A 115,343-nucleotide genomic window follows, 5' to 3' on the forward strand; every position below is an offset into this window, starting at 1 on the left:
GATGTAACTATTCGCCGTATTCGTAAGCATTTTGAAAGCGATAATTCTACATCAGAGCTTATCAGCACCATTCATGGTGAAGGCTACCGCTTTATTGGTAAAATCGACAGCTAATTAGCGTTTATTCTAATTGCTGTAGAAATAAATGAAGGGCACGTTGTCCTTCATTTATTTTATCTGCCAACACCAGCAGCCACTCCTCAAGCACTTCATCACTCTCATCTATCGCGCCATATTCCATTACTTTTGCATGCAGTTGAACATCGTTCAAACCAACAGAACCTGCGGCACCTTTAAGCTTATGCGCAACCGATTTGTACTCTTCCCTGTCGCCTGTATTTAATGACGTAAGCAGTTCTTGTTGATATTGCGGATTTAGCTTTTCAAACAACTGACTGCTGCGCCTAAACACAACTAACCCCATAGAATTAACAAAGTCTTCTATTGTTTCAATATCTAGCAAATGCGCATCAATACTTTTAAGTGCTTCGTCAGTTACTTTTAGCTGTGGCTCGTTGCATTGAGCTTGCTTAATATCAAATAAGTCAGCGAGCATTTTATCAAGCTTTACTGTATTAATAGGTTTAGCTAAAGCGCCTTGAATAGAAATACCTTCAAGCTCTTCTTCTGCACTTCTCACATTAGCGGTTAGTGCAACAATAGGCAGGTTATCAAAGTGGCTATCAGCACGAATTTGTCTTGCAACTTCATCGCCATTTATATCGGGTAGCTGCATATCAAGTAATACTAAATCTAGGTCGTCTTCGGTATCAACAAACGAAAGTGCATCTTCGCCCGTTTCAGCCCATAGCACTTCATGTCCGCGTTGCTCCAATAAATTAGTGGCTATTTCGGCGTTAAGTGGTACGTCTTCAACGAGTAAAATATAAAGCTCTCGGCCAACATAGCTTTGCTCTGTAGGCGCAATACATAAGCTCAGCGGTATTTGCACTGTAAAGCAACTGCCCTCACCCTCTGTACTGTTTACTGTAATACTGCCTTTCATAGCCGTGACTAGCGCTTTAGTTACCGCAAGACCAATACCTGAACCTATTGCATTAGTGCCTTGTAAATCAGGTGCTTTATAGTACATGTCAAAAATACGAGAAAGCTGCTCTTGTGGAATACCTTGCCCTGTATCTGAGATTTTAATAACTAACCATGGGCCTTCAGGGCGATTTTCACGGCTACATTCGAGTGTGACTTTGCCATGCTGGGTAAATTTCACTGCATTGTTTATCAGGTTCCAAACCACTTGGCGTAAACGAGTAGGATCAAGCAGTGCATATATATCAAGCATGCCATTTCGCTCAATATCAAACTCAAGCCCTTTTTGCTCAGTTATTAACCCTGCAAAATTCACAACATCGTTTATAAAATCAGATACATTAATAGAGTTGGCGGCAATATCGAGCTGCTCTCTGTCTATTTTATCTAAATCTATAATGTCGTTAAAAATATTACCGAGCGTTTCAGCACTTGAAAAAACCGTGTTACACCAACTGCGTTGCTGCTTGTTTAGATCGGTATCGAGCAACATACGTGTTAAGCCCACAATGCCGTTAAGCGGGGTACGCAACTCATGGCTTAATGTGGCTATAAATTTCCCTTTATCTTTATATGCGGTTTCAAGCGCCTCAGCCGCTTCTTTACGGCTCGTAATATCACGCCCAAAACCAAGTAAACCTATGTAGTCGCCTTCATCGTTTATAAAGGGAAGTTTTCGTAGCTCAAACCAGCGCGTTGCACCATCAACTTCATAACCTACATCGATGGTGAGTGCTTTGTGAGTTTGCTCTACCTCTTTGTCTGTGCGCAATACTTCAGATAAAAAGTCGTTTGGGAATATTTGTTCAACCGTTTTACCTATAAGCTCACGGCTTGATTTACCCATTACTTCTTCAAACATTTTATTGCAGCCAGCAAACACCCCATTGTTATCGCGGTAATAAAACAGATCGGGGGATGAATCAACAATTGAGCGTTGCAACATGCTTTGCTGAGCAAGCTCTTGCTGTGTTTTTTTACGCTCGGCAATTTCTCTACGCAGTTCTTCAATGGCGCGATGCTTAGCATGAAAAGCCATTTTACGTTCATCTATTTCAATATTAAGCCGACTAATATTATCTTTAAGTGTTTGGTTTAATAGTTTTTCTTGCTTAGTTGCGCTATCTAAGTAGGCGTAGGAAGCATCTAACTGACGAATTGAATTAATAAGTACGCTTATAATTAAAGGTGACACAACAGCTGAAAAAAATACCACGGCCAAAATATCTACAAGAAACAATTCGCCTATAGCTACGTAGTAAAACATGCTCGATAAAATAAGAGACGCTGCTAAAAATAAAGCGTAACAAATGGCAGCTGTTTTTAATTCACCAAATCGCGCTATTGAACTTGAAAGCACCCGAACCCAAGGGCTCAAAGAATAATCGGTCATACGTAGTTTTATCTCTTTGCTGTTTGCTTAAATATAAGAAAGGCAATGCTATTTACAGATTTTAGCATTTTTCTATTCGCTATTTTCATGTTGTGCGACAAAAACAGAAAATATTCATACGCAATTTTAGCGGGCAGTAAAGTCCTCGTTTCAGCCATTGATTATTTCGTGTAAAATAACGCGCCTTATCATTGCCAATAACGAGTAACATAGCATGCAAACCAATATGCCCGATATAGCTGACACCGCTCCTGCATTACAAACAGGTAAATTAGACTGGGTTGGCATGGGTGAAATTGAACTGCCATTTATTTTTGAATCGCGTGATTTAAGCCCTGTTACTGTTAATGCCAAAGCCCGCGCATTTGTTAACTTGCACAAAGAAGACGCCAAAGGCATTCATATGTCGCGCTTATTTTTAGCGCTTGATTTACTCTCAACAGAGCAACAAGTAAATCCTCAAACAATTAGCCAAGCACTAAATACGTTTATATCTAGCCATGAAGGGTTGAGTAATAAGGCACAGATTGAGTTTAAATTTGAGCTACCACTTCGCCGTAAGTCTCTATTGAGTGGCAAAGCTGGCTGGAAAAGCTATCCAATCACACTTACAAGTACAATTGAAAATAATATCATTAGTTACGAGCTAACCGTTGATGTTACCTATTCATCAACTTGCCCTTGCTCGGCGGCTCTTGCACGCCAGCTAATACAAAATGCATTTAGCGAAAAATTTAACCAAGACACGCTCAACCAAAAAGAGGTACTTGAGTGGCTTGGCACAACACAAGGCATTGTGGCAACTCCTCACTCGCAGCGCTCAATTGCTAACGTAAAAGTTAAACTCAATAGCAACATTAATGAGTTTGATGTAGTTAACTTAATAAACACCCTTGAAGGCGAGCTTAAAACGCCAGTGCAAGCGGCAGTAAAGCGTGAAGATGAACAAGAATTTGCCCGTTTAAATGGGCAAAATTTAATGTTCTGCGAAGATGCCGCGCGTAAAATTAAAGCAATATTAGAAACAGACGGTTACGCAGATTACTGGCTACAAATAAACCATTACGAATCGCTTCACGCCCACGACGCTGTGGCTGTTGCTGTTAAAGGTATTAATGGCGGGTATAAGGCATAAAACACCTGCGTTAACTTAAATCACCATTCGGTAAATCACATACAATATTTGGGCACGGTACTTGCTTTAACAAAGCAGTGTCAATTTGTTGTTATGGAGTTACCGTATGGAATTCGCTTTATTGTCGATTTTAGTATTAGTGGTAGGTGCATCAATTGCCGCGTCAAAATTTAGTGACGACGGCGGTAATCCTTATCCTTTTAAACGTAAACAAAGTGTATTTACGCAAGTAGAAAGCGCCTTTTTAAACCTGTTAGAACGCGCTATTGGCGATCAATATAAAATAGTGAGTCGAGTTAAGCTTATTGATGTGATCGACTGTAAAGAAGGTTTATCACCTAAATCAAAACGTGCCGCTATTGCTAAAGCCAAAAATAAGCAGCTTGATTTTGTGTTAATCGACAAAGAAAAAATGACCATCGTAGCAGCTGTTGATTTAGTAAATAACGCAAATAAAGATGGCCACAAAGCCCAGCGCGACTGGTTTGTAAATGGCGCCTTAGAAGCTGCAGGCATTCCACACATTCGCATGAAGGTAAAAGCGGGCTATCGCCCATCAGAAGTACGCGATGCCATTATGTTCAAACTGGGTAAACCAGCACCAACAGCACAGCGCCCATTACGTAACCGAGTTCACAAACCTGCTGTTTTATCTCCCTCACAAGCTAAAGCCCATTCAACAGCATTAGCCGAAATATAATTATCAGGTGACTAAATTTGCATTAAAGCGAGCATTTTAAATGTCTCGCTTTTTTGTTTTTTATTGCTAACTTCACGTATAATCAAGCTATTCAAACTCAGGAATCAAACACTATGAATGTTGGTATTATTGGCGCAATGGAGCCAGAAGTTAAAATTTTGCGTGAAGCAATGCAAAACCCAGCTATTTTAACTAAAGCAGGTTTTACATTTTACACTGGTGAATTAGCGGGCTGCACAGTAACTCTTGTTCAATCAGGTATTGGTAAAGTAGCATCAAGCATTGCAACTACATTACTTATTGATAATTTTAAGCCTGATTGCGTAATTAACACCGGCTCTGCTGGCGGTTTTGATCCATCATTAAGTGTTGGCGATGTCGTCATATCGTCAGAAGTTCGTCACCACGATGTTGACGTAACTGCATTTGGTTACGAAATTGGCCAAGTACCACAAATGCCTGCAGGTTTTGCTGCACACCCTAAATTAGTTGAAGCAGCCGAGCAAACTATTGCACAAATTAGCGAAGTTAAAACGTTAGTGGGCCTTATTTGTACTGGCGATACCTTTATGTGTGACCCTGTTCGTATTGATAAAGCCCGCAGCGACTTTCCTTCAATGCTTGCTGTAGAAATGGAAGGTGCGTCTATTGCGCAAACCTGTCATACGCTTGAAACTCCTTTCGTTGTTATTCGTTCAATGTCTGATATTGCTGGCAAAGAATCGCCACAGTCGTTTGAAGAATACTTAGAAACAGCATCAATCAACTCATCTAAAATGGTTGTTGCTCTGCTTGAAAAGCTAACAGCTGTAACACTGTAAATGCTTAGCAATATTGTTCAAAACCATTTGGACTTTATTGTATTTATAATAGCGCTCCTTGCTGAGCGCTTTTTACCACTCGTTAGTTGGTACCATCCGAATACCGTTTTAGTGGCTGTATTTAGCGCCATAGGCAAACGTATTTATAATAAACAAAATACAAACAGATACCACTATTTAGCAGCCATACTTGCAAGCGTACTGGTGCTCAGTGTTGTTTTACTAATTGTTACATTGCTACTTGAATTTGCATTTTACCCAGAGCTACTTGCAGGCCTTATTTTATATCTTTGCCTTGAAAGCCAAAGCCTCAATAAAAAAGCCCTTCGTATTGCAAAGCTCACTAAACAAAACCAAAAGTCAGCCGCACGCGAGCTATTAAAACCACTGCTTGCTCGTGAAGTCAGCAAGCTTTCAACCACAGGAATTATTAAAGCCCTCATTGAAAGCTTAATACTTCGTACTGCTCGTTATTACTTTGTGGTTATATTTGTTTTTTTACTTTTAGGGCCAGTTGCAGCACTTGGTTACCGACTACTTACCTTGATGCAGCAAGCATGGCGTGGTGATATTTCACCAAACAGCGAATTTTTAAAACCATTAAAGCTTGTTTTATTTGTTATTGAGTATATCCCGGTGCGTTTACTTACACTCACAATTGCTGCGAGTAAGGCCACAAAGCAAAGTGTTCACTACATAAAACACTATGGCCAACACTTCTATCAAACAAATACAGGCTGGTTACTCAGTGCATGCTCTGCATCACTTGGCGTGCAACTAGGTGGACCCGCTATGTACTTTAATAAGCGGCATAACAAAATGCGGGTTGGTACTGATAGGTTACCTAACGCTGACGATGTACCAGCGGTTTTAAATCGGCTTAATCAGGCGCGCGCCTTTTGGGTACTCGTTATTGTGTGTATTGAAATTCTAAAAAGCATTTGAGCTTTACTTAGTAAAAATTGAGTATAAAAAAACCAGCCTAAGCTGGTTTTTTTTATTACCCACACACTTAAGCTACGGTAATGTTTGCAAACTTACGTTTACCTACTTGATAAATAGCGGTTGTGCCTTTTGCTATTTCTAGTTTGGTATCAGTGATTTTTTCTTCACCGTTCAGTTTAACTGCACCTTGTTTTATCATGCGCATCGCTTCTGATGTGCTTGCAACTAAATTAGCTTCTTTTAATAAGTTAGCGATTAAAATAGTGTCTTCTGCAATGGTTACTGTCAGCTCAGGAATTTCATCTGGCAGCGCTTTTTTCTGAAAGCGTTGAATAAAATCGTTGTGCGCAGCTTGTGCATCTTCTTCACTATGAAAACGTGCAATTAGCTCTTTAGCAAGTTCAATTTTGATATCGCGCGGGTTAGTCCCCTGCTCTACACGTTCTTTTTGTGCTGCTATTTGCTCAATCGAAAGACCACTTAGTAAATCGTAGTAGCGCCACATTAATACATCACTAATCGACATAACTTTACCAAACATGTCATTTGGTGCATCAGTAATACCAATATAGTTACCTAAAGATTTAGACATTTTTTGAACGCCGTCAGTACCTTCAAGTAATGGCATCATTAAAACAGTTTGTGGCTTTTGGCCCTCAACTTTTTGAAGCTCACGACCCATTAGTAAATTAAAGCGCTGATCGGTACCACCCAGTTCTACGTCAGATTCTAATGCAACCGAATCCCAACCTTGCACTAACGGGTATAAAAATTCATGTATTGCAATTGGCTGCCCGCCATTGTAACGCTTTTTAAAGTCATCACGTTCAAGCATACGCGCAACTGTTTGGTTTGCAGCTAATTTAATCATGCCTGCAGCACCCAGCTTTTCCATCCACGTTGAATTAAAAGCAACGGTTGTTTTTGCCGGATCTAGAATTTTGAAAACTTGTTCTTTATACGTTTCAGCATTGGCAAGAACATCTTCGCGGGTAAGCGGTTTACGCGTCACATTTTTACCGGTTGGATCACCTATCATTCCTGTAAAATCACCAATTAAGAAAATAACTTCATGACCTAAGTCTTGAAAAGTTTTCATTTTATTAATTAGTACTGTGTGCCCTAAGTGTAAATCTGGCGCTGTTGGATCGAAACCCGCTTTGATTTTTAACTTTTTGCCCGACTTTAGTTTTTCAACTAACTCGTCTTCAATTAATATTTCTTCTGCACCGCGTTTTATCTCTGCAAGAGCGGTTTGTAAATCCACAGTCTATTACTCCAAAATTCTGCCAACAAAGAGGGCTACTAGTTGTTTTGTATAACCTTAGTTTAACAAGGGCTAAATCAAACTTATATGTGCAACTAACATAACAAATTTCTACCTAATTAAAACAACTTTTTAAGTGATTAATGCAACTAAATAAAATGCGCACAGTCTGAGATAAATTAAGCGCTAAAAAGGCATATAAAGCCCGATTTTAGCGTAATTCAGCGCGATTTAAAATCTACAAAGCACTGGTATTCGCACAATATTAGGTATATCCTGCAATATTATGTATTTATTATCTTGACAGCAGAAAAAGGCACGTTATGGTTCACGTGGTTAATACCCTCCCCAAAAAACACAAATTGCTTATCTTATGTTTGGTTTCTGCTATTGCCGCTTTAACGTTTCTTCCATCTGAGAAAGCAACAGCGTCCAAAGACAACAATGCAAATGCATTAGAGATTGGCAAACGCTACGAGCTTCAAGTTAAAGTCGATGACAACGAAAAACTTACCGAGTTAAACTCAGAGCAAGCAGCAGAAAAGCTTCCAGAGTATGATTTAGTCGACCACAAAGTAAAAACGGGTGACAACTTAGCAATTATATTTAAACGCGCGGGCTTTTCAGCGCAAACGCTTCATAAACTAATCAACACAAACGCAGAAACCCGCAAGCTAACTAAAATTCACCCAGGCGAAGTACTGAGCTTTGCAACAGGTAAAGACGGCGCACTTGAACAATTGCGTTACGTTATTTCTAAAACAGATACGCTGTATGTAACCTTAGACGACGAAGGTAACTACAATACAGCGATAGATAGTAAAGAAATAGAAACCCTGACCAAAACAGCTGGCGGCGAAATTTCTAGCAACTTTTGGACTTCTGCAATTGCAGCGGGTTTAAGCGAACGCCAAATTATGAACTTTGCTGACATTTTTGGCTGGGATGTGGATTTTGCTAACGACATTCGTAAAAACGATCAATTTGGCTTAATTTACGAGTCTCACTATGTTGAAGGCGAATTTATAGGTACTGGTAAAATTATAGCGGCTGAGTTTATTAACCAAGGACAGCGCTTTACAGCAATTAGACATACTGATGGAAACTTCTACACCCCAGAAGGCCGCAGTATGAAAAAAGCATTTTTACGTGCCCCCGTTAATTTTAAGTATATTAGCTCGAGTTTTAATCCACGTCGCTTACACCCAGTTACTGGGCAAGTAAAAGCACACCGTGGTATTGATTACGCTGCACGAACTGGTACGCCTGTTGTTGCATCGGGTAATGGTAAGGTTGTTAAGGCAGGTTACAGCAAGTACAACGGCAACTATGTATTTATTAGCCATGGCACACAGTATGTCACTAAGTATTTACACCTTAATAAAAAGCTTGTTAGAACAGGTCAAAAGGTTAAACAAGGTGATAAAATTGGTACTGTAGGTGCTACAGGTCGTGTAACTGGCGCGCATCTACATTATGAGTTTTTAGTTAACGGTGTTCACCGTAACCCTAAAACGGTTAAATTACCAAAATCAGAGCCTTTACCACGCTCTGAGCTTGCTAAGTTTAAACCTATTGCTGATAACTTTATTGCTCAGTTAGAGCGTAACCGCGAGTTACAACTGGCACTTAAGTAATCAGGCTATCACTGTATTAAAAAGCCCTTGCAGGTTTAACCTACAAGGGCTTTTTTGTGCTTTTTATTTATTAACAATAGTTAGCTCACACAGGGTGCTCTATATTAAAGGCTACTAATCTTAATTTTCCTACAATAGCGATACACGCCTAATTCATTAACACATAAATAAGCTGGATAACTAAAGACCCCATCACTAATGGCCAAATATATTTGCTGTATTTTGTTGCCCCTTCCAGCCCCATTTTGCTTTGATACTTTTCAAGTAATGGGATCAGTAATGCCAATGCTACAAATAAACAAACTAAAATAATAATTACATTCATTGAAAACCCTTTTTATGGTACTTCGCAGCCTTTAGCGCTTTCGTATAAGGCATACCAATGCTCTCGGCTTAAATGAACATTTATAGCCTCACACGATGCCTTAATACGCTTAGCATTAGTAGTGCCAATAATGGGTTGAATCGACGCTGGGTGGCGCAATAGCCATGCAAGTACAATAGCCTCTGCAGAGGTACCATAAATTGCAGCAAGTTTATTTACTAAAATACTTGTGTTGATATCGGCTTGCGACGCATTTGATAAATCACCGCCGGTATACAAACCTTGGCACAAGCTCCCCCAACTTTGTATTTGAATGTCAAAGCTGCGGCAATATTCAATATTACCAGGCGTAAAGTTAATGTCTTTACCGTCGCTATTACCAACATACAAACCTTCATCTATAAATTGATGTTTTTGTAAGCTGGCCTCTATTTGGTTAGCTACAATAGGCATATCAAGAGCATGCTGCAAAAAGTTCATTTGGTGTTGCTGCATGTTTGATACGGCAAAATGTTTTACTTTGCCACTTTCTTTTAAACAGCTAAATACACGTGCAACTTCATCAACTTCCATCAAAGGATCTGGGCGATGTAACATGAGTACATCAAGGTATTGCGTATTTAATCGCTTAAGTGAGTTTTCTACAGACTGTTCAATCCAATCGGCTGAAAAGTCATATCGCTTAGGCCCTTTTTCATCAGCAAACTTTATACCGCATTTAGACTGAATGTATATGTGCTCTCTCAGCTCTGGGCGCTCACTGAGTGCTTGACCAAATACCTGCTCTGCTTTGCCAAAAGTGTATATATCTGCGTGATCAAAAAAATTAATACCGCCTTCAATCGCGTTATCAATGCACTCGTGGGTTTGTTTAAGGTGCGTGCTGGTAATCGGGTCTTTATTCCAACCGCCTCCCAACCCCATACATCCAAATACAAGTTTACTAACATTAGGTAAGTAGTGAGCTAATGGAGTGTGAAGCATAATGACTATCCTTAAAATTGCGAAGAGCCACCACTTTAAACAAAAACTTCAAAACAAGAAACCATTAACGAACAGAAGTTTCGGACAAAAAAAAGCGCAGTAAACTGCGCTCAATGGTTGGTTGAAATTAAATCTCAATTTAGCCAACAAGTGCCAACAAAATACCTGCAGCAACAGCACTGCCTAAAACGCCCGCCACATTAGGGCCCATTGCATGCATAAGTAAAAAGTTATGTGGGTTATTTTCAAGCCCTACTTTATTAACTACACGCGCAGCCATAGGAACGGCTGACACACCAGCGGCACCAATTAACGGGTTGATAGGTGTTTTAGATATTTTATTTAAGCCTTTAGCCATAAACACACCTGATGCTGTACCAATACCAAAAGCAAGCGCACCCAGCACTAAAATACCAATAGTCTCTACTGTCAAAAAGTCATCTGCAGCGAGCTTAGAGCCAACCGCCAATCCTAAAAATATAGTTGTTATATTGATAATTTCGTTTTGCGCACTGTTACTTAAGCGGTCAACAACACCCGACTCACGCATTAAGTTACCCAAACAGAACATACCTACTAGCGGTATTGCCGCTGGTAAAAACATGGCTGTTGCAGTAAGCACCATAAGTGGGAAAATAATTTTTTCCTTTTTAGATACTTTACGTAGCTCAGGCATTTTAATTTGGCGCTCTTCTGGTGTTGTGAGTGCACGCATAATAGGAGGCTGAATAATTGGAACTAGCGCCATGTATGAATAAGCCGCTACCGCAATGGCACCTAATAAATCAGGCGCTAATTTTGAGGCTAAAAATATTGCCGTTGGACCGTCAGCGCCACCAATAATAGCAATAGCCGATGCATCTTGAAGGGTAAACTCAAAACCCGGAATAAAGTTAAGTAGAATTGCGCCAAATAAGGTCGCAAAAATACCAAACTGAGCCGCAGCTCCCAACAATAACATACGAGGGTTTGCTATTAACGCACTAAAATCAGTAAGTGCACCAACCCCCATAAATATTAATAGTGGAAAAATACCGGTATCTATACCCACATAGTAAACTGAGTATAAAAGCCCACCAGGATCTGATAGTCCAGCAACCGGAATATTAGTTAATATCGCGCCAAAGCCAATTGGTAATAAAAGCAGTGGCTCAAAGTTTTTAGATATCGCTAAAAACAATAACAAACAGCCTACTGCAATCATCACCAAACCAGGAAACGTAAAGTTAGCAAGGCCAGTAGCCTGCCAAAGGTTTAAAAGACCTTCCATTTACATTTACTCCTTAAGCCAGCGCAATAATTGCGTCGCCCGTGGTCACTGAGTCACCCTCAGACACAAGCACTTCAGCAATGGTACCAGTATGCATTGCGCGAACTTCAGTCTCCATTTTCATGGCTTCCATAATCACAACAACATCACCTTCGTTTACAACTTGGCCGGCTTTTACTTTTATTTTAAAAATATTACCTGCTAAAGGTGCATTTAACGTTTCACCCGAAGCCACTGAAGCAGATTGAGGTAAGTGCTCAGAATCTTTTAACGTTACCTCTTTAAGCTCACCGCCTTGCGCTACGACAACGTCGTAAACCTTACCGTCTACCTTAACGCTATATTGCTCAGCCTTAACACTGTTACCTTTGGCTGACACCTTAGCTGGTGACTTACTTGAATTATCTTCTACGCTAGGGACTGGTTCAAACGCATCTGGGTTGTTACGGTTTTTGATAAACTTCAAACCAACTTGCGGGAACAGTGCATAAGTAAGTACGTCGTCAATTTTATCATCAGCGAGTGTTAAACCTTGTTCTTGCGCTTCTTTTAATAGCTCAGCTTCAAGCGTTTCAAGTTCAGGCGCAATATTGTCAGCTGGGCGACACGTAATAACGTCGCTACCATCAAGTACTCGCTCTTGTAGCTCTTTGTTCATTGGAGCTGGAGTTAAACCGTACTCACCTTTTAATACACCTGCGGTTTCTTTTGTGATTGTTTTGTAACGCTCACCGGTTAATACGTTAAGTACTGCCTGCGTACCTACAATTTGCGACGTTGGCGTAACAAGTGGAATAAAGCCTAAATCTTCGCGTACACGCGGTATTTCAAGTAACACTTCGTTAAGCTTATCGGCTGCACCTTGCTCTTTAAGCTGGTTTTCCATGTTAGTTAACATGCCACCAGGTACTTGAGCCAATAAGATTCGTCCATCAACCCCTTTAAGGCTACCTTCGAATGCAGCGTATTTTTTACGTACATCTCTAAAGTAAGCAGCAATTTCTTCAAGTTGGTTTAAATCGAGTTCGGTATCGCGCGCGGTACCTTCAACAATCGCTACAATTGTTTCTGTTGCTGAGTGACCGTAAGTCATACTCATAGAAGAAATAGCGGTATCAAGCATATCAATACCGGCATCAATAGCTTTTTGATATGTAGCGGTGCTTAAACCTGTTGTAGCATGGCACTGCATAGCGATTGGAATAGACACCGTTTCTTTAAGCGCTTTTATAAGCTCTTCTGCATCGTACGGTTTTAATAAACCCGCCATATCTTTAATACAAATTGAATGACAGCCAAGCTCTTCTAATTGCTTAGCTAAAGTTAACCACATATCAAGTGTATGAACAGGGCTTACCGTGTACGAAATAGTACCTTGAGCATGAGCACCTACTTTTACAGCCGCTTTAATCGCAGTTTCTAAGTTACGCACATCATTCATTGCATCAAAAATACGGAACACGTCAACACCATTTTTATGTGCGCGCTCTACAAACTTTTCAACTACATCATCAGCATAATGGCGGTAACCTAATAAGTTTTGACCGCGTAATAGCATTTGCTGTTTAGTGTTTGGCATCGCTTTTTTTAGCGCACGAATACGTTCCCATGGATCTTCACCTAAATAGCGAATACACGAATCAAATGTTGCCCCGCCCCACGACTCAATTGACCAATAACCTGCATCATCTAGTTTGCTGGCAATCGGTAGCATGTCGTCTAAACGCATACGAGTGGCAAGTAATGACTGATGAGCGTCACGTAGAACCAATTCTGTTAATTTTAATTTAGCCATGTGTGAGCCCCTTATTTGTTATTTGATTTGTACTGAGCAATGGCAGCACTAATAGCAGCGATGTGCTCATTTGGCACACCTTGAGATTTAAATGATGGTGATTTAACTGGAGTCGCAACGTCAGCAGGGCTAAAACGCGCCACCAAGTTAGACATAATTGTAACTGCGCCAATTAATATTGAAAGAAAGACAAACACCCCAACCATTCCTGTTAGCATTAAGCTACCAGCAGTTGCAAGTACAGCACCTATATCCATTCTTCTCCCCTTGAAACCCATATCGAAAAATAAAAAATCGATTTAGTTAAATATTTATTCACTAGATAATAACAAAACAAATACCTTTGTCTAGCCATTGTAAATTGGTAAAACCAATTAAAATAAAAATAACATATAACCAAATTTATTAACCACAGTAAAAACCCTTACTCATCAACACCCCATAATACACAGAAAAAATACTCACTATATCTATAAGCTATAGGTAAAGTTTAAACAAAGCCTATTTTTGCGTACTCTACTAAGCCTACTGTGACTAATAAAATGTAGAGAAAATAAAATTTGTTAATTGGTCTTACCAAGAGTAGCTTTTCGGTGGCGATATATTTTTGTGTGTGAATAAGTTACACAACCCAACGTAAAAGTTACCAATCAAGCAAACTCAAAAACGCAGAGAAAACACATAAACAACTGATATTAAACAAAAATATATCATGGCACGCAACTAGCATTAACTATTGTGTACAAATTTGATAACCAAGGAGAAAACAATGTTACGCTGGACAATCACATTTTTAGTTATTGCTTTAATCGCTGCAGTGTTAGGTTTTGGTGGCATCGCGGGTGCCGCAGCTGGTATAGCAAAAATTATATTCTTTATTTTTATAGTACTTTTAGTTATTTCGTTAGTTTCAGGTGCGCTGCGTGGTAAATCGCCCAGGTAGGCATATACTCAACTAACACTACAATTTTATTTATTTACAAGGAATTACACTATGAACTCTACAACTTTAAAAGCAGCACTAATTGGTCTTTTCGCAAGTTTTTTCATCATGGGTTGCCAAGATAACAACGCAGAAGAAGCCGGCGAACGTATTGATGAAGTAGTAACAGATGTACAAAACTCTGTTGAAGATACGTGTGAAGAAGTAAAAGAAGGCGTAAACGCTGAAGAAACTAACTGTTAATAGTTAGTATATTAAAAAAACGGCCACCTGGCCGTTTTTTTGTGCCCGAAATAAATGCACGCATTATAAAGCTGCTCATTTATAAGCGAACTTGCTAAAATATATAAAACGATTTTTAAAGCAAGGCACTATGTCATTTTCAACTACCTACACACTTGATAAACCCTACTTTTATGAATGCTTTGACGAGTCACTTCCTTACAGTAAACGCGCGCAGCCTAAGTATTTTTTACTGGTACTATTAGTTTCGCTTGGTTTATTTAGCATTTACGGTTTAGCTGATCATTATTTAGGAACATTTTTGATCATGGTTGCTGTACTCGAATGCGTTGCTTTTTATTATCGCAGGCCATGGTGGGTAACCAGACAAATGTTTAGCAGAGCATCAGGCTCAGAGGTTACGCTCACTTTTGATGATGAAGGCATTAAATCGGCAAACCATTACAAAAGCTACCAGCTCGCTTGGCAAGACATCACTGACGTAATCGAAACACCACAGGGCTTATTGATAAAAAATAAAAACAACATGCAATATATCTCTAAGCAAATACTCACAGATGAAATGCTCGACTTTATAAACAAAAAAGCCACTCAATGAGTGGCTTTTTGGCTTAGCTAAATAAATTATTTAGTTAAGTATACGTGTTGATTAAGCATTGCCCGGATTAGGGTTAGACTTTTCAGCTTGTATACGCATGTAAATCTCTTCACGATGCACTGAAACGTCTTTTGGTGCATTTACACCAATTCGAACTTGATTTCCTTTAACTCCTAAAACGGTCACTGTTACTTCGTCACCGATCATAAGGGTTTCACCTACTCTACGAGTTAGTATTAGCATTCTCTTGCTCCCATGTTCCAATAAAAATTATAAGATTCCGCTTATCCATATTAATGAAAAATAGACTAAAAAGTAAGTAAAAACTCACTATCTATCTACTTTCCGTTAAAAATACTTTGTGTAATGCACGAACAGCTAGTTCGAGGTACTTTTCATCTATTAAAACTGAAATTTTAATCTCTGATGTAGACACTAAAACTACATTAATATTTTCATTTGCTAAGGCATCAAAAAATAAACTAGCAACACCCCAGTGCGATTTCATTCCCATACCAACAGCAGATACTTTTGCAATGGTTGTTAGCCCGATTATATTTTCAGCACCTAAAGACACCTTTTGCTCGGTTAGTAACTCAAGTGCTTGCGGGTAGTCGTTCGAGTGCACAGTAAAAGCATAGTCTATTTTTTCAAAGATATGATTAACTTGATTAATCATATCTATTTCGATGCCGTTATCAGCAAAAAGTTTCAATATTTTTACAAGATTTTGAGTGCCGCTTTGCACACCCTGTACCTTAATTAAGCACTCATCAGCATTAAATGCAATACCCGAAACAACTTTACTTGGCATATCGTCTTCCTCAAACGTAATCAATGTTCCTTCATCAGGGTTAAAGCTCGAAAGCACCCTTAATGGAACATTGTGTTTACCTGCCGCCTCAACAGAACGAATATGCAATACTTTAGCACCTAAGCTTGCTAACTCTAGCATTTCAGCAAAGGTCACTTGGCTCATTCTTCGTGCGTTAGGTTCAACCCGAGGATCTGTAGTATATACGCCGTCAACATCAGTATAGATCTGACATTCATCAGCTTTTATGGCCGCAGCTATTTCTACAGCCGACGTATCAGTACCGCCTCTGCCAAGGGTTGTTATATTGCCTTCAACATCACGCCCCTGAAATCCGGCAATAATAGCAATACGGTTATGCTCAAGTTCATGCTTTAAACGTGTAGCTGCAATGTCTGTAATGCGGGCTTTACCGAACATATTATCGGTTTGAATATTAACTTGATCAGCTAATAGGCTAACGGCTGAATGGCCGCGTTTGATAATAGCCATAGCCAATAACGAAACCGATACTTGCTCGCCGGTACTAATTAGTACGTCGAGCTCGCGGTTACTAGGACGGGAATCTATTTGTTTGGCAAGATTAATTAAGCGGTTGGTTTCTCCCGACATAGCCGAGAGCACCACAACCACTTGATGACCTTGTTGCCTAGTTTTAACAACAAGGTCGGCGACCGCTTCTATTCGCTCTATTGAGCCAACCGACGTGCCGCCATACTTCTGTACAATTAACGCCACTTAGGCTTAAGTACGCTCAGTTAACCAAGCAGTAACGCTATCAAGTGCAGCAGCAAGGTTTTGTGGCTCAGAACCACCTGCTTGTGCCATATCAGGACGACCGCCACCTTTACCGCCTACTTGAGAAGCCATGTGGTTTACAAGCTCACCGGCTTTTACTTTGCCAGTTAAGTCTTTAGTCACACCGGCAATTAGGCTTACTTTGTCGCCACTGGCAACACCTAGGGCAATAACACCTGAGCCAATCTTGTTTTTAAGGTCGTCAACCATACCGCGAAGCGCTTTAGACTCAGTGCCTTCAACATTTGCAACCAATAGCTTAACGCCATTAATTTCTACAATCGAATCAAGTAACGACGCACCTGCTGCGCTCGCTAGCTTATCGTTAAGCTGAGCAATTTGCTTTTCAAGGCCTTTAGACTTCTCAAGTAAAGATGATACTTTTTCAAGTACCGATGCGCTATCGCCTTTCACAAGCGCTGCTACATCGCTAAGCTGTTGCTCTTGCTCACTTACATAAGCAACTGCATCTGCGCCAGTTACTGCTTCTATACGGCGAACACCTGCAGCAATACCACTTTCAGATACTATTTTGAATAAGCCAATATCGCCCGCGCGTTCAACGTGTGTACCACCACAAAGCTCAATTGAGTAATCACCAATGGTGACTACGCGTACTTCGTCGTCGTACTTTTCGCCAAACAGCGCCATAGCACCTTTCGCTTTAGCATCATCAATAGCCATAAGCTCAGTATTAAGTGCAAAGTTACGGCGAATTTCGTCGTTAACTACACGCTCAATGTCACGTAGTTCGTCTTTAGTTACGGCTTCAAAGTGCGAGAAATCAAATCGTAAACGATCCGCTTGAACTAACGAGCCTTTTTGGCTTACATGCTCACCTAATAACTGACGTAATGCTTCGTGTAAAATATGTGTAGCTGTGTGGTTTTTCTTGATGTTCTCACGACGAGCATCATCAATAGTGGCATCCACTTTATCGTTAACACCAATACGGCCTTGTACTGTACCGTGGTGCGCAAATGCATTACCTAGTTTAGTAGTGTTAGTCACATTAAACTCGCCACCAGCCACTGTAATTGTACCGGTATCACCCGTTTGGCCACCAGATTCTGCGTAAAACGGTGTGCGATCTAGTATTACAATGCCTTCTTGGCCATCTTCTAATAACTGTACGGCCTCACCACCGGCAAACACTTCAACCACTGTCGCGCTGTAATGCGTGCTGTCGTAGCCTTTAAAGTCAGTGTGTTTATCTGATTTTAACTGCTCGTTGTAATCGGCACCAAATTTACCAGCTTGCTGCGCAGTTTTACGCTGTACAGCCATGCATTCTTCAAAGCCTTTATGATCAATGGTCATTTGGCGCTCACGCGCAACATCGGCGGTTAAATCGGCAGGGAAACCATACGTATCGTACAGTTTAAATACTAAATCGCCAGGGATCACATCGCCCTTAAGGTCGCTTAAGCTTTCTTCTAAAATAGCTAAGCCACGCTCAAGTGTTTTACCAAATTGCTCTTCTTCAATACGCAGTACTTTTTCGATAATTTCTTGTTGCTTAGCAAGCTCTGGGTACGCTTGACCCATTTGCTCAATAAGTGCAGCAACTAATTTAAAGAAAAACGCGCCTTGTGCGCCAAGCTTATTACCATGGCGTACCGCACGGCGAATAATACGACGAAGTACGTAACCACGGCCTTCGTTAGATGGCATTACACCGTCTGAGATTAAAAACGCACATGAGCGAATATGATCCGCTACTACGCGAAGCGACTTATCGTCCATATCTTGCGCGTTAGTGACACTCGCCGCCGCTGCAATTAAGCCTTGGAATAAATCGATTTCGTAGTTTGAATGCACGCCCTGCAAAATAGCAGAAATACGTTCAAGGCCCATGCCCGTATCAACAGATTGCTTAGGTAATGGCAGCATAGTACCGTCGCTTTGACGGTTGTACTGCATAAATACGAGGTTCCAAATTTCGATAAAACGGTCGCCGTCTTCCTCTGGAGAGCCCGGAGGACCACCCCAAATATGCTCACCGTGATCGTAAAATATTTCAGAACACGGACCACATGGGCCTGTATCACCCATAGACCAAAAGTTATCTGAGGTAGCAATACGAATAATGCGATCTTCACTTAAGCCAATATCTTTTGACCAGTACTCAAACGCTTCTTCATCATCGTGGTAAATAGTAACAAGCAGTTTTTCTTGAGGTAATTTAACAACCTCAGTTAAAAACTCCCACGCAAACTTAATTGCTTCTTGCTTAAAGTAGTCACCAAAACTGAAGTTACCTAACATTTCAAAAAATGTGTGATGGCGCGCCGTGTAACCCACGTTTTCTAAATCGTTATGTTTACCACCGGCACGCACACAACGCTGCGAGCTTGTTGCACGTGTATATGGGCGAGATTCTGCGCCTAAAAATACATCTTTGAATTGCACCATACCGGCATTGTTAAACAATAACGTGGCATCGTTACCCGGAATAAGCGAGCTTGAAGGAACAACTTGGTGTTGCTTGCTGGCAAAAAAGTCTAAAAACTGTTGCCTAATTTGTGCGGTAGTCATGTGCTGCATGTGAAAATCTCACCTGTATTTACTGTGATTGCATTGCAAAATCGATTTGTTCGTAGCTAAAACCTCGATACATTAAGTAGCGCACGCGCTTAGCCTTGTCTTTGTAATCGAGGTTTGCCGGTGTATTTGAATATTTTTTGTTATACGCATCCTGCGCAAGCTCAAACCAGTCTATTTCAAGCTCTTCAACTACTCTTTCAAGTAGCGAACGGTCAATCCCTTTACCCATGGCCTCGCTTTGAATTCGCTTAAGCCCATGGCATTTAAAAATGTGTTTTCTTACAAAGCCTTCACAGTAACGTTGCTCGTTTATAAAATTGTGCTTTTCGCACCAATCAAGCAAGTTTTCGATAAACTCATCTGTGGCTTCTTTTTGCTGTAATTTAAAGGTTAACTCACGACGCGAGTATTCTTGGCGCCCGAGTAACCAAAGTACATAATTTTTTAATTTTTGTTTTAACTTATCATCCATTAAGCGTCGAAGCGTCCGCTTGTTTCACTGCTTAGTGGCTTAACATTTTTGTCGTCACTTGGCGGGACAATCGGCATAAAAATCGCCTGATAAGAAACAAAAAAACTAATGTAGCAAATCGGCATTAAAATCAACAGTGGTAAGAACGATAAGAACATAGAAACCGCCATAAATAGTACGCAAATAACGCCAAAAACACTCAACGGAAACAAATTATGATAAAAAACCATAAGCGATTGCTTAAGCGCCGTTAAAATACGTTGCTCTTTATTAAAATAAACAAGCGGTACCGCATAGGCAAAGGCCGTTAAATAAATAAGCATGGCCATAAAAAATAAAACAACACTCGCACCCGAAATACTCGCAATAGTTTGCTCAAGTGCAGCTTGAGGTTCAAGCCCTGGCTGGCTCATAATTGCCACGGCATCAGCAAATAAACCGTTTGCTAATAACGCCATTAAAATACCCGCACCCATTTGGTATAACGCCAAACGTACCAAGCCTAAACGGTTTCCTTTAGCTGAAAATGGCTTAAGAATGTCAGCCAACATTATTTTACCGCCTTGCTGTTTGGTCAGCACTGCTTGGTAAAAGCCAGCAGTTAAAAAAGGCGTAGCCAGTGCAGCAACCACTTGCAGTAAAGGTAAAAACAACGACAGTAAGCCCACAATGCCAATAAATAAATGCATAAAAATAAACGTCATTGGCTGGGTTTTAAAAATAAGCCATCCCGCTTTTAACCACTTTAGCCCGGCATCTGCTTTAAATACTCGTAATTGTGTAGACATACTTGCTCTTAATTTATAACGAAACACGCCAAGTATAACTTGGCGTTGGGTGGGATCACAGAGGCAGACCAGTAATATTAAGGTTTTTTAATTTTTTTAATATCTAGCATATGTGCGCCATGCTTTATTTTGGTTTCTAAGTAGGCTTTATTACCTGCTACACCCGCCTTTATGTGTGCGTGTGTACCAATAACTGTATCAACTTCAATACCCGCATCTTTCAAAGCATTGAGTTTTTTAGGATTGTTGGTCATTAATTTAACGTGCTTTAAGTTAAGCGCATTAAGCATTAATACCGCATCCGAAAAGTCGCGTAAGTCGTCTGCAAAGCCTAAATGGTTATTGGCCTCGTAGGTATTCATACCTTGCGATTGCAATACGTAAGCATCAATCTTATTGTATAAACCAATACCACGGCCTTCTTGGCGTAAGTAAAGCAAAATACCGCCTTGCTCGTGCATCATTTCAATACATTCGTTTAACTGTTCGCCGCAATCACAGCGTGACGAATGAAAAACATCCCCCGTTAAACACTCCGAATGCATACGAATAAGCGGTACATCTTGCTCGGTATCGGCGTTGTTAAACACCATAGCAATATGTTCTTGGCCATCTTTTAGGTCAGTAAATGACACTATTTCTGCAGGGATATCACTATTTTTGCCAACATTAAGTTGGACTCTTGCTCTTACTTGCGCCACGACAAATCCAAATATTTAAATAACTACGACACGACAATAAAGTGATAATATCACAAAAGAGTAAAATTAGATCGTAGTACAACATTGTTTATCGCAATTATATGGCGACGACAGCGCCTGTTTTCAATGACTAACCTTAATTAACCCGAACTCGGGATAATAAACCTATCTCTAGCAGCTATTTTCAGCGCCAACTGCGTTGAATGTACTTGCAATAGGCCAGCTATTGACGCGTAAATTCGCCTTGTTTTCATTGAAAATCTCTGGCTAGAGAATAAATTTAAAATATCACTACTAGTCAATATTTTAGCAAGTCTCTTAACCAGCGTTATTGTTAAGTAAAAAACACATTAAATCAGCATATAACATTGGCTTTTCGTACCTATTTAATGACAATAACTATCATCTGTAGTAAGTTATTTTTAGTTAAATTTATCTGAATTTTAAATAAAACGTTTAATAACACGAGAGTAATGACATTTAAGTCTACTGCTTTTTAACCAACACTTTTAGTTAATAAAATTTAAATCTACTTGTAAAATTACATATCTTTTGCAAATAAATTCAATGTAGTTAGCGCTGTAATTACCACTTAGCATAGAGTTATTATTCAAAGTTCAGATTCACAATTAATAAGGATCATTATGAAGCCACAACACCTTGCCCTGTTTGTTGGATTAAGCTTATCTGCCTTTACAAATAATGCACTTGCTAGCCAAACTGACAACGCTAAAGCGGCTTTTTCAACTGCCTATCAAAGTTACCTAAACGCAGTAGAAACCAAACACGATATTGAGCAAGCCGCAAAACGAGCTTACACTGCAGGCCTTACTTTTTACGGCGATAAAAGCGACAACACAGCAAACCTTGCTATTAATTATGCTAAAGCCATTACACCGCCAAGCACAACAAGCAACAAAAAAAACATAAGGCAGCAGCGTTATAGCCTTTACTCGCAAGCGTATACAATTTTAGCTGATAACCACGGAAAAAATGCAATACAAACGCTCGACGCACTTTTAGGTAAAGCCGAAAATGCTAAATCAGCGTCTTTGGCAGAAGATCATCTCGAACGTATAATCGATATTGCTAAAGCACAAAATAAACCAAAATTTGTTGCCGATATGCAATTTGAAGCCGCGTCGTTGTTAGCAAGTAAGTTTGCACATAAAAAGTTTCGTGCAGCGCAAAAGTTATTGAACGAAGCCGATGAATACTACCGTGAAAATTTAGACGAAAACACGGTTGAGCGAATCAAAACAGACTTTTTAGTCGCCTCGTTTGCGCAAAGTAAGAGAAAATATAAAAAAGCGATTGAGCGTTTAAATCATGTTGTTTCGGTATTTGATAGCAACCTAAGCTTTGATCATAACGCCGAACTTACCGCGCACTCAAAACTTGTAAACCTTTACGAAAAAACAGGTCAAAGCGAACAAGCAACTAAACATTGTTTAGCTATTGCCGAAATGGTGCCATGGAAAGACTCACAAGAACAAACACCGGTATACCGCCAACCACCTAAGTACCCAGTAAATAAAGCACGTCAAAATACAGATGGTATTGTTGTTCTTCAGTTTGATATAGACACTGCCGGATTTGTAAAAAACTCATCAGTAATAAGCTCAGAAGGTGGCCACGCATTTGAAAAGTCAGCATTAGAGGCACTTAAAAAATGGCGTTACGCACCCAAATTTGAAAACGGAAGCCCCGTAGTAGCAAGCACCCAGGTGCAAATAGATTTTAAAATAAACCGCTAGCGGTTTTACAAATAAAAAAGGCGCTATTTAGCGCCTTTTTTATTTTTATTCACGACGCCCTAAAATTCGTAACTAATACGAATAGCACCATCGGCTCTTTTTTCGTTACTGTCACTTGTTTTACCATAGCCCGCATCAAGTATTAGTCTAAAACCACTATTATTTAAGCCGTTAAAGTTATAACTGTATGTAAGCCCAATACCATTTGTGGTTTCATCATCAAATATTTGCCCTAGCGCACATCCAAAAATATTACCTAGCTCGATAGCAATGTCGTCAGTGTTTGTGCTTTCACATGGTTGGTCGGTATCACGTGCGCCAATAGCCCCAACTAACACACCCAATGCGTGTTTATTGTTATCACTAACTGCGTGTTCAAAACCCACTGAAAAGCCATCATCTAGGCCAATTTTATAGTTTGCGTACCAGCGCTGAGAATTGTTATCTGCCGATAACGACACTTCAGGTACAACCAAGTAAGGGTAGCCACCCCCAATCGAAAAGCTCACATCATTAGCAAAAGCAGAACCCGAACCAAGTGATAAAACCAGTAGTAATATTTTTGTATTCATAATATTCCTTTTGAGTAAGGATAAATCGTACTCAATTAAGGAACAAAGGGCAATAAAACAAATGTTCGTTAATGTAACAAACTGATAAGAGGCGCTTACATTTTAGCAAGTATGTTATCGCTGGCCGCTTCTATTAAATCAAGTACGTTTTCAAAGCCGTCGTCACCACCGTAATAGGGATCAGGTATGGCACTTGTGCTTTGCTCCCCGTACTCTAAAAACAACGCTAACTTATAGTGTAAATGCGTTGGGCACTGCTCTTTTAAATCAGTTAAATTTTGTTTGTCGGCTGCTAAAATTAAATCAAACTCGTTAAAGTCGCTAGTGCGAACTTTACGCGAGTGTATTCCTTTAAAGCTATAGCCGCGCTTTTCACCCGCCGCCATTGAACGGCTATCGGGGGATTTTCCTTCGTGATAGCCAATTGTACCTGCAGAATCGACCACCACCTTTACACCCAAGGCTTTTGCACGCGCTTTTAAAACCGCCTCAGCAGTAGGTGAACGGCAAATATTACCTAAACATACAATCAGTACCTTTTTCATAGCGGCTCCTTAAATTAGGCTTTAAAACTGTTTTAATATGCTCTCTTCGTAATCGTCAGCATTTAGCGTTAAATTAAACTGTGCAGCAACCGAATCTAACTCAGCTTGTTTAATGGCTAGGTCTTCCATTGTTATAAGGTTGTCGTCTAGCTGCCACAATAAACGCGAGCCCGCATAACTGTAATGAATGGCTAATAGTGCAGCGGGGTTACCTTCGCGACCAGCCGCTTTTAACTTTGGCATTTTACGGGTTATTTTATTAAGTGCCTGTTTTAGCTCCCATACATAAACCACTTCGGTCATGTAAGGATGAGTGCGGTATTTATTTAACAACCACCCTATGGCTAAACTTGTAATAACCACACCAGTTAAGTTCCAATGAAAATGGCTTCCGCTTTCATCCGGAAACAACGCAATCAGCGTTTGCGATATAGCTAAGCTCCCCGCCGCAAGCGAGGCTGCACAGCCCACAATGACACGATTTAAATGCTTACGATAACGCGCTTTATTTATTTCAATGAGTTGCATAACAGCCTAAAAAGTTAATAAGTAAAAGAATGCGAAACGCTATTGTAACTAAACCCCGCATTTTTTATAAAAATATTTCACCCCTTTTTGATTTGCCACCCGTTATAGCTCTGAAAACCACATAATGAGTTAACTAGGAGCGGCTTATGCACACACTTGAAACCCCAAATAACCCAACATTTATAAAAACATCAACCGCCGTTATTGGTGGTGCAGCAATGACCTTTGCCGCCTTTGCATTTATGCAATACCTAATCAGTGGCGACCAACGCGCACCACTAGACCCTGGCAAAGAAATAACGGTTGAAATATTTAAAGTGCCTGAAGATTCAAAAGTAAGACACATAGATAAAATGCCAGAACCACCTACACCCAAAACGCCGCCTAAAGCGCCACCGCGGGTAACACCTAGCGCCGACCCTGTTATGGCAATCAACACGGCGCCGCCATTAATAATGGATGACTTTGGTGACGGTATTAACAATACCCTTAACCGCCCAACGGGAGATGCCTCACCCATTGTGCGCATAAATCCAAAGTACCCAACCACCGCTGCGCGTGATGGAATAGAAGGCTGGGTACAACTTAGCTTTAATATTTCGCCCACTGGCGAAGTAATTGACGCGGTAGTTTTAAACGCCGAACCAAAACGTATTTTTAACCGCGAAGCACTACGCGCTATTAAACGTTGGAAATACCGCCCAAAAGTAATTGAAGGTGTGGCACAATTACAAACAGATCAAACGGTTCAACTTGATTTTAAATTAGATAACTCTATTTAACGGACTAAACGCCTATGCTAATGAGTATTAAAACTTGGTTATTTGAAACGCCCAGCAAAGACTGCATGGCCCGTTATGCAAAAAGTGGAGAAAACCGTCACTTAGAGCAGCTTATTGCCCTCTACAGTAACGATTTATACCACTACCTAGTTACGCAATCTAATACTCACTTAGCATACGATGTAAGCCAGCAAACATGGCTAAAAGTAATTGAAAAGCGCCACCTTTACAAAGCGCAAACCACGCCTAAAGCGTGGTTGTTTAAACTCGCACGTAACACGCTAATAGACGAATACCGCAAACAGCAACACTTTGTGGAGCTTGACGAAAACAGCCTACAACCTTTGCAAAGTGGCAATCAAAGCGAATTAACAAATAGTGACTCGCACATAGGTGACACACACATAAGCTACGAAGCATTCAACACGGCGCTCAAGGAACTGAGCTTTGTGCAGCGCGAAGCCATCACCTTACAACAAGAAGGTTTTAGCCTTGCCGACATAGAGCTTATAACGCAAAGCAACGCCCAAACCATAAAAACAAGACTGCGCTACGCCAAACAAAACCTAAAACAATTATTAGGAGACAATAATGAACAAGCCTGATGAGCAGTTTGATGAAAAGCTGTCAAACCACTTTAAAGCGCGTAAAGCACGTACCACCCTTTCGCATGCTCAACAACAGGCGTTAAAACACAGCGTAGCTCAAAAACAACCTAAAAAGTTAGGCTTTGCCCTGCAACTCACAAGCCTTACCTGCGCTCTGGGCTTACTGGCCTTTATAGTGCTCGACAGCAACAACGTAATAAATACCGCCCCTAAAACCGTACTAAACACCATAGACATTCACGACTACTCGTTTATAACAACGCATGAAATAGATCAAACAGGCAGCTACGCAACCGCCATAACGCAACAAAAACGCGCGCTCGACAGCCAATTAGCAAACGATTTACGCCGCCACCAGCAACGCCACATAGAATACGGCACGCTCGTAAAGGTCGACAACGACTGGTACATAGCCAGTTGTAATGACGAGGTGCTAGTGCAAATTAAGCAGTCGCTATTGAGTGATTTAAAGGGAAGGCACGCGGTAGAGAGTAATATAAATACGGGTGATATGTTAGCCATGGCACATAACGGTAAAGGGCAAATTATTGCCCTGAAGCATGCAGGAGTTGGGGTGAGGCAGTGCAAGGCTTAGGTTATTTTTAGCATGGTGGTAATTTAAATAAGTAATTACCACCGAGAACACAGAGGCGCTTCGCGCTGCACAGAGATAGTTAACTATCACCCATGTAATCTAATGGTGAAGAAAGCTCTATAAAATCACGGTAGTGTTCTTTGCTAATTTCTTTATAGCCATCTTTGATATAAATGTAACTTAACCACAGGAGTGTAATATTGCCTACCCTAGGCTTTCTGACATCAGCATTTGCTAAGTTTTGTTCAGCGCTATGAAGTGCTGTTACGTTCTCACTACTTGAACTAACCATTAGAGCCACAGAATTTGTTGTATTATTAAATACTCTACAAAAGATACTATCTATAAATTCAGTTAGTTTTATAGAGTAATTCCCAGTAGCAAAATTATTATTTCTACTTGTCATTTGACCTAAGTAAAATGAATTTGTGTAAGATAATGGTTCAATAAAGTATTTTATCTCAGCTAGTTGTTGTACGTCTTGGATACTCTGTTTTAAAAAATTATTTAAGCTTATATTTCGTACTTCGCCTTTATGGTTTTTTCCATCTCGTTTAAACCTTCCAGTAATTATCTCTTCATAAAGTGAGTGGTCTTTTTCATAGATACAAAACAAAACAGCGAGCACAAGTACATCAACTTTTTTACCACTTGGTAAATTTGCAATAATGGCCGTAATGCGTTCAGTAATTTGAATAGCTGTTCTTGCTGATATCTGAAAGGCATCTAATACAATAGAAATATTAGCTAAAGCGGTTTCGGGCGTTTTTGTGCGAGGGAGTAGCTCAATATTATTACTTTCTAAATACGCGCTTTCAAATTTAGTTGTTTCACTGTGTACTAATAAAAAGTCTTTTAAAACAGGGCGCTTTAAACTGTAACAACTATTAAAAAAACGGCCTAAATAAACCTTAGCGTCAAACCCTTCACCGTATATTGATTTAATTGTATGTTGGAGTTGTTCTGTATCTGTTGCTATAACAAATACGATACCTTTAACATCAAAAATATGTTTAATCGTCTCTAACATTTCTACTGCATAACTTGGGCGACATCGATCTAGTTCATCAATAAAGATAAATATGGGTAACGACTTACCTTCCTGCTCTTCAAACTTACTTACCCAATCAGCTAACTTAGACTTTATTACTTCAATGCTTTTGTTTTTAGCTTCATGATCTTTAATCAGATTTTGTGCAAGCGCCTTTACTGCGGGCGAAAAGTCGCTACCAGTTGGCTTATTGGAATTTTGATTTTGTTCACTATCTATTTCATCATCAGAAAATAGTAATGTGTTTAGCTCTTCTAAATCTATGCCTGATATTTTTTTAGTTAAGCCTTGTGCAATTGCAGGTGCAACAGCCTTAAACATCGAAAGGGCACTTTTAGGTATTGTTATATTAAACTTAGCCTGAAGTTGAAGCTGCTTAATGATACCTGCAATTACAGTTAAAAATGGATCGTCTGAATAGTCTTGCTGCCATGCATCAATATAAACTACAGGATAATTTACTTTTAATTCTTGTGACCAACGCTTAAGAAAGTAGGTTTTACCTGCTCCCCATTCAGCGTTTAAATTTAATACGTAGTTTTTCTTTTTATCTTCATCAGGCCTGCTTTCGTCAAATCCCTCTTGAGCCAATAGCCTTGATAAGAATGTAGCGTAGCGAGCTCGATCTAATTTATCAGCAGGAAAATATTCACCTACCGAGCGATTAGTTTCCGTGTTCCAATTGAAGTCTTTAATCTCTTTCATTTAATTCCCTTTAAAATAATCCTTCTTTACATAGTGCCATACAACACCCAATAAACGTAACCCATTAATAAAAAGCTATTACTATTTATCTCTGTGAAGCTCGCAGCGCCTCGGTGCACTCGGTACTTAAACAAAAAAGCCTGCAATTAAGCAGGCTTTTAAATATTTAAATTCCGAGTTTTTACAGCACAATAATGCTAATAACCAAATAAGCAATAAAGGTCAGTGCGCCACCAAATAACGCGTACGGTAGCTGGGTTTTAACGTGAGTGAGTAAGTCACACCCCGATGCAAGCGCCGACACCGCGCTGGTGTCGGATATAGGCGAACAGTGATCGCCAAATATGCCGCCGCCCAAAATAGCGCCTACAACCAATGAAGGTGGTAAACCCAGTGCTTGTATGAGCGGTACGCCAATAGGAATAAGTATGGCAAACGTGCCCCACGATGTGCCTGTAGTAAACGACATAACCGCCCCTGTTAAAAACAGCACGGGCACTATTAAGTAAATAGGTAAGTAGTCGCCTACCAATGACGCAACAAACACACCCGTGCCTAGCTCTTTTAAGCTTGCACCTAGCGTAAGCGAGAGCAAAACAATACTTACCAATGGGAGTAATTCGCCCATGCCTTTAAAGCCAGTATCAACCAATTGGTGGTGGGTAAATTGGCGCGAACTAATCATTAGTAAGTAAGCAACCACAATCGCGAGCACAGTTGCATATAATACCGATTTAGAGCCGCTACCTTCTGCCAACACACCGTTACCAGTGTAAAACATAAATCCTACCATGCTGGCAATTAGCGTAAATAATGGCACTAACATAAAGCGCGCTTTAGAACCTTTTACTTCTTCTTTTAGCTCGTTTGTTTGTAGCTCTAATTTTTGTTCGGCCTCTTTCATTGGGCCGTGTACTTTATCAAATGCAATGGTGTAAAAAACAATAACCAAGGTAATTATGGCGTAAAAGTTATACCCAACGCTGCCCCAAAGAACCGATACGGCCGATTCGCCCAATTCGTAATTACCTAATAAGCCCAGTACAAATGCACCCCAGCCGTTAAGTAGTATTAAAATACACACAGGGGCACTGGTACTATCTATAATATAGGCAAGGCGTGCACGGCTCATTTTAAATTTGTCGAACAGGCCACGCGACAAAATACCCGACGTAAGCACGCTTAGGTTTGACTCTATAAACACCGCAACGCCAGTAAACATAGTTAAAAAGCCAACTTGGCGCTTACCTTTTGCAACCCCTTTGTTCATTAATAAGTTAACCGTTGCCGCCACACCGCCAGATTCGCGAATGTAGGCAAGTAAAGCACCTATTAAAATACTAAATATGAGTATGCGGCTGTTACCCGGCGAACTTGCCACCGAAATAATACGCTCTATGGTATTTAAAAATGTTGTAAATACGCTATTTCCTTCCCCTTGTAGGGCAAGTAAAAACTCAGAAGACGCCACGGCAACTAGCAGCGCCATAATGACTTCTTTGCGCCAAAACACGATAGCAATCGCAATTAGCGGCGGTAAAATAGAATACCAATGCATAAAAAGTTAACCTTAATTATTAACAACCCGCGCTTAAACGCTTATATGTTAAGCCCAAAACTTAAAAAGTGGCTTAATGGAGTAAACCGCCTAGCTTAATGGATTGATGTTGCCAAGTCACCTGCAAATAAGCCATTGGGCGTAACTGTATTAGCCCATTTTAACCTATACGATAATTTATTGATTTAACAGCGCTTCGTAAACAAGCGATACCACAGATCCGTATTGTGCGGTTTCGAATTGTTTGCCTGTAAATTCATAACGTTTTTGTGTGCCTTTAATTGCAGTGTGGCGCGCGTTAGTAAGCAAAACAATGGCCAAGTCGTAAGCGGGATCGATTACTGTTACGGTGCCTGTCCAACCGGTATGGCCATACGCTTGTGAGCTGGCATAAGGGCCAAAGTGCCAACGCCGTGCTTGGTTATTGCCTGCAAGCCTAAAACCTAGGCCGTACGTTTCGTTAGTGCTTTGCGGCGTTAAAAACTGCGCCAAGGCACTTGCGCTAAATAATTGTTGGTCGCCGTAGCCACCATTATTTAATAATAGCTGGCAAAGCACAGCTAAATCGTGGGCGTTACTAAATAACCCGGCATGCCCAGCAACGCCGCCAAACGAGTAAAATGCGCGTTCGTCATGAACTTGGCCTTGCAACACATGTGTTCGAATATTATCAAAAGTAATACGTCCATCGCGGGTGTTGCCGCTAAGTTCGGTGGCTGCAAATTGACTGCGCTCAAAGCCTTTTTTAAGGGGGTTAAATAGCGTGTTACTCAGTGCAAGAGGTGTATAAACGTGCTGCTCTAAGTACTCGTCTAGTGGCTGCCCTGTTATGCGCTCAACCAATACACCTAAAATCATGTAATCAATATCAGAATACACATGTTGCATTGGTTTTTTGTTATTAAGTGGCACTTTGGTGAGCAAAAGCTGTTTAGTGGTTTGGCTATTTTGAGAATAAAATGCATCGCCTTGCTGTGTATCTTTTCGGTGAAAATCAAACACGGGTGGGTAGCCTGCGCTATGAGTAAGTAACTCTTTTACTATGCGTTGCTCTCGCCCACCGCCTGTGTATTCTGTTAAATAACTTTGCACGGGGTTGTTTATATTGAGTTGCCCTTCGCTTATTAGTTTCATGAGTGCAAAGTTAGTAGCAAATATTTTAGTGTTTGAGGCTAAGTCGAATAGAGTATTTGTTTGCATAGGCTCTGGGCGCAGTAGCATTAGATCGTTTTGCTGATACTGCTTTGCATCACCATAAGCTGTAAGTTTTATTAGCTCGCCATTTTTAACAACCGCCAGCACTGCACCGGGAAAACCCGCTTTAATATCACGCTCAATCAGTTCATCAACGTCAGTAAAATCAACTGGCTTGTTAGGCGTTAAATTTAATGTAGGAAATGCAAAACGCAGCGTTAAGCTTGCGCCTTTAGGTAAAATATTTTCTACCTTAAATGTGTTTATACCATTATGAGTATGCGCCGCTAAGCTGTAATTATAAAGCGTATTAGTGGTTAACGTATTGGTAGCAAGTTTTTGATTGTTTATGTAAATATCGGCACTTTCGGCGCTGTGGTTTTGTATTAATAATTGGCCGCGCCCTTTATACGCTTTAAATGTGCCACGGTTGTTTACATAAAACCGGCTACTTGGATTTGGCTCAGGAAAGCTGGCTACAACTTGTGCGTTTGGCAGCTCTATTAGCTGACTTTTAATCAGCACTGGCTGCGATTTTAATGAATTATGTGTAGTACTGCAGCCTACAATAATTAAACTCAAAGCGGCTAACCATGCGTTTTTTATGAAGCGAGTATTTTTTAAAATAAATAACATGGTTAAGCCTTACTCATATAATAAATAAGGCGCTCGTTGCGCTTTAAATTGTGTAAGGCCGCGTTGCCAACTTTGCTTTATTTGCTCAACCGACTGCCCTGCCTCTATAGCTAAACGCAGTTTATTAGTACCTGCCAATTTATCCATAAATCCAGCGCGTTCAAAAAAGTCGACCTTATGTTTATTAAGGGTGGCGTAGGCGTTTATTAAGTACGTTAAATTTAGCCCTGCGGCGTTTACTTGCCTTAAATCAAGGCCATGTACCGTTGTATTTTTAAATTTAGGGTTTAAAGCGGCGCCTTTAATAGCGCGCGGTGTAAAATTAAAATCCCCTAATTTTACCGGCGAATAACCAATAACCTGAAACGCAAAATCGGTGCCGCGGCCAATACTCACAGGAGTTGCTTCAAAAAAGCACAGCGACGGATAAAGCGCGATTGATTGATCGTTTGGTAAATTAGGACTGGGTTTTACAGGTAAGCTATAACGAGTTGTGCGTGTGTAACGATCAACGGGGATCACGGTGAGCTTTAGATCGGTGGCTTTATTGATCCAGCCCTCGCCTTTGATCATATAAGCCAGCTCGCCTACCGTCATACCATGCAATACTGGGATTGGGTGCATGCCTACAAACGATTTAAATTCGCGCTCAAGAATTGGCCCGTCAATATAGGCAATATTGGGGTTTGGCCTATCAAGCACTATAAATTCAACACCTTGTTCAGCCGCAGCCTCCATCATGTAATGCATAGAGCTTATGTAGGTATAAAAACGTACACCCACATCTTGAATATCAAAAATAATAACATCTACATTGCTAAGAGCTTCAGCGCTTGGCTTTTTGTTTTTGCCATAAATAGAAACAAGCGGGATACCGGTTTTACTATCAATGGCGTTTTTAACATGAGCACCGGCGTCGTGATCGCCTCTAAAACCATGCTCGGGTGCAAAAATTTTGGTTATGTTTATATTTTTACTAAGCAGGCTGTCAACCAAGTGTGCTTGCCCTACTAAAGAGGTTTGATTTACCACTAACCCAACACGTTTATTTTGTAATTGCGGTAAGTACACTGCCGGCTGTTCAGCCCCTACGGTTACTGAATGCTTTGCTTCATTCGCGTGTGTGGTAATAGTAAAAAGCGCACTTAAACTCAATAAAAATATAAAAAATACGGTTTTAAACATACAGCAAGATCCTTTTAAACAAGGTGTTTAAAATACCACAGCTTAAGTTAAAGAGCAGCGAATGCTTTAGAGTAAATACATAAGTAATTAGAAGCTACGCTTCTCACGTGAGCACGTTCTGCGTATACAATAATTTAACCCACAGTTTAAGGGTCACCCGTAGGCGCTTAGCTTGCTGGCGCGACGAGCATCGCTCGTAAATAGTTTTGGGTAGATACGTAAGTAACTAGAAGCTGCGCTTCTCACGCGAACAAGTTCTGCGTCTACGCTGAAGTTTTTAACGGGGGTGTTTGTTTGGTTTAACTGATATCTGAAAGCTTTCTCAAATTTCAGGCACAAAAAAACCGACTTAGTGTCGGCTTATGTATGAAAGTGGTGGGCGCAGGACGTATCTTTTAAGAGTGAACCTCTGACCGTCGGGTTCGTGGCTTGCTATTTTCCCATATTCACTTTATTTCAGGCACAAAAAAACCGACTTAGCGTCGGCTTATGTATGAAAGTGGTGGGCGCAGGAGGATTCGAACCTCCGACCGCCTGGTTCGTAGCCAGGTACTCTATCCAGCTGAGCTATGCGCCCACTTTCATTCTTTTTTACTTATTTATACTCTAAGCAGAGTGTGTAAAAGTGGTGGGCGCAGGAGGATTCGAACCTCCGACCGCCTGGTTCGTAGCCAGGTACTCTATCCAGCTGAGCTATGCGCCCACTTTTACTATTTGCTTTTTTATACTCTAAGCAGAGTGTGTAAAGAGTGGTGGGCGCAGGAGGATTCGAACCTCCGACCGCCTGGTTCGTAGCCAGGTACTCTATCCAGCTGAGCTATGCGCCCATCTTTACGTTTACAAGATTTCGCCATTTAGAAAATGGTGGAGAGGGAGGGATTCGAACCCTCGATAGAGCTACAAACTCTATACTCCCTTAGCAGGGGAGCTCCTTCGGCCACTCGGACACCTCTCCGTCTTGTGGGGCGTATAATAAAGATTTCAGAAAATATGTCAAACACTTTTCTATCAAAAGTGTCTATATGGTTACAGAACACACATATGATATGTTTTTATATTAAAGAAGCCTAATTTTTAAGCTAATTAACTCTCTTCATTAGGCGTATGTGTGTCGTCGGTTGGGTCGCATTTATCTTTTAAACTAGCTAGGTACTGCTCTTGATAACCTAGTTGTTGAAACTCTGCAATGCATGCTCGGTAAAAAGCTTCTCGCTCTCGCTCTGTTTGACTGAGTTCTTCCGACTCTTCGATAGTTTTATCTGTCATTTTATTATTTTGTAAATCCGTTTTTATTATTTACAGCACCTAAAAGTTAGGTCGTTTAAAATTTGGCCGTATTGTAGCTAACAAAGTTACAAAAATACAACATAATGTTTAAATGTTACTCATTAATTTGTTATATGCACATAAAAATTTTCATAAAAAATTACAACTAAATATCAACAGCTTAATATATGAATAATAATCTTATTAGCTATGAATAAACAAAGTAAAAACAAAAACGCCGCAATTAAGCGGCGTTTCAAGGTGTTATTTTCGTTAAGCTTAGTCAGCTTGCGGACGCATATGCGGGAATAAAATAACATCTTTAATTGTAGATGAGTCAGTAAATAACATTACTAATCGGTCAATACCAATACCCTCACCAGCAGTAGGCGGTAAACCGTACTCTAGTGCGCGTATGTAATCTTCATCGTAATGCATTGCCTCATCATCGCCTGCGTCTTTTTCTTCAACTTGGCGAGTAAAACGTTCTGCTTGGTCTTGTGCATCGTTAAGCTCCGAGAAACCATTTGCAAGCTCACGTCCGCCAACAAAAAACTCAAAGCGGTCGGTAACAAATGCATTGTCGTCGTTACGACGTGCAAGCGGCGACACTTCCCATGGGTAACCTGTAATAAATGTAGGTTGGATAAGCATGTGCTCAGCCGTTTCTTCAAATATTTCACATAAAAACTTGCCTGGGCCCCAAACACAGTTTTCAGGAATTTTAACGTGCACTTGTTTAGCGTACGCTTTTAATTCTTCAAAGTGGTTTTCTGGGTCATTAAATACCGCAGCATCAAACTCAGGGTTATATTTTAAGATAGCATCAGCCATGCTTAGGCGCTCAAACGGCTTACCAAAGTCGTACTCTACTGAGTCGATTACTTCGCCGTTTTCATCTTTCGTTGTATTAACAACTATTGGGCTGCCTAAAACGTTTGTTGCAACTGTACGTAGCATGTCTTCGGTGATGTTCATCAGATCGATGTAATCGGCGTATGCTTGGTAGAACTCAATCATAGTGAATTCTGGGTTGTGACGCGTTGATAACCCTTCGTTACGGAAGTTACGGTTAATTTCAAATACGCGGTCAAAACCACCTACCACTAAACGCTTTAAGTAAAGCTCTGGCGCAATACGTAAGTACATGTCGATATCAAGCGCGTTATGATGAGTCACAAATGGACGCGCAGACGCACCGCCAGGAATAACCTGCAGCATTGGCGTTTCTACTTCCATAAAGTCACGATCTGCTAAGAAACGACGAATGCCTTCAACTACTTGTGAACGAATACGGAACGTTTCGCGCGTTGCTTCGTTAGTAATTAAATCAACATAACGTTGGCGGTATTTTGTTTCTTGGTCTGAAAGGCCATGAAATTTTTCTGGTAATGGGCGTAGTGACTTAGTAAGTAATTCGTACTCGGCCATATCTACGTATAAATCGCCTTTACCTGATTTATTAAGTGGGCCTTTAACACCGATAATATCGCCAATATCAAGCTGACCATATTTTGCTTTTAAGTCTTTTTGTACGTCTTTTGATGCGTAAACTTGTACACGGCCTTTCATGTCTTGAATAGACATAAATGGACCACGCTTAGCAAGAATACGACCAGCAATTGATACTACATGCTGTAGCTCAATTAATTCTTCTTTTGTTTTATCACCAAACTCAGCTTGCAAATCAGCCGTGTAATGTTCACGACGGAATTGGTTTGGATGACCGTTGGCTGGGCAATTTTCGCGAATAGCATCTAACTTGCCGCGACGCTCAGCGATTAACTTGTTTTCGTCTTGGATTTTATCAGTCATTTTTTAGCTCTTTATTAGCTTGGTGGTTATAGGCCAGATTTAAGGCTGGCTTCAATAAATTTGTCTAGGTTACCGTCAAGTACCGATTGGGTATTGCGGTTTTCAACGCCGGTGCGTAAATCTTTAATACGTGAGTCATCAAGAACGTATGAACGAATTTGACTGCCCCAACCAATATCTGATTTTGCATCTTCTTGCGTTTGTTTTTCAGCATTTTGCTGCTGTAGCTCAAGCTCAAATAATTTAGCTTTTAATTGCTTCATTGCTTGGGCTTTATTTTTATGCTGCGAACGCTCGTTTTGACATTGTACTACCGTGTTTGTAGGCACGTGAGTAATACGTACTGCCGATTCGGTGGTGTTAACGTGCTGACCACCCGCGCCCGATGCACGGTACACGTCTATACGTAAGTCAGACGGATTAATATCAATTTCAATATTGTCGTCTATCTCTGGGTATACAAACGCAGAGGCAAACGATGTATGACGACGGCCACTTGAGTCAAATGGGCTTTTACGAACTAAACGGTGTACGCCTGTTTCTGTACGTAACCAACCGTAAGCATATTCACCAACAAAGCGAACTGTAGCGCCTTTTATTCCGGCCACATCGCCATCGGTTGCTTCTACTAGCTCAACTTTAAAGCCTTTTGCTTCGCCCCAGCGTAGGTACATGCGAAGTAACATGTTACACCAGTCTTGAGCTTCAGTGCCGCCTGAACCTGATTGTAAATCAAGGTATGCATCATTTGCATCGTGAGTGCCCGAAAACATTCGACGAAACTCTAAACCTTCTAATTGCTCGTTTAGGCCTTCAAGCTCTGCATTTGCTTCGTCAAAGGTGTCTTCGTCTTCCGCTTCTATTGCAAGCTCAAGCAAACCTTCAACGTCATCAGCGCCAGCAACTAAGTTGTCGATTGTTTCAACAACCGCCTCTAATGCTGACTTTTCACGGCCAAGTGCCTGTGCGCGTTCAGGTTCATTCCATACAGCTGAATCTTCAAGTTCGGCGTTAACTTCTTCTAGGCGCTCTTGTTTAAGAGCGTAGTCAAAGGTACCCCCGAAGCAGTTCAGTACGATCGCGAATTTCCTTGATTTGATTAATCACAGGATTCACTTCAAACATGTACATTACTCCAAAATGGCTAGATTATTACGGCCCGACTTGAGGAATATCCGCAATAAATTATCGTCAAATGATAAAAACGCCCGATTTTAACAAAAAACCGCGCGCTTTATTAGCCTTTTATGCATGTATTGTGCATATTTTTTAGTGCACTTTTTCAAGCTCTCGTACAATTAGCTGCAAGCTAAATTTACCTCTAAACTCGTTTATATCAAGTTGATAAGCCACTTTAACAAAGCGTGCTTCGGTATCTGGCCACTCTTTTACGTCTATACCAAAAGCAATAGCGTCAACTAATCGCCCTGATTGATGTTTAAGCACCAGTTTTAAATGCTTTTCACCAACAATACGTTGCTGAATTAATTCAAAGGTATGTTCAAACACAGGCTCTGGAAATTGCTGCCCCCATGGGCCTGATTGCTTTAATAATTGGGCAAACTCCATGGTAAAGCAGTCGTTTGGCAGCTCGCCGTCGGTAAATACAATACAACGCTTACTTTCTTCGCTTAATTGCGCACTGACTGCGGCATCAAACGCTTTTTTAAAGTCGTTAAAATTTTGCTCGTCTATGCTTAACCCCGCCGCCATTGCGTGGCCACCAAACTTATTTATTAAATGGGGCATAGCGGTATTTAACCCTTCGAGTAGGTCACGCATATGCAGCCCTTCAATAGAGCGGCACGAGCCTTTAATTTCGCCATTTTCACCACCGGCAAAAATAACGGTTGGGCGGTGGTACTTTTCTTTTAAACGGCCAGCCAAAATACCAATTACGCCTTGGTGCCAGTCATCTTGAAACAAACAAATAGCATCAGGAATGTTATCGTCGGTAAAGGCGAGCCTATCTAGCACGGCTTGTGCTTCAGCTTGCATACCTTGCTCTATTTCACGCCTTGCATGGTTTAAGCTGTCGAGTTCGCTTGCGATACGCCTTGCTTGGTTTATATCGTTACTCAGTAAACACGCTATGCCCAAACTCATGTCGTCTAGTCGCCCTGCTGCGTTTAAACGTGGCGCAAGTGAAAAACCAAAATCGCTGGCGCTTAAACGCGCTGCATTTCTGTTGGCCACTTCAATAAGTGCTGTAATACCTGGGCGTGTTTTACCACTGCGAATACGCGCTAAGCCTTGGTGTACTAATGTTCGGTTATTTGCATCAAGTGCAACTACATCAGCGACTGTGCCCAGTGCAACTATGTCTAATAAGTTTGCTAAGTTAGGCGGTGCTTGTTGCGTAAAGTAACCTTGTTCGCGCATTAGACTTCTTAGTGCAATTAATAAGTAAAACGCAACGCCTACACCAGCAATAGACTTTGACGGAAAGTTACATTCGTGTCTGTTTGGATTTACAATGGCATCGGCATTGGGAAGCTGTTCACCTTGTAAATGGTGATCTGTAACCAACACTTTTATACCTACCGATTTTAAAATATCAATACCGGCAATACAGGATATACCGTTATCTACGGTGATCACTAAATCGGGCTTTATTTGTACTATTTGTTCGGCCAGTGCGGGGCTTAAGCCATAACCTAAGCTAAAGCGGTCTGGAATGAGGTAATCTAAATTTTGAAAACCAAACATTTGCAACCCCTGCATTAAGGTTGCAGTACTGGTTGCGCCATCGGCATCAAAGTCGCCCACAATTAAAATGTGGCTTTGCGCCTTAAGCGCATCGACTAGTAATGCACTTGCTTTGTCGATGTCTTTAAACAATTTATAATCGTGAAGCGTAGCAACACCGTTATCGAGCTCTTGGGCATCAACCACACGACGAGTCGCGTAAATTTGTTTTATTACCGGATGCAAATGACTCGGTAAGTGCGAGTCGTTAACGTTTTCGCGCGCAATGATGAGTTTTTTCATGCAGTTTTTTTAACTTATTAAGTCGTATTAAAAAGACAAAAAAAGGCCATTAAGGCCTTTTTGTAAACGTAAACACGTTATTAAGATGCTTTATTAGCATCTAACGCTGCTTTTAATGCAGCAGCAGGTTGGTAACCTGGGATCATTGTGCCATCGTCTAAAATAATGGCTGGCGTGCCACTAATACCAAAGCTTTGGCCTAGCTGGTAGTGTTCAGCAATGGGTGCACTACAACCTGCAACTGCCGTGGTACTCTCACCAGCTTTAGCTTCTGTTAACGCCTCTTGTTGATCTTTTGCACACCATACATTCATTAAATCTGCATAGCCTGAACCTTGTAGGCCACCACGCGGAAACGCTAAGTACTTAACGGTAATACCCGCATCAAGTAAATCGTTTAGCTCACGGTGTAATTTACGACAATAACCACAGCTAATATCGGTAAATACAGTGATGCTGTGTTTTTCGTTTGGTGCTTTGTACACAATCATCGACTCTTCGTATTCTGTAATACCTTCAGCACGTACGCTATTTAAAGCTTGTTCTGTTAGGTTATTACGGTTGTCTAAATCGATTAACGTGCCTTGCATTAAAAACTGGCCGTCTGGGCTTGCGTATAACACGCCTTTATTTGTAATTAGCTCTTTTAAACCAGCTACTGGGCTTGGATTTATTTGCTTAACCGTAACGCCAAGTGCCGCAAACTTAGTAACAATAGGATCATTAGCATTTGGCGTTACTGCAACGTCATTTGCCAATGCACTCATACTTGTGCACAACATGGCACCTGCTAACATTAATTTTTTCATAACTTCTCTCTATCCTAAAAATACTTAATATATTGACCGGCTTAATACTATTTAATTTCAAATTAAGCGCGCGGATGATGCTGCGCGTGTACCGATTTTAACCGTTCATTAGCAACATGAGTATAAATTTGCGTTGTTGATAGGTCGCTGTGTCCCAGCATCATTTGCACAACACGTAAATCGGCCCCATGATTTAATAAATGCGTAGCAAATGCATGGCGCAATGTATGGGGTGATAATGGCGATTCAACCGATGCCAAAATAGCATAGTGTTTGATTCTATGCCAAAAGGTTTGTCGAGTCATGCCTACACCACGTTTTGACGGGAATACAAAGTCGGTGGCGTGTTTGATCATTTGTGCGCGGCCCACTTTTAAAAAAAGCTCAAGCCAATGCATGGCTTCTTCGCCCAGCGGCACTAAACGTTCTTTGTTGCCTTTACCTTTTACAAACACAACCGCTTGGCGTAAGTTAATTTGCTCCATACGTAGCCCAACCAATTCACTGACACGCAGGCCTGTGGCGTAAAGTAACTCTAGCATGGCTTTATCTCGTAACCCCATAGGTTCTTCAGTATTGGGGGCGTTAAGAAGCGCTTCTACTTCAGTTTCAGAAAGTGTTTTAGGTAACGATTGCCCCGCTTTGGGTTGGGCAATATTTAGCATTGGTGTGTCGGTAATCATTTTTTCACGCACAAAGTACTGATAAAACCGTTTTAGCGCACTGATACTTCTCGCTGTACTGCGCGGCTTTAGGCCTAAATCAACCCGATGCGCTAAGTAGCTTTCAATGTCATGCCCTGTTACCGCCATTAAGTTTTCGCCTTTTAAAAACTGGCAAAACTTATCTAAATCGCTACGGTAAGCACTTAATGTGTTTTCGCTTACACCTTGCTCTAAATAAAGGCTATCTAAAAAGGTTTCTAGGTAGTCGCTATTGGTGCTCATACTGCTTTTATTTTCTGAAAAATCGTCAGATAGCGTTGTCACATTATGCTCTCATGCTTTACTAAGGTATCAATTAAAAATACCTTACGGTAAACTTGAGCCTATCATATCAGGCAATTACACAGTGATAAATACGATGCAAATTGGTTTATTTTTTGGCTCTACTACGTGCTACACCGAAATGGCAGCAGAAAAAATACGTGACCTTATTGGTGACGATATAGTTAGCCTTCACAATATTAAAGACGAACCACTAAAAAATGCAGAGCAGTACGACTTTATCATCTTTGGTATTTCAACATGGGACTTTGGCGAAATACAAGAAGACTGGGAGTCTAAATGGGACGACATAAAAGACGTAAACCTAAATGGTAAAACCATTGCTTTATTTGGCATGGGCGACCAACAAGGTTACGGACAGTGGTTTCAAGACGCTCTAGGTATGCTGCACGACGAAATAAACACACAAACATTTACACAACTTGGCTTTTGGCCGAACGACAGCAGCTACGAGTTTGAAGCCTCAAAGGCACTCACCCCAGATGGCAAACAGTTTGTAGGGCTCGCCCTTGACGAAGACAGCCAGTACGAGCTGAGCGATGAGCGCATAGCCAGCTGGGTTGAGCAAGTAATGACCGAGTACGGCGAAACGCTTTAACTGCTTAAGCGTAATACTTGCCACGCTATATAACAGCGATTTAACACATTACCAATATTGTTTATGGTAAAAAGCCAAACACGCTTAGGTGTTTGGCTTTAGTAATAATGCAAATCGCTAAATTTAACGAATAGGTTTAAAAGTTACGAATATCTACATTTGAGCTATTAAATTCAAACATATTTATTTTTCCACATTGTGCCACATGGTTAGTGCTGGCAAAGGGTGTATTGGCTTGGTTTATATCGCTTTCCCAGCCTTGGCCATTTTTAACAAATGCTTTTACTTCAAACCACCCATTTACTGCTTTGCTGCAATCCATGTCTACATCTAGCATCCAATAGTGTTCGCCCCAAATATTCAGCGGCGTAACGCCAAAGCCGTCGTTAGTTACTGTTTTTTGGGCACCATATGTACTTGGCCACACGTTTGTAGTCCAGTCGGCTGCAGTACCTTCTGCTTGGGCGCTTTGCCCGCTTTCAATACCGTACCAATCTAGATAGTTATCGTTTACTTTCCATGGGCTTGTAGTGGCATTTTTTAAATTGTTATGACGAATAGGCATCGCACACTCAACATTGGTTGTTTTACAGTTTCGACCTAAATTTGTATTTGCATAGGTATGATCTATTCCGCCGCGTACAAACATGTCTTGCCCACTTTGAGTTTGTGCGTTAATAAAAATGACGGTACGCTGCCAATCACCACTCGGATTTGGAGTCGAACCTTGTGATAACTTAGCGTTTTTATGAATTGCCATCGCATCCCAAGGTGCCACATTTAGATCAATAGTGCCGTTACTATTAACTGTAATAACCTCACCGCTACAACTTTTAGCATCGCCCGATAATTCACCTTTTAATACATTACAATATTGGCCAGGCGCCATGTCTGTTTGCACAGTGGCATTGAGCGTTGCGTCTTCTTTGTTAATGGCCATATGACCTGAGCTACCGCGGCCAAATGAAATCTGATTATTAGTGTTATCCCACCAATTTGTCACAGCCCAGTTGTCGGCGGTGTTATTTCTAAAATCGACGCCACCCGCTATGTATGACCAACGATGCTCACATTTCCAATTGCTTGCAAAACATTCTAAATTACCACTGTTATGAACGGGAACACTCGGCCCGCCCGCATCGGTATCACCATGGAAATCGTAACTCGACATTACTTTTGGATAGCCATACGGATACGCCAACATAAATACGTTAGCTAGGTCGTATAAGCGGCCATCTTCAAAGGTAATTACGTTACCCGCACCACCATGCCCCCGCTGATTATCATGATTATCTACAAATACGACCGCTGACGAGCTTGGCATAAAGCCCCACCCTTCACCAAAATTACTTAACCATGCAAGCGAGCCGTTTCTAAATGTATTACCGAGTTGTGTACTGTATTTAAACTCGGTAACTAGCCCTGTACTTAAATACTCAGAGGCATCAACGGCTTCTGTTCCCTGATCAATCACTTCATGAAACACTAACGGCGAGCTATTTATTTTAGCCATAAGGCTTTGAATATCGCTAGCTGCTACGTGTTTAGCCGCATCAAATCTAAAACCTTTTACTCCAATAGCCTGAAGGTCGTTAATATAAGCAGCGAGAGTATTTTGCACGTAATTTGAAGACGTATTCAAATCAGCAAGTCCTACTAACTCGCAGTTTTGAACGCGGTAACGATTATTACCGTAATCATCTGGATTTATACTACAGCTTTCATGAAAGTCTTGTGGGCTATAAATTGGGTATTGTTTATTACCAAACGTGCTACCCGCAACGCCATTACCACTGCCAGCCGCCATGTGATTAATTAAGGTATCTACATAAATATCGACCCCTGCACTTTTACAACGGTTAACCATATCTACAAACTGCGTTCGGTTACCGCCTCGGCTTTGCAGTTGGTAGCTCACAGGTTGATAGCGAGTCCACCATTGGTTGCCTGTAATATGCTCGTTAGGCGGAGACACTTGTACAGCAGCATACCCTTTTGGCCCTAAAAACTGCTCGCATTCTTGTGCAACATCGGGCCAACTCCATTCAAATAAATGAACAAACGTAGTGGGTGCAGCAGCTGCAAGATTAGGCAAAAGCAAACCTAGGCTTAAACCGGCGGTGGTGACCATTTTATTCAGCTTCATAGTGTGTGTTTCCAAATGTTGGCGGGCTAAACAACATGCCCAACTTTATTTACAAGTGGTTAACACTAGTCTTGAGATTGATTAAATAACAACTGAATACGTATGCATTATGGGTAAACTATCCTTTATTATTAGATAATACCCTCACAATTACGCCATCTTTAAATAAAATGCCTTACACAAAGTAATGTAATCAGTAGTGTAATTATTGTTTAACTCTCTAATGCATAGCGTTGAATTGTCGGTTTGTGATTCTAGATAACTAAACGTCATTAAACTGCGGCTTATGGGTTTGCTAGGTGTCGCTTTTACTTGGCAATGTGCATTTAAATAAAGCCCTTTTTGAGTAGCAAGCTCAATAAATACTAAAGCCTCAGTGTTTGGCAGTATTAAACTAAACCGTGACTGTGAATGGCTAATCTGCTTAAACGCGTTAATTAGCTCCTCAAAGCTCAAACCATCGGTGTGACGCGCAGTGTTTCGGGCGGCATTATTGCCTTTTAAACTGTGATTAAAGTAAGGCGGATTAGAAATGATGACATCAAAGGGAGCGTCACTATTAAAGCTTTGAATAGTTTGATGCTTAATAGCTATATTGGGCCACGGACTATTTGCTACGTTTTGTAATGCTTGATTGTATGCGTTTTCATCTATTTCAACCGCAGTAATACTCAATGCTGGCCTGCGCTGTTTACACATTAACGCCAATAACCCCGTGCCTGTACCAATGTCTAGTAACGAGTTTGCACCAGCTAAGTTTGCCCACGCACCAAGCAAAATGCCGTCGGTTGAAACCTTCATTGCGCAGAGGTCGTGTTCAACCTTAAATTGTTTAAATGCAAAACCAGACATTTTTTCACCTTTTCATTCACCAAGCGCAGCATAGCGCGTATAATCAAGGTAATTGTCCACTATTTTAGACACTCTATGCAATTTTCTGAATTTGATCTTGATACCAAATTACTCGATGCCATTGATAAAATGGGCTACGAGAAGCCAACCAGTATTCAACAACAAGCTATTCCTGAAGCTCTTCAGGGACGTGATATTTTAGCGTCTGCGCCAACTGGCACAGGTAAAACAGCGGCATTTTTAATTCCTGCGATTCAATACTTATTGGATTTTCCGCGCCGTGAACCTGGTTTTGCCCGCGTATTAATAATGACGCCAACACGTGAGCTGGCTTATCAAATTCATGAGCAATGTGAGTTACTCGCCAAACGTACACACCTAAAAATAGGTGTCGTGACCGGCGGTATTAACTACGGAACGCATAAAGAAATTTTTGAAAAAAATAACGACGTGTTAATTGCTACACCAGGGCGATTAATGGAATACCTTGAAACTGAAAACTTTCATGCTGAACATGTCGAAATGCTTATAATTGATGAAGCCGACCGCATGCTAGACATGGGTTTCAAAAAAGAAATGAGCCGTATTTGTGATGAAGCTAAAAACCGCCGTCAGTGTTTTTTATTCTCAGCAACCCTTGAGGGTGACAGCGTAGAGCGATTTGCAGAAACCACATTAAACGATCCGGCTTTGTTAGAAGCTGAGTCGTCTCGTAAAGAAAAAGCTAAAATTCACCAGTGGGTTCATCTTGCTGATGATTACCACCATAAACTCGAGCTTTTAGTCAACACCCTCAACGGCCCAGACGTGAGTAAAGCCATTGTATTTGTTAAAACCCGTGAACGTTTAGAAACTCTCATTGGTGAATTAACTAATAACGGTGTAAAAGCCGCTTGGCTGCGAGGTGAAATGCCACAAGACAAGCGCATGAAAGCAATGGAAAACTTTCATAGTGGCCGCACTAAAATATTAATTGCAACAGATGTAGCTGCTCGGGGTATTGACGTATCTGACATTAGCCACGTTATTAACTTTGATATGCCACGTACCGCCGACGTATATGTTCACCGTATTGGCCGTACTGGTCGCGCAGGTAAAAAAGGCATCGCTATTTCATTAGTTGAAGCGCATGATATCGGTATTTTGTACAAAGTAGAACGCTACATTGAACAAAAGCTTAAACGCCGTGTAATTAAAGGCATAGAGCCTCAGCATAAAGAGGCTAAGCCACCGGTTAAAAAGCGCAAAGATCCAGTAAAAATGAAAGCAAAGAAAAAAGCGAAAGTTAAAAAGAAAAAGTAACTTAGCATATTTACCAAAGCCGGCGTATGCCGGCTTTTTAATGCGTGTAACATATGTAACCGGTGCATGTAACACCTACCCATTTAAATGTAATTATTGCCCACCTGAATTCTCACTTAATAAAATAACCTTATATTTCAACAAATTAAAAATGGCACTGAACTTGTAATGGTACACACAGAATAGCCAGAGTATTTAATGGTTTGGTTAAATTTTTAATTGATATAAAAAGGATTGAGTTATGAACCGCTTAAAGTTAACTATCGCGTTAGTTTCGTTTTGTTGTTTATTTTTGTTAGCCTGCGCTACCAAAGTGAGTGCAGCAACACACCTAGCCGTAGTCAGCAGCGTAGCAACTCAACCTAACCTTCAGCAAACCATTACAAGCACGCTTCGTACTAACCCCAACTTTGCATTAAGCAATATTCGCGTACAGGTTAAAGATGGCGAGGTAGTATTACATGGTCAAGCGCAAACCGGTTTTGAACGTGCGCTTGCTCAAAAGTTTTTAGAAAATATGGATGGGGTTAAAATCATCCGTAACAAAATTAGTGTTATTTAAATCGCATTTTTATTAACTCAATTGATCCTAGGCGCAGCATGTTACTCCAACACATGCTGCGCCTTTTTTGTGCCAGTATTTACTTGCAACTCACATTAACTACAATAAAAAACTCGCTTTAATTACCTCTTACTTACCGCCTAATACCAATTGTAAATTGCATACATTACAACCTAATATTTGCCAAAATAATCCGCTCTTTAAATAATAAATTTATATTAAGCCTAGGCCTGTTTAACTGACATTATTAAAGCGTGTTCTATCAAGGAGCAACATAATTACGGTGCGCGATTTGTGACCCAGTAAGCTAAGTACCTACTCCTGCATTATTTTAATGACTTCGCCTATGTAGGTATAACTTAAAGTCGTATACAGCTTATACGCCCTACTTGCTCCTTATTAACTATTATTTAGGCAACAAGGAGAAGCAACCTATGAGAGGAACACAAAAGTTACTGCATGTTTTATATTTATGTTGCGTTATCGTCGGTTTCGGGAAGTAACTACACAATAGGCTTAGCCTTATCGATATATCACATAGCCCGCTTTCAATTTCACCCCAAAAGGTAAATAGGCCTTAATCAATAATCAATTAACGTTGCTCTCACCTTCTCAAACACTTAAATAGCCATAAAAAAATGCAGCTTTATAAAGCTGCATTTAGTCGTTGTGACTCATAAGTCATTTTTATTTAAGCCCACAACGCGTATTTAAATGTAAAATTGCGTTGCGAGTGAGTAAATAATTCCCACTGGTATTAATGGCTCATTTATTCGTTTTGGCCTGAATCAGCTCCACCAGCGTTGCCTTTATTTGATGATTGCTGGTTAATTTTATCGCTGATCATGGCATCGAGTTTTTCACCGCCTTTAATACCAAAATCGAGCGTGCGAATAGGGAATGGAATACTAATATCAGCTTCATCCAACGCTTGTTTAACGGCAACTACACCTTTATGGCGCACTGTCATAAAGTCTGGTTCACCTGGGTATTTAATCCAAAACCACACCAATAAATTAATGCTACTGTCGCCAAAGCCTTCAGCATAAACATCGGTTTCGTTTTTACGAATGACAAAGTCCAAATTGTTAATCTTATCTACAATAACTTCTTTCGCTTTTTCAATGTCGTCACCATACGAAATACCTACCGGTACCTCTATGCGTCTAACTCCAAGTGTGGTGTAATTTTTTAACACATTTCTGAATAATACCTTGTTTGGTACTAAAATTAATTGCCCGTAAAAGCTCTCTATTAGCGTGTTACGCAGGTTTATTGAGTGCACTGAACCAAACACGTCGTCGGTTTCTATTACATCTCCTGTTTTAAAGGGCTTGCGTATACCCATTGCTATGCCCGCAATCAAGTTTTCGGTCATATCTTGAAACGCAAAACCTATGGCTAAACCAACAATACCCGCACCGGCTAATAAAGAGGTAACCGTACCTTTCAAACCCACAAAATCCAGCGCTATAAATACCCCAACACACAGCACAATAACCTTAAATATTGAAGCCATTAAATCGGCTATTTGTTGAGAGTCGAGTGAACGGCGCAATATGTTTTTCATAAGGTTGCCAGCAAAGCGCGCTAGCATTGAAAATATAATGGCAATAATAACCGCCACTATAAAATTAGGAATGTGACTTATAACAACATCAAACCAACCGCCGAGTTTTTCTTCGATTAGTTTTTCGGCTTCTGTTATCGAGGGTATGCTGATCATTTTTTGCACCTATGAGTAAATAATGTGAATACTTAACTCATGTTTGCAAGTTTAGCGCCAGCATATAAAAAGCCATGCAATGCATGGCTTTTTGGGTATGTGTTTAGCTTTAATTAAACGCGTTAGTTTTGCTCGTCGCGCATAAATACCGGCTCTAACTCTTTCGTTGTTGCCTCAGCGCTAAAATAGTAACCCGCTACGGTAAACTCTTTTAGCTGACTTAGTTGCGTTACTTGGTTTTCTATAATGTAACGCGCCATCATGCCGCGCGCTTTTTTAGCATAAAAGCTAATTACCTTGTATTGACCATTTTTGCAGTCTTTAAAGTGCGGCGTAATAATTTGCGCGTTGAGCGCTTTTTTATCTACCGCTTTGAAGTATTCATTTGAAGCTAGGTTAACGAGATATTGTGCATCTTGTGCTTTTGTTACTTCATTTAGCTTATCAGCAATAATACTGCCCCAAAACTCATACAGGTTTTTACCACGAGAGTTTTCAAGCTTAGTGCCCATTTCTAGTCGGTACGCTTGCATTAAATCAAGCGGTTTTAACAGGCCATATAATCCAGATAATATACGCAAATGACTTTGCGCGTAATCAAGGTCGCTTGCAGTTAAAGTACTCGCCTCTAACCCACCGTATACATCACCATTAAAAGCAAGCGCGGCTTGTTTGGCATTATTAATGGTAAAGGGTTGCGACCATTCGCTAAAGCGAGCAGCGTTAAGGCCAGAAAGCTTATCGCTAATTTTCATTAAACTGCCAATTTGCGCAGGTGTTAGTTCACGGCATACTTTCATGAGTTCCTCGCTGTGCTCGAGTAATTCAGGCTGAGTGAACTTATCGGTTGCCGGTGGCGTGTCGTAATCAAGATTTTTTGCAGGTGAAATAACAGTGATCATAGTTAGCTATTGACTTGTAAATTATTTAATGTCAATTTCAACATTAAATGAAACGAAAAGCACGTTTTGTTTATATAAATCCTTCCTTAAAAATTCATACATTGCCGTTTTTTAATTGATAAGGACATAAGACCTATCAAGCATTGTCACACTGTTGCAGTATGGATGGTATATATTAAGGGTCGATTTTTCTTTTAACTTGCTTGGAATGAGGAAAGCAAATGACTTCAGCTCTACAAAGGCTAAAACAACATTCATCTATCGTAGCCGACACTGGCGATATTGAAGCGATCAAAAAGCATCAACCAGAAGATGCAACCACAAACCCGTCGCTTTTATTAAAAGCGAGCGAGATTGAAGCTTATAAGCCTTACCTAGATAAAGCTTGGAGCTATGCAAAAGAAACCGAGCAAGCTCCAGCTAAACAACTAGAACTTGCATGTGACTACTTTGCTGTTCTACTTGGTAAAGAAATTAGTGAGATTGTACCGGGTTATATTTCTACCGAAGTAGATGCACGTTTATCGTTTGATACTCAAGCTACTATTGATAAAGCACACACATTACTTAGCCTTTACGAAAAAGAAGGTGTAAGCAAAGACAAAATTTTAATTAAAGTTGCGTCTACGTGGGAAGGTATTAAAGCCGCTGAGCAGTTAGAAAAAGAAGGGACTAAATGTAACCTTACTTTATTATTTAGCGACGCCCAAGCCCGTGCATGTGCTGATGCAAATGTATTTCTAATCTCGCCATTTGTTGGTCGTATTTTAGATTGGCACGTTGCTAACGGCATGGAAAAACCAACGGATCCATTACAAGATCCAGGTGTTCAATCAGTACGCAGCATTTTTGAATTTTACAAACGTCATGACTACAAAACAGTAGTGATGGGCGCAAGTTTCCGTAATACGGGCGAAATCATTGCCCTAACAGGTTGTGACAAGCTAACTATTAGCCCTAACCTTTTAGAAGACTTAGGTAACCTTGAAGGCGCACAAGAATATTTACTAGAAAGTGATATTCCTAAAGAGCCAAAACCTGAGCCGCTTACAGAAGCTCAGTTCCGTTGGTTACATAACCAAGATGCAATGGCAACTGAAAAGCTAGCTGAAGGTATTCGCTCTTTTGCTGATGCACAAGAACAGCTAGAAGCACGTTTTAAAGCAATGTAATTGGTTTGAACGTACTTTAAAAAACGCCGCAATTGCGGCGTTTTTTTATGCCTGTAAAGTGCGGACTAATAACCCGACCTCCCTCATACATTTTAGCTGTAAACAAAATAACTCTCATCGACTTGAATTTCTTTGTAAATTTTATACAACGTGTTTTTTTATTTAAAAGCAATACTTTACTTGTATAAACCTTCATTGAAACATCACAACTTTGTAACATCTCTGTCACTTTTTTATTCTATTTTAGCTGGGCCTGTGGTATAGGTACTCTTGAGGTCAATAAAATCAATAGGAGAAGTTCATGGATAGCCTAAACGATATATTAGAGATACTAGAAGGTCCTGATGAAAAAAGAAAAACCTCTCAGAAGAACAAAAAAAGAAAATGGCGCGAAATAGAAGCAATAAAAGATAAACAACGTCTACGTAAAGAATTAGAGGAATTTGATTACTTTGCAGACACAATTGCAATTGATGAGCTAGATTTTTAATTTCTATACCCACCAATTACACAAAAGCCCTCATTTATGAGGGCTTTTTTAATGCTAAGCTTATTAAGCTAAACCTGCCAATTTATAGGTTTTTTACCTTGTGCTAACAGCAGCTCGTTAGTTTTCGAAAAGTGCTTACAACCAAAAAAGCCTCGGTGAGCCGACAGCGGCGACGGATGCGGCCCTTTTAAAATATGATGACGTGCACTGTTTATACTTTTACCTTTTTTTTGCGCATGCGCTCCCCACAAAATAAACACAACCCCATCACAGTTCGCGTTAATATGAGCAATAACATTATCGGTAAATTGCTCCCAACCTAAATGTTTATGGGAATGGGCCTGCCCTTGCTCTACCGTTAAAACAGTATTTAGTAAAAACACGCCTTGTTCTGCCCAGCTTTGTAAGTAACCATGCTCAGGAATAACAAAGCCATCAATATCTGTAGCTAGCTCTTTGTACATATTTTTAAGCGAGGGTGGCAATTTTTTTACCTCGGGCATAACAGAAAAACACAGCCCATGAGCTTGCCCTTCGCCGTGGTAAGGGTCTTGCCCTAAAATTACCACCCTAATATTGTTTAGCGGCGTGGCATTAAATGCATTAAATACGTATGGCTCGGGAGGGTAAACAGCAATACCTTCCGCTCGGCGGTTTTCAACTGCATTTAAAGTTTGCTGCATATAAGGGTGCTGTAGCTCGTTTTGTAAAAATGTATCCCAGTCGCTCATTACATACTCTTTATTATTTTTCGTGACGCGTCTATTTTATCACACATATCAGCAAGCCCATCTAACATACGCGGTGTAAAACGGTGAAGTAAATCGGCATTAACGCGAATAAACTGGTTATTTGTAACCGCAGGCACTTCTGGCCATGCCTGCCAATTAACATTAGGCTGCGGGGTGTTAGATTTTTCGTCAGGAATAATAATAATTTGAGGCTTAGTAACAATGACATTTTCAATGCTGATTTGTGGATACGGGGTCGTGCTATTAGCAAACACATTATTTACGTGACAGGTATTTACTAGTTGGCCAATCCATGTACTTTCACTGATAGTCATCATAGGCTCAGCCCATAACTGATAAAAACCAGATATAGGCAACTTCCCTTGCTGCTTTTTAATAATAGCGGCTAACTTTTGCTTAAAAGCTTTAGCAACCTGTTGGCTTTGCTTTTCGTACCCTGTTAGTTTACCAAGTGTTAGTAGCTCGGTTTGCACGCCTTCTATGGTTGTAGGGTTACTTAAATGAACTTGAATACCCAAGCGCTCTATTTGTGCGATATCTTCCTGCTGATTTCCGCTTTTCCAAGCAATCACTAAATCAGGTTTTAAGGCTAATAATTTCTCAAGAGAAATACCATAGTAGCCGCCAATGCGAGCTATATTTTTTGCTTCATATGGGTAGTCGGCATAGTCAACGGTGCCCACAATATTGTCACCTGCACCAATGGCAAATAGGTTTTCAACTATGTGTGGGGCAAGCGCAACTATACGTAGTTTTTTAATTTCAGGCGCTGAGTTCGCCACAGCATTGCCGTGTAAACTAAGCAGCATGAAACCTATAAAAAGCAATTTAAACACTAGTAGTCAAACCCTTCTAACGCTTTTACACCTGAGTCGAATGCGTGTTTTACATTACGTACTTCGCTCACAGTATCGGCAAGGTCAGTCAATGCTCTGTGCGCTGCGCGTCCTGTGATAATAACCGACTGCATAGCTGGGCGATTATTAAGTGCGCTTAGTACTTCGTCTAAGTCGACATAACCATAAGTCACCATGTAGGTTAGCTCATCAAGTAACACTAAGTTAATACTGCTGTCGGCAAGCATGCGCTTTGCCTCTTGCCATGTTGCTTGTGCTGCTAAGGTATCGGCCTCTTTATTTTGTGTATCCCATGTAAAGCCAGTATTCATTACAGCAAATTCAACGCCTGCGCCTTGTAATAAATTACGCTCACCACACTCCCATGTCCCTTTTATGAATTGACACACAGCGGCTTTTTGACCGTGGCCAACACAGCGTGCTACCACGCCAAAACCAGAAGTCGATTTACCTTTACCATTGCCAGTAATAACCTGAAAAATACCTTTAACCTCTTGCGCGGCTTCAACACGGGCATCTACGTGTTCTTTTACTTTTTGCTGGCGCTGTTTGTGTTTGTCGTTTGTTTGTTCAGTCATTATTATGCCCTTTATAAATCGAGGTAATTTGCGCTATATCTAAATGTGTTTCGCACATGGTTGCTAAACGCGCTAACTGCTGTTCGCGGTGTGTATCAATACTTATTGGATCAATATTTAAATCTGGCTTTACCCATTTTAAAATTTCCATTGTGGCGTTGGGCTCATCAAATAAACCGTGTAAATAAGTGCCCGAAATTGCGTTATCGTCACTTATAAAACCATCTGTTTTAAACCCATTTGGATGCTGACTAAAAGTAATTAAAGGAGTCTTTAATGCATTGCCTTTACTTATACCTGCATGGATTTCATAACCACTACATAAAGTTTGTCGATTATTTAGCTTTAAAGTGGCCGTCACTTTACTTAATACTTTTTGCGATGTGAGTGTGGTTTCAAAATCACATAATGCCAACCCACTTACCCTTTTTAATGACGACTCAACACCCTCGGGGTCGTAAATTATGTTACCCAGCATTTGCATTCCCCCACAAATTCCAAGTACTTTTCCACCATAGCGTAAGTGGCGTTTTATCTGATTATCCCACCCTTCGTTTATCAAAAAGGTTAAATCGCCAAGTACGTTTTTACTACCAGGCAATATAATAAGATCAACATCAGGAATGACCTGCGTATGGCGTATATAGTTAACATTAATATTTGGGTGTAAACGCAGTGCGTCAAAATCGGTATGGTTACTAATATGCGGCACTAATAATATTGCAATATTGATAGTTGCATGGGTAACGTTATTGTTTATTGCAACAGCATCTTCCGCGTCGAGAGTTAAATCGTGAAGGTATGGCAGTACTCCTAAAACAGGCTTACCCGTGTATTGCTCTAACCAGTCAAGCCCTCCTTGAAGCAAACTTATATCACCTCTAAAACGGTTAATTACAAAACCCTTTACACGTGCTTGCTCAGTTCCGCTAAGTAATGCCAATGTCCCCACTAAATGAGCAAATACACCGCCTTTATCTATATCAGCAATAATAATCACTGGGCAGTCTACTTTTTCAGCGTAGCCCATGTTAGCTATGTCGTTTTCACGCAGGTTTATTTCAGCGGGGCTTCCCGCACCTTCCACCAATAAAAGATCAAACCGTTTTGCTAAACGCTCGTGTGATGTAATGACAGCGTCCATGGCGACTTTTTTATAATCGTGGTACTTGCCGGCTTCCATGTTGCTAATCGCTTTACCATGAATAATAACTTGGGCGCCTGTATCGCTATTGGGTTTAAGTAATATCGGGTTAAAGTCGGTTTCGGGCTCTACCTTAGCAGCAATAGCTTGCAAGGCTTGCGCACGACCAATTTCGCCACCGTCGTTTGTCACTGCGCTATTAAGTGCCATATTTTGTGGCTTAAACGGTGCGACTTTTATGCCTTGATTTGCAAATACTCGGCAAAGTGCAGCCACTAAGGTGCTTTTTCCCGCATCCGAGGTAGTGCCCTGTATCATGAGTGTTTTCATGGCTACACCTTAGACTTTCTAAAAAAGAGTAAACTTAAGAAAAACGCACTCCCCATAGCTGCCGTGATCACCCCTACTGGCAACTCTTGATTTTGAAGTAAAGAACGAGACAGTACATCGACCCACACCATAAATGTGCCTCCTGCTAAGCTTGTTATTAATAGCCCTGCAACGGTGCCTTGTGAAATAAAAAAGCGCACAATATGTGGCACCATTAATCCAACAAAACCAATACCGCCACACATTGCCACCAGCACAGCGGTTATTAATGAGCTTAAAATTAGCATAAGCACCCTAAATCGATGCACTTTAACACCAAGAGTTATGGCACTTTCGTCACCTAATAACATAGCATTAAGCTGCCGCCTAAAACTAATCATTATGCAGGTGCACAGTGTAATCACTAAAAAGGGTATCCAAAGCGTTGCCCACTGCGCACGTGCAAAACTTCCTAAGGTCCAAAATAAAATAGCTGCAACGGCTTGCGGCTCGCTCCAATAAAGCAACAAACTGGTAAATGCACTAAATAAAAACGAGAGTGCAACACCAGCAAGTAACATAGACTCAACTTGCCCGCCCTGCTGCCTTGTGGCAATTAATATAAGTAAGCTCATTGCTAATAAGCTACCAAGCAAGGCTGCGGCCGAAAGCATAAAACCCGCGCTAATTCCCACAAATGCCATAAGTACAACTACACCAAACGAAGCACCTGACGATATACCGAATAAGTAAGGATCTGCTAGTGGGTTACGTGTCACGGTTTGTAAAATTAGCCCAGCGATAGCTAACCCGGCACCGGCTAAAAACGCCAATAATGTACGGGGCATTCTTAATTCAAAAATAATACGGCTGGTGAATGAAGCATCATTTAAATAAATAAAACTGTTAAATACATCCTGTATTGAGGTATCTGCAGCACCAAAGCTCAATGCTAAAAATAAACTTACTAAGGCAATAGTAATGCAAATAATCAGTGCAACTGAATGGCGTACATGCGTGGCAAACATATTATTTATAACCATAAAAGTAGGTAATATGAGGCGTAACTTTACCCAATTGAGATTCTTGAGGATGGTTACTAACCTGAGCGCATACACCAAACACATCATCAAGCATGTGCTCAGTGAGTACTTCTGCGGGCGAACCGGTATGCGTTATTTCTCCGTTTTTAATGACTACGAGCTCATCGCAAAGAGCCGCGGCTAAATTAAGATCATGAAACGAAGCAAACACTGTAACACCAAGAGACTTTGCCAGTTCCATAACCTGTATTTGATATTTAACATCAAGGTGGCTAGTGGGCTCATCCATAATTAACAGCTGAGGTTGCTGAACAATAGCACGTGCAATGAGTGCGCGTTGTTTTTCTCCTCCAGAGAGCGATTCAAAATTTTGATTGGTGTGCTGCTCAAGCCCTACCGTTTTTATAGCTAGAGTGATTTGTTGTTTTTCGCTTTGCGATGTAGAGCTAAATAACGATTTATGAGGAGTGAGGCCAAGCGCCACAACATCAAATAACGACAAATTAAAATGCGATGGCGCCTCTTGTAAAACAACAGCAACGCACTTTGCATATTCATCACTTTTAAGCTGCCAAATATCATGGTTATTAAACTCTATAACCCCTTCATTAGGCTTATTAAAACGATATAAACAACGCAGTAAACTCGACTTACCTGCACCATTAGGGCCAATTAAGCCCACAAATTTACCTTCGGGTATTTGCACATTAATATGTTTGAGAATAGGTTTATTTGCTATTCCCCACGAAAGGTTTTGAACGTTTAATAATGGTGCTTTAGTTTGCAATACTCTGTCCTAGACACGAGTACCCACTTGAAATGCAACCAACAAAAAGGAGTACATTAAAATTAGCATGAGTAGGCCCGCTCATTAAAAATTGATTTGTATCTGACTTAAAGCATAGCGCTAATTACAGTTGCGGGAACAGTTGAGGAATTGCACCTCATTCCAAATGAAGCTCTATTATGGGCGGCTAAGTAAATAATTTAAAGCAAAAAAAACCGCGCTAATAACAGCGCGGTTAAAAAGGGAGTGTTTTAACTCGTCGTTAAAACTTATATTCCATACCTAAACCTAAGTAATCTTGGTCTACGTTGTTGTCCATATCAAAGCTTGAGTAAAAGCCAAATACTTTGATGTTTTTGTTAAGCTTGTGATCAACACCCACTGAAATAGCTGTTTTATCATCGCTATCGTCAAAGTCCATTGCCTGATACTGAACTTTAAATGTATTTTTACCCATGCTGTATGCCGCATTTAATAAATAACCGTCACCTTCAGCTGAACCGTCTACTTTTTCTTGAGTTTGGTACATAGCACCGAGTTTAAAGTCTTCAACTTTACCTTGGATTGATGCGCGCACTACATCATAGCCGTTTACTTCGCTGTCAGCTGCAATTGAGGCATAAATAGCACTCTTTTTAAGTGCTGAATCACCGTATGTTACAGCCATTGAATAACCGTTATCTGCATCTACATCGTCTTCAGCAATAAAAGTAGCAAGTACTTTAAAACCTTCGTATGAGTTAGAAGTATACGTGATTGAATCACCTAAACGGTTTTCACCCTTGAATACGTTTTTAATATCGCCTTCAAGGTCATTAAATAAATCGAGTTTACCTTGCGCTTGTTTAAACGCCGTATCGTTACGACCCACTACTACCTGACCAAATGAGCCTTTAACACCAACGTATTGGTTACGCGCAGAAATATTATCGTCGTCGCCTTTTGAGTCTGCATCAGTTACATCAACTTGAAACTCAAACTTATAAACTGCTTCTAAGCCATCTGTAATTTTTTCAGAACCTTTAAGACCAAAGCGAGATGCATTACTTTTAATTTCAGTAAACGACCCTTCACCGTCATCTGTAGACTGCACAGTTACATTTGCTTTACCGTAAACATCCACGTCTGCAAGTACATTAAAAGATAAACCACTTAGCAAAGCGACACATAAGCTCGATTTTACAAATTTCATGTTATTTCCTCGATAATCACAAAAGACTAATTTTTAAAACGACTGCAGTTTGTCACCACTAAATGACAGAAATATTACAAATGAAATATTTTTGACTTTTAAAGTTAATAAAACTGCATTATTTTTGAAATCAAAAGGACACGAACACTAATCAAGCAAATGTGTACCCACTTAACCTCCAACGTTTAAGCGTTAGGCTCAATAGTAGGAAGTAAATTTATTAGTGTTTCTATTAGTTCCTTTTGCTCGTTATCTCTATGGTAGGCTACAAATATATCTCTTGACGTATTTTCTACATTTTTTACATGAAATAATTCACCATTTTCTAAATGTTGCTCTACTAAAACATGAGGAATAAATGCACTGCCACCACATTGTAGTATTAAATCTAACGCAATTCGGCCGGTGCTTGTTCTAAAGTAAGGAGGGGTTTTACCGGTAAACTGGCGTGCATGCCAAAGCGAAAATGTCGTCCCCCAGTCAACATACACGTACTGATTATCAAAAAAATTCTCGTTTGTTGCCGTGTCATAACCACTCACAGGAATAATGGGTAGTTCACAAATACGCTCAACAACTAACTCATCTACTTTTGGTGGATCAAATAAAATGGCTAAATCAAGCGTGCGCTCAAGCAATAATCGCGTGCTTTCTTGCTGGGCTTTAACTTCAGCAACCAAAGAGACTCCCGGCATAGCCGACACAATATTAGTAATACCAAACTGCAAAAAAGCATCCCAGATATTAGGCGTCCCTGCCAAGCTAATTTGTTTATGCATATTATCAGCAAGGGCTACATCTACTTTGGCGCGCTGCATACCAGTTATGATCATTTGCGCATGAGGCAACAACCGTTCACCAGGCGCTGTTAATTGAATATTATTACGCTGGCGAATAAATAAATTAACACCAAGCCCTTGCTCTAATTGACGAATACGAAAACTGACCGCCGACTGCGTTATATAGAGGTTCTCTGCGGCTTTACCGAAATGACGCGTGCGCACTACTTCAACAAATGTTTTTAATAAATCGATATCCACTTTTTTATCCTCACGATAAAAATAACTTGTTTAAAAAATTGCCAAACTTGCATCATACTCCAACTAATTAATAGGGTATGAGGATATAGCTATGAGCATTAACATTTCACTACTACGCCAAGCATTTGTTAGCCAACGTCAATTTTATGATGATCAAAATTTTCCACGTGGTTTTAGCCGCAGCGGAAATTTCACCTTATTAGAAGCCAGTATACTAGAACAACATGGCATTGTTTTAAAAGGTTTATATAGTAAGACGATTGAACCACAAAATGAGCACCAAGAAAATTTTGTAGCCGTAGTAACTGGCTCACAAGAACCAACTAATCCGATTGAGCGAGCATGGCTAAAATACCTAAAGCTTACGACGTGTAAAACGAAGTTTCATACCTTATTTGGCCGCTCAAAAATATCGAGCCCTGCGCCAATAAATCATGAAAGTTATTCAGAATCTGACAGCTTATAAACACGTAACCAATTTGCTTTTTGGCGCTTTTACGGTTACAACATGTATTAAGCAGCATTTTTGCATAATATGATTTAGGTGTTCCGTGAAGCGAAAGATATTAATAGTTGAAGATACACCTGCTATAGCGCTTGTGCAAAAACATATAGCGCTAAAGGTAGGCTACGAGGTAGATGTAGCAGAAACGTTAGCACAAACAAAAGTATTGATTAGTCAAAACGATTATTTTTGTGCGGTTGTTGATTTTATTTTGCCTGACGCACCAATGGGTGAAGCGATTCCCTGCACCGTTGACGCTGAAATTCCTACCATTGTTATGACGGGAAATATAGATAAAAAAACGCGTAACATGGTAGAAAAGTACCCTATTATTGACTATATAATAAAAGAAAATAAACAGGCCTATCAATATCTTGAAAAACAGTTAAAACGTTTACCTCGCAATGAAAATGTAAAAGTACTAGTTGTTGATGACTCTATATCTACCCGCCACTATGTTGTGAGCTTATTGTTACGTCACAAATACCAAGTATCTGAAGCTGAAGATGGAAAAAAAGCACTAGAAGTTCTTGCTAACTCACCCGATATCTCAGTGATCATTACCGACAACGAAATGCCCAATATGAACGGCGATGAGTTGTGTAGCGAAATTCGCAGAATTTACAGTAACGATGAAAAGGCAATTATTGGTATTTCTGGTGCTGATTCATCTGAGCTATCAAGCTTATTTTTAAAAAATGGTGCAAACGATTACCTGCATAAACCGTTTAATAACGAAGAGTTTTATTGCAGGCTAAGCCAAAACGTTGGCATGCTTGAACAAATAGCGACAATAAAACGCCAAGCCAACACAGATTACCTAACTGACCTCCCTAATCGTCGTTATTTCTTTGAGCAAGCAAATAACTCTCTTAAAGAGCTTAGTCTCAAAAAGGTAAACGGCGCACTGGCCATGATTGATATAGATCACTTTAAATCTATTAACGACACTTATGGCCATGATGCAGGCGACCAGGTTTTAAAAGGGCTGGCTATCTGCCTTAAAAAATACTTTAAAAAATATTTAGTTGCGCGTTTAGGTGGCGAAGAATTTGCTGTTTATTTTGCAGATGAAACCCCGCAAGAAGCGCTTAAACGACTCGAAGGGTTTAGGTATTTTGTAGAAAATAACAGCCAAGAATTTAGTAAAGAGAAGATAAAACTGACCATTTCAATAGGCTTTTCTACAGGACCTGTATATCAAATGGATACGTTATTAAAACAGGCCGACCAAAAACTTTACGAAGCGAAAGAAGCTGGTCGCAACCAAGTAACTAGCTAAATAAATAGTTAAGCAACTTCGGCGGCTGTAATGGCCGCTTTTTTACGCTTACGTGATTGATGATAAGAATCCCAACTAAAGATAGCCAGAGCACTCCAAATACATGCAAAGGTAATAAGCCTTTCTGTATCAAATACCTCATCGTAAAACACCACGGCAAGTATAAACATTAAACTAGGCCCTATATATTGGAAAAAGCCTAAGGTTGTATATTGCAAGCGCTTAGCGGCACCTGTAAAGCAAAGCAGCGGCAATGTGGTAACAATACCAGCACTAATAAGAAGTAAATTAGTAAGCCAATCGTTATTTGGCAGGCTTGAAGTAGCAGAAGGTGCCATCATCCACCAATAAACCAACGCCACTGGTAGTAATATTAACGCCTCGAGCAAAATGCCCGGCAACGCCTCAACAGGAAGCTTTTTTCGTAACAGGCCATAAAGTGCAAACGATATCGCGAGTGAAAAAGCAACAACAGGGAACGAGCCAAAACTCACCAACTGTAATATCACACCCGAGAACGCAAGCCCAACAGCCACACCTTGAAATTTTCGGAGGCGTTCACCTAAAAAAAGCATGCCTAATAAAACATTTAACAGCGGATTTATGTAATAGCCTAAACTTGCATCGAGCATATGGTTATTGTTAATCGCCCATATAAATAATCCCCAGTTAAAACCAAGTAGCCCCGAGGTGACAACCAGCATTAGCATCAGTTTGGGCTGTATTATAATGTGCTTAATTTTACGCCAGTACTTTAAAACACTTACCACTAAAATTAAAAATACGACTGACCACACAACACGATGCATTAAAATTTCAAATGCAGTCACATGTTGTATTAACTTGAAGTAAATGGGAGCAAGACCCCACATAACAAAAGCAAGGCAGGCAAATATTGCGCCTTTACGCTGCTCGGTAACAATTGGCATAGTAAACACTTAGTGATTTAAAAGGTCGCCAGTTTACTCGCCAAACAAGTTTTATCCAACTAAATACGTGCCCGTGCCAAAAGCGATTTGTACAGATTGCTCATTATGTAATTCCATTCGGCACACGCACACTTTATTACCTGAACGAATAAGCGTGGCACTGGCGGTAAACACATCCCCTTTTCCTGGGCGCAAATAATCGGTGCGTAAATCAATAGTGCCCAGTGTTGCTAATTTTTTTTGTACACTGTTCATATCTAAATCGGTCAGCTTATCTATAACACTCGCCGCTGCGAGCATACCACCGACGTTATCGAGCACCGCTGAAATAATCCCACCATGAAGAATTTTTTGGGCTGGGTTACCTATAAAAACATCCTGCCACGGGAATGTAATTTTAGCTTGTTCTGGGCTAAGTGATTCTACCGATATATTTAAAAATTGATTAAACGGCATACCATTTACGAATAGCGCCCCCACTTGTTCAATTAACATTTCTTTATTCATTATTATTCTCTGATATCAATAGGTACATCGAGTAAAACATACCTTGTTTAAAACTACGAGCGTAAAGCTAAAGACATCTTATAAAAAAAACACTAAAATACCCGCCAATGAATACATCTACACTACCTTCAAGCACCTTAGTGCGAAAACCCGAGACTGTCCTCAAGCAAGTGTTTGGTTACAGCGAGTTTCGAGATGGCCAAAAAGCCGTTATTGATGCCGCTTTAAATGCTCAGGACACACTTGTTTTGCTACCCACTGGTGGCGGGAAATCTGTGTGTTATCAAATTCCGGCATTAGTTCTTGAAGGGGTTACTATTGTTATCTCACCACTTATTTCACTTATGCAAGATCAAGTTGCGCAGCTTCAAGCTTTAGGTGTAAAAGCGGCTTATGTGAATAACAGCCTAGCTCGCGAAGAACAGCAGTCAGTTTATCAGCAACTTCACCAAGGGCTTATTAAACTATTGTATGTAGCCCCCGAAAAAGTATTACAACGTGATTTTTTAGAGCGATTATCGCATTTAAAAATAAGCTTATTTGCGATCGATGAAGCGCATTGTGTGTCGCATTGGGGTCATGATTTTAGGCCGCATTATTTTCGCTTAAACGAACTTAAGCAACGCTTTGCCCATGTGCCTATGATGGCCCTTACAGCGACGGCCGATAAAGCCACACGCTTTGATATTGTTGAACAGTTAAAACTTCAGCAGCCTTACATTCATACTGGCAGCTTTGATAGACCTAACATTCGTTACACCATAGAAGAAAAGTTTAAACCTATGGTGCAACTATTACGCTACTTAAAAGAACAAAAAAACCAAAGTGGCATTATTTATTGCACTAGCCGAAAGCGTGTTGACGACATAGCAGAAAAACTTGCCGATGCAGGCCTTAATGCAGCCGCTTACCATGCAGGTATGAGCAACGAACAACGCCAGTTTGTGCAAACAGGGTTTGCCCGTGACGATATTCAAATAGTGGTGGCAACCGTGGCTTTTGGTATGGGGATTAATAAACCCAATGTACGTTTTGTTTTGCACTACGACATTCCCAAAAGTATAGAAGCGTACTATCAAGAAACAGGAAGAGCAGGACGCGATGGCTTAGCCGCCGAAGCAATTATGTACTTTGATCCTGCCGATATAGGCCGTGTAAGACGCTTTTTTGAAGATATTGACGACGAGCAACGTCGCCGTGTAGAAGAGCAGCGCTTTAATGCCATGGCAAGCTTTGCTGAGGCACAAACATGCCGCCGTCAGATACTACTTAACTACTTTAGTGAATACCAACGCGAGCAATGTGGTAACTGTGATATTTGCTTAAACCCACCAAAAAGCTTTGACGGTACGCTTGTTGCCCAACAAGCGCTTTCGTGTGTATACAGAGCTGAACAGCGATTTGGTTTAGGATACATTGTAGAGCTATTACGTGGCGCCAACACGAGTCGTATTCGCGATAACAACCACCATCAGTTGAGCACTTACGGCATAGGTAAAGACAGAAGCAGTGAGTTTTGGCTAAGTATTTTACGCCAATTAATCCACCAAGGATTACTAAGCCAAGATATAACACAAGGCGCCTCTTTGCGCTTAACCGAAGCCGCCCGCGCTATATTAAAGAGCGAATACGCGCTGCAATTAGCTGAGCCTCGCTTACAAGCAAAACACGTATATCAAGATAAACTAGCGCAATTTAATTATGATAAAAAACTATTTGCTCGCTTGCGTTCATTACGCAAAGAACTAGCCGATGCCGACGATGTGCCACCGTATGTGGTATTTAATGATAAAACGTTAGCCGAAATGGCGCAGCTAGTGCCCACGAACGACAGTGAGTTTTTAAAAGTGTCAGGCGTTGGTTTTACCAAGTTAAACAAATACGGCGGTGCTTTTTTAACAGCAATTCGCAACTACTTAGCCACACAATAAGCATAATATGAGCAAAATAGATTACGACCACACACACCAATGCATCATCATTACCCCGACAGAGCCACCTCACGATGAAGACTTTGAGCTGTGGAGTACATTATTCCTACATTCAGACGATATCGCTATTAGCGAGTATTCGGCGGGAGCCGATAGGCATCAGGTGCGTTTTTCTTATAGCCAACAAACGTTTAATTTAAATTACGAGCATTACAGTCAAAGTATTTGGATTAACGGCGAAGGGCCTGAAGCAGAACATTTATTAGCCGCGTTGGCTTTTTATTTAAATTAACCCGTTTTAGCGATGGATGAATGAACTGTTTTTATAATCGGGCAATAGTTAACACCTAAACGGCTCTTTTTAACAAATAGTTTTTAATATAATAAATTAATTATTTTCCCCCCCATGCTTTTTACTTACATTTAAATAACAATGATGTAAGCTAATATTACGGGTGTAGTTTGCTACGCAGTAAATAAGGGGTTAAATGATCAGTAATACGTGGTTTTCGCCCTATTTTGTTGGGGTTTTTGTTCTGTGTCTATTAATGTCTAATGCTTATGCAGAGCCATTACCTTCAAACACAGGTACCTGCCCTCTTGAATCATCAATACATTTGAGTGAAGAAAAACTACGTCGCCAACTCAGCGATGAAACGCTTCTCGTTGCTACAAAACCAAATGCAAAAATTGCCACTATTACGCTAGAACAACTCAATGTATTTAATACTGCGCTGGAAGAAGAAAATAACGCACTGTTTAGATTTGCTAACCGCGCACACATTCAAACTGAGCCTGAGGTAATTAAAAATTTACTGCTTTTTAACTCTGGCGATCTTTACGATGCTAAAAAGCTTTCTGAATCGGAGCGCCTGCTGCGAAAAGAAAACTACCTATACGACGCACAAATTAGCGCAACAGAAAACTGTGATGGCGATATAGATGTTAAAGTAATTACCCGTGATTTATGGACGCTCTTACCAGAAATAAACTTTAGCCGTAGCGGAGGCGAAAATAAATCGAGCATTGGTTTTAGAGAATCAAACTTGTTTGGCTGGGGTAAAAGGTTGTCTTTTTCTCGCACAACCGACAGCGACCGCAGCGGTTATTTATTTGTTTACGACGATCCTAATATTTTTTCTAGCCGCTACCGTGGTCGCGTAGAGTATGCCGATAACAGCGATGGAAAGCGTCATTTACTTGAGCTTACTTATCCATTTTATGCCATAGACACACCTTACAGCTACGGTATTTTAAGCTATTCAGAACAACGAGAAGAATCCTTATACCGGCGTGGTAAAGAAATTAGTGAATTTGATCAAACAACCGATCTCAATCGCATTTTTATTGGTCATTCTAAAGCATTAAGTAATAGCTGGACCCAGCGAATTAGCTTAGGTTATGTAGATGAGCAGCATACATTTACTGCTATTCAAACCACGCTTGAGCCTTTAGCTAAAGATAGAAGCTACAGTTATCCCTATATTAGCGGCCATTGGTTTGAAGATAATTTTATTAAAGTACGAAATTTTGACAGTATTTATCGCACTGAAGATTTAAACCTAGGCTGGAATGCACAAGCATTACTCGGTTACTCAGATGAGTCATTAAGTAATGACGATAGCCGCTTGGTGTATTCGCTTAATGTTAAAACAGCGCATTTTTCTGGCGATAATACGCTTTGGCGCTTTAGCACAAACCTAGAGGGGTTTTGGAACAAAGAACAAAAACAACTCGAAAACTTTAAAGCGACCTCGCAAGTACAATATTATCTAAATACGAGTGTTGATCAGTCTTGGTATGTAAAAGGTCGCGTACAATATGCAAAAAACCTCACCGCCGACCAACAGCTTACCTTAGGTGGCGAGACAGGCCTGCGTGGTTACCCTATGGATTATCAACATGGCGACCGTAGCTTTTTAGTGAGCCTAGAAAAACGCTACTACTGGGAGTACGATTTGCTACAACTATTTAAAGTAGGTGGCGCAGGCTTTATAGATATTGGTAGAGCATGGTTTAATGACCAAACAAATGGTGAAAATAATCATGTTCTCAAAAATGTAGGCGTTGGTTTGCGCCTAGCACCAAGTAGAGCAAATGCAGGCACTATGATCCACCTTGATATAGCTGCTCCCATAGATAGCGCCGACGATGTCGACTCTGTGCAGTGGCTTGTCAGTGTAAAAAAATCTTTTTAAATTGCTACTTAGCGCTAAAATAACACGCTAAACTAAGGCCTTTAAGCTAGTTGAAATTCAACCTAACGTGTTGCTTTATTTACTACTTTTAACTACTACATAACTACAAAAGGCGCTATTTTGGAATTTTTAGATGTTTTAGAATTAATAACCGATCAATATAAACTCATCGTGACCGTTATTGCCTTGTTACTTTTTCCAGTGCTATTAAAGCTAACTAAAAAGTTACTTGAGCAAGCCATTAAAGGTAAAGTAGATTTGCACCGTAAATACCGCGCAGAGTTACTGCTTAAAATTATTCTCGCCTTTGTAATGTTGTGTTTAGTCTTAGTATTTTGGGGTATTGAACTACGAGGGCTACTGGTTCTGGGCTCGTCACTCTTTGCAATGTTAGGTGTCGCGCTATTTGCAGCATGGTCATTATTAAGTAACCTGACCGCGTTTTTATTAATGTTTATTCAGAACGACTGCCGTGTTGGCTTTTGGGTACGCATTGTTGATGGCGCAAACCATATTGAAGGGCGAATTGTCGAAATGGGCTTAATGAATGTTGTACTTGAACATATTGATGGGCACCGCGTCATTTACCCTAATAATTTATTTGTTACGCGCCCTGTACTCGTTTTAAACGCAGAGCCTAAACCATCAAAAACGCCGGTAATTAAGCGGATTATAGGCCCTAAAAAATCATAAATTTTGCATAAAAAAAGCCGTTTAAATAACTAAAACGGCTTTTTAATAGCTACTAAAGGGTTAGTTATTTAACTCTGCAGTTTTTAGTTCTTCATCCAAATCATTTATTTCATCAATAAATGTTTCTAATTGCTGCTCAACCAAGCTATTAGCATGAGCAAAATAAGCAATATGAAAAACTGCATCACCTTCATTAACCAATGGCATAGTTTGCTGACCAATTACAATACCACTTCGTGGTGCTAGTAACTCAAGTTCAGAGTCACCAAGCGGGCTACTTATAAACGCCAGTATTTGCCCTTTTGTAACGCGCTCACCCAGCGATACTTGAGCACGCACAATGCCATCTACTTCAGCTCGCACCCAGCTTGTAGAGCTTGCAATGACAGGCTCTGGTAGTTTTTTAGGGCGTTTGCCGCGCATCATTTTTAAATGGCGCATTACATAGTCAACCCCTTGCACGCCGGCGGCTATTGCAATTGGGTCAAAACGCAGTGCTTCACCCGCTTCGTAAGTAATAACCGGTATGCCTAAATTAGCCGCTTCACTTCTTAATGAACCATTACGCAATGACGCATCTATTACTGCTGGTGTGCCAAAGGCTTTGGCCATCTGCGCCGTAGCCTCATCCGCCAAATTTGCACGTATTTGTGGCAAGTTTGTTCGGTGTATAGCCCCCGTATGTAAGTCAATAATATGCGTGCAATGCACTGCAACTTGATTGAAAAACATATACGCCATACGACCCGCTAGCGACCCTCTTTCAGAACCTGGAAAACTGCGGTTCATATCGCGACGGTCGGGTAAATAGCGCGATTTATGAATAAAACCAAACACATTCACAATTGGCACAGCGATAAGCGTGCCACGTAGCTGGTTTGGATCTATTTTAGCAAGTAATTGGCGAACAACTTCTACCCCATTTAATTCATCACCATGAATAGCGGCACATACCATCAGTACAGGGCCTTCCATTACGCCATTAACAACCTCTATTGGTATGTTAAGAGGTGAGTGGGTATAAAGCTTTGCAGCTTCTAAAGCTAACGTTTTGCGTTCACCAACACCAATGCTTTCACCTAATAAAGTGAAAGGACGGTTAATTTTAACCTTTGCCACGAGTTGCGGTTCCTTTGATTGAGGCATTTTTTTCGATGAAATCAATCACCATGCCAGCAATGTCTTTACCTGTTGCTATTTCTATACCTTCAAGACCTGGTGATGAGTTAACCTCCATCACTAAAGGCCCACGAGATGAGCGAAGTAAATCTACACCCGCTACATTTAAGCCCATTGCTTTTGCTGCAGCAACTGCTGTTTTACGCTCTTCAGGGGTAATACGTACTAACGTTGCGCTACCACCACGATGAAGGTTTGAACGGAACTCGCCTTCTTGCGCTTGGCGCTTCATTGCTGCAATTACTTTATCACCTAATACAAAACAGCGAATATCCGCACCACCCGCTTCTTTAATATATTCCTGAACCATAATGTTAGCTTTTAAGCCCATGAAAGCTTCGATTACGCTTTCAGCCGCTTTGCGCGTTTCAGCGAGTACAACACCAATACCTTGTGTGCCCTCTAGTAATTTAATCACAACCGGTGCACCGCCAACCATTTCGAGTAAATCTTTCACGTCATCAGGCTTGCTCGCAAACCCGGTTACAGGCATGCCTACACCCTTGCGTGACAATAACTGCAATGAGCGTAATTTATCGCGCGAACGAGAAATAGCCACAGATTCGTTTACAGGGTATACCCCCATCATTTCAAATTGGCGTAAAACGGCACAGCCATAAAATGTTACCGATGCGCCAATACGCGGCACAATTGCATCAAAATCTTTCAGATTTTCACCACGATAGTGAATTTCCGGCTGTTCAGAGTTTATATTCATGTAAGAGCGAAGTGCGTCTATTACTTTCACTTCGTGCCCACGAGCCTCTGCAGCCTCGATTAAACGACGTGTTGAATATAACTTTCTGTTACGAGATAAAATACCGATTTTCATAGTTAAAACCTTAACTAAATTTTACAGCATTAGTGCTTAATGGCTGCTTTTTTGCAGCATAAGCCCAATACTTTTTATAGTAAATGAGATAATGCCGTGTCAACAACGACACGATTCTCCATGGCTGTTCGACCTAGCAACATTCTAAACTTCATGGTTGCGCGGCTTGTGAGGGTGACTTCAATAGGCCAGCTATGTTCACCCGCGTGTAATGTTGTTTCTATAAAATAACGCAATTGCTTTTCACCACTGGAGCTGGTTACGTATTTCATTTTTTTCACTTTAGCATTACAAGTAATTTGAGTTTCTTCGTCATCTTGTAATGGTTGAGCTATAAATTTAACCCACTTTTCGCCATCAACTTCGTATTCTTCAATGTTAATAGCATGAATACATGAAGTACGCGCACCAGTGTCAACTTTAGCCTTGATCCGCTCAATACCAAGCTCAGGTAAACTTAACCACTCACGCCAACCTATTGTTATTTTTGTCGTCATAAATGTGCCCTTTGTAAAAAAGAGGTTTATACGCTATAGAAATAAAAAGACCAACAAAATAAATTTATCTTACTGATGAATCAATTTGATTGATCTTTAATGCCTATTAGTCTCACAATGCACGTCTTGCTGCAATATAATTAAACAGCATTTAAACTAGACCAATAATTTAAAAAGTGCCTTAACTTATTAAAAGTAAATATGTTTTGGTCAGTTAGATACACTATAGTTTATAGTATTAAAATTACACTATTATGAGACATTATTATGATTAACGGTTTGCTTCACGCCCTAGTGCTTGATGAAAAAGGCGGTGCTCGCGCTATACAAAGCAGCGAAGATCTTCACAACTGGCAACCTGAGCAAGGTAAATTATGGGTCCATATGGATTACAGCCAAACCGACGTAGTCAACTGGCTCAAACACTGTGAGCTTTTAACCGATTATGAGCTAGAGTCATTTACGGCGGATGAAACACGCCCACGTATCACGCAGTCTGCAAATGGACACATGCTGTTTTTGCGCGGTGTAAACTTAAACCCAGCGCAAAGCCCCGAGGACATGGTGTCGGTACGTTTATTTATTAACGAAAATATAGTCATCACTTCTCGTAAGCGTCGCCTTTTATCTATTGACGATGTACTTAACTCGTTAAAAGACAATAAAGGCCCGTGCTCTATATCAGAGCTTGTGTGTGCTATTACACAAAAGCTGACTTCACGTATGCAAAGTGTTATTAACTCTTTAGATGAAACACTTGATGGCTTTGAAGAAGAAATAGACGAGCCAAGTAAGCGTTTTGACAACCAAGCGCTATCGCAGTTACGCCGCCAAACTATTGCGCTTAAGCGTTATTTAAAGCCTCAAAAAGAGGCGCTCACTACAATGGTAAACGGTCATTATGAGTGGCTTTTAGATGACGATAAGGCAAAGCTAAACGAAACCACTAACTTACTTATCCGCTACCTTGAAGAATTAGACAGCTCAATAGAGCGTGCACAAATTATTCAACAAACAGTTACTAACCATGTTTCTGAGCAGTTAAACCAACGTATGTATGTGATGTCGGTAGTGGCTGCCTTGTTTTTACCGCTAGGCTTTTTAACAGGCTTGCTTGGGGTAAACGTTGGGGGAATTCCAGGCACAGACAACCCTTACGCATTTACGCTATTTATTGTGTTTTTAGTGATACTTACTGGTGGTATTGGTGTGTATTTTAAAAATAAAAAGTGGCTCTAATAATATTAAGTGATCTATCTGGAGGCTAAAAAATCATGTCGATGACAGGGCAAATATTTTGTTATTCTAAATACCTAAGTTTAAACCAGTGCCTCCCTGGTTTAGCCCTTCAAGTTTATTAAGTATTGATATAAACCTGATATAGCCATCAATTAAAAACTAAAAAGGCGCGCATTGTTAAATGCTCGCCTTTTTTAATTTTTATACTTGAATAGCTAATTACTCTTGAAAGTAAGTGCCCCAACCGTCGTACTCAACGTCGCATTCAACAGCAAGTGCTGCTAGTTTATCAACGTCTTCCATAATGACGTCTACGTCTAGCTCAGCTTCTACTACTATGTCGAAGCTCCAAATTTTGCTGCCGTCTTCAAGCTCAAGCTCTGCTGGCTCTTCAACATCGTAGCCTAATTTAAAAGCAGCCAATGCGGCTTGCTCTAGTTTAGGGAAGTCTTCACACACAAAGTGGTGCTCTACTTCATAAAGTATTTCAGGATCTGATCCATCTTCAAGTAGTGAACTTACGATGTCTTCACTTATTTCGCGCCAGTTTTCCATTATTTCTCTCTCACTTGAGCATCTAATTCGTTTATTTTAGCAGCCATAACAGTATGTACGTTTTGAGCGTGCTCTCGCGCACTTATACTTTTATCAAGTGATATAGGCGCTAACATTTCGATGTAAATTGTACCATTATCCCAACGATTTAGCTTAATGGTTTTATGCGTTGTATTCATACACACGGGAACCACTGGCACGTCCGCACTCATCGCGGTATGAAAAGCACCTGTTTTAAAAGGTAATAAACCGCGCCCATAGCTTCGTGTACCTTCTGCAAATACCCATATAGATAGCCCATTTTTCTTAATTTTTTCAGCTGCTTTTGAAATAGTACCAGCCGCTTTTGAACGATTTGCTCTATCTATTAAAATATTGCCTGACAGCCAATAAAGTTGACCAAAAAATGGGATCCACTTTAGGCTCTTTTTACCAAGACTTACACAGTTTTTTGGTACCATTGCTGGTACTGTAAATAAATCATAGCTATTTTGATGATTTGCAACGTACACTGCAGGGCCAATATTTTCGGCATCTTGATGGCGTGTCAGCACTAATTTAACACCGATCATTTTGGCCATAGAACCAAACCAGCCTGCAATTATGTGAACATTATTTGGGTGAAAAGGCCTGACTAATGAAAGTAACAAACCAAAAATACAACTCAATAATATAAACATAAACATAATAAAAACACGTATTACAGCTAACAAACTCGTTCTCCAATTCAATTGTGTGCGGTGCGCATGTCATTACGCACTATGACACTATTATAGCGTTATTTTGTGACACAGACGAGACAATAGCGAACAACTGTACGCTGAAATAGAGTCAATGCTAAAATTAATTGCTTAACACATAACAATAAAATGGTAAAAATTGGGCTCTACAAACAAAAACGGCCTGCAATTGCAGGCCGTAATACGTGAGCTCAGAGCTTATTATTCATCAGCTGTACTTTCAACAGGCTCTTCATCTTGAGGCGTTAGCTCAACAACGGCTTCATCAACACGTTGCAAGCCTCGCGGTAACTTGTTACCTCGACGACCTCGTTCACCATGGTAATGCTCTAAATCTGTTGGTTTAAGGGTTAGCTTGCGTTTACCGGCATGCAATGTAACGCTACTTCCTAGAGGGACAACAGCCAGTACTTTCACAAACTCTTCACGAGCCTGTACCTTCGCACCAGGGATAGAAATAATTTTATTACCCTTACCTTTACCTAGTTTAGGTAAATCGCGTAATGGGAATAAAAGCATGCGTCCTTCATTAGAAATAGCCATACAGTAATCGCTAGCTACATCGCTCACTCTAATTGGTTTGAGTAAAATACCGCCTTTAGGCACACTCACTAACGCTTTACCGTTTTTGTTTTTACTCACAAGGTCTTTAAAATCAGTGATAAAACCGTAACCCGCGTCCGATGCCATAAGTAATACTTGGCTATCTTCAGCCATAACAACGTGCTCAAAATTTGCACCTGTTGTTAAGTTAAAACGCCCAGTCATTGGCTCGCCTTGGCTACGTGCCGACGGTAAACTATGTGCATCAGTTGCAAATGCACGCCCTGCTGAATCTAGAAATACAGCGGGCTGATTACTCTTACCGCGAGCTGAAGCTCTGTAGGCATCGCCTGAGCGGTAACTTAATCCTTGCGCATCCAAGTCATGACCTTTACCAACACGTGCCCACCCTTTGTCTGAAAGAACAACAGTCACTGATTCCGATGGAATTAAATCTTTTTCGTTAAGGGCTTTAGCTTCGCTTCGTTCAATAACTGGTGAACGACGATCGTCGCCATACATTTCTGCCGCTTCTTGAATTTCTTTTTTAAGCAACGTTGACATACGGCGGTCTGAACCAAGTGTGAGTTCTAATTTATCACGTTCTTTAGCAAGCTCGTCTTGCTCACCACGAATTTTAAACTCTTCAAGTTTAGCTAAATGGCGGAGTTTTAACTCTAAAATAGCTTCTGCTTGTATATCGGTTAAATCAAAGCGCTGCATTAAAATAGGCTTTGGCTTATCTTCGCTACGAATAATTTCAATCACTTCATCAATATTTAAGAATGCTGCTAATAAGCCTTCTAAAATATGTAATCGCGCCAGTACTTTATCTAAACGATACTGCAAACGACGACGAACAGTCTCGCGCCTAAATATAAGCCACTCACTTAAAATACTGCGTAAATCTTTAACCTGCGGACGACCATCTAGCCCCAGCATATTTAAGTTTACGCGGTAGTTTTTTTCTAAATCGGTGGTTGCAAACAAGTGAGCCATTAATGGCTCTGCTTTAATACGATTAGAGCGCGGTATAATCACTATACGTGTTGGGTTTTCGTGATCTGACTCGTCACGTAAATCAGCAATCATAGGCAGTTTTTTTGCGTTCATTTGCGCTGCAATTTGCTCAAGCACCTTACCGCCTGAACATTGATGCGGAAGCGCGGTGATCACAATATCGCCCTGCTCTTCACTATACACCGCACGCATTTTAATTGAGCCTCGGCCGGTTTTGTATATTTTATGAATATCGGCTTTTGGGGTAATTATTTCGGCATCGGTTGGGTAGTCAGGTGCGTGTACTAACTCTAATAATTCATCAAGCTCTGTCTTTGGTTTGTCGAGTAATAAACAACATGCACTGGCTACTTCTCTCACGTTATGAGGCGGAATATCAGTTGCCATACCAACAGCAATACCGGTAATGCCATTAAGTAAAATATGCGGTAAGCGTGAGGGCAATACAACCGGTTCATCTAGTGTACCATCAAAGTTTGGTGTCCAATCTACCGTGCCTTGGCCAAGCTCTTTAAGCAGTACTTCAGAAAACTTAGATAAACGCGCTTCAGTATAACGCATTGCAGCAAATGATTTAGGATCATCAGCAGCACCCCAGTTTCCTTGGCCGTCGACAAGTGGATAGCGATACGAAAACGGTTGCGCCATAAGTACCATGGCTTCGTAACAAGCACTATCGCCATGAGGGTGATATTTACCAAGTACGTCACCCACGGTACGGGCTGACTTTTTGTATTTAGCCGCGGCCGATAAACCTAATTCGCTCATCGCGTAAATAATACGACGCTGCACTGGTTTTAAGCCATCACCAACATGTGGCAAAGCACGATCCATGATCACGTACATGGAATAGTTTAAATAGGCGTCTTCAGTAAAGCGCCCCATTGTTTGTTGCTCTATTCCTTGCATTAGCAAGGTATCTGTATCACTCATTAAAGCTTACCTAGTTTTTCTTATAGCTTACGCGGTAGATTACATTGGCGTAATCGTCACTTACTAACAGACTGCCGTCACCTAACTCTGCAAATGCAACTGGGCGTCCAAATGTTGTTTCGTCTTTCATAAAGCCGGTAATAAACGGCGTGTATTTAGTCACACGGCCTTGTTCTATTGTGGCTATAGCTACTTTGTAGCCTGCTTTTTTACTACGATTCCATGAGCCATGTTCAGCAACAAATAACTGTTCTTTGTAGCTTGCTGGAAATTGTTTTGCGTTGTAAAAATGAATACCTAATGGTGCCACATGGGCAGGCAATGCGAGCGCAGGAGACGTGTAATCAGCAATATTTTTTCCTTTACCAAATTCAGGATCACTAATCGCACCGGCATGAATATAAGGGAATCCAAAGTGCTCCCCTTCTTTACTTACGCGATTTATTTCATCTGGTGGAATATCATCGCCCATCATGTCGCGACCATTATCGCTAAACCACAAAGCCTGAGTGCTTGGGTGAAAATCAAAACCAACGGTATTTCGAACGCCCTGCGCTATTGTTTTAATTTGCTTGGTTTCTACGTTTAGTGAAAAAATACGACCAAAGCGCTCGTCTTCGGCGCAAATATTACACGGTACACCGACAGGAATAAGCAATTCGCCTGTGGGTGTGAAGCGTAAAAACTTCCAGCCATGATGGCGCTCTGATGGCAATGCGTTGTAGATCACATCAAACTTTGGATCTTTTAATTGGGTGTCTATATTTTTAAAGCGAATAATACGATGCACTTCACCTACGTATAAATCACCATCTTTAATAGCCAGCCCTGAGGGCATATTTAAACCCTCTGCAATCACAATTTTTTTATCGGCTACGCCATCGCTATTATGATCGATAAGCGCATACACATTACCTGCTTTGCGCGAGCCTGCGTAAACAATGCCTTTTTTTGATACTGCAATTTGGCGCGCATTTTCAACGTCGTCTGCAAATAAACTAAGTTCAAAACCAGGCGCAACACTAAGCTTGTCTAGTATGTTTTTAGCCATTGCAGGCGCACTTATTAAACTCAGTAACAATACACTTGCTAGTAGTTTATTCATTTCTATCTCCTAGTGGCCAACACGCACATTATACTTGTGCCTTGTTACCATGATCTTCTAACCATTGGCGCCTGTCTGGCGAACGCTTTTTAGCAAGTAACATATCCATCATTTCCATGGTTTGAACTTCTTCATCAAGTGTTAGCTGAACTAAACGTCTTGTATTTGGATCCATGGTGGTTTCGCGAAGTTGCAGTGGGTTCATTTCACCCAATCCTTTAAATCGCTGTACGTTTACTTTACCGCGCTTTTTTTCTGCTTCAATACGGGCCAAAATACTGGTTTTTTCATCTTCATCTAGGGCGTAAAATACCTCTTTACCAATATCTATTCTGAATAGTGGTGGCATTGCTACGTATACATGACCTGTTTTTACTAACTGCGGAAAGTGTCGAACAAACAAAGCACATAACAGTGTGGCAATGTGAAGACCATCAGAGTCAGCATCGGCCAATATACAAATTTTATTGTAGCGTAGCCCGCTCATGTCGGCTGAATCAGGATCGATCCCTAAAGCCACCGAAATATCATGTACCTCTTGCGATGCTAATATTTGCCCTGACTCAACTTCCCACGTATTTAAAATTTTACCACGCAGCGGCATTATTGCTTGAAACTCACGATCTCGCGCTTGCTTAGCCGAGCCTCCAGCAGAGTCACCCTCTACTAAAAATAGTTCAGTACGGTCGTTATCTGCTGCGCTACAGTCGGTAAGTTTACCTGGTAATGCAGGGCCCGCTGTAACGCGTTTACGCACTACTTTTTTAGCGGCTTTTAAACGACTTTGTGCGTTTGATATACACAGCTCAGCTAACAACTCTGCTGTATCTGTATGTTCATTTAACCAAAGGCTAAATGCATCTTTTACAACACCCGAAACAAGTGCCGCACACGTGCGTGAAGACAGTTTTTCTTTTGTTTGGCCGGCAAACTGAGGGTCTTGCATTTTAACCGAAAGCACATAACTACAGCGCTCCCATATATCGTCTGGGGTAAGTTTTACACCACGAGGTAATAGGTTTCTAAATTCACAAAACTCGCGCATGGCTTCAAGTAAGCCTTGGCGTAAACCATTAACATGTGTACCGCCTTGCGCAGTGGGGATTAGGTTTACATAGCTTTCAGCTATCGATTCACCGCCCTCTGGCAGCCATACAACAGCCCAATCAACACCTTCTATAGCGCTTTTAAACTCACCCACAAATGGGTCTTGTGGCAGCGTTTCGAAACCTTTAACCGCTTCAATTAAATAATCTTTTAAGCCGGTTTCGTAAAACCACTCTTGCGTTTCTTTTGTTTGTTTATTAACAAATTTAATACGCAAACCAGGGCAAAGTACCGCTTTGGCTTTTAATAAATGATTAAGCTTGGTAATAGAGTAATTAGCAGAGTCAAAATAGCTGGCATCAGCCCAAAAGCGCACGGTAGTCCCGGTGTTACGTTTACCAACAGTGCCTATAACGTTTAAATCTTCAACTTTATCGCCGTTTTCAAAGGCCATTCTGTATTGCTGTGCATCACGGCGAACCGTTACTTCTACACGTGTAGATAATGCATTTACAACTGAAATACCTACCCCATGTAAACCACCTGAAAACTGATAGTTTTTGTTTGAGAATTTCCCCCCGGCATGCAGCTTAGTAAAAATAAGCTCTATACCTGGAATACCTTCCTCTGGGTGAATATCAATGGGCATACCACGACCATCATCACTGACTTCAAGCGAGTTATCTTCGTGTAGAATTACATCAATCTTAGTTGCATGGCCCGCCATAGCTTCATCGACACTGTTATCGATTACTTCTTGGCCTAAATGATTTGGGCGCACAGTATCGGTGTACATCCCGGGGCGTCTTTTTACCGGATCTAATCCATTAAGTACTTCAATGGCTTCGGCGTTATAATTTTGATCACTCATAGTTTTTATCTTTATATGCGCTAAGGCTATGCTTAACTAGTTTTACGTGATTTTAAGAAAATCTACAATACTTGCAAAGGTTTGTTCAAAGCCAAGATAGCTATGATCGCCACCAAACTCGATCCTTTGCTTACATTGCGAATAATAGTTTACTGCGTGTTGAAAATTTAACACTTCATCGCCTGTTTGCTGTAATAAATACAGTAATTCAGGGTGCTTTAGGTCATCAACAGCCAACGCTTTTAAAGCCGCTATGTGGCTGCTATTCAATTCATAATGATAATCTTGATACGGATTATAATTTAAACCAAGCAACGGTTTTAATAAAGTGTATGGCGCAACCGCGGGATTTATAACCACAGCAGGAATTTGATAACGCTGCGATAAATACGTGGCAAAAAATCCACCTAATGAGCTACCTAATAAAACAGTATCAGGTGTAAGTAATTGCTCAAGCGCTATGATGGCTTGTATGGGCTCATGGTTTAGGCACGGTACACAATAGTCAACGTCATAGTGTGCCATAAGCTCGCCAAAGCGCACAGCTTTATATGATTTATCTGAGCTATTAAAACCATGAATATAGATTACCCGTTTAGCCATACTACTTCCATATCTGTGCTTATATTATCTTTTTTCGTGCTGATACATATCAGCCTGTATGCTGGCCCATGGTCTTGCTGTATCCATTCGGGGCTGTGTTTTTTAAACTGCACTGAGCTGGCTGGGGTAGCGTAAATGGGAAGCGCTCTAAACGTTTGCATGTATTCGTTATGCACATGACCATGAAACAAGCCGAAAACGTTTTCGCTATTAACTAATATATTAAGTAATTGCGGCCCGTTTTCGAGCATGTGTTTGTCTAGGTAGCCATCAATGGGGAGTGGGTTATGGTGACAAAACATAATTTTGGAACTCGCCGAAGCAAACAGCCGTTCGGTAATTTCATTCAAATGCGTGCCTGTTACCCACCCTGCAGGCGTTGGCCCTTTAGAATTAATAAGAAGTAACTCAACGCCATTTGCCACTATATGTTTAGCGCGATTTATTTGCCCACCACTCATTCGGTTAAGCTGGGCAATATCATCATGGTTACCTGGAACCCAAAAAACAGGGCATGTTAAATCACTTTGGTTAATCAGCTCACTAAATAAAAAATAGGACTCTGCGCTATGATCTTGTGTAAGGTCGCCGCCAAATATTACAAAATCAAGGGATTGCTTAGCCATATGAGCCAGCGCCTGTTCAAAGTAATTCGCCGTATTTACGCCAAAGTACTCACCTGCTTTATTTGAGAATAAATGACAATCGGTAATATGTGCTATGTGTAGCGACGACTTATCAATGAGGTAAGGTTCATCAAACCAAGCCATTATTTACATCCCAATTCAGCGTTGCTTGTCCGTGTTCTACACAGGCTACAAGCCAGTCGTATAAAAATGCATTAAGTTGATATTTTTCATCTTTTTGGTGCATTTTTGGATTAGGGTAACCATAAGAAGGCTTAATACGCTGATGGTAATCGTGATGGATAATTTCAGCGACTTTAGCATCGTGATACAACCTCACAGTTAAATAAAGCGGTGCAATTCCCTTTACCATGCCGCTTAGCTGCTTAATAGAAATATCCATAGTGTATTTTGCACTGCCATCAACCTTAGTCGCAAACTCACTGTTCCCCAACTTCACTTCTCGGCTGCAGCCAATCGCTCGTTCAGCCGGTAACAATTTTAAAAGTCGTAAGTAGTTGTGCTCACAAAGCGTTAAATACTTTGGGAGGCTTTGGATATATCTATTTGTTGCTAATTGTACTGTCAAAATACCACCATTATACTGTGAGCCAATTTGTGGCTATGAAGAAGAGTCTGTCCACTTGTGTTTCATTTTTTCATGGTTAAGTGCAAGCCACTGCATGCAAATAACAGTTGCAGCATTATCCATTTCACCATTGTTGAGGCGAGTTAGCGCATCATCAACGCTGAGTACATGAGTTTTTATATCTTCACCTTCGGTTTCAAGGCCATACACACCAGACTCAACGTCACTTAAATCGGCGCGTGCAAGATATAAATGTAACCGCTCTGTTGTACCACCAGGGCTTGAAAGGTACGAAAGCATAAATTCAAGCTCTGTTAAATTAAGCCCAGCTTCTTCGTACGCTTCTTTCTTTACGACCGATTCATAATCGTCACTGCCGTCAGTCATTCCAGCAATACATTCTAGTAGCCAAGGTGAATGTTTGCTTTTAATAGCCCCTATACGTATTTGTTCTATTAAAAGCACAGTGTCTGATATGGGGTCGTAAGGCAACACAGCAATGGCGTCTCCACGCTCTAAAATCTCGCGACTAATAAGTTCTGATTTACCGCCCGCAAACAAGGCATGTTCAAACTGATACAAATCAACCTGAAAAAAGCCTTTATACAAATTTTTGACCGGCTTTACGCTGACATCTCTATGCGTAAACTGAACAAGTTTTTTATCTGGCACGTAAGCATCCTCTACTTATTAAAAATTTTGAAGTACGTTAATATATTCTGTTACATTTCGACGCACTGTTTTACTCTTTTTATTTTTAGTTATTACGTAAAACAGGTTACCATGGTTTTAGTATAAAAATTGTCTAAGGACCGAACAACACATGAAAAAGAACATTCTTGCGGCGCTAGTTAGTTTATCATGCGCATTAGGCACAACAGCAGCAAACGCTGAAGATTTACTACAAGTTTTTGAAATTGCAACGGCCAACGATCCTAACGTTTTAAAAGCAAAAGCCCAAGCAGACGCACAATCTTACCAAGCAGATACTGCAATGGCTGCATTATTGCCGCAAATTGGTTTAACAATGGGTTATACAAAAAGTGACTCAACCTCTTTTCAAAGTGTGACGGATTTATCAAACCAAGTTAAAGTCGAAAGCGACTCTGATCAGTTCACCCGTGGCCTTAGCTTAAGCCAAACTTTATTTGATTTGGGCGCATGGAACTCGTTAGACATTGCAGACAAACAAGCGTTGCAAGCAAATGCTCAATACGACTCGGCTAAACAAAACTTAATTGTTCGTGTTGCTGAAGGCTACTTTAACGTTTTAAGTGCGATTGATAACCTTGAATTTATTAAAACGGAAAAACGCGCCATCGAACGCCAGCTTGAACAAACTAAACAACGTTATGCTGTTGGTTTAACGGCAATTACCGATGTACACGAAGCACAAGCACAGTTCGACAACTCTGTTGCACAAGAAATTATTGCTAATAACTCAGTAGAAACAGCGCGTGAGCAACTACGAGAAATTACGGGTAAATACCACGCTAAGTTAGACTTTTTAAATACAGAGACATTTTCTACAACTAAGCCAGCTCGAGACTCTAGCGACTTTTTAAATATTGCTAAAGATAAAAATATTAGCTTGCAAGTTGCTAAAGTAACCGTAGATATAGCCCAAGATCAAATTAAACTGGCAAGAGCGGGCCACTATCCAAAGCTAACCCTAAGTGCAAGTTATGGCGACTCTTTAACAGATACAGATATAAATGGTACAAGCCTAACTAGACAACCTCGTGCAGACTCAACCTCGGTAGGCCTTAACTTTAGCCTTCCTTTATACTCTGGGGGGGCAACAGTAGCAGCTACCGATCAAGCACGTGCATTTTACGTGGCAGCAAGCCAAGATTACGAAGCCAATTACCGCGCAATTACCCGCACGGTTATCACGTCTTACAATCAAGTAGTGTCTGACATTGCAACCTATAAAGCGCTAGAGCAAGCAGTTGTTTCTGCCCAAAGTGCTTTAAAAGCAACAGAGGCAGGCTTTGAGGTCGGTACGCGTACAATTGTTGATGTACTTGTAAGCACACAAAACTTATACAATGCTAAACGTAACCTTGCTGATGTACGTTATCGTTATGTCCTGTCTACTCTGCGCTTAAAGCAAGCAGCGGGTACACTAACAAGCAAAGACCTAGTAGCTATAAACCAGGGTTTAAAAGCAGTCTAAGCAGTCACAAAACACATACAAAGCCAGCTACATGCTGGCTTTTTGTATTTTACAGCGCTTAGCGTTAAACTAGCGTTTTTAATTTTAGAGCAATTTTTGTGGTCACCTCATCTCCTTTTAAAGCATCTTTTTTAGGCCCTCGATACTGGCTAACGTGGATTGGCGTTTTTTTCTTATACCTAATTTCTTGGCTTCCGCAAAAACTTCAATTAGCCCTGGGCAAACTACTTGGCCGTTTAGTTCATAAATACATGAAACGCCGCCGACACATTGCCGAAGTAAATATTAAACGCTGCTTTCCTGATATGAGCGACGAAGATCAAAAAGCATTGGTGCTAAAAAATATGGAAAACACTGGCATTGCGATGGTTGAAACCGGAATGGCATGGTGGTGGCCGCAGTGGCGAGCGAAAAAAGCTTTAGGGTCTTTAAAAGGGCTTGAACACTTTGAACGAGTGCAACAATCTGGAAAAGGCGTACTGTTACTAGTACCTCATGTTTTACACCTTGAAATGGCAGGCCGATTAATGGGATTGGGTTGTATGGGTATTGGTTTTTACCGCCCGCACAACAACCCATTAATGGAGTACTTTACGACTAATGGCCGCCTTCGCTCTAATGAATACTTGGTCGGTAAAAAAGACGTAAAAGGCTTACTAAAAGCCTTAAAAAATAAAAAAGTGTGCTATTACCTACCCGATCAAGACTACGGCCGTAATCGCTGCGAATTCGTCCCTTTTTATGCAGTGCAAGATACCGCAACTACAACAGGTACACTGATGTTTGCTGGCAGTAAAAATTGCGAAACTATGAGTTTGATTACCCGCCGAGACGAAAATGGAAAGTACCATTTAGAAATTATTCCAGAGCTTGAAAACTTCCCAAGCGGTGATGACAAAGCCGATGTCACGCGTGTTAATCAACGCATGGAATTATCAATTAATGCCGCACCAGAGCAATACATGTGGCTACATCGCCGTTTTAAAACGCGACCAGATAAAAATACTCCTTCATTTTACAAATAGTAATGGTATAACAATAACAGGAACAAATAAGGGTGGTTGTTGTAATGTGGTTTTGGATTAGGTACTTGTCATTTGCAGTCATATTAATAGCGCTTGCTGCGTACTTTTTAATGGGAAATGTTCCAACATTAGATTTAAAAGAATCTAAAAATGCCGCTGCCGAAGGATTATCTCGCTTTTATGCCTCGATTCGAAATCAAGTTAAAAGCAACAAAGAGCGTGACCAATACGTATTGAGTTTAAAAAAGCCAGATCAAACTGTCGATAGAGTTTTAGAACAGCGTACGCGTACTGTTACCCCCATGCCAGCAAGTTGGACAGGAAGTGTGGAGCCTAGGCGCTTCGAAAACGGTTCAACATTGAAAGATGTTTTAGTTGAGTATGCTAAAAGCGAAGGCATTGAGCTCTATTGGTACTTAAGTAAAGACTATGTCGTTAAAGATCATTTTAGGGTCGACAGTAATTTCACCTCAGCCCTGTACCAAGTAGGCAGAGCTATAAATGATGACTTTGAACACGAGGTTTACACCTACTTTTGTAATAAGCAAAGAGCGGCAGTAATTACTGAATTGCCCTCTGAGTTTGTGCGCGCTAACTGCTTAAAACTCAACATTTGAGTTATATAAAAAATCACGCTTTTGCGTGATTTTTTATCAAAGCACATCACTTAGAGCGTGTTTGCTTATAAAGCAAATAAATGTGATTGAACAAATCCTACAGCTCAAAAACCGCTTTCCAAATGGCAGTCACATTAGTGATGTCTTGTAAAAACTGCTCGCGTTCAACTAACTTTCCTTGCTGATCTAGGCTGAGTACGTGGTAACACGAACGGTAGTCAATATACGCTTTAATTAACTGCTGCTTTTGCTCTTTTGTAATACAGCCTATTTTAGCAGCATCAGTAAGTATTCTTACATTATCTGAAAATACACTTAGTTGCTCGCTATCGTGTGCATTTTTAAGAACAAGGTATTGTGTAATAAATTCAATGTCGGCCATGCCACCAGCATCTTGTTTTAGGTCAAATAACTGCGTGTTCCCTTTTGCAAGGTGGCCGCGCATTTTCTCTCGCATTTTAATGACATCATCTTTTAACACAGGCGTTTCACGCGCTTGGCAAAGTATATTTTTACGTATTTGCGAAAAGCGTTCTTCTAACTCATTTTGACCTAAAATAATACGAGCACGAACCAGCGCTTGATGCTCCCATGTCCACGCTTGTGTTTGTTGATAGTGATTAAAGCTCTCTAAATTGATAGCAAGTAAACCCGAAGCACCCTCTGGGCGAAGACGTGTATCTAACTCGTATAAAATACCCGACGCCGTTCGCGTATTAAATAAGTGCATTAAACGTTGGGCAAGTTTTAAATAAAACTGGCGAGAATCAATCGCTTTATCGCCATTGGTTTGACTCGAGCCATCGTGATTGTGAACAAACACAAGATCTAAATCTGAGTCGTAGCCCACTTCAAAACCACCCGTTTTACCATAGGCAATAACGGCAAAACCCTTGTGTTCATTGTCAGTGTTTGGCGGCATGCCAAAGCGCTTTACCGTGTTATGCCATGCAATGTTTACGGCCTGCTCGACTATGGCTTCTGCCAAAGAGGTTAAGTGATCGCTTACTTTCATAACATCCAAAACGCCAGTCGCGTCTGCGGCAGCTATCCGTAATTGATGAGTTTGTTTAAACTGCCTTAACGACTCCATTTGTAGCTCTAAATCGTCGTGCTCTATGCGTAAAAAATATTGACGTATTTCGTCTTTATAAGCGCTAAGTGGTGTTGGTTTATAAAGCACGGCAGGGTCAATTAATTCATCAAGCAAAATTGGGTAACGAGAAATATGCTCGCCAATCCACTTACTATGACAACACAAAGAAACTAACTGCTTTAACGTGCCAGGGTTTTCATATAGCAATTCTAAGTAGGCAGTACGCGAAATAATTTTATTAAGAATTTGGCACACAGTACCAAATACTATGGCACTGGCATTAAAGTCGCTTAGCTGTTTAAGCATGGCTGGCATGAGTTTATCAAGAATCTCACGCCCTCGATTTCCAACTTTTACTTTAGACAAACGTAATTTAAAGTCTTGCAGTGGCTCTTGCCATTCGTCTTTAGGTTCATTTAAAAAACTGACATCACAATGATCCCACGCACTTATAAATGCACCTTCACACGTGTCTAGTGGCTCTGTTTCTTCCCCTATTACCTGAATAAACTCATTGTGCACCTGCGCCATTACCTGCTCAATTTCATTTACTGACGCTGCAAAATCTGATTGTGCTAATAGATAATTTAATCGTTGTTGGTTTATTTCATCATCAGGCAAAGTTTGCGTTTGCTGGTCGTCGAATATTTGCAGGTATTGCTCTACTTTTCGTAAATAAAGATAATTACTTTTCAGCTCTTTTGCTTCGTCGTCATCAATAACTTGGTTTAGTGCTAACTGGTTTAGCGCATTAAGTAATGATTGCGTCTGTAAATTAGCCTCTCGCCCGCCGCGTACCATTTGTAGTGCTTGAACAATAAATTCAACTTCTCGTATTCCGCCTGCCCCCAGTTTTATATTATTGGTTAAACGTTTACGGCGAACTTCTTGTGCAATCATGAGTTTCATTTTACGAAGCGATTCAATAACTGAAAAATCAATATAGCGTCGGTATACGAAAGGTTTAAGCAATTGATTAAATTCATCCCAATAGTGATTGGGCCTACCAATTAAACGACTTTTAAGCATGGCGTAACGCTCCCAATCACGCCCTTGCTCTTGGTAATAATCTTCAATAGCGTTAAAACTCATGACCAATGGGCCACTTTCACCAAATGGCCTAAGGCGCATATCAACCCTAAATACCTGCCCATCCCCTGTTGTTTGGTTAAGTGCTGCTATTAGCTTTTGAGCCACTTTTGTGTAAAACACCTGCGCCTCAATACTTTTTCGCCCGCCTTGAGTTTTAACACTACGAGGGTATGCAAATATAAGGTCGATATCTGAAGAATAGTTAAGTTCTTTACCACCTAACTTGCCCATACCAAGTACCATTAAAGGCAAAGATTGCCCTTGCTCATCTACAGGCTCACCATTAAGTGTGGCCACCTGCGCATGGGCCCACTCGTTAGCGCTTTGAATTAACTTATCAGCGAGCTGGCTAATATACTCAATGCTATCTGCAATTGGGTTTTCACAACATAAATCTAAAAAAGCGACTTTAAGCCAGTATTTTTCACGATATTTGCGAAGTATTTGATGACATTGTGCTTCGTTTATATCTGCCAGTGTTAAGTTTTCGAAGGGGGAAAGTATGTCTCTACTTTTAATTTCGTCTTCACATAGTAACCCGCTTTTTAAATCAGGCTGAGACTGAATACAGCGCCAAGCAAAGTCGCTTAACGCTAATAACCTTACAACTTCGCTTTCTGTAGGATGCTGCGGGTACAGCTGCTCATAGCGCTTTAACCCAAGTTTTTGTAATTGAATAGGAAGTTGTATTGCGTTACTCATCAATCCTCTCTTTTATATCATCAGTAACCGTACTAGAATGATTAAAACCTTAAAGGTTAACTCTAATTAGGACAACCATGTCATATTTATCTTTATCTAACACTAGTTTTGTTGCGATTACTATTAGTTTTGCTGTTATTTGCTTAACTATTTTTTCATTAAGAATAATAACTCAAATTAAATTAAAACAAGCGCTTAAAGATGAATTAGCCCAGCATGATAACTTTGCCATGGGGATCAATTTTGCTTCAGAGATTTCGGTTGTTATTGCAACTATTGCCTTTTTATTTGATGAAATAAGTGTAAGTACCGCACAATCTAATCCACTTAAAGTAGCGATATTAGTGTTGTTGTTGTTTTCATTTATAAAAGTGGGACATTTGATTCACCGAAAGTGGATTTTGCATCGTTTTAACGAAGAAGCGGCTATTTTAAAACAAAATGTATGCGCCGCCTTAGTAGACTCTGGCATGCTAATAGCTAATTTCATTATGACCTTAGGCCTTTACACATGGACCCACACTCAAGGCTTCAGTAACTTATTAATCGCGTTAGTCAGCTTTTTTTTACTGCAAGGTATGTTTGCACTTGATAGTAAAATACGCGAACATCGTTTTGCAAAAGCCAATCAAGGCGCTTCGCTACAAAGTAATTTTAATTTAGAAAATACCTCTATTGGTATTCGCTATGCTGGTAAATCAATTGGTTTAGCGCTTGCCTCGTATGCTGGCTTGTCGAGTGCTACGTTTCAAAACGGTAAAATGGTTGAAAACCTGTTTACACTGGTAATGCATTGCGGTGTAATGTGGATACTGTTATATGCGTTAACATTTATTGTAAAAAAAATATCACTACCCAATATTGATGCAGCACTTGAAGTTGATCATCAAGACAACATAGGTATTGCTTGTATTGAATTTGCTGTTTTTTGTGCAATAGGCTATTTACTAATTAGCATGTTTTCTATTTAACATTAAACATTTTTCGCTTGGGCTTACACAAAACTTGCTTACATAACACTTTGCTTAATTGCACTGGGACATTATGCCATTTGAAGTTACTAACTATCTATTAATCGATATAGATAACGAATTTAGCAGAGCGTTTGCTGGTCACTATTTTAATAGTGCAAAGCGAGATGCCCCAAGTACCTTAGTCATTGCAGGTGCTAATACTCGCCAGTTAGTTAAAATGATGTTTGATGAACTCATTAAAGATTATTGTTATTGCGATTTTGAAAACGAAATTAGCGTTTCTGAGCTAGCCAGTTATTTGCATGAACATCACGACATTAAAGGTGTATTGTTTAATCAAACCGATTATTTACTGGCTGATGAAAAACAACGTTTTATTTATAACTCACTGCATGAAAAACGTTTTTTAGTCACTCAAGATGAAAGCGGTTTTGCTTTTAGCCCTGTAAAAGACGAAGGCTTTTCAAACCACCTATCTTGTCATACCGACATAGCCGATACATCAGTCGATATTATTGAGTTAACAGAGTTACTTAATAAACAATAAATAATTGCACCTAGCTCGCAGCTTACTTAACATAGCGGTATATAACTTTATCGCCAACTTATAAGTGAAATCACATGCGAGTTCCTCATATTTACCAAGCGTCTTCTATTACACTAAACACTCCCGTGTCACTCGATGACGATGCAGCTGGCCACATAGGCAGAGTACTTCGTATGAAAGTAGGCGAACATGTGTCTATTTTTAATGGTGAAGGTGGTGAATACCTAAGTGAAATTATAGAAGTGAGTAAAAAAAATGTAGTGGTTATGCCACAGCAATTTAATCCTCACGACGTAGAATCACCATTAAAAATTCACTTAGGCCAATGCGTATCGCGTGGTGATAAAATGGATTTTACAATTCAAAAGTCAGTTGAGTTAGGTATTACCGAAATCACCCCTATTTTTAGTCAGCGCTGTGGCGTAAAGCTCATTGGCGACCGCCTTGATAAAAAGCATCAACAATGGCAAAAAATAGCGATTGCGGCAGCCGAGCAGTCGGGGCGAAATTATGTACCGGTTGTTCACCCCCCTATAGACATAAAACAGTGGCTTGAGCAATCAACTAACGCGATAAAGCTCACGCTTCACCCTCGCGCAGAACACAGCATTAAAACCATTACTGTACCTAAAGATGGCGTTCGGTTTTTAGTCGGCCCAGAAGGCGGCTTTACTGACGAAGAAATGGCACAAACTAAACAACAAGAATTTGTTGATATTCGTTTAGGGCCACGTGTTTTACGAACTGAAACAGCCGCTTTAACGGTCTTAAGTGCATTACAGTTACAATTTGGTGATTTAGCTAATTGAAATAGCTAAAAACACCCTCATATCAAAGCTATTAGCAAACTCTAGTAGTAATTACACATAGATTAAGGCAAAGCGCATGGCAATTAAATTAGGTATTATTTCAGATCCTATTAGTGGGTTTAACATCAAAAAAGACACCGGCTTTGCAATGATGATGCAGGCGCAAGAGCGTGGCTACGAAATTTACTATATGGAGATGGATGATTTATCACTTCGTAAAGGTAAGTCTTATGCCACCGCTGCCAAAGCGCGTGTATTTAACAACGAAGAAAAATGGTACGAACTAGAAGAAAAAACCACCATTGCCCTTGCCGATCTTGATGTAATTTTAATGCGCAAAGATCCGCCGTTTGACACTGAATACATTTACGCAACGTATCTTTTAGAGCGCGCTGAAGATGAAGGCACGTTAATTATTAATAAACCACAAAGCTTGCGTGATGCTAACGAAAAGCTGTTTACTGCATGGTTTAGCGAACACACGCCAGATACCTTAGTTACGCGCAGCCAAAAACAAATTCGTGAATTTTTAGCTGAGCATAAAGACATTATTTTAAAGCCACTTGACGGTATGGGCGGCGCGTCTATTTTTCGTGTAAAAGAAGATGATGCAAATATAGGTGTTATTTGCGAGACCCTAACCGAGCATGGCAGCCGTTATGCCATGGTACAAAATTATGTTCCTGCTATTACACAAGGCGATAAACGCGTTCTTGTGGTTGACGGCGAAGTCATTCCCTACTGCTTAGCGCGTATTCCACAAAACGGTGAAACTCGCGGAAATCTAGCCGCAGGCGGTCGTGGTGAAGCTCGCCCATTGAGCGAGTCAGATATGAGAATTGCACAGGCCGTTGCGCCCACTCTTAAAGAAAAAGGCCTTGTATTTGTTGGCCTTGATATTATTGGCGACAAACTAACCGAAATTAACGTAACAGCACCTACGTGTGTGCGTGAAATTGAAGCCGCGTATGATATATCAATCACAGGCATTCTTTTTGATGCTATTGAGAGAAAATTAGCTAAATAGTCTAGCTTCAGGTTAAATAAGTTAAAGTGACTGAACACAATGCGTTTAACGTTTAAATATTAGTGCAGCACTTGCTGTATTAATATTTTAATAAAATCAGTTAACTTATTTAGTTATAAAATACAGGGTTGTGCCATACTCAAAATTCATTAACTGAAAGGGTGAAATCTATGCAGTCATTAGAAAATCATTTTTTAATCGCCATGCCGTCAATGCAAGACCCTTTTTTTAAACGTGCTGTTACGTATATTTGCGAGCACAATGAAGATGGGGCTATGGGATTGGTGATAAACCAACCCATCAATGTAACCGTTGGTGAACTACTTGATAAAATAGAAATCGATAACGACAAAACCCAGCAAGCAGCTAAAGTAGCTGTGTTTGCAGGTGGTCCAGTTAAAACAGATAGAGGTTTTGTGCTTCACTCCCCTAAACTCGGGTATACCTCAAGCCAAAAGCTCAGTAGTGATATTATGATCACCACCTCTAAAGACGTGCTAGCAAGTTTAACGACAGCACATGCCCCTGAGCAATTTATTATCACCTTAGGGTATGCAGGTTGGGAACAAGGCCAACTAGAACAAGAACTGCTTGATAACAGCTGGCTAATTATAGAAGCGGATCCGGCCATTATTTTTAACACGCCCGCTGAAAAACGATGGGAAAAAGCCGTTTCAATGCTTGGCTTTGATATAGGCCAACTCAGCCCTGAAGCCGGGCATGCTTAAATATCCCCTTTCTAAATTAAGTTCATAATATAAATTCACTTGGAAATAGATACGCTATTACAAGTGAATTTTTTTATGTAAACCTTTAACATAACGGCTTGAAAAGCAGCCTAAGTAAAACATTATCAATGACAAAAAGAACATTTAAACCACAAGGCGAGCGCACCGTAATGGGGTTTGATTTTGGCACTAAAAGTATTGGTATTGCCGTAGGGCAAGAACTCACTGGCAGCGCATCAAGCCTTAAAGCCGTAAAAGCGCAAGATGGTATTCCAAACTGGGATCATATCGCAGTACAAGTAAACGAATGGCAGCCAGATTTAATGGTGGTCGGTTTACCGCTTAATATGGATGGCACTTCACAAGAGGTGACATTCAAGGCTAAAAAGTTTGCTAACAGATTACATAATCACTATGGCATTCCTGTACAAACACAAGATGAGCGCCTAACAACTGCTGACGCAAAAGCCCGTTTATTTGAGCAAGGTGGTTATAAAAATTTAGGTAAAGGAAATGTAGATAATATGTCTGCGGTAATTATTTTAGAAAGTTTTTTTGAATCATTTTACGGTGAGTAACGCTGTAATTAGGTGTGTTAAATACTAAAAAAGCGCGGCTGGAAAGTCGCGCTTTTTTAATAACAATAACTAATTAGTTATCGTCATCCCCCATTCCATCAATAGTGACACCTTGTAAAAAGCCCGCACCTTGTTGTTCGTTATTGCGCAGTTTAATCATCAAGCGTAAGTCATTTGGTGAGTCAGCATGATGCAGTGCATCTGCATAATTAATACGTTGCTGCCTGTATAACTCAAAAAGGGCTTGGTCAAAGGTTTGCATGCCCATATCGTTAGATTTAGCCATGGCCTCTTTAATGCCGCCAATATCGCCGTTTTTAATCAGCTCTGCCACCATAGGTGAATTAAGTAATATCTCTATTGCGGCAACGCGTCCTTCGCCATCTGAGGTAGGTATTAATTGTTGAGCTACAATGGCACGTAAGTTAAGTGCTAGATCGTATTTAAGCTTGTCATGCTTCTCTTTTGGTACCAAATGCATAATACGGTCAATGGCTTGGTTAGCATTGTTGGCATGTAGTGTAGCCACACATAAATGCCCTGTTTCAGCAAAGCTTAATGCGTATTCCATGGTTTCTTGCGAGCGTATTTCACCAATTAAAATAACATCTGGAGCTTGACGTAATGAGCTTTTGAGCGCCGACTCAAAACTATCTGTATCGAGCCCTACTTCGCGTTGGGTGATAATACTTTTGCGATGCTCATGAACAAACTCAATAGGATCTTCAATTGTTAAAATATGACCTCGTTGGTTTCGGTTTCTGTAGCCAATCAGGGCTGCTAATGAGGTCGACTTACCGGTTCCTGTTCCACCAACAAACAGAACTAAACCACGCTTAGCCATAATGACGTCGGTAAGTGTAGAAGGTAGGCCCAAATCACTGACATCGGGGATCTGTGTCACAATTCGGCGAATAACCATACCTGCTCTATCGCGCTGCCAAAACGCAGAAATACGAAAACGCCCTTCGTCGGTTGCAATAGCAAAGTTACATTCTTTAGTAGCATGAAACTCCGCTTTTTGCTTTTCGCTCATCGCAGACTCAACCAACTGTAAAGACTCTTCGTCAGTGAGTTTGTCGTCGCCCAAAGGAATTAATTCACCGTTTATTTTTGCACTAACAGGTAAACGGCTAGATACAAATAAATCAGAGCCTTTTTTCTCAATCATAGTGATTAAGTAACGGTTTAAAGATAAAGTCATGATAATTCCTTAACCACCAAATTGTGTTTTGTCTTGCGCTTTAGCTTGCGCTGCGGTGTTGGTCACAATGCCTCGGTTAACTAAGTTTGTTAAACATTGATCCATTGTTTGCATACCAATTGAGGCGCCAGTTTGAATAGACGAGTACATTTGTGCAATTTTGTCTTCTCGAATTAAGTTACGTATGGCGGGTACACCAATCATAATTTCATGAGCTGCCACTCGCCCACCACCAATTTTTTTAAGGAGTGTTTGTGAAATAACCGCACGCAATGACTCTGATAACATAGAGCGTACCATTGCTTTTTCCTCACCAGGGAATACATCAATAATACGGTCAATAGTTTTAGGTGCTGAGGTTGTATGCAACGTACCAAACACTAAATGACCGGTTTCAGCAGCGGTCATAGCTAAGCGAATCGTTTCTAAATCACGCAGCTCACCCACTAATATTACATCGGGGTCTTCACGCAGCGCACTACGTAGTGCGTTTGAAAAACTGTGTGTATCACGATGAACTTCACGTTGGTTAACTAAGCTTAACTTGTTATCGTGAACAAATTCGATTGGATCTTCAATCGTTAAAATATGGTGGTGTTTATTTTGATTTATGTAGTCAACCATGGCCGCAAGTGTTGTTGATTTACCCGACCCTGTTGGCCCGGTAACTAGGACTAACCCACGCGGGTTGTCTGATATTGTTTTAAAAATATCTGGCGCGCCTAAATCATCAAGTGTTAATACTTCACTCGGTATAGTACGAAATACTGCCGCAGGACCGCGGTTTGAATTAAAGGCATTAACACGAAAGCGAGCAAGATTAGGAACCTCAAACGAAAAATCCACCTCAAGGTTTTGTTCGTAATCTTTGCGCTGAGTATCGTTCATAATATCGTAAACTAAACTGTTTACGTCTTTATCTGCAAGGGCTGGTATATTAATGCGGCGAACATCACCATCTACGCGTATCATAGGTGAAACACCCGACGATAAATGTAAATCGGATGCATTGTGTTGCACACTAAACGCTAATAATTCGGTAATATCCATTTATGACTCCACAACTGGCTGATAATTATATGGTTACAATAGCAGAACGACTCACTTGCGCCTACGCAAGAATTTCAAACGCGGCAAAAAACACGCACAGAAGCAAAGATGAAATAACCTTGCTGGCGGTGTCTAAAACCAAACCTAGCGACGATATCGTTGCTGCCTACGATTATGGCCAACGCCAGTTTGGTGAGTCTTATGTTCAAGAAGCTGTAGATAAAATAGCTCAACTGCACACATATAGCGATATCATTTGGCATTTCATTGGCCCTATCCAGTCAAATAAAAGTGCTTTAGTGGCAGAAAATTTTGATTGGGTACAAAGCGTCGATCGAATCAAAATAGCCAAGCGCCTCAACGCTCAGCGCCCAACCAGTAAACCACCACTTAATGTACTTATTCAGGTAAATATTAGCGCCGAGGAGGCAAAGTCGGGCTGTCATCCCGATGACATCGCAAATCTTGCTGAATTTATTAGCCAATGTGATCAGTTAAGATTACGTGGTTTGATGGCTATTCCTGCAAAAAGTGACGATCCAACGACACAAACTCAATATTTTGAGCAATTACAAACTTGCTTTGATAAACTAAAGGCCCAATATCCACAGTTAGACACTCTATCTATGGGTATGAGTAATGACGTTGAAGCCGCAATTAGTGCAGGCTCAACTATGGTGAGGATCGGAACAGACATTTTTGGAACACGAACTTAAAAGGTAAAAACAGATTTATGTCAGATAAAAAAATCGCATTTATAGGCACAGGTAACATGAGCTACGCTATTATTGGTGGCATGGTAAAAAACGGCTTTGACGCAAACAACATCATTGCGACTAACCGCAACCAAGAAAAGCTTGCAAAGGTAGCAGCCGATTTCAAGGTGCAAACCACCAGTGACAATAACGAAGCCCTACGCGATGCTGATGTAATTGTTTTGTCTGTAAAGCCGCAAATGATGGGCGATTTATGTAAATCGTTTCAAGAGTCTGGCATCGATTTCAGTAATAAACTATTTATCTCAGTAGCTGCTGGTTTAACAGTAAGCCGCTTGCGCGAAATGTTAGGGCAAGACGTAAAAATTGTACGTTGCATGCCTAATACACCGTCTTTATTAGGGCGTGGCGTGTCAGGCTTATTTGGCGCTGGCGAAACGCAACAAGAACATGAATTTGTTCAACAAGTATTTGAGTGCACAGGTATTGTGGTGTGGGTCGAACAAGAAGCGCAAATTAACGACATCATTGCAGTAACAGGTTCATCACCAGCTTACTTTTTCTTATTTATGGAAGCCATTGAGGAAAAAGCAAAAGCGCTTGGCTTTAATGATGAAGATGCTCGTCGTTTAGTACAACAAACAGCACTTGGCGCTGCCGAAATGGCGTTAAGCCAACCAGAAATTAGCATTTCTCAGCTACGCGCAAACGTAACATCTAAAGGCGGGACTACACATGCCGCAGTTGAGCATTTAAAAGACGAAGGCTTAACTAAAACCGTTGGCGATGCGATGGATGCGTGTATTGCTCGAGCGATGCAAATGGAAAAAGAACTTTAAAACTACTTTACTATTAAAGGTTACACTATGAATGCCATGCAATTTTTGATCAGTACTCTGTTTGATTTGTTTTTAATGGTGGTACTACTGCGTTTTTGGCTACAGTGGGCAAAAGCCGATTTTTACAACCCAATGAGCCAGTTTGTGGTTAAAGCAACGTCGTTTGCAGTCAACCCTTTACGTAAAATTATACCTGGGTTAGGTGGGCTTGATTTAGCCTCACTATTGCTGGCATTTATTGTAGCTATTGCCAAAATTAGTACTTTAATGTTGGTAATTTACGGCGCATGGGCTGCGCAACCCGTGTTTATTCAAGCTCTAATTACCGTAATAAAAGAAGGCTTAAACTTAGTATTTTGGGTATTAATTATCCGCGCAATTCTCAGCTGGGTAAGCCAAGGCTACAACCCTATTGAAGCGGTTTTCCACCAGCTTACTGAGCCAATGCTCAAGCCACTTCGTAAAATTATTCCACCAATGGGTGGGTTAGATTTATCAGTACTTGTATTAATCATTGGTATTCAGTTTTTGCAAATGCTGTTAATGGACTTTTTAGCTTAAGCCTTTGTTTTAATTAAAAGAGGCCTTATGGCCTCTTTTTTATATTTTTGGAGTGAACAATGAATCGGTTAATTAAATTTTGTTTTATTGCTTGTTTAACATTCGCATTTAACGCACACAGCGAACAAACATTGGGCGGACAATATAAAGAACTTGGCCCGTGGCAAGTACATTACATTGCTTTTCCATCAACCTTTATTCAGCCACAAATTGCCAAGGCTTACGGGCTTGAGCGCAGTGGCTATAAAGGGATTGTTAATATTTCTGTGTTAAAAAACAATACAGGCAATACAGCTCAAAAGGCCGAGTTATCTGGCACAGCCAGAAACCTACTTGGCAACAAACAAACGCTTAACTTTAAAGAAGTAATTGAAGGGGAGTCGATTTATTACCTTGCCCAAGTCGATTTTACAAACGAAGAAATACTGCGCTTTGAAATTGAAATACAGCAAAGTAATCAATTTCAAACACTGCAATTTCAGCAAAAATTTTACGTAGATAAATAATATTATGAACAAAACTTTAGTCCTTGCCACGGGTAACCCTGGCAAAGTAAGTGAGCTGGCCAACATGTTAAGCCCACTTAATATTAATGTAGTTCCACAAAGTGATTTTAACGTCAGTGAAGTAGCCGAAACCGGTACTACCTTTGTTGAAAATGCTATTATTAAAGCCCGCCATGCAGCTAAAATTACGGGTATGCCAGCCATAGCTGATGATTCCGGCTTAGAGGTTGATGGTTTAAATGGTGCACCGGGGGTTTACTCTGCTCGCTTTGCTGGTGAGAGCGCAAGCGATCAAGACAACATAGATAAACTACTTAATGATTTAGGTAATAACCCAAATCGTAAAGCGCGTTTTTGGTGTGTATTAGTATTAATGCGCCACGCCGATGACCCTACCCCGCTTATTTGCAGCGCAAGCTGGGAAGGCGAAATTACACAAACCCAACATGGCGAAGGCGGGTTTGGTTACGACCCGATATTTTTTGTTGAAGAGCAAAACTGTACCAGCGCCGAGCTTACAAAAGAGCAAAAAAATGCTGTGAGCCATCGCGGTCAAGCATTGCAGGCTTTGCTAAATGAGCTACAACTAAAAGGCGGCCTGTGACTCTTCCTCCTCTAAGTTTATATGTGCACGTACCTTGGTGCGTGCAAAAATGCCCTTATTGCGACTTTAATAGCCACGGGCAAAAAGGCGACATACCAGAAGCCGAATATGTTCAGCATTTAATAGACGATTTAAAAGCCGATTTACACTTGGTACAAGGGCGTAAAATTCACAGTATATTTATTGGTGGCGGTACGCCCAGTTTATTGACCGGTGATGCTTACACACGCCTACTAAGCGAAGTCGATAACCTTATAGGCCTTGCCGATAATTGTGAAATAACCCTCGAAGCAAACCCAGGCACAGTAGAAACGGGCCGATTTAAAGAGTATGTGAAAGCAGGTATAAACCGCATTTCAATTGGCATACAAAGCCTGCAAAGCGACAAGTTAAAAGCGCTTGGCCGTATTCATGGTGCTAACGAAGCAACCTATGCAGCAGAGCAAGCCAAAGAAGCTGGTTTAAATAGCTTTAATCTTGATTTAATGCATGGCTTACCAGGGCAAACCCTAGACGATGCATTAAGTGATTTAAAGCAAATTATTGCCCTCGATCCGCCACATATTTCGTGGTACCAACTTACCATAGAGCCCAATACTCAGTTTGCATCTAAACCGCCAACACTGCCTCAAGATGAAACTCTGTGGGATATTCAAGAGCAAGGCCAAGCACTACTTGCAAAAGCCGGTTATATACAATACGAAATTTCAGGGTATGCAAAACCGGGCTATCAATGCCAACATAACTTAAATTATTGGCGGTTTGGCGATTATCTGGGGATTGGCTGTGGTGCTCATGGTAAGGTCACCAATGCAAAAACTGGCATAATCACCCGAACTGAAAAGGTCAAACATCCCCGTGGCTACATGGATATGGTAAAACCTTATTTGTACAAAAGTTGGCACGTTGAGCAAGACGATTTGGCCTTTGAGTTTTTTATGAATCGCTTTCGCCTTGTCGAACCATGCCCGATTGAAGACTACAGTGCGCTGACTAATCAGCCATTGCAAAGCCAACAAGCAGCCTTAAATAAAGCCATAAACACCGGTTTATTAATAGAAAAAGACGGTCACTGGCAAGTGAGCCTTAAAGGGCATCGCTTTTTGAATGACCTGCTAGAATTGTTCGTATAATGCATTGGGCGTTATACGTCATGTAAAGCGAATACATGAAAAATTAAAATACCCTAATGGGTTTCTAACAACAAAAGGGAAAACAATGCGTAAACTTACCTTTATTGCAGCAGCTGTGAGTGTTGCACTCCTTGCTGGTTGCCAACAAGCACCACAACAATCTGTAACCACTCCAATTGTACAAGCGCAACCTGTACAAAGCGAAATTGACAAAGCCAATGCGTTTTTTGAAGATACCTTTAACCGTGATGTGATGAGCAGCCCGGTTTACCAAACTTACATGGGTATTAAAAAAGATTACGATAAATGGGATGACGGCAGCGAAGAGCAAAAACTCAAAGACCTCGCTGAAACTAAAGCCGACTTAGTTGCCCTAAACGCGATTAACCGCGACCTGCTAGACGATGCAACTAAAGTAAGCTACGACTTAAAAAAACAAGACTTAGAAAGCTCAATTGCTGACTTTAAATGGCGTTACCACAACTACCCTGTAAACCAAATGTTTGGTACACACTCTATGGTGCCTGCATTTTTAATAAACCAACATTCAATTAGTAATGTTAAAGAAGCAAAAGACTACATTTCGCGTTTAAATGGGGTGCCTACGGTATTTGACCAATTAGTAACTGATTTAGAAACACGAGCAAACAAAGGCATTATTGCGCCTAAGTTTGTGTTTCCACATGTTATTGATTCAAGCAAAAACATTATTCAAGGTGCACCATTTGAAAAAGGTGACGATTCAACACTTTTAGCAGACTTTAAACGCAAAGTAACGGCACTTGAAATCAGCCAAGACGAAAAAGATGCACTTATCAATGAGGCAACTGACGCGTTAAAATCAGCAGTTAAGCCAGCTTACTCAAAGCTTATTAACTACCTAGCACAACTTGAAAAGCGTGCTGACGATCGTGATGGTGCTTGGAAATTACCTGAAGGTAATACCTTTTACAATAATGCACTTAAACGCACAACTACCACTGATTTAACTGCAAAAGAAATTCATGCTATTGGGCTATCAGAAGTAAGCCGTATACATGACGAAATGCGTGAAATTAAAGATAAAGTAGGCTTTAAAGGCGATTTAAAAGCGTTTATGCAGTTTATGAAAACTGATAAGCAATTTTACTACCCAAATACAGCAGAGGGTAAACAACGCTACCTTGACGAAGCAACAGCTATGATCGACACAATGAAAGTGCGTCTTGATGAGCTATTTATTGTGAAGCCAAAAGCCGACCTTAAAGTAAAAGCAGTTGAAGCTTTCCGTGAAAAAGCGGCGGGTAAAGCATTTTACCAACAGCCTGCGCCAGATGGTTCACGCCCGGGTATTTACTACGCAAACCTTTATGACATGGAAGCGATGCCAACGTACCAAATGGAAGCACTGGCTTACCATGAAGGTATTCCGGGTCACCACATGCAAATAGCTATTTCGCAAGAACTAGAAGGTGTGCCTAAGTTCCGTAAATTTGGCGGCTACACAGCCTACATTGAAGGTTGGGGTTTATACTCTGAGCTTGTACCTAAAGAAATGGGTATGTACTCAGACCCATACTCAGACTTTGGTCGTCTTTCTATGGAATTATGGCGCGCGTGCCGTTTAGTGGTTGATACTGGTATTCACGCAATGAAGTGGACTCGCCAAGAAGGGATTGATTACTACGTGAATAACACCCCTAATGCCACTTCTGACGGCGTTAAAATGGTTGAACGTCACATTGTAATGCCTTCGCAAGCAACGGCTTACAAAGTAGGTATGTTGAAAATTTTAGAACTACGTGAAGACGCTAAAAAGCAACTTGGCGACAAGTTTGATATTCGTCAGTTCCACGATGTAGTGCTAAAAAATGGCCCTGTGCCACTAAACGTACTAGAAAACTTTGTAAATGAATGGGTAGCAAGCAAAAAAGCTTAATCCCAATTTATAAAGCTAACTAAAAGGTCGCTTATGCGACCTTTTTTGTATTTTGTACCAATTGGCAATAATAGGTTAAGCTAAACAAAAAGGTATTTAAGAGGCGCAAAAATTATGGAGTTATGCATACAGTTACTTAACGCACGTATTTCAAAGCATCAATTAAATGAACTTGATAATGACTTTAAGCAGTTAAACCAAGCACAACAAACATTACAGCTTAATCATCTATACGAAAGCGCTTTGCGCATGAGTATTAAGTACGATTTTATGCAAAATGTAGCAACACGTATTTTAACAAGCAATACCCCACCTGCACCTTTTATCAATCAGTTAACAACCACAGATGCCTTGACGTTTTTTACTCCAGCGCTTAGAGAAAATAAGGGCTTCTTGGCACAAGATACCCAAGGCAATAATGTGTTACACACTGTATTTAAACACGCTAATGCACAAAAGCTGGCGTTTAATTATGTGCGCTCATTAATGTTATTTGAGTCTAACGATGACTTAGTAAAAGCGCTTGCTCAACCCAATGCTCGTGGCCTAACACCTGTTGCGTGTTACATTGCGTACGCAAATAAACCAAGCACGCCGGTTAAGCATGAATTTTCAGCACTGTTAGCCCTGATGGAAATAGAACAAAAACAAAACCCAACAGCTAAACAGCACTTGGCAAATATATTAAAAGGTATGAGCCTAAACGAAACCAGTATTTTACTTAGTGCTGCTTACCTGCAACGTTCAACCGCGCAAGTTGCACATTTAGTTAAAGCGGTTTAGGTCGTGAAAACCTTGATAGATTAAGCGTTGGCCAATCGAGTAACTATTTTACCAAGGTACGAAATTTGTAACCTAATGAGTTACATAAATACTAAACACACTGCTATAAATTTAACCTAGAATAATAAATAGATCCTAGTCGTTTAAGTAGTATTCAACAGTGGTTACTACTCTTACGTTTTTTATTTGTGGTGTATTTGAATCGCGATTAGTAATACTAAACTGCCCTTGGCGAGCTGTTTTTATTTTTCCTAGTTTTGAATTGGAATCCCTAGCAAACTTGTTAGCCACTTCGCGGGCTTTTTCAGTTGCTTGTTGCACCATGGCCGGTTTCACATCGTTTAGCCCTGTAAAAATATACTCAACACGTGTTTCGTAACTATCTTGTACTATGGCAATATTTTGTTTAGCTAATTGGCTTACTTTGCTCAGCGCATTTTGCACCTTGTCTACAGCGCTAGAATAAACGGTCATATTTGAACGAACAATGTACCTAAATTGCTGATTTTCATTGCCGTACTCGCGCGCCTGCTTATCAACAATAGATTGGCTACCAAGTGATATTTCGGCGTCATCAAAACCATGCAGTTTTAAAAATGCGATCACGGCAGCGTTTTTTTTCTCAACCCTATTTACCAACTTTTCAAGGTCGTTATCTGCATCGCTAAATTGCAAAGGCCATATAACAGTATCGGCAATCACCTCTTGCTCTGCTAATCCTTTAACTTGTACTGTACGCTCCATTTCTTTTACATTTAGTGCTGCACTTTTTAAAATAAACCCTAAGCTAATTAAGCCTAGGCTTAAAAAAGTAGCCGCCAGCACAGTGTGAAAACCAGGTGTTTTAATCACAGTACACTCCTTGATTGATATCAATAATACGTATCTATAAACTCGAAATAACCTGTTAAACAGGGTACATTGAGACAATGTATAACGCAAAATTTAAAAGCTAAGGAAACGCAATGAGCCTAAAGCGAATTAGTCAGTTTTTTAACCCAAGCTCAGTGGCCGTGATAGGTGCGTCAAATAACGCCTCTCGTGCCGGTTTTGTCGTTATGCGTAATTTATTACAAGGCGGTTTTAAAGGACCAATTATGCCTGTAACGCCAAGCTATAGCGCTGTTCATGGCGTACTTGCATACCCGTGTATTAATGATCTGCCTAAGGTGCCTGACCTTGCCGTAATTTGTACCAATAAAAATACCCTGTTCGACATTATTAGCCAACTAGGCGAGCTGGGCTGTAAAAGCGCTATTATCATTGCCGATGGCTTAACGAACGATCAAAAAAGTGCGCTAAAAGCATGCGCCCATAAACACAACGTTACTTTATTAGGCCCTAATAGCTTAGGGCTATTAATTCCCCATATTGGGTTAAATGCCAGCTTTTCTCATACAGTGGCAAGCACGGGTAAAATTGCCTTTGTGTCGCAATCTGCAGCGGTATGCTCAACCATATTAGATTGGGCTAAAAATAAAGATATTGGCTTTTCGTACTTTGTTTCTGTGGGGGGGTGTTTAGATATTGATTTTGATGAGCTACTTGACTTTTTAGGGCGTGATTCAAAAACTAAAGCCATTTTGCTTTATATTGATAATATTGAAGACATTCGTGGCTTTATTTCGGCAGCAAGAGCGGCTGCATTTAGTAAACCAGTTATTGCCATAAAAACAGGAAAGACAAATGCTGGCGCTCTTGCGGCAGAGATCCATTCCGGTGGAAAACAAAGCTCTGATGCCGTATACGATGCATTATTTCAACGTGCAGGTATGCTGCGCGTTAACGACCTACGAGAGCTATTTGCTGCAACACAAACGCTCGCCATGCACCCAAAATTATTGCAAGTTGAACAGCTCACTATTTTAACAAATGGTGGAGGTCCGGGTGTTATGGCGGTTGATGAGCTAATTCAACGATCTGGGAAATTAGCGGCGCTTAGTACTGAAACACGCAGTGCGCTTAATCACGTTATTCCCCGCTCGGAAGCAACCTCCAACCCGATTGATATTTTTGGTGACTCGGCACCAGCGCGTTACAAACAAGCATTAGAAATATTATTGCATGCAAAAGAAGTAAAAAACTTATTGATAATACATACCCCATCGGCACTGGCTCCAAGTGAAGACTATGCCAATGTAATTGTTCAAGCGCTGCAAACGTTGCCCAAAATGGCTCGCCCTTATGTGTTTACCAACTTTATGGGTGAAGATGCTTCATTTGCAGCCAGAAAAATATGCGCTAATAATGCAATTCCTACTTATCGAACACCTGAAGGCGCTGTCGGTGCGTTTATGCACTTGGTATCGTATCGTCGAAACCAAAAACATTTAACGCAAACGCCAGAGTCGAACACCGACGATGAAAAAATAAACAAAGCTGCTGCCACAACGTTAATAACTGAATTTTTAGATGAGGAACAAACCTATCTACCCACTCACAATGCAAGCCAAGTACTAAGCCACTATGGTGTTGAATGTATTGAAACTAAAGTGGCGTACACACCCACTGAGGCAAAAGAACAAGCAATAGAGCTTGGTTTTCCCGTTGCGCTTAAGCTTATAAGCCCAAGTATTGCTTCTAAGTCTGAAGTCGGCGGCGTGGTTTTAAATCTAAACGATGCCAATGAAGTTGAGCAAACCGCATTTGCGATGCTTATTCGTATTAAAAACACTTATCCAGATGCCACTATTGATGGGTTTTCACTCCAAAAAATGGCACCGCGTGCAGGTGCAAACGAGCTGCGGATTGCAATTAAAACAGAGCCTAATTTTGGCCCCGTTATTTTACTTGGTGAGGCAGGTACAGGACTTGAGTACGCTCAAGCGGCAGTAGCTCTCCCTCCCCTTAATATGAACTTGGCTAAATATTTAATTGCTGCCGCACATGATAAAGGCGTATTAAAAGATCGCATTTTACCTGAAAAGGTCGACAAATATCGTTTATGTGCGTTGCTCACGCGTATTTCACAGCTCGTTGTGGATCAACCCGATATTAGCGCAATGGAACTTAACCCAATACTTGCAAGTAACGGGCAATTTTTAGTACTTGATGCCACCATAACGCTAAATCGATACCAGTCAAAAAGTAACCGTAAACGGTTATGTATTCGCCCCTACCCTATAGATCTTGTAGAAATAGTAACGCTAAAAAATAATACTCAAGCAACGCTTAGGCCAATAAAACCTGAAGATGAACAAGCCCACAAGGCATTTGATCAATCACTCAATAAAGAAGATCGTTACAAACGCTTTTTTGGCGAGTTACCTCAATTTAACCACGATCAACTCGCTAAAATGACTCAAATTGATTACGACCGAGAAATGGCGTTTATTGTTTGCCAACGCTTAGAGGGAAAAACACGTACCTTAGGGGTGTCGCGTGTGATTATGGATCCCGACAACGTGCATGCTGAGTTTGCTATTGTGGTTCGTTCTGATTGCCAGGGCTTAGGGCTAGGTCGAATTTTAATGAATGCTGCAATTAACCATTGTAAACGCCAAGGCGTTGAATGGATTGAAGGTATAACACTGCCAGAAAACACAGGTATGATTGAACTTGCCCGCAAGTTGGGCTTTAAAGTAAGCCGCGACTTTGAAGAAGGCAGCATTAATATGGTGCTCAACACAAAATAAACTCAGCCCAATAACTTACGTTATGTTCAGAGCGCCTAAAACCAGTAAGGCGCTATAATATTGCTTTAACAACTTAACTTGCACTGTGCTAAAAGGGCTAATAACACCATTTTTGATATTTATGACCGCTTATCTATGATCTGCGTGTAGGTTACTACTAAAAATATCTTGCCAGTCACGTATTATAAGCGCTGGCACATCTTCACTTGGAACAGGCTTACTAAACAAATAGCCCTGAAAATGCTTGCACCCTAACGCGGTTAAAAACAGAAGCTGCTGCTGGCTTTCAACGCCCTCAGCCACACACTCTTTGCCTAAACTATGTGCCAATGTGAGTGTTGATTCAATAATTGCCTCATCATCAGAGTCAATGCCGATGTCTTGAACAAAACTTCGATCAATCTTAAGCACATCTATAGGAAAACGCTTTAAATAAGTCAGCGATGCATAGCCGGTACCAAAGTCGTCCATATAGAGTTTACAGCCTAACTCTTTTAACTTTTTCATACTTTGCAGTGCAAGGTTTGAGTCACGCATTAAAATAGATTCTGTTATTTCAAATACAATAGCCTCTGATGGCACGTTAGCATTAATAAGCGCTTTTTTAATCTCTGGCACAAGCTCTATAAATTCAAAATCTAATGCCGATAAGTTAATCGATAAATACAAATCAGGAGATGCTTTTCGCCATTCGTTAAGCTCATTTAATGCTCTGCCAAAGGTTTGTAGCATTATTTTAGTTATTAAACCAACACCTTCAGCCGCCAACGAAAACTCCTGTGTTTGGATTCGTTTATTTTCAGGCCAGCGAAGTAATACTTCAAAGCCTTCAGTTTGATGTGTGTGAGCATTTATAATAGGTTGGTAGTAATTACAAAACTCATGCTCTTGATAGGCTTTTGTTAACTGTGATTCTAAATGAAGGGCTTTTTGAACATGCTGATTCATTTCTTGTTTGTAAAATTGATAATTACTTTCAAGCGCACCTTTGGCATGATAGAGCGCAATGTTTGCCGCCTTCAGTAAGGCACCACTTTGTGTTGCATCATCAGGAGAAATCGCAACACCAATGCTTAAATTAATATTCACTACTTGGTCGTTAATACTTATATTTTGATTCACGCAATCCATAAGTTTGGTACAAATAAGTAATACTTCTTCTATTTGGTGAATATCTTCAACCAGGACCACGAATTCATCACCACCAAATCGTGCAATACTGTCTGATGAACGTAGTGAGCATTTTAATCGCTCTGCAACTTTTTTAATAAGTTCATCGGCGACTTCGTGGCCTAATGAATCATTAAAATATTTAAAGCGCTTAATATTAATATGTAAAAGCGCAGCTTTGCATAAGTGCTTTTGGGCTTGCTCAAGGGCATGCTCAACCCTATCATTAAACAACGTACGATTCGGTAAGCCGGTTAACACATCAAAGTTAGCGAGTTGGTGCAGTTCACTTTCTGCCAGTTTTTGTGCATGTATATCTGTTAAAATAATCACGTAGCTGCTTAAGCGTTGTTCTGTATCAGCAACCGCACTTATTTTAACTAGCACATGGCGAGACTCTCCATTGTGAAGGCGTACCATATCTTCACAAGAAAAATGCTCCCCTTCTGCGAGCTTTTTCATAATACGTAAGTAATCAACACGGCTTTTAGGCGACATACCTAAGTTTAACGCCCTACTTGAAATGGGCTCTGCAGCAAAGTTAAAAGCGGTTTGAAGTGATTTATTAGAGGCACGAACATTAAAGTTTTTATCGAGAATAAAAACCCAATCACGAGTTTGTTCAAATGCAGCAGTAAATAAGCGTGCGTGCTCTTCAAATACCATTTCACGGGTCATGTTAGTGTATGTACCCGCTACTTTTTGAGGCGTTTTTTCATCCCACTCAACCACTTTGCCAAAGTCTTTATACCAACGCCAATAGCCTTTGGCATGGCGTACACGGTATGTGCAGTTAAAGTAGCCTTTATCGGTCGACAAAAACTCTAACCACTCTAAACGAAATAGTTGTTTCTCTTGCGGATGTATTTTAGCCAAGTATTCATCAAGGCTTACAGTATCGTGTTTATAACCCAGCTCATTACTTAAACGAGGCTGATAAATACTTGGATTACTTGACTGCCAATCCCATACGCCAGACTCACTGCCTTCAAGGGCAAGCTTTAAACGGGACTCACTGTCTTTACTTTCTTTATGCGCAGCCAATAAGATACGTTGAATTTTATTACGTCGCCTGACCCACATGGCAATAAAAAATAAAAATAAAGCGCCGTATAACACCATAAAATAAGGCGCACGCCAAAGTGGGTATTTAACCTTTATTTCTAATGTAGCTGGCTTGGTAAAAATTCCCGTTAAGGGGTCTTTAGCCCAAACTTTTAATGTATAACTACCAGGGTTTAACTTAGGAAATAGTACTCGGTTGTTATTTCTTGCGTAGGTTTTTTGCCCGTTATCAAGCTGGTACTCATAAATAATACGTTCTTGATTACTAAAAGCCATTGCAGAAAAAGCCACTTCAAGACCAATGTCATCGTGGTTTAAAACGACTTCATTCAGAGGTTGCCTTAAATCGCGAGATAACTCTCGGGACATTAAATTTACCCGCGTTATATTTACATGCTCTATAAGCGGCTTATAACTTTGGTTTTCCATTGGATGAAAATACGTTATTCCTTTTAACCCCCCATATACAATGCGGCCATCGTTAAGCTGCGCCATTGCTGAGCTATTAAATTCAGCCGATAAAAGCCCCTCGGCTGTACTAAACTGCTGAAAGTGGAGCGTTTCTGGATTTAAACGCCAAATTCCTTTATGGCTACTCATCCAAATCATACCGTCGTCGTCAAGCACCATACTGTAAAGTAATGTACCTAATTTATTCTTATCAAGATCAATAGTATGAAGGTGTTCATACGTTGATGAATCAATACCAATTAAGCCAAAATTAGAAAGAGAGATCCACAACACGTTGTTATTATCAATTACGTATGAAAGCACACTAATTGCAACGTTTTCATGTTGTTTGGGTACTTTATAAATCATTTCTAACGCTAGGTTGTTAGGGTTTAATTGATATAAAATACCGGCATTAAAAAAGAGTGGCCAGTCAGGTTTATTTGGTAAAGCGGGTAAAAAACCATGCGCTAAAAAAGGGTTAAATTGTGCCAACTCACCGCCCAATCGTGTCACAATTTTGGTGTCTATATTATAAACAAACGCGCCATGGTCACGATGCATAAAATATAAGTCGCCATTTGGCATTAAAGCAACACCGTGTACCCACCCTGAGATATGATCTTGATTTGCCGAATTTTTTGTTTTAGGTTCAGTGACTTGGTACGTATTTGGATCAAAAATATACAAGCCTCGATTTGTATTAAGCCAAAGCATATTTTTATAGGGCATAATTTGCCAAACACTAAACTCGCGTGTGTAAGCGTCAGCTTTATAATCTTTTAAATATACTTTGCTAGTATTGGTTTTTAAATCAACTTCAGTTAAGCCATTATTGGTTGCAAGCCAGAGCTTTTCGTTAAATTCGGTTATTCCCCATATTGAATGGTGAGATAAACCTGCGCCACCCAGCACACTGCCATCAACATTGTTAAAGTGATACGTATCTTTTGATAGATAAAAGGCACCATCACTTTTTGTGGCCACCCATACGCCACCAGACTTATCTTTGGCCATATCAATAATGCTGGTATCGGCTAAGGTATATTTACTTTGAGTGATTCGTGTATTTTTTATTAACTCACCACTATTTAAATCAAATTTGAATAACCCTTTGTCTGTCGCAAGATCGATTTCACCTTGGTTGTACTCTATTTTCCACACATTTAGGTCGGCAAGTAATACTTTATTTTTGAATGCAATATCGGGACGTTCAAACATGCTTGGTAAATCACTAATATCAACCTGATACATACCTTTAACCGCACCGACTAATAACTGGTTATTTTCACCCAGCTCAAACGACTTAACATTATTTTGGTAAACATGCGCCGCCTCACCTTTTAAATGCTGTAATGGACGAGTTAGATCATTAGCAATATCATGAACGTAAGCACCGTGAGAGGTCGCTATAAAAATGTAACCGTTATAATGAAACAAGCTTCTTACTAATGTATTTTTGTATTCTTTAGGCAGCTCAAAAACAGATTCAATCACACCGCTTTGAATATCGAGCTTCGCAAAATCTCGACCTCGTCCAATCCACAGTGTTTTAGAATCAGCCGCTAGCATGGTAAATACTGATTGATTAAAAATTTGCTCTTCGTTGCTTGGAGGACTTAAAAATTGCTTGTAAGTATCTGTGGCTGGATCATATCTAAAAAGGCCCTCGAGTAATGAGGCAATCCAAATATAACCGTCTACGTCTTGGTATATTCTGTCAATAATTGCTTCTTCTAGCTCTCCATTTGGGCCATTAATCGGGGTTACTTGATACCCATCGTAACGGTTTAACCCCCCTTCGGTAGAAAGCCACAAATACCCGTTGTTATCGATAAGTATGGTATTAACGTAACTTTGTGATAGGCCTTCACTGGGTGATAAACGCTTAACTTGTGCACCTGCCTGGCAACTCACTATAGTTATTAAAACTAAGCAGCAACTTAAAATCCAATTAACGCCCTTACTCATGGTCATTCCATATGGTTTTTTATTTTTATGGGTACTCTAGTGCGACAATATTGCGGTGCTTATACATATCAAAAAGTACGTGTAGATCAGCAGTATATGTTAACACTTGGTTAAAACCAATACTGAGGTATAAATCGACTATGTTTTTAAATGCAAAGGTATAAACATGCATGTGTTGATGCTTCAAAAGATCAGTTATTAATTGCTTTGCTAGCCCTTTTGAGCGATGTTCTTTAGCAACATAAACCGTGGATAAAAACAAAAAATTGGATTTATGTTGCACCCTACATGCAGCCACTATTTGCTCATCTAAGTATATAACCCAGACTTGATCTTGCTTATTAGCGCGCCCGCTAGCCCCATGTAGTTTGTAAAATTTATTTACTAAGGGTGTTTTTACTTTATCTAATAATTGGGTGGTATACATTTTAACTAAGCATTAGTGCCAAATATTGCTCAAACTTTTGTTTTAATACCGTTTGCTCTGCTACTGGACGGCTATGGATTGTATTATAAACTTGCTCGCGTGTTTTTTTATTACGCTTAATTTGGTATGCCCAAAATGAGGCTTCATAGTCGAGCTGGATTTGGTACTTATCTTCACGTGGTAATAAACATAGGTTAAAACTCACAGGATTTCCTCATTCTTTATATGGCTTAGGGTGTAATACATAGCTTGCAGTGCTGGGCAAAAAGCAAGCACCTTGCTATTATACGCCTCTTATTAATTTATCTCAGCAGTAATTGGAAATGATAATGCAAAGTCGCTTTAGTGTATTGTTTCTATTAACGTGTTTTATGTTGAGCACGGCATGTTTTAGCAATCAAAACACGCTCACATTTAACCGCCCTGATAACGTACCGCAAGCAAATTATGTTCTTGAGCTTCTTACACTCGCCTACAAGGACATAGGATACGAAATACACCTTATCGATTTTAATCCCCAAAATGCTCTTCGCGCTGCTAATAATGGCACACTAGACGGACAGCTGGGTCGAGACAACAGTATAGAGGTAGATTTTCCTAATTTGCTGCCTGTTAACTACCCATTGTTCAAGTTTAAATTAATACTGTATAAAAACTGCCAGCAAAGCATATTAAACCGGCTCGATAACGTCGCTATTTTAGCTGATTGCCCCATACAAGCACAGTACATAAAAAATACGCAATTTGAGGGTAATGTAATTGAAGTAAAAAATATAAGTACGCAACTAAACCTGCTTACTCAAGAAAAAGTAAAAGGTATATTGCTACTCGATTTTGCATCTGACAGTCTACCAATCCAGCATCCTGATGTTTGCTACCAAAAAGAGACACTACGTGTAACACCTGTTTATCATTACTTAAACAAACAAAATGCGCACCTAATTGAAGGCTTAGAAGCGGCACTCAATAAACTTCATAACAATGGCACGGCTTATGCGCTTAAAGCTAAATACAATATGTATGATTAAAAATCGAATCCGTGCTGTTTTGCCGTGTTAGTTGCACTTTCAGCTTGCTGTTTTTTAAGTAGATATCGCTTGTAGCGTTGCTGGCATAGGCTCAAAACTTTTTTCTTTTGTGCATTGGTTAAAGAGTTCCATAAAAATCGCTCGTCACGACTACGGTAACACCCTTTGCAATACCCTCTATTGTTAACTAAGCAAATACTTTTACAAGGACTTGGAATATCAAATATTTCAATTTGTTGCATAGCATACACCGCTTAGTTAAGGTCATACTTGCAGTATAGCGTTATTTTTAAACAAAAAAAAAGTAGCAATACTATTGCTACTTTTTACTTTATTTACTTAATGCTAAAGCGATTCAGGGCTTTTAACATTTATTTGTGCTTTACGATGAAATGGTTTTGCATACATAGCCAATACAAGTGGCTTAAGCTCTTCAGGTACCTGCGCAATACGTTGTTCAAATGTTGCCGTATCTGGAGAGTTAATTACCGACTCTTTACAACCACCAGCAATATAATTGCCTGGATGTAAGTAAAATGAATCTATTATTTGCTGGTCAATAGTGTTAGCAAGTTCCTCAGCGCTATCGCATTGTGACTCAATAGGCTGCCCAAAAGCTAAATGAACATGGCCCTTTGCCGTACTAAAGCCCTCAACAATGCTTAAAATATCTTCACCCACCGACTTAACATATTCACCATGTTGTTGCTTATGATAAAGCTCTTTAGCTTTTGCTATAGCACATGGCTCATATTGATAAGAAATAGACACAGGCACAACTTTTAACTCTTTAATGTATTCACCAAACTCTTTCTTTTGCTTACGGCCATTAAGTTGCAACATTTTTAGTAATGCAGGATCAGTTTGATCAAAGCCATCTTTAGCGCGCCCTTCTTTTTGTGCAATCCAAATGGAGTGCCCGCCCATTAGTGAGTCATAAATATACGACGACAATTGCGTAAGGGCTTTTAGCATTTCTTTAGGGGCTTTAGCTGAGCGCTTAACAATAAAGCTTTTATTTAAACGCATCAGTTCTGTTATGTAGGGTATTTGCAGTAAATTATCGCCAATAGCTATTCGTACCGTTTTCATTTTATGTTGGTATAACCCCCAGTTAACAAGCGCAGGATCAAGCACTATATCGCGGTGGTTAGAAACAAATAAATAAGCTTGATTAGGATCTAATTTATCTAAACCTGAAAAGGTGACTTTAGACGTGGTGCGTTTTATAAGTTTATCTAAATACTTAGCAACTTCATTTTGAACATCTTCAACGCTCGTTACTTTTCCCCACTTTTTGCGTAGTTGGCTTCTTACCAATGGGCGGGCAATAAACGGCACTGCTGATAGAAAGCGCGGTAGATTATACTTAGCAATGACATCTATAAATGCATCATCACTCATTAAACGCGCTAATGATGCGTTAACCTCATTGTCGTTGTAAGGTCTTATGTCTGCGTACTTGTCTTCTAATTCACTCATTACTGCATCTATAAAGTTAAAAAACGGCACGTAAAATACGTACCGTTTGTTTTATTGGTTTGAGTATAACTCAGGCAAACTCAAATGCGAACTAAGTCAGGCTATTGCATTTTTATAAAAACTAATAAACAATCTTAAAAGTACATATATAACAAATAATTAAGTAATGCTCTTACCAGTTACCTTTCGCTTTGCTTGTAATGCTATGACAACTAAACGCAGAATAAGTGCGATTAAAATTACACCACAAATAAAGCTTAGCCAATATGGCAGCACCTGATGCTCTTCACCTAGTTGCGGGGAAACAACAAACCCAAACTCAGTTACTAAATAATCCGTTAAAAACCCAAAAATCAATGCAACCCCAATAACCCCTGTCAAATAAGCGAATACAGCACGCTTGCCAAGCTCATTAGCTACAACACCTAACGTAGCAATATTTGTTGCCGGCCCTGCGAGCATAAACACTAACACCGCTCCAGGCGATACTCCACTCAATAACAAGCCTGCAGCAATAGGCGTAGAAGCAGTGGCACAAATATACATGGGTATACTGATCAAAATCACCACAAGCATGGCAACAATGCCACTGCCCCACTGTGTTAAAAATGACTCTGGAACATAGGTCTGTACCAACGCGGCAAAGAACAAACCAATCATTAACCAGACCATGGTATCCGCCAGAAGTTTATTGCAGCTAAAACTTATCGCTTGTTGTACTTTCTGCCATTGACTTTGTAATGCCTTGTTTGGTTTATCACAACAACTGGTTTGAACTTTAGGCTCCACCGTTTTAGACGCACAACAACTGGTTTTTGTTTGAGCACCTGCCGCAGGCTTAGTCTGCAGCCTATCGGTATCTCGCCCAACTAACACACCTGCAACAATAGCACTGCAGATAGCAGCTATGGGACGAATAATAGACATAAACGGACCTAATAACACATACGATACTGAAACAGAATCAACCCCCGTTTCAGGCGTCGACACTAAAAACGCAGTAGTGGCACTTTTTGAAGCACCGGCGCGTCTCAAGCCTATTGCAGCAGGGATAACACCACATGAACACAAGGGCATTGGCGCACCAATTAAAGCCGCTTTCACTGTGGTCAAAAAGCCTTCTTTACCTAAATGTTTATTTAAAAAATTTGCCGGTAAATATACATTCAATAACCCTGCAATCAGTAAACCAAGCATTAACCAAGGGGCAGATAGTAAAAATAACTGCCAAAAATTATTAAGTAAGTCCATCGATGTCCTCCAAGGTTGTTAATATTGAACAGTTATAAGCGGGTTCTTGTCCACCACAGCACTTATCTGCCAGTATCGATAGCGATTGATGAAAACGTGTTAGCTCAGCAATACGCTCTGCAACTAGATCGCGTTTTTGTATCGTTAAATCTTTCACTTCATGGCACGAATGCTGGTGTTTTTTAAATTTAATTTGCAGTAACTCTCTGATCTCTAACAAGCTAAAACCAACATTTTTAGCACGCAAAATAAACTCCATTTGTTTGAGAGCTGCCTTATCATAATCGCGATAACCTGCCTCGGTTCGACTTGATGGCGTTAACAAATTGTGTTTTTCATAGTATCTTAGTGTATCTGTTGAGACACCTAACTGATTTGCAAACTCACCTATTTTCATTTGTTTCTCCAATGAGTATATTCTCAACTGATGCCAACTATAAACCTTAGAGCACGCACCAAGGTCAAGTATTAAAATTATTTTATTTAATTAGGACACATCATGAAAATTACTGTTCTCGATAACGCCACATTAGCAAATACATCACTTGCCTGTTTAGAGCAACTAGGGAGCCTTAAAACCTACGAACTTACTAGCCCAGAGCAAGTTGTTGAGCATAGCCAAGGGGCTGATATTTTAATTACCAATAAGGTCGTGTTAAACCGCGAAACAATTAGCCAACTAAAAAATCTAAAACTAATATGCGTGAGTGCTACGGGAACTAATAATGTTGATCTAGAGGCTGCAAAAGATCACGGCATTGCAGTTACAAACGTTGCAGGTTATTCAACACCTTCGGTTGTTCAACATACCTTCTCTTTAATCACAAACCTGCTAGGTAATACACACCGATATCAAGCTGATTGTCAGCAAGGTGCTTGGCAGAAAAGTGAAATGTTTTGCCGTCTTGACTACAGTTTTAATGATTTACAAGGCAAAACACTAACAATCATAGGCGGTGGTACACTAGGACAGGCTGTTGCAAATGTAGCCGAGGCTTTTGGTGCAAATGTAGTTATGTCTGAGCGCAAAGGCGCACCATGCCGCGATGGCAGAACGCCTTTTGACGAAGCCATAAAAACCGCAGACATAATTAGTGTGCACTGCCCGTTAACAGAAGAAACGCGCAATCTAATTACCTTAAACGAATTTAAAGTAATGAAACCAAGCTGCATCATAATTAACACAGCACGAGGCGGTATTATTAATGAGGCGGATTTAACCAGTGCACTAGAGCAAAATATAATTGCTGGCGCAGGCGTTGATGTATTAACAAAAGAGCCTGCTGAGCTTTCAAATCCACTGGCAAATTATAAAGGGAGTAACCTATTGCTAACGCCGCATATTGCGTGGGCAAGCACCGAATCAATTGTGCGATTAGTTAAAGAGGTAACTTTAAATATTAAAGCATTCAAACAAGGGGAGCCTCGTAGCCGCTTAGTTTAATACTCACCTTAGCCAAGTAACCTGAGCTCTGAATAGTAAATACCTTAATCATTGCTTGGGTTAAATAAACTAAAAAGTGGCTGTTTTTACCAATTTTTTTATTTTTTAAAATTAACAAAATAACCCACACAACGTAAGCAATTGATTATAAATAAAATTTAAACTTGGCGTATACTTTGCGTTACTATCATTAATAATTAAGTAAAAATGATTAAGGTACATACAAAAATGAATAAATCTCTACTAGCAGCGGCACTTATTACTCCATTTTTAACGGGTTGTGTTATCGCCGTATCTGATGGTGAAGCAGAAACGCACTGGGCAGGTAATGACTCAACTAGCTGGCAAACTAAGCACAAAAATAATCGCGAAGCGATTTCTGAATTAAAAATGGATAGCAGCTACCAGTCGGTATTAACAACACTTAAAACCCCTAATTTTACCGAGTTACTAAAAAAAGGGGATGATGTGTATCAAGTTTTATTTTATGCAACTCATAGCATTCATTCTGATGGTAAAATGACTAAAGATGAGTGTACGCCACTTGTATTCAAAAACGATAAACTTGTCGGTATTGGTGACAGCGCATTAAATATGGTTAGCCACTAAAATACAAAAAGGCCAGTAACGTTACTGGCCTATTTTATTAGTGAGCGACCACTCTATTACGGCCAGCCTCTTTTGCTTCATACAACCCTAAGTCAGCTTCTTCTAATAATGAATGCTCTGAGGTTGAGCGGCCATCTTCCATAGTTGCAACGCCAATACTGATAGTTATGCATTGTGCATTTAACGATGTTTTGTGCTCTATATTTAATTTGTTTACAGCATTTCTGAGCTTATTTGCAAACGCAATTGCTTCCTCTTTAGATACATCAGGTAAAATAGCCGCAAACTCTTCCCCACCGTAGCGGGCAATAAAGTCACTTCCACGTTTACATTGTGCCAATAAAGATTGTGCTACTTTTTTTAAACATTCATCACCGGCTCTGTGGCCATATGTGTCGTTATATCGTTTAAAGTAATCTATATCCATTAGCAGTACAGATAGCACCGAGCCCCCTCGTTTACTTCTTCGCCACTCTCGAGACAAATTTTCATCAAGGTAGCGTCTGTTGGGTATTTCGGTTAATCCATCTATGGACGCTAACATTTCAAGTAAATCGTTTTTTTGTTTTATCAGTAATTGATTTCGTACTCGCACTCTAACAATAGAAGCGCTGAATGGCTTAGTAATATAGTCCATCGCGCCTAGCTCTAATCCTTTTGATTCATCAGCATGCTCTTGATTAGCAGAAATAAAAATAACTGGAATAGCCTGGGTAATAGGATTTTCTTTTAACTTAACAATAAGTTCAAAGCCGTTCATAACGGGCATTACAATATCAAGCAAAATCAAATCAAACTGCGTAGTTCTTACAAAAGCGAGTGCCTCTTCTGCACTTTTAGCTAAAAACACGTCATGCTCTTCACACAACGTTTTTTCAAGCACTAATCTGTTAAGTGGATCATCGTCAACTACAAGCACTTTAGCTTTTTTTGACATCCACCGCCTCCAAACCTCTAATAAATACAATAACCTGCTTCAACTGCATAATAAGCTCTTTTATGATTTGATCTTCAGGGTCATTGGTTGCTTTAAGACTTTGTTCGCACTGAAGCGCACAAGACGATAACCGCTTAAAACCCAAGTTACCCGATACTCCTTTGATACTATGCACTAAACGTACCAATTCACCTTTAACGGTACATTCGTCAATTTGTTGTAATTGGGTCTCACATAGGCTAGAAAATTTATCAATCATAGTATTAAGTAACGCCTCATCAGCGCTAAATTGAGCTAAGGCAAATGCCCTATCAAAAAATACCGCTTTAGTGATCTGCATATCTGCAATAGCATCAAGTAGTACTTTTGCTACAACGGGCTTTGTTAAATGTTTATTCATACCGCATTTTAACGAACGCTCTATATCCGCAGGCTCACAATGGGCTGTCAATGCAAATATAGGCAATTGCTTATCGTCAAACT

General features: G+C 40.3%; 111 protein-coding genes, 4 tRNA genes and 1 riboswitch (2 of these 116 running past the window's edge). Of the genes, 46 read left to right on the plus strand and 69 right to left on the minus strand.

What is annotated here, in order from left to right; translation table 11 throughout:
- Positions 1 to 114: the end of a two-component system response regulator ArcA gene (arcA, locus tag AC27JL_RS11095; RefSeq protein ID WP_006794331.1), read on the plus strand. 603 nt of this gene lie to the left of the window's left edge; the window shows 114 of its 717 coding nt (coding positions 604-717); its start codon lies beyond the left edge, outside the window; the stop codon is at positions 112 to 114.
- A 7-nt stretch (positions 115 to 121) separates the two neighbouring features.
- On the opposite strand, the gene arcB is transcribed toward arcA, so the two are convergent.
- A complete protein-coding gene (arcB, locus tag AC27JL_RS11100; RefSeq protein WP_008130929.1) occupies positions 122 to 2,440 on the minus strand; it encodes an aerobic respiration two-component sensor histidine kinase ArcB in 2,319 nt (772 codons plus the stop codon).
- A 214-nt stretch (positions 2,441 to 2,654) separates the two neighbouring features.
- Between arcB and folE2 the strand changes: the two genes are divergently transcribed.
- The 4 genes from folE2 to AC27JL_RS11120 all read left to right on the plus strand — a co-directional run bounded on the left by folE2 (position 2,655) and on the right by AC27JL_RS11120 (position 6,041).
- On the plus strand, positions 2,655 to 3,575 hold the full coding sequence (gene folE2 / locus AC27JL_RS11105) for a GTP cyclohydrolase FolE2 (RefSeq protein ID WP_008130926.1): 921 nt from the start codon (positions 2,655 to 2,657) through the stop codon (positions 3,573 to 3,575).
- 106 nt (positions 3,576 to 3,681) lie between these two features.
- Positions 3,682 to 4,275: a DUF2726 domain-containing protein gene (locus AC27JL_RS11110; protein WP_006794335.1), complete on the plus strand. Its 594-nt coding sequence runs from the start codon at positions 3,682 to 3,684 to the stop codon at positions 4,273 to 4,275.
- Between the two features lie 113 nt (positions 4,276 to 4,388).
- Entirely contained in the window at positions 4,389 to 5,096 is a 708-nt protein-coding gene (mtnN, locus tag AC27JL_RS11115) for a 5'-methylthioadenosine/S-adenosylhomocysteine nucleosidase (protein ID WP_006794336.1), read from the plus strand.
- A complete protein-coding gene (locus AC27JL_RS11120) occupies positions 5,097 to 6,041 on the plus strand; it encodes a cobalamin biosynthesis protein CobD/CbiB (protein WP_487195636.1) in 945 nt (314 codons plus the stop codon).
- 67 nt (positions 6,042 to 6,108) lie between these two features.
- Here AC27JL_RS11120 and tyrS read toward each other — a convergent pair whose 3' ends face one another.
- Entirely contained in the window at positions 6,109 to 7,308 is a 1,200-nt protein-coding gene (gene tyrS / locus AC27JL_RS11125) for a tyrosine--tRNA ligase (RefSeq protein WP_006794338.1), read from the minus strand.
- Positions 7,309 to 7,631: 323 nt separating this feature from the next.
- Between tyrS and AC27JL_RS11130 the strand changes: the two genes are divergently transcribed.
- On the plus strand, positions 7,632 to 8,945 hold the full coding sequence (locus AC27JL_RS11130) for a peptidoglycan DD-metalloendopeptidase family protein (RefSeq protein ID WP_010556536.1): 1,314 nt from the start codon (positions 7,632 to 7,634) through the stop codon (positions 8,943 to 8,945).
- Between the two features lie 148 nt (positions 8,946 to 9,093).
- On the opposite strand, the gene AC27JL_RS11135 is transcribed toward AC27JL_RS11130, so the two are convergent.
- The 5 genes from AC27JL_RS11135 to AC27JL_RS11155 form a co-directional block, all read right to left on the minus strand.
- Positions 9,094 to 9,270: a hypothetical protein gene (locus tag AC27JL_RS11135; RefSeq protein WP_010556537.1), complete on the minus strand. Its 177-nt coding sequence runs from the start codon at positions 9,268 to 9,270 to the stop codon at positions 9,094 to 9,096.
- A gap of 12 nt (positions 9,271 to 9,282) precedes the next feature.
- On the minus strand, positions 9,283 to 10,254 hold the full coding sequence (locus AC27JL_RS11140) for an aldo/keto reductase (RefSeq protein ID WP_487195637.1): 972 nt from the start codon (positions 10,252 to 10,254) through the stop codon (positions 9,283 to 9,285).
- A 139-nt stretch (positions 10,255 to 10,393) separates the two neighbouring features.
- Positions 10,394 to 11,524: a sodium ion-translocating decarboxylase subunit beta gene (locus tag AC27JL_RS11145; RefSeq protein WP_006794342.1), complete on the minus strand. Its 1,131-nt coding sequence runs from the start codon at positions 11,522 to 11,524 to the stop codon at positions 10,394 to 10,396.
- Between the two features lie 13 nt (positions 11,525 to 11,537).
- Positions 11,538 to 13,319: a sodium-extruding oxaloacetate decarboxylase subunit alpha gene (gene oadA / locus AC27JL_RS11150; protein ID WP_006794343.1), complete on the minus strand. Its 1,782-nt coding sequence runs from the start codon at positions 13,317 to 13,319 to the stop codon at positions 11,538 to 11,540.
- Between the two features lie 11 nt (positions 13,320 to 13,330).
- Positions 13,331 to 13,576, minus strand: coding sequence for an OadG family protein (locus tag AC27JL_RS11155; RefSeq protein WP_487195638.1), 246 nt, complete (start codon positions 13,574 to 13,576; stop codon positions 13,331 to 13,333).
- 512 nt (positions 13,577 to 14,088) lie between these two features.
- Between AC27JL_RS11155 and AC27JL_RS11160 the strand changes: the two genes are divergently transcribed.
- From AC27JL_RS11160 to AC27JL_RS11170, 3 genes are all read left to right on the plus strand, one after another.
- Positions 14,089 to 14,262, plus strand: a complete 174-nt coding sequence (locus AC27JL_RS11160; protein ID WP_006794345.1) for a DUF1328 family protein — start codon at positions 14,089 to 14,091, stop codon at positions 14,260 to 14,262.
- A 51-nt stretch (positions 14,263 to 14,313) separates the two neighbouring features.
- On the plus strand, positions 14,314 to 14,505 hold the full coding sequence (locus AC27JL_RS11165; RefSeq protein ID WP_006794346.1) for a hypothetical protein: 192 nt from the start codon (positions 14,314 to 14,316) through the stop codon (positions 14,503 to 14,505).
- Positions 14,506 to 14,635: 130 nt separating this feature from the next.
- Positions 14,636 to 15,103: a YcxB family protein gene (locus AC27JL_RS11170; protein ID WP_006794347.1), complete on the plus strand. Its 468-nt coding sequence runs from the start codon at positions 14,636 to 14,638 to the stop codon at positions 15,101 to 15,103.
- Between the two features lie 51 nt (positions 15,104 to 15,154).
- Here the strand turns inward: AC27JL_RS11170 and csrA are convergent, their stop codons facing one another.
- The 6 genes from csrA to AC27JL_RS11200 form a co-directional block, all read right to left on the minus strand.
- Complete coding sequence (gene csrA, locus AC27JL_RS11175; RefSeq protein WP_004587515.1) at positions 15,155 to 15,346, minus strand: carbon storage regulator CsrA; 192 nt, start codon at positions 15,344 to 15,346, stop codon at positions 15,155 to 15,157.
- 91 nt (positions 15,347 to 15,437) lie between these two features.
- On the minus strand, positions 15,438 to 16,655 hold the full coding sequence (locus AC27JL_RS11180) for an aspartate kinase (RefSeq protein WP_006794348.1): 1,218 nt from the start codon (positions 16,653 to 16,655) through the stop codon (positions 15,438 to 15,440).
- Between the two features lie 6 nt (positions 16,656 to 16,661).
- Entirely contained in the window at positions 16,662 to 19,262 is a 2,601-nt protein-coding gene (gene alaS / locus AC27JL_RS11185; RefSeq protein WP_487195640.1) for an alanine--tRNA ligase, read from the minus strand.
- A gap of 19 nt (positions 19,263 to 19,281) precedes the next feature.
- Entirely contained in the window at positions 19,282 to 19,734 is a 453-nt protein-coding gene (locus tag AC27JL_RS11190) for a regulatory protein RecX (RefSeq protein ID WP_006794350.1), read from the minus strand.
- Positions 19,734 to 20,522: a BPSS1780 family membrane protein gene (locus AC27JL_RS11195; RefSeq protein ID WP_305473374.1), complete on the minus strand. Its 789-nt coding sequence runs from the start codon at positions 20,520 to 20,522 to the stop codon at positions 19,734 to 19,736. The genes AC27JL_RS11190 and AC27JL_RS11195 overlap by 1 nt, the downstream gene beginning before the upstream one ends.
- Before the next feature lie 77 nt (positions 20,523 to 20,599).
- Positions 20,600 to 21,223: a GTP cyclohydrolase II gene (locus AC27JL_RS11200; protein WP_006794352.1), complete on the minus strand. Its 624-nt coding sequence runs from the start codon at positions 21,221 to 21,223 to the stop codon at positions 20,600 to 20,602.
- 644 nt (positions 21,224 to 21,867) lie between these two features.
- Here AC27JL_RS11200 and AC27JL_RS11205 point away from each other — a divergent pair.
- On the plus strand, positions 21,868 to 22,980 hold the full coding sequence (locus AC27JL_RS11205) for an energy transducer TonB (protein WP_487195641.1): 1,113 nt from the start codon (positions 21,868 to 21,870) through the stop codon (positions 22,978 to 22,980).
- 59 nt (positions 22,981 to 23,039) lie between these two features.
- Here AC27JL_RS11205 and AC27JL_RS11210 read toward each other — a convergent pair whose 3' ends face one another.
- The 3 genes from AC27JL_RS11210 to AC27JL_RS11220 all read right to left on the minus strand — a co-directional run bounded on the left by AC27JL_RS11210 (position 23,040) and on the right by AC27JL_RS11220 (position 24,625).
- A complete protein-coding gene (locus tag AC27JL_RS11210) occupies positions 23,040 to 23,552 on the minus strand; it encodes a hypothetical protein (RefSeq protein ID WP_487195642.1) in 513 nt (170 codons plus the stop codon).
- A gap of 95 nt (positions 23,553 to 23,647) precedes the next feature.
- A complete protein-coding gene (locus AC27JL_RS11215) occupies positions 23,648 to 24,097 on the minus strand; it encodes a low molecular weight protein-tyrosine-phosphatase (protein ID WP_039038238.1) in 450 nt (149 codons plus the stop codon).
- Between the two features lie 21 nt (positions 24,098 to 24,118).
- Entirely contained in the window at positions 24,119 to 24,625 is a 507-nt protein-coding gene (locus AC27JL_RS11220) for a DUF3087 domain-containing protein (RefSeq protein ID WP_008129031.1), read from the minus strand.
- A 146-nt stretch (positions 24,626 to 24,771) separates the two neighbouring features.
- On the opposite strand from AC27JL_RS11220, the gene AC27JL_RS11225 reads away from it, so the two are divergent.
- From AC27JL_RS11225 to AC27JL_RS11235, 3 genes are read left to right on the plus strand one after another with little or no spacing between them, the layout of a single operon-like run.
- Positions 24,772 to 25,407: an energy transducer TonB gene (locus AC27JL_RS11225; RefSeq protein WP_487195643.1), complete on the plus strand. Its 636-nt coding sequence runs from the start codon at positions 24,772 to 24,774 to the stop codon at positions 25,405 to 25,407.
- Positions 25,408 to 25,421: 14 nt separating this feature from the next.
- Complete coding sequence (locus tag AC27JL_RS11230; protein ID WP_487195644.1) at positions 25,422 to 26,012, plus strand: RNA polymerase sigma factor; 591 nt, start codon at positions 25,422 to 25,424, stop codon at positions 26,010 to 26,012.
- A complete protein-coding gene (locus AC27JL_RS11235) occupies positions 25,999 to 26,610 on the plus strand; it encodes a hypothetical protein (protein WP_487195645.1) in 612 nt (203 codons plus the stop codon). Before AC27JL_RS11230 ends, AC27JL_RS11235 begins: the two co-directional genes overlap by 14 nt.
- Positions 26,611 to 26,689: 79 nt before the next feature.
- On the opposite strand, the gene AC27JL_RS11240 is transcribed toward AC27JL_RS11235, so the two are convergent.
- The 14 genes from AC27JL_RS11240 to xerD all read right to left on the minus strand — a co-directional run bounded on the left by AC27JL_RS11240 (position 26,690) and on the right by xerD (position 40,809).
- Positions 26,690 to 28,366, minus strand: coding sequence for a KAP family P-loop NTPase fold protein (locus AC27JL_RS11240; RefSeq protein WP_487195646.1), 1,677 nt, complete (start codon positions 28,364 to 28,366; stop codon positions 26,690 to 26,692).
- Positions 28,367 to 28,547: 181 nt separating this feature from the next.
- Entirely contained in the window at positions 28,548 to 29,924 is a 1,377-nt protein-coding gene (locus AC27JL_RS11245) for a Na+/H+ antiporter NhaC family protein (RefSeq protein ID WP_006794362.1), read from the minus strand.
- Between the two features lie 177 nt (positions 29,925 to 30,101).
- Positions 30,102 to 31,754: a penicillin binding protein PBP4B gene (gene pbp4b, locus AC27JL_RS11250; protein ID WP_487195647.1), complete on the minus strand. Its 1,653-nt coding sequence runs from the start codon at positions 31,752 to 31,754 to the stop codon at positions 30,102 to 30,104.
- 9 nt (positions 31,755 to 31,763) lie between these two features.
- Positions 31,764 to 32,939 carry an exo-beta-N-acetylmuramidase NamZ family protein gene (locus AC27JL_RS11255; protein ID WP_487195648.1) on the minus strand — a complete coding sequence of 392 codons (1,176 nt, stop codon included), beginning with the start codon at positions 32,937 to 32,939 and terminating at the stop codon, positions 31,764 to 31,766.
- Between the two features lie 500 nt (positions 32,940 to 33,439).
- Positions 33,440 to 33,516, minus strand: a tRNA-Arg gene (locus tag AC27JL_RS11260).
- A 49-nt stretch (positions 33,517 to 33,565) separates the two neighbouring features.
- Positions 33,566 to 33,642, minus strand: a tRNA-Arg gene (locus AC27JL_RS11265).
- Positions 33,643 to 33,689: 47 nt separating this feature from the next.
- Positions 33,690 to 33,766: transfer RNA gene (locus tag AC27JL_RS11270), tRNA-Arg, on the minus strand.
- Between the two features lie 35 nt (positions 33,767 to 33,801).
- A tRNA-Ser gene (locus AC27JL_RS11275) sits at positions 33,802 to 33,894 on the minus strand.
- Positions 33,895 to 34,022: 128 nt separating this feature from the next.
- Positions 34,023 to 34,205 carry a hypothetical protein gene (locus AC27JL_RS11280; RefSeq protein ID WP_006793136.1) on the minus strand — a complete coding sequence of 61 codons (183 nt, stop codon included), beginning with the start codon at positions 34,203 to 34,205 and terminating at the stop codon, positions 34,023 to 34,025.
- Between the two features lie 279 nt (positions 34,206 to 34,484).
- The gene (gene lysS / locus AC27JL_RS11285) at positions 34,485 to 36,020 is read right to left on the minus strand and encodes a lysine--tRNA ligase (RefSeq protein WP_006793137.1); all 1,536 of its coding nucleotides are present in this window, start codon (positions 36,018 to 36,020) and stop codon (positions 34,485 to 34,487) included.
- 26 nt (positions 36,021 to 36,046) lie between these two features.
- A protein-coding gene (prfB, locus tag AC27JL_RS11290; RefSeq protein ID WP_096801177.1) for a peptide chain release factor 2 occupies positions 36,047 to 37,145 on the minus strand; the annotation gives its coding sequence in 2 pieces (ribosomal slippage) (positions 36,047 to 37,069 and positions 37,071 to 37,145; 1,098 coding nt in all).
- A gap of 144 nt (positions 37,146 to 37,289) precedes the next feature.
- Positions 37,290 to 39,011 (minus strand): single-stranded-DNA-specific exonuclease RecJ, encoded by a 1,722-nt coding sequence (recJ, locus tag AC27JL_RS11295; protein WP_487195649.1) that lies wholly within the window; start codon positions 39,009 to 39,011, stop codon positions 37,290 to 37,292.
- 80 nt (positions 39,012 to 39,091) lie between these two features.
- Positions 39,092 to 39,820: a bifunctional protein-disulfide isomerase/oxidoreductase DsbC gene (gene dsbC / locus AC27JL_RS11300; protein WP_006793140.1), complete on the minus strand. Its 729-nt coding sequence runs from the start codon at positions 39,818 to 39,820 to the stop codon at positions 39,092 to 39,094.
- Positions 39,821 to 39,882: 62 nt separating this feature from the next.
- Positions 39,883 to 40,809: a site-specific tyrosine recombinase XerD gene (gene xerD, locus AC27JL_RS11305; RefSeq protein ID WP_203984941.1), complete on the minus strand. Its 927-nt coding sequence runs from the start codon at positions 40,807 to 40,809 to the stop codon at positions 39,883 to 39,885.
- 94 nt (positions 40,810 to 40,903) lie between these two features.
- Between xerD and fldB the strand changes: the two genes are divergently transcribed.
- Positions 40,904 to 41,425 (plus strand): flavodoxin FldB, encoded by a 522-nt coding sequence (gene fldB, locus AC27JL_RS11310; protein WP_006793142.1) that lies wholly within the window; start codon positions 40,904 to 40,906, stop codon positions 41,423 to 41,425.
- Between the two features lie 136 nt (positions 41,426 to 41,561).
- Here fldB and AC27JL_RS11315 read toward each other — a convergent pair whose 3' ends face one another.
- Both AC27JL_RS11315 and AC27JL_RS11320 read right to left on the minus strand, forming a co-directional pair.
- A complete protein-coding gene (locus AC27JL_RS11315) occupies positions 41,562 to 43,571 on the minus strand; it encodes an alpha-amylase (protein ID WP_487195650.1) in 2,010 nt (669 codons plus the stop codon).
- A gap of 150 nt (positions 43,572 to 43,721) precedes the next feature.
- The gene (locus AC27JL_RS11320; RefSeq protein ID WP_487195651.1) at positions 43,722 to 44,423 is read right to left on the minus strand and encodes a tRNA1(Val) (adenine(37)-N6)-methyltransferase; all 702 of its coding nucleotides are present in this window, start codon (positions 44,421 to 44,423) and stop codon (positions 43,722 to 43,724) included.
- A gap of 75 nt (positions 44,424 to 44,498) precedes the next feature.
- On the opposite strand from AC27JL_RS11320, the gene srmB reads away from it, so the two are divergent.
- Positions 44,499 to 45,725, plus strand: a complete 1,227-nt coding sequence (gene srmB / locus AC27JL_RS11325; RefSeq protein WP_006793145.1) for an ATP-dependent RNA helicase SrmB — start codon at positions 44,499 to 44,501, stop codon at positions 45,723 to 45,725.
- 241 nt (positions 45,726 to 45,966) lie between these two features.
- A complete protein-coding gene (locus AC27JL_RS11330) occupies positions 45,967 to 46,287 on the plus strand; it encodes a BON domain-containing protein (RefSeq protein WP_006793146.1) in 321 nt (106 codons plus the stop codon).
- A gap of 769 nt (positions 46,288 to 47,056) precedes the next feature.
- Here AC27JL_RS11330 and AC27JL_RS11335 read toward each other — a convergent pair.
- Both AC27JL_RS11335 and yaaA read right to left on the minus strand, forming a co-directional pair.
- Complete coding sequence (locus tag AC27JL_RS11335; protein WP_058429727.1) at positions 47,057 to 48,013, minus strand: mechanosensitive ion channel family protein; 957 nt, start codon at positions 48,011 to 48,013, stop codon at positions 47,057 to 47,059.
- A gap of 122 nt (positions 48,014 to 48,135) precedes the next feature.
- A complete protein-coding gene (yaaA, locus tag AC27JL_RS11340; RefSeq protein WP_006793148.1) occupies positions 48,136 to 48,915 on the minus strand; it encodes a peroxide stress protein YaaA in 780 nt (259 codons plus the stop codon).
- A 221-nt stretch (positions 48,916 to 49,136) separates the two neighbouring features.
- On the opposite strand from yaaA, the gene tal reads away from it, so the two are divergent.
- On the plus strand, positions 49,137 to 50,087 hold the full coding sequence (gene tal, locus AC27JL_RS11345; RefSeq protein WP_010556559.1) for a transaldolase: 951 nt from the start codon (positions 49,137 to 49,139) through the stop codon (positions 50,085 to 50,087).
- 301 nt (positions 50,088 to 50,388) lie between these two features.
- Positions 50,389 to 50,577 (plus strand): DUF3545 family protein, encoded by a 189-nt coding sequence (locus AC27JL_RS11350; RefSeq protein ID WP_006793150.1) that lies wholly within the window; start codon positions 50,389 to 50,391, stop codon positions 50,575 to 50,577.
- A 68-nt stretch (positions 50,578 to 50,645) separates the two neighbouring features.
- Here the strand turns inward: AC27JL_RS11350 and ung are convergent, their stop codons facing one another.
- The 8 genes from ung to AC27JL_RS11390 all read right to left on the minus strand — a co-directional run bounded on the left by ung (position 50,646) and on the right by AC27JL_RS11390 (position 58,279).
- A complete protein-coding gene (ung, locus tag AC27JL_RS11355) occupies positions 50,646 to 51,308 on the minus strand; it encodes a uracil-DNA glycosylase (protein ID WP_487195652.1) in 663 nt (220 codons plus the stop codon).
- Positions 51,308 to 52,165 (minus strand): cobalamin-binding protein, encoded by an 858-nt coding sequence (locus tag AC27JL_RS11360; RefSeq protein ID WP_487195653.1) that lies wholly within the window; start codon positions 52,163 to 52,165, stop codon positions 51,308 to 51,310. Before AC27JL_RS11360 ends, ung begins: the two co-directional genes overlap by 1 nt.
- Positions 52,165 to 52,764 (minus strand): cob(I)yrinic acid a,c-diamide adenosyltransferase, encoded by a 600-nt coding sequence (gene cobO, locus AC27JL_RS11365; protein WP_277053622.1) that lies wholly within the window; start codon positions 52,762 to 52,764, stop codon positions 52,165 to 52,167. Before cobO ends, AC27JL_RS11360 begins: the two co-directional genes overlap by 1 nt.
- Positions 52,757 to 54,238: a cobyric acid synthase gene (locus AC27JL_RS11370; RefSeq protein WP_487195654.1), complete on the minus strand. Its 1,482-nt coding sequence runs from the start codon at positions 54,236 to 54,238 to the stop codon at positions 52,757 to 52,759. Before AC27JL_RS11370 ends, cobO begins: the two co-directional genes overlap by 8 nt.
- Positions 54,239 to 54,240: 2 nt before the next feature.
- On the minus strand, positions 54,241 to 55,245 hold the full coding sequence (locus tag AC27JL_RS11375; RefSeq protein ID WP_487195655.1) for a FecCD family ABC transporter permease: 1,005 nt from the start codon (positions 55,243 to 55,245) through the stop codon (positions 54,241 to 54,243).
- Between the two features lies 1 nt (position 55,246).
- Positions 55,247 to 56,047 carry an ABC transporter ATP-binding protein gene (locus AC27JL_RS11380; RefSeq protein ID WP_277053625.1) on the minus strand — a complete coding sequence of 267 codons (801 nt, stop codon included), beginning with the start codon at positions 56,045 to 56,047 and terminating at the stop codon, positions 55,247 to 55,249.
- A 76-nt stretch (positions 56,048 to 56,123) separates the two neighbouring features.
- Positions 56,124 to 56,262: riboswitch (cobalamin riboswitch) on the minus strand.
- 47 nt (positions 56,263 to 56,309) lie between these two features.
- Positions 56,310 to 57,239, minus strand: coding sequence for a porin (locus AC27JL_RS11385; RefSeq protein ID WP_006793157.1), 930 nt, complete (start codon positions 57,237 to 57,239; stop codon positions 56,310 to 56,312).
- Between the two features lie 185 nt (positions 57,240 to 57,424).
- Positions 57,425 to 58,279: a LysR family transcriptional regulator gene (locus AC27JL_RS11390; protein WP_006793158.1), complete on the minus strand. Its 855-nt coding sequence runs from the start codon at positions 58,277 to 58,279 to the stop codon at positions 57,425 to 57,427.
- 91 nt (positions 58,280 to 58,370) lie between these two features.
- Between AC27JL_RS11390 and AC27JL_RS11395 the strand changes: the two genes are divergently transcribed.
- A complete protein-coding gene (locus AC27JL_RS11395; RefSeq protein ID WP_006793159.1) occupies positions 58,371 to 58,745 on the plus strand; it encodes a MaoP family protein in 375 nt (124 codons plus the stop codon).
- An 85-nt stretch (positions 58,746 to 58,830) separates the two neighbouring features.
- Positions 58,831 to 60,066, plus strand: coding sequence for a GGDEF domain-containing response regulator (locus tag AC27JL_RS11400; RefSeq protein WP_487195656.1), 1,236 nt, complete (start codon positions 58,831 to 58,833; stop codon positions 60,064 to 60,066).
- Positions 60,067 to 60,074: 8 nt separating this feature from the next.
- Here the strand turns inward: AC27JL_RS11400 and rarD are convergent, their stop codons facing one another.
- Positions 60,075 to 60,995: an EamA family transporter RarD gene (gene rarD, locus AC27JL_RS11405; protein ID WP_010556565.1), complete on the minus strand. Its 921-nt coding sequence runs from the start codon at positions 60,993 to 60,995 to the stop codon at positions 60,075 to 60,077.
- Between the two features lie 51 nt (positions 60,996 to 61,046).
- On the minus strand, positions 61,047 to 61,502 hold the full coding sequence (locus tag AC27JL_RS11410; protein ID WP_006793162.1) for a thioesterase family protein: 456 nt from the start codon (positions 61,500 to 61,502) through the stop codon (positions 61,047 to 61,049).
- A 107-nt stretch (positions 61,503 to 61,609) separates the two neighbouring features.
- Here AC27JL_RS11410 and recQ point away from each other — a divergent pair, with 107 nt between their 5' ends.
- The 4 genes from recQ to AC27JL_RS11430 all read left to right on the plus strand — a co-directional run bounded on the left by recQ (position 61,610) and on the right by AC27JL_RS11430 (position 66,324).
- Positions 61,610 to 63,433 carry a DNA helicase RecQ gene (gene recQ, locus AC27JL_RS11415; RefSeq protein ID WP_487195657.1) on the plus strand — a complete coding sequence of 608 codons (1,824 nt, stop codon included), beginning with the start codon at positions 61,610 to 61,612 and terminating at the stop codon, positions 63,431 to 63,433.
- Positions 63,434 to 63,440: 7 nt separating this feature from the next.
- A complete protein-coding gene (locus tag AC27JL_RS11420) occupies positions 63,441 to 63,725 on the plus strand; it encodes a DUF3630 family protein (RefSeq protein WP_008128966.1) in 285 nt (94 codons plus the stop codon).
- A 196-nt stretch (positions 63,726 to 63,921) separates the two neighbouring features.
- Positions 63,922 to 65,631 carry a BamA/TamA family outer membrane protein gene (locus tag AC27JL_RS11425; protein ID WP_487195658.1) on the plus strand — a complete coding sequence of 570 codons (1,710 nt, stop codon included), beginning with the start codon at positions 63,922 to 63,924 and terminating at the stop codon, positions 65,629 to 65,631.
- A gap of 120 nt (positions 65,632 to 65,751) precedes the next feature.
- The gene (locus AC27JL_RS11430) at positions 65,752 to 66,324 is read left to right on the plus strand and encodes a mechanosensitive ion channel domain-containing protein (protein WP_462672623.1); all 573 of its coding nucleotides are present in this window, start codon (positions 65,752 to 65,754) and stop codon (positions 66,322 to 66,324) included.
- A 60-nt stretch (positions 66,325 to 66,384) separates the two neighbouring features.
- On the opposite strand, the gene AC27JL_RS11435 is transcribed toward AC27JL_RS11430, so the two are convergent.
- The 3 genes from AC27JL_RS11435 to AC27JL_RS11445 form a co-directional block, all read right to left on the minus strand.
- Positions 66,385 to 67,443: a succinylglutamate desuccinylase/aspartoacylase family protein gene (locus AC27JL_RS11435; RefSeq protein WP_487195659.1), complete on the minus strand. Its 1,059-nt coding sequence runs from the start codon at positions 67,441 to 67,443 to the stop codon at positions 66,385 to 66,387.
- Positions 67,430 to 68,335, minus strand: a complete 906-nt coding sequence (gene rimK, locus AC27JL_RS11440) for a 30S ribosomal protein S6--L-glutamate ligase (protein ID WP_006793168.1) — start codon at positions 68,333 to 68,335, stop codon at positions 67,430 to 67,432. The genes AC27JL_RS11435 and rimK overlap by 14 nt, the downstream gene beginning before the upstream one ends.
- Positions 68,336 to 68,409: 74 nt before the next feature.
- Positions 68,410 to 68,832, minus strand: a complete 423-nt coding sequence (locus AC27JL_RS11445) for an ATP-dependent zinc protease family protein (RefSeq protein ID WP_058552430.1) — start codon at positions 68,830 to 68,832, stop codon at positions 68,410 to 68,412.
- Positions 68,833 to 69,099: 267 nt separating this feature from the next.
- On the opposite strand from AC27JL_RS11445, the gene AC27JL_RS11450 reads away from it, so the two are divergent.
- Positions 69,100 to 70,071 (plus strand): zinc transporter ZntB, encoded by a 972-nt coding sequence (locus AC27JL_RS11450; RefSeq protein WP_277053630.1) that lies wholly within the window; start codon positions 69,100 to 69,102, stop codon positions 70,069 to 70,071.
- Positions 70,072 to 70,290: 219 nt separating this feature from the next.
- Here the strand turns inward: AC27JL_RS11450 and rraB are convergent, their stop codons facing one another.
- From rraB to AC27JL_RS11495, 9 genes are all read right to left on the minus strand, one after another.
- On the minus strand, positions 70,291 to 70,626 hold the full coding sequence (gene rraB, locus AC27JL_RS11455; RefSeq protein ID WP_006793171.1) for a ribonuclease E inhibitor RraB: 336 nt from the start codon (positions 70,624 to 70,626) through the stop codon (positions 70,291 to 70,293).
- Entirely contained in the window at positions 70,626 to 71,339 is a 714-nt protein-coding gene (locus AC27JL_RS11460) for a 1-acylglycerol-3-phosphate O-acyltransferase (protein ID WP_006793172.1), read from the minus strand. Before AC27JL_RS11460 ends, rraB begins: the two co-directional genes overlap by 1 nt.
- A gap of 228 nt (positions 71,340 to 71,567) precedes the next feature.
- Positions 71,568 to 73,862, minus strand: coding sequence for a DNA topoisomerase IV subunit A (parC, locus tag AC27JL_RS11465; protein ID WP_203984994.1), 2,295 nt, complete (start codon positions 73,860 to 73,862; stop codon positions 71,568 to 71,570).
- Between the two features lie 10 nt (positions 73,863 to 73,872).
- Positions 73,873 to 74,967, minus strand: a complete 1,095-nt coding sequence (locus tag AC27JL_RS11470) for a PQQ-dependent sugar dehydrogenase (RefSeq protein WP_487195660.1) — start codon at positions 74,965 to 74,967, stop codon at positions 73,873 to 73,875.
- A 28-nt stretch (positions 74,968 to 74,995) separates the two neighbouring features.
- Entirely contained in the window at positions 74,996 to 76,885 is a 1,890-nt protein-coding gene (parE, locus tag AC27JL_RS11475; protein ID WP_010556570.1) for a DNA topoisomerase IV subunit B, read from the minus strand.
- A gap of 42 nt (positions 76,886 to 76,927) precedes the next feature.
- Positions 76,928 to 77,488 carry a YqiA/YcfP family alpha/beta fold hydrolase gene (locus tag AC27JL_RS11480; protein WP_487195661.1) on the minus strand — a complete coding sequence of 187 codons (561 nt, stop codon included), beginning with the start codon at positions 77,486 to 77,488 and terminating at the stop codon, positions 76,928 to 76,930.
- Complete coding sequence (locus tag AC27JL_RS11485) at positions 77,473 to 78,258, minus strand: metallophosphoesterase (RefSeq protein WP_487195662.1); 786 nt, start codon at positions 78,256 to 78,258, stop codon at positions 77,473 to 77,475. Before AC27JL_RS11485 ends, AC27JL_RS11480 begins: the two co-directional genes overlap by 16 nt.
- Positions 78,245 to 78,703 carry a DUF1249 domain-containing protein gene (locus AC27JL_RS11490; RefSeq protein WP_008128954.1) on the minus strand — a complete coding sequence of 153 codons (459 nt, stop codon included), beginning with the start codon at positions 78,701 to 78,703 and terminating at the stop codon, positions 78,245 to 78,247. Before AC27JL_RS11490 ends, AC27JL_RS11485 begins: the two co-directional genes overlap by 14 nt.
- Before the next feature lie 33 nt (positions 78,704 to 78,736).
- A complete protein-coding gene (locus AC27JL_RS11495; RefSeq protein WP_487195663.1) occupies positions 78,737 to 79,375 on the minus strand; it encodes an NUDIX domain-containing protein in 639 nt (212 codons plus the stop codon).
- Positions 79,376 to 79,526: 151 nt separating this feature from the next.
- Between AC27JL_RS11495 and tolC the strand changes: the two genes are divergently transcribed.
- The 3 genes from tolC (at position 79,527) to AC27JL_RS11510 (ending at position 82,524) form a co-directional block, all read left to right on the plus strand.
- Positions 79,527 to 80,882, plus strand: coding sequence for an outer membrane channel protein TolC (gene tolC / locus AC27JL_RS11500; protein ID WP_487195664.1), 1,356 nt, complete (start codon positions 79,527 to 79,529; stop codon positions 80,880 to 80,882).
- Between the two features lie 98 nt (positions 80,883 to 80,980).
- Positions 80,981 to 81,907 (plus strand): LpxL/LpxP family Kdo(2)-lipid IV(A) lauroyl/palmitoleoyl acyltransferase, encoded by a 927-nt coding sequence (gene lpxL, locus AC27JL_RS11505; protein ID WP_277053637.1) that lies wholly within the window; start codon positions 80,981 to 80,983, stop codon positions 81,905 to 81,907.
- Between the two features lie 44 nt (positions 81,908 to 81,951).
- Positions 81,952 to 82,524, plus strand: coding sequence for a toxin co-regulated pilus biosynthesis Q family protein (locus AC27JL_RS11510; RefSeq protein WP_033025327.1), 573 nt, complete (start codon positions 81,952 to 81,954; stop codon positions 82,522 to 82,524).
- Between the two features lie 97 nt (positions 82,525 to 82,621).
- On the opposite strand, the gene glnE is transcribed toward AC27JL_RS11510, so the two are convergent.
- On the minus strand, positions 82,622 to 85,414 hold the full coding sequence (gene glnE, locus AC27JL_RS11515) for a bifunctional [glutamate--ammonia ligase]-adenylyl-L-tyrosine phosphorylase/[glutamate--ammonia-ligase] adenylyltransferase (protein WP_487195665.1): 2,793 nt from the start codon (positions 85,412 to 85,414) through the stop codon (positions 82,622 to 82,624).
- A 77-nt stretch (positions 85,415 to 85,491) separates the two neighbouring features.
- On the opposite strand from glnE, the gene AC27JL_RS11520 reads away from it, so the two are divergent.
- From AC27JL_RS11520 to ruvX, 6 genes are all read left to right on the plus strand, one after another.
- On the plus strand, positions 85,492 to 86,385 hold the full coding sequence (locus AC27JL_RS11520) for a DUF350 domain-containing protein (protein WP_006793184.1): 894 nt from the start codon (positions 85,492 to 85,494) through the stop codon (positions 86,383 to 86,385).
- A gap of 73 nt (positions 86,386 to 86,458) precedes the next feature.
- Positions 86,459 to 86,935 carry a hypothetical protein gene (locus AC27JL_RS11525; RefSeq protein ID WP_006793185.1) on the plus strand — a complete coding sequence of 159 codons (477 nt, stop codon included), beginning with the start codon at positions 86,459 to 86,461 and terminating at the stop codon, positions 86,933 to 86,935.
- A 74-nt stretch (positions 86,936 to 87,009) separates the two neighbouring features.
- Entirely contained in the window at positions 87,010 to 87,744 is a 735-nt protein-coding gene (rsmE, locus tag AC27JL_RS11530; protein WP_008132394.1) for a 16S rRNA (uracil(1498)-N(3))-methyltransferase, read from the plus strand.
- 76 nt (positions 87,745 to 87,820) lie between these two features.
- Positions 87,821 to 88,771 (plus strand): glutathione synthase, encoded by a 951-nt coding sequence (gene gshB / locus AC27JL_RS11535; protein WP_008132396.1) that lies wholly within the window; start codon positions 87,821 to 87,823, stop codon positions 88,769 to 88,771.
- Between the two features lie 170 nt (positions 88,772 to 88,941).
- The gene (locus AC27JL_RS11540; protein WP_008132397.1) at positions 88,942 to 89,499 is read left to right on the plus strand and encodes a YqgE/AlgH family protein; all 558 of its coding nucleotides are present in this window, start codon (positions 88,942 to 88,944) and stop codon (positions 89,497 to 89,499) included.
- A gap of 128 nt (positions 89,500 to 89,627) precedes the next feature.
- The gene (ruvX, locus tag AC27JL_RS11545; RefSeq protein WP_006793189.1) at positions 89,628 to 90,077 is read left to right on the plus strand and encodes a Holliday junction resolvase RuvX; all 450 of its coding nucleotides are present in this window, start codon (positions 89,628 to 89,630) and stop codon (positions 90,075 to 90,077) included.
- A gap of 73 nt (positions 90,078 to 90,150) precedes the next feature.
- Here ruvX and AC27JL_RS11550 read toward each other — a convergent pair whose 3' ends face one another.
- Together AC27JL_RS11550 and AC27JL_RS11555 are read right to left on the minus strand one after the other, a co-directional pair.
- Complete coding sequence (locus AC27JL_RS11550; protein WP_008132400.1) at positions 90,151 to 91,281, minus strand: PilT/PilU family type 4a pilus ATPase; 1,131 nt, start codon at positions 91,279 to 91,281, stop codon at positions 90,151 to 90,153.
- Between the two features lie 9 nt (positions 91,282 to 91,290).
- On the minus strand, positions 91,291 to 92,331 hold the full coding sequence (locus tag AC27JL_RS11555) for a type IV pilus twitching motility protein PilT (RefSeq protein ID WP_006793191.1): 1,041 nt from the start codon (positions 92,329 to 92,331) through the stop codon (positions 91,291 to 91,293).
- A 2-nt stretch (positions 92,332 to 92,333) separates the two neighbouring features.
- Between AC27JL_RS11555 and AC27JL_RS11560 the strand changes: the two genes are divergently transcribed.
- From AC27JL_RS11560 to AC27JL_RS11595, 8 genes are all read left to right on the plus strand, one after another.
- Positions 92,334 to 93,047: a YggS family pyridoxal phosphate-dependent enzyme gene (locus tag AC27JL_RS11560; RefSeq protein ID WP_487195666.1), complete on the plus strand. Its 714-nt coding sequence runs from the start codon at positions 92,334 to 92,336 to the stop codon at positions 93,045 to 93,047.
- A 17-nt stretch (positions 93,048 to 93,064) separates the two neighbouring features.
- Complete coding sequence (gene proC, locus AC27JL_RS11565) at positions 93,065 to 93,886, plus strand: pyrroline-5-carboxylate reductase (protein ID WP_006793193.1); 822 nt, start codon at positions 93,065 to 93,067, stop codon at positions 93,884 to 93,886.
- 27 nt (positions 93,887 to 93,913) lie between these two features.
- Entirely contained in the window at positions 93,914 to 94,447 is a 534-nt protein-coding gene (locus AC27JL_RS11570) for a YggT family protein (RefSeq protein ID WP_006793194.1), read from the plus strand.
- Between the two features lie 59 nt (positions 94,448 to 94,506).
- Positions 94,507 to 94,953 (plus strand): DUF4426 domain-containing protein, encoded by a 447-nt coding sequence (locus AC27JL_RS11575; RefSeq protein ID WP_058433147.1) that lies wholly within the window; start codon positions 94,507 to 94,509, stop codon positions 94,951 to 94,953.
- Positions 94,954 to 94,957: 4 nt separating this feature from the next.
- Positions 94,958 to 95,557, plus strand: a complete 600-nt coding sequence (locus tag AC27JL_RS11580) for an XTP/dITP diphosphatase (RefSeq protein WP_487195667.1) — start codon at positions 94,958 to 94,960, stop codon at positions 95,555 to 95,557.
- Complete coding sequence (gene hemW / locus AC27JL_RS11585; RefSeq protein WP_276753871.1) at positions 95,554 to 96,690, plus strand: radical SAM family heme chaperone HemW; 1,137 nt, start codon at positions 95,554 to 95,556, stop codon at positions 96,688 to 96,690. The genes AC27JL_RS11580 and hemW overlap by 4 nt, the downstream gene beginning before the upstream one ends.
- Positions 96,691 to 96,775: 85 nt before the next feature.
- Positions 96,776 to 98,608: a DUF885 domain-containing protein gene (locus tag AC27JL_RS11590; RefSeq protein WP_058433145.1), complete on the plus strand. Its 1,833-nt coding sequence runs from the start codon at positions 96,776 to 96,778 to the stop codon at positions 98,606 to 98,608.
- A gap of 114 nt (positions 98,609 to 98,722) precedes the next feature.
- Positions 98,723 to 99,391, plus strand: a complete 669-nt coding sequence (locus tag AC27JL_RS11595) for a hypothetical protein (protein ID WP_487195668.1) — start codon at positions 98,723 to 98,725, stop codon at positions 99,389 to 99,391.
- Between the two features lie 135 nt (positions 99,392 to 99,526).
- Here the strand turns inward: AC27JL_RS11595 and AC27JL_RS11600 are convergent, their stop codons facing one another.
- The gene (locus tag AC27JL_RS11600; RefSeq protein ID WP_487195669.1) at positions 99,527 to 100,243 is read right to left on the minus strand and encodes an SIMPL domain-containing protein; all 717 of its coding nucleotides are present in this window, start codon (positions 100,241 to 100,243) and stop codon (positions 99,527 to 99,529) included.
- A 113-nt stretch (positions 100,244 to 100,356) separates the two neighbouring features.
- Between AC27JL_RS11600 and AC27JL_RS11605 the strand changes: the two genes are divergently transcribed.
- Entirely contained in the window at positions 100,357 to 103,026 is a 2,670-nt protein-coding gene (locus tag AC27JL_RS11605; RefSeq protein WP_487195670.1) for a bifunctional acetate--CoA ligase family protein/GNAT family N-acetyltransferase, read from the plus strand.
- A 129-nt stretch (positions 103,027 to 103,155) separates the two neighbouring features.
- Here the strand turns inward: AC27JL_RS11605 and AC27JL_RS11610 are convergent, their stop codons facing one another.
- The 3 genes from AC27JL_RS11610 to AC27JL_RS11620 are packed head-to-tail and all read right to left on the minus strand — an operon-like array spanning position 103,156 to position 108,314.
- Entirely contained in the window at positions 103,156 to 107,682 is a 4,527-nt protein-coding gene (locus AC27JL_RS11610; RefSeq protein ID WP_487195671.1) for an EAL domain-containing protein, read from the minus strand.
- Positions 107,683 to 107,707: 25 nt separating this feature from the next.
- Positions 107,708 to 108,109, minus strand: a complete 402-nt coding sequence (locus AC27JL_RS11615) for a GNAT family N-acetyltransferase (protein WP_008132419.1) — start codon at positions 108,107 to 108,109, stop codon at positions 107,708 to 107,710.
- A gap of 1 nt (position 108,110) precedes the next feature.
- A complete protein-coding gene (locus AC27JL_RS11620; RefSeq protein WP_006793205.1) occupies positions 108,111 to 108,314 on the minus strand; it encodes a DUF3283 family protein in 204 nt (67 codons plus the stop codon).
- A 124-nt stretch (positions 108,315 to 108,438) separates the two neighbouring features.
- On the opposite strand from AC27JL_RS11620, the gene AC27JL_RS11625 reads away from it, so the two are divergent.
- Positions 108,439 to 109,137, plus strand: a complete 699-nt coding sequence (locus tag AC27JL_RS11625) for a hypothetical protein (RefSeq protein WP_487195672.1) — start codon at positions 108,439 to 108,441, stop codon at positions 109,135 to 109,137.
- Here the strand turns inward: AC27JL_RS11625 and AC27JL_RS11630 are convergent.
- The 4 genes from AC27JL_RS11630 to zntR all read right to left on the minus strand — a co-directional run bounded on the left by AC27JL_RS11630 (position 109,134) and on the right by zntR (position 112,267).
- Positions 109,134 to 109,379 (minus strand): DUF1289 domain-containing protein, encoded by a 246-nt coding sequence (locus tag AC27JL_RS11630; protein WP_010556589.1) that lies wholly within the window; start codon positions 109,377 to 109,379, stop codon positions 109,134 to 109,136. The two genes, AC27JL_RS11625 and AC27JL_RS11630, sit on opposite strands and share 4 nt — an antisense overlap.
- Positions 109,380 to 109,482: 103 nt before the next feature.
- Entirely contained in the window at positions 109,483 to 110,619 is a 1,137-nt protein-coding gene (locus AC27JL_RS11635; RefSeq protein ID WP_058433151.1) for a 1-acyl-sn-glycerol-3-phosphate acyltransferase, read from the minus strand.
- A 159-nt stretch (positions 110,620 to 110,778) separates the two neighbouring features.
- The gene (locus tag AC27JL_RS11640; RefSeq protein ID WP_487195673.1) at positions 110,779 to 111,870 is read right to left on the minus strand and encodes an SO_0444 family Cu/Zn efflux transporter; all 1,092 of its coding nucleotides are present in this window, start codon (positions 111,868 to 111,870) and stop codon (positions 110,779 to 110,781) included.
- The gene (gene zntR / locus AC27JL_RS11645; RefSeq protein WP_487195674.1) at positions 111,857 to 112,267 is read right to left on the minus strand and encodes a Zn(2+)-responsive transcriptional regulator; all 411 of its coding nucleotides are present in this window, start codon (positions 112,265 to 112,267) and stop codon (positions 111,857 to 111,859) included. Before zntR ends, AC27JL_RS11640 begins: the two co-directional genes overlap by 14 nt.
- Before the next feature lie 102 nt (positions 112,268 to 112,369).
- Here zntR and AC27JL_RS11650 point away from each other — a divergent pair, with 102 nt between their 5' ends.
- Complete coding sequence (locus tag AC27JL_RS11650) at positions 112,370 to 113,314, plus strand: D-2-hydroxyacid dehydrogenase (RefSeq protein WP_487195675.1); 945 nt, start codon at positions 112,370 to 112,372, stop codon at positions 113,312 to 113,314.
- Positions 113,315 to 113,542: 228 nt separating this feature from the next.
- Positions 113,543 to 113,923: a DUF3192 domain-containing protein gene (locus AC27JL_RS11655; RefSeq protein ID WP_006793212.1), complete on the plus strand. Its 381-nt coding sequence runs from the start codon at positions 113,543 to 113,545 to the stop codon at positions 113,921 to 113,923.
- Between the two features lie 37 nt (positions 113,924 to 113,960).
- On the opposite strand, the gene AC27JL_RS11660 is transcribed toward AC27JL_RS11655, so the two are convergent.
- A complete protein-coding gene (locus tag AC27JL_RS11660) occupies positions 113,961 to 114,860 on the minus strand; it encodes a diguanylate cyclase (RefSeq protein WP_006793213.1) in 900 nt (299 codons plus the stop codon).
- Positions 114,844 to 115,343: the end of a PAS domain-containing hybrid sensor histidine kinase/response regulator gene (locus AC27JL_RS11665; protein ID WP_487195676.1), read on the minus strand. 3,292 nt of this gene lie beyond the right edge of the window; only the last 500 of its 3,792 coding nucleotides appear in the window; its start codon lies off the right edge, out of view; it ends in the stop codon at positions 114,844 to 114,846. The genes AC27JL_RS11660 and AC27JL_RS11665 overlap by 17 nt, the downstream gene beginning before the upstream one ends.

It is taken from the genome of Pseudoalteromonas sp. 4NS20-0020 (assembly GCF_057554385.1).

Coding starts and splice junctions, on each gene's coding strand:
- AC27JL_RS11375 (WP_487195655.1), bottom strand. CDS start 55,245: ATGTTTGCCACGCATGTACGCCATTCAGTTGCACTGATTATTTGCATT.
- glnE (WP_487195665.1), bottom strand. CDS start 85,414: ATGAGTAACGCAATACAACTTCCTATTCAATTACAAAAACTTGGGTTA.
- pbp4b (WP_487195647.1), bottom strand. CDS start 31,754: ATGTTATTTATTTTAAAAAATACTCGCTTCATAAAAAACGCATGGTTA.
- AC27JL_RS11660 (WP_006793213.1), bottom strand. CDS start 114,860: ATGTCAAAAAAAGCTAAAGTGCTTGTAGTTGACGATGATCCACTTAAC.
- AC27JL_RS11510 (WP_033025327.1), top strand. CDS start 81,952: ATGTGGTTTTGGATTAGGTACTTGTCATTTGCAGTCATATTAATAGCG.
- proC (WP_006793193.1), top strand. CDS start 93,065: ATGTCAGATAAAAAAATCGCATTTATAGGCACAGGTAACATGAGCTAC.
- AC27JL_RS11445 (WP_058552430.1), bottom strand. CDS start 68,832: ATGACGACAAAAATAACAATAGGTTGGCGTGAGTGGTTAAGTTTACCT.
- AC27JL_RS11575 (WP_058433147.1), top strand. CDS start 94,507: ATGAATCGGTTAATTAAATTTTGTTTTATTGCTTGTTTAACATTCGCA.
- recJ (WP_487195649.1), bottom strand. CDS start 39,011: ATGAAAAAACTCATCATTGCGCGCGAAAACGTTAACGACTCGCACTTA.
- AC27JL_RS11480 (WP_487195661.1), bottom strand. CDS start 77,488: ATGGCTAAACGGGTAATCTATATTCATGGTTTTAATAGCTCAGATAAA.
- AC27JL_RS11525 (WP_006793185.1), top strand. CDS start 86,459: ATGCCATTTGAAGTTACTAACTATCTATTAATCGATATAGATAACGAA.
- gshB (WP_008132396.1), top strand. CDS start 87,821: ATGGCAATTAAATTAGGTATTATTTCAGATCCTATTAGTGGGTTTAAC.
- AC27JL_RS11450 (WP_277053630.1), top strand. CDS start 69,100: ATGATTAACGGTTTGCTTCACGCCCTAGTGCTTGATGAAAAAGGCGGT.
- AC27JL_RS11205 (WP_487195641.1), top strand. CDS start 21,868: ATGAAGCCACAACACCTTGCCCTGTTTGTTGGATTAAGCTTATCTGCC.
- tal (WP_010556559.1), top strand. CDS start 49,137: ATGACTTCAGCTCTACAAAGGCTAAAACAACATTCATCTATCGTAGCC.
- ung (WP_487195652.1), bottom strand. CDS start 51,308: ATGAGCGACTGGGATACATTTTTACAAAACGAGCTACAGCACCCTTAT.
- mtnN (WP_006794336.1), top strand. CDS start 4,389: ATGAATGTTGGTATTATTGGCGCAATGGAGCCAGAAGTTAAAATTTTG.
- AC27JL_RS11240 (WP_487195646.1), bottom strand. CDS start 28,366: ATGAAAGAGATTAAAGACTTCAATTGGAACACGGAAACTAATCGCTCG.
- oadA (WP_006794343.1), bottom strand. CDS start 13,319: ATGGCTAAATTAAAATTAACAGAATTGGTTCTACGTGACGCTCATCAG.
- fldB (WP_006793142.1), top strand. CDS start 40,904: ATGCAAATTGGTTTATTTTTTGGCTCTACTACGTGCTACACCGAAATG.
- rarD (WP_010556565.1), bottom strand. CDS start 60,995: ATGCCAATTGTTACCGAGCAGCGTAAAGGCGCAATATTTGCCTGCCTT.
- recQ (WP_487195657.1), top strand. CDS start 61,610: ATGAATACATCTACACTACCTTCAAGCACCTTAGTGCGAAAACCCGAG.
- AC27JL_RS11485 (WP_487195662.1), bottom strand. CDS start 78,258: ATGGCTTGGTTTGATGAACCTTACCTCATTGATAAGTCGTCGCTACAC.
- AC27JL_RS11560 (WP_487195666.1), top strand. CDS start 92,334: ATGACTCCACAACTGGCTGATAATTATATGGTTACAATAGCAGAACGA.
- zntR (WP_487195674.1), bottom strand. CDS start 112,267: ATGAAAATAGGTGAGTTTGCAAATCAGTTAGGTGTCTCAACAGATACA.
- cobO (WP_277053622.1), bottom strand. CDS start 52,764: ATGACTGAACAAACAAACGACAAACACAAACAGCGCCAGCAAAAAGTA.
- ruvX (WP_006793189.1), top strand. CDS start 89,628: ATGACAAAAAGAACATTTAAACCACAAGGCGAGCGCACCGTAATGGGG.
- AC27JL_RS11320 (WP_487195651.1), bottom strand. CDS start 44,423: ATGTCTGGTTTTGCATTTAAACAATTTAAGGTTGAACACGACCTCTGC.
- arcB (WP_008130929.1), bottom strand. CDS start 2,440: ATGACCGATTATTCTTTGAGCCCTTGGGTTCGGGTGCTTTCAAGTTCA.
- AC27JL_RS11335 (WP_058429727.1), bottom strand. CDS start 48,013: ATGATCAGCATACCCTCGATAACAGAAGCCGAAAAACTAATCGAAGAA.
- folE2 (WP_008130926.1), top strand. CDS start 2,655: ATGCAAACCAATATGCCCGATATAGCTGACACCGCTCCTGCATTACAA.
- yaaA (WP_006793148.1), bottom strand. CDS start 48,915: ATGATCACTGTTATTTCACCTGCAAAAAATCTTGATTACGACACGCCA.
- AC27JL_RS11570 (WP_006793194.1), top strand. CDS start 93,914: ATGAATGCCATGCAATTTTTGATCAGTACTCTGTTTGATTTGTTTTTA.
- AC27JL_RS11555 (WP_006793191.1), bottom strand. CDS start 92,331: ATGGATATTACCGAATTATTAGCGTTTAGTGTGCAACACAATGCATCC.
- parC (WP_203984994.1), bottom strand. CDS start 73,862: ATGAGTGATACAGATACCTTGCTAATGCAAGGAATAGAGCAACAAACA.
- tolC (WP_487195664.1), top strand. CDS start 79,527: ATGAAAAAGAACATTCTTGCGGCGCTAGTTAGTTTATCATGCGCATTA.
- AC27JL_RS11590 (WP_058433145.1), top strand. CDS start 96,776: ATGCGTAAACTTACCTTTATTGCAGCAGCTGTGAGTGTTGCACTCCTT.
- AC27JL_RS11640 (WP_487195673.1), bottom strand. CDS start 111,870: ATGGACTTACTTAATAATTTTTGGCAGTTATTTTTACTATCTGCCCCT.
- AC27JL_RS11615 (WP_008132419.1), bottom strand. CDS start 108,109: ATGTATACCACCCAATTATTAGATAAAGTAAAAACACCCTTAGTAAAT.
- AC27JL_RS11315 (WP_487195650.1), bottom strand. CDS start 43,571: ATGAAGCTGAATAAAATGGTCACCACCGCCGGTTTAAGCCTAGGTTTG.
- AC27JL_RS11630 (WP_010556589.1), bottom strand. CDS start 109,379: ATGCAACAAATTGAAATATTTGATATTCCAAGTCCTTGTAAAAGTATT.
- rimK (WP_006793168.1), bottom strand. CDS start 68,335: ATGAAAATCGGTATTTTATCTCGTAACAGAAAGTTATATTCAACACGT.
- csrA (WP_004587515.1), bottom strand. CDS start 15,346: ATGCTAATACTAACTCGTAGAGTAGGTGAAACCCTTATGATCGGTGAC.
- AC27JL_RS11165 (WP_006794346.1), top strand. CDS start 14,314: ATGAACTCTACAACTTTAAAAGCAGCACTAATTGGTCTTTTCGCAAGT.
- AC27JL_RS11330 (WP_006793146.1), top strand. CDS start 45,967: ATGAACCGCTTAAAGTTAACTATCGCGTTAGTTTCGTTTTGTTGTTTA.
- AC27JL_RS11225 (WP_487195643.1), top strand. CDS start 24,772: ATGCACACACTTGAAACCCCAAATAACCCAACATTTATAAAAACATCA.
- AC27JL_RS11190 (WP_006794350.1), bottom strand. CDS start 19,734: ATGGATGATAAGTTAAAACAAAAATTAAAAAATTATGTACTTTGGTTA.
- AC27JL_RS11230 (WP_487195644.1), top strand. CDS start 25,422: ATGCTAATGAGTATTAAAACTTGGTTATTTGAAACGCCCAGCAAAGAC.
- AC27JL_RS11350 (WP_006793150.1), top strand. CDS start 50,389: ATGGATAGCCTAAACGATATATTAGAGATACTAGAAGGTCCTGATGAA.
- rsmE (WP_008132394.1), top strand. CDS start 87,010: ATGCGAGTTCCTCATATTTACCAAGCGTCTTCTATTACACTAAACACT.
- AC27JL_RS11195 (WP_305473374.1), bottom strand. CDS start 20,522: ATGTCTACACAATTACGAGTATTTAAAGCAGATGCCGGGCTAAAGTGG.
- AC27JL_RS11470 (WP_487195660.1), bottom strand. CDS start 74,967: ATGAATAAACTACTAGCAAGTGTATTGTTACTGAGTTTAATAAGTGCG.
- dsbC (WP_006793140.1), bottom strand. CDS start 39,820: ATGAAAAAATTAATGTTAGCAGGTGCCATGTTGTGCACAAGTATGAGT.
- AC27JL_RS11625 (WP_487195672.1), top strand. CDS start 108,439: ATGCAAAGTCGCTTTAGTGTATTGTTTCTATTAACGTGTTTTATGTTG.
- AC27JL_RS11635 (WP_058433151.1), bottom strand. CDS start 110,619: ATGAGTGAATTAGAAGACAAGTACGCAGACATAAGACCTTACAACGAC.
- AC27JL_RS11155 (WP_487195638.1), bottom strand. CDS start 13,576: ATGGATATAGGTGCTGTACTTGCAACTGCTGGTAGCTTAATGCTAACA.
- AC27JL_RS11520 (WP_006793184.1), top strand. CDS start 85,492: ATGTCATATTTATCTTTATCTAACACTAGTTTTGTTGCGATTACTATT.
- AC27JL_RS11170 (WP_006794347.1), top strand. CDS start 14,636: ATGTCATTTTCAACTACCTACACACTTGATAAACCCTACTTTTATGAA.
- AC27JL_RS11650 (WP_487195675.1), top strand. CDS start 112,370: ATGAAAATTACTGTTCTCGATAACGCCACATTAGCAAATACATCACTT.
- AC27JL_RS11595 (WP_487195668.1), top strand. CDS start 98,723: ATGGAGTTATGCATACAGTTACTTAACGCACGTATTTCAAAGCATCAA.
- AC27JL_RS11215 (WP_039038238.1), bottom strand. CDS start 24,097: ATGAAAAAGGTACTGATTGTATGTTTAGGTAATATTTGCCGTTCACCT.
- AC27JL_RS11280 (WP_006793136.1), bottom strand. CDS start 34,205: ATGACAGATAAAACTATCGAAGAGTCGGAAGAACTCAGTCAAACAGAG.
- AC27JL_RS11370 (WP_487195654.1), bottom strand. CDS start 54,238: ATGAAAACACTCATGATACAGGGCACTACCTCGGATGCGGGAAAAAGC.
- AC27JL_RS11130 (WP_010556536.1), top strand. CDS start 7,632: ATGGTTCACGTGGTTAATACCCTCCCCAAAAAACACAAATTGCTTATC.
- AC27JL_RS11550 (WP_008132400.1), bottom strand. CDS start 91,281: ATGACTTTATCTTTAAACCGTTACTTAATCACTATGATTGAGAAAAAA.
- AC27JL_RS11580 (WP_487195667.1), top strand. CDS start 94,958: ATGAACAAAACTTTAGTCCTTGCCACGGGTAACCCTGGCAAAGTAAGT.
- lysS (WP_006793137.1), bottom strand. CDS start 36,020: ATGACTGATAAAATCCAAGACGAAAACAAGTTAATCGCTGAGCGTCGC.
- AC27JL_RS11425 (WP_487195658.1), top strand. CDS start 63,922: ATGATCAGTAATACGTGGTTTTCGCCCTATTTTGTTGGGGTTTTTGTT.
- parE (WP_010556570.1), bottom strand. CDS start 76,885: ATGAGTGATCAAAATTATAACGCCGAAGCCATTGAAGTACTTAATGGA.
- AC27JL_RS11540 (WP_008132397.1), top strand. CDS start 88,942: ATGCAGTCATTAGAAAATCATTTTTTAATCGCCATGCCGTCAATGCAA.
- AC27JL_RS11410 (WP_006793162.1), bottom strand. CDS start 61,502: ATGAATAAAGAAATGTTAATTGAACAAGTGGGGGCGCTATTCGTAAAT.
- AC27JL_RS11245 (WP_006794362.1), bottom strand. CDS start 29,924: ATGCATTGGTATTCTATTTTACCGCCGCTAATTGCGATTGCTATCGTG.
- rraB (WP_006793171.1), bottom strand. CDS start 70,626: ATGGAAAACTGGCGCGAAATAAGTGAAGACATCGTAAGTTCACTACTT.
- AC27JL_RS11255 (WP_487195648.1), bottom strand. CDS start 32,939: ATGTTTAAAACCGTATTTTTTATATTTTTATTGAGTTTAAGTGCGCTT.
- AC27JL_RS11120 (WP_487195636.1), top strand. CDS start 5,097: ATGCTTAGCAATATTGTTCAAAACCATTTGGACTTTATTGTATTTATA.
- AC27JL_RS11160 (WP_006794345.1), top strand. CDS start 14,089: ATGTTACGCTGGACAATCACATTTTTAGTTATTGCTTTAATCGCTGCA.
- AC27JL_RS11110 (WP_006794335.1), top strand. CDS start 3,682: ATGGAATTCGCTTTATTGTCGATTTTAGTATTAGTGGTAGGTGCATCA.
- AC27JL_RS11220 (WP_008129031.1), bottom strand. CDS start 24,625: ATGCAACTCATTGAAATAAATAAAGCGCGTTATCGTAAGCATTTAAAT.
- AC27JL_RS11145 (WP_006794342.1), bottom strand. CDS start 11,524: ATGGAAGGTCTTTTAAACCTTTGGCAGGCTACTGGCCTTGCTAACTTT.
- AC27JL_RS11395 (WP_006793159.1), top strand. CDS start 58,371: ATGAGCATTAACATTTCACTACTACGCCAAGCATTTGTTAGCCAACGT.
- AC27JL_RS11605 (WP_487195670.1), top strand. CDS start 100,357: ATGAGCCTAAAGCGAATTAGTCAGTTTTTTAACCCAAGCTCAGTGGCC.
- AC27JL_RS11140 (WP_487195637.1), bottom strand. CDS start 10,254: ATGCTTCACACTCCATTAGCTCACTACTTACCTAATGTTAGTAAACTT.
- AC27JL_RS11655 (WP_006793212.1), top strand. CDS start 113,543: ATGAATAAATCTCTACTAGCAGCGGCACTTATTACTCCATTTTTAACG.
- AC27JL_RS11420 (WP_008128966.1), top strand. CDS start 63,441: ATGAGCAAAATAGATTACGACCACACACACCAATGCATCATCATTACC.
- AC27JL_RS11610 (WP_487195671.1), bottom strand. CDS start 107,682: ATGAGTAAGGGCGTTAATTGGATTTTAAGTTGCTGCTTAGTTTTAATA.
- AC27JL_RS11135 (WP_010556537.1), bottom strand. CDS start 9,270: ATGAATGTAATTATTATTTTAGTTTGTTTATTTGTAGCATTGGCATTA.
- AC27JL_RS11385 (WP_006793157.1), bottom strand. CDS start 57,239: ATGAAATTTGTAAAATCGAGCTTATGTGTCGCTTTGCTAAGTGGTTTA.
- srmB (WP_006793145.1), top strand. CDS start 44,499: ATGCAATTTTCTGAATTTGATCTTGATACCAAATTACTCGATGCCATT.
- AC27JL_RS11210 (WP_487195642.1), bottom strand. CDS start 23,552: ATGAATACAAAAATATTACTACTGGTTTTATCACTTGGTTCGGGTTCT.
- alaS (WP_487195640.1), bottom strand. CDS start 19,262: ATGCAGCACATGACTACCGCACAAATTAGGCAACAGTTTTTAGACTTT.
- AC27JL_RS11235 (WP_487195645.1), top strand. CDS start 25,999: ATGAACAAGCCTGATGAGCAGTTTGATGAAAAGCTGTCAAACCACTTT.